The sequence below is a fragment of the Streptomyces sp. M2CJ-2 genome, from assembly GCF_016757295.1.
Lineage (GTDB): Bacteria > Actinomycetota > Actinomycetes > Streptomycetales > Streptomycetaceae > Streptomyces.
Genome location: NZ_JAESIF010000001.1, coordinates 47,736 through 156,195, shown reverse-complemented (window position 1 = coordinate 156,195; position 108,460 = coordinate 47,736). Strand labels below are relative to the sequence as shown.

The 108,460-nt window shown below is 70.8% G+C and carries 127 protein-coding genes and 6 pseudogenes (2 of these 133 only partly in view); 51 read left to right on the top strand and 82 right to left on the bottom strand.

All coding sequences use genetic code 11. From position 1 onward, the window contains the following. Nucleotides 1-1,972, bottom strand: the 5' portion of a protein-coding gene (locus JL475_RS01060; RefSeq protein ID WP_202274033.1) for a heavy metal translocating P-type ATPase. The gene continues 830 nt to the left of window position 1, outside the view; the window shows 1,972 of its 2,802 coding nt (coding positions 1-1,972); it begins with the start codon at nt 1,970-1,972; its stop codon lies off the left edge, out of view. Between the two features lie 202 nt (nt 1,973-2,174). On the opposite strand from JL475_RS01060, the gene JL475_RS01055 reads away from it, so the two are divergent. The 3 genes from JL475_RS01055 (at nt 2,175) to JL475_RS01045 (ending at nt 4,009) form a co-directional block, all read left to right on the top strand. Then, nucleotides 2,175-2,426: an SHOCT domain-containing protein gene (locus JL475_RS01055; RefSeq protein ID WP_202274032.1), complete on the top strand. Its 252-nt coding sequence runs from the start codon at nt 2,175-2,177 to the stop codon at nt 2,424-2,426. A gap of 174 nt (nt 2,427-2,600) precedes the next feature. Further along, nucleotides 2,601-2,816: a Chromate resistance protein ChrB gene (locus JL475_RS41405; RefSeq protein WP_307824953.1), complete on the top strand. Its 216-nt coding sequence runs from the start codon at nt 2,601-2,603 to the stop codon at nt 2,814-2,816. Beyond that, nucleotides 2,813-4,009, top strand: coding sequence for an MFS transporter (locus tag JL475_RS01045; protein ID WP_237405854.1), 1,197 nt, complete (start codon nt 2,813-2,815; stop codon nt 4,007-4,009). The genes JL475_RS41405 and JL475_RS01045 overlap by 4 nt, the downstream gene beginning before the upstream one ends. Before the next feature lie 340 nt (nt 4,010-4,349). Here JL475_RS01045 and JL475_RS01040 read toward each other — a convergent pair whose 3' ends face one another. Beyond that, on the bottom strand, nt 4,350-5,051 hold the full coding sequence (locus tag JL475_RS01040; protein ID WP_307824924.1) for a CBS domain-containing protein: 702 nt from the start codon (nt 5,049-5,051) through the stop codon (nt 4,350-4,352). A gap of 497 nt (nt 5,052-5,548) precedes the next feature. On the opposite strand from JL475_RS01040, the gene JL475_RS01035 reads away from it, so the two are divergent. The 3 genes from JL475_RS01035 (at nt 5,549) to JL475_RS01025 (ending at nt 8,860) form a co-directional block, all read left to right on the top strand. Beyond that, nucleotides 5,549-6,976 carry a hemolysin family protein gene (locus JL475_RS01035; RefSeq protein WP_202274031.1) on the top strand — a complete coding sequence of 476 codons (1,428 nt, stop codon included), beginning with the start codon at nt 5,549-5,551 and terminating at the stop codon, nt 6,974-6,976. Continuing rightward, entirely contained in the window at nt 6,973-7,986 is a 1,014-nt protein-coding gene (locus JL475_RS01030) for a hemolysin family protein (RefSeq protein ID WP_202274030.1), read from the top strand. Before JL475_RS01035 ends, JL475_RS01030 begins: the two co-directional genes overlap by 4 nt. A gap of 97 nt (nt 7,987-8,083) precedes the next feature. Further along, a complete protein-coding gene (locus JL475_RS01025) occupies nt 8,084-8,860 on the top strand; it encodes an SGNH/GDSL hydrolase family protein (RefSeq protein ID WP_202274029.1) in 777 nt (258 codons plus the stop codon). Between the two features lie 149 nt (nt 8,861-9,009). On the opposite strand, the gene JL475_RS01020 is transcribed toward JL475_RS01025, so the two are convergent. From JL475_RS01020 to JL475_RS41130, 5 genes are all read right to left on the bottom strand, one after another. Next, on the bottom strand, nt 9,010-9,282 hold the full coding sequence (locus JL475_RS01020) for a hypothetical protein (RefSeq protein WP_202274028.1): 273 nt from the start codon (nt 9,280-9,282) through the stop codon (nt 9,010-9,012). 83 nt (nt 9,283-9,365) lie between these two features. Continuing rightward, nucleotides 9,366-10,019 (bottom strand): hypothetical protein, encoded by a 654-nt coding sequence (locus JL475_RS01015; RefSeq protein WP_202274027.1) that lies wholly within the window; start codon nt 10,017-10,019, stop codon nt 9,366-9,368. Continuing rightward, on the bottom strand, nt 10,016-10,564 hold the full coding sequence (locus JL475_RS01010; RefSeq protein WP_202274026.1) for a TetR/AcrR family transcriptional regulator: 549 nt from the start codon (nt 10,562-10,564) through the stop codon (nt 10,016-10,018). The genes JL475_RS01015 and JL475_RS01010 overlap by 4 nt, the downstream gene beginning before the upstream one ends. 326 nt (nt 10,565-10,890) lie before the next feature. Then, entirely contained in the window at nt 10,891-12,330 is a 1,440-nt protein-coding gene (locus tag JL475_RS01005; RefSeq protein ID WP_202274025.1) for an L-lactate permease, read from the bottom strand. Nucleotides 12,331-12,682: 352 nt separating this feature from the next. Beyond that, the gene (locus JL475_RS41130; protein WP_272932881.1) at nt 12,683-12,814 is read right to left on the bottom strand and encodes a hypothetical protein; all 132 of its coding nucleotides are present in this window, start codon (nt 12,812-12,814) and stop codon (nt 12,683-12,685) included. Nucleotides 12,815-13,150: 336 nt separating this feature from the next. Here JL475_RS41130 and proP point away from each other — a divergent pair, with 336 nt between their 5' ends. The 3 genes and pseudogenes from proP to JL475_RS00990 all read left to right on the top strand — a co-directional run. Then, nucleotides 13,151-14,539, top strand: a complete 1,389-nt coding sequence (proP, locus tag JL475_RS01000) for a glycine betaine/L-proline transporter ProP (RefSeq protein WP_237405851.1) — start codon at nt 13,151-13,153, stop codon at nt 14,537-14,539. Between the two features lie 26 nt (nt 14,540-14,565). Next, nucleotides 14,566-15,129 (top strand): annotated as a pseudogene (locus JL475_RS00995) (cytosine permease); the annotation flags it as partial. Then, nucleotides 15,118-15,292, top strand: a pseudogene (locus JL475_RS00990) (transposase); the annotation flags it as partial. The pseudogenes JL475_RS00995 and JL475_RS00990, both read left to right, overlap by 12 nt. Nucleotides 15,293-15,340: 48 nt before the next feature. On the opposite strand, the gene JL475_RS00985 reads toward JL475_RS00990, so the two are convergent. From JL475_RS00985 to JL475_RS00975, 3 genes are read right to left on the bottom strand one after another with little or no spacing between them, the layout of a single operon-like run. After that, nucleotides 15,341-16,330 (bottom strand): NAD(P)-dependent alcohol dehydrogenase, encoded by a 990-nt coding sequence (locus JL475_RS00985; protein ID WP_202274023.1) that lies wholly within the window; start codon nt 16,328-16,330, stop codon nt 15,341-15,343. Further along, nucleotides 16,327-16,530: a helix-turn-helix transcriptional regulator gene (locus tag JL475_RS00980; protein WP_307824952.1), complete on the bottom strand. Its 204-nt coding sequence runs from the start codon at nt 16,528-16,530 to the stop codon at nt 16,327-16,329. Before JL475_RS00980 ends, JL475_RS00985 begins: the two co-directional genes overlap by 4 nt. 23 nt (nt 16,531-16,553) lie before the next feature. Then, nucleotides 16,554-16,985 (bottom strand): hypothetical protein, encoded by a 432-nt coding sequence (locus JL475_RS00975; protein ID WP_202274021.1) that lies wholly within the window; start codon nt 16,983-16,985, stop codon nt 16,554-16,556. Between the two features lie 321 nt (nt 16,986-17,306). Here JL475_RS00975 and purB point away from each other — a divergent pair, with 321 nt between their 5' ends. Next, the gene (gene purB / locus JL475_RS00970) at nt 17,307-18,749 is read left to right on the top strand and encodes an adenylosuccinate lyase (protein WP_202274020.1); all 1,443 of its coding nucleotides are present in this window, start codon (nt 17,307-17,309) and stop codon (nt 18,747-18,749) included. Nucleotides 18,750-18,845: 96 nt separating this feature from the next. Here purB and JL475_RS39675 read toward each other — a convergent pair whose 3' ends face one another. The 4 genes from JL475_RS39675 to JL475_RS00955 all read right to left on the bottom strand — a co-directional run bounded on the left by JL475_RS39675 (nt 18,846) and on the right by JL475_RS00955 (nt 22,988). Further along, nucleotides 18,846-18,974, bottom strand: coding sequence for a putative transporter small subunit (locus JL475_RS39675; protein ID WP_258308787.1), 129 nt, complete (start codon nt 18,972-18,974; stop codon nt 18,846-18,848). Nucleotides 18,975-19,004: 30 nt separating this feature from the next. After that, nucleotides 19,005-20,747 (bottom strand): sodium:solute symporter family protein, encoded by a 1,743-nt coding sequence (locus tag JL475_RS00965; protein WP_237405919.1) that lies wholly within the window; start codon nt 20,745-20,747, stop codon nt 19,005-19,007. Nucleotides 20,748-21,342: 595 nt separating this feature from the next. Further along, on the bottom strand, nt 21,343-22,065 hold the full coding sequence (locus JL475_RS00960) for an ABC transporter permease subunit (RefSeq protein ID WP_202274018.1): 723 nt from the start codon (nt 22,063-22,065) through the stop codon (nt 21,343-21,345). A 2-nt stretch (nt 22,066-22,067) separates the two neighbouring features. Further along, entirely contained in the window at nt 22,068-22,988 is a 921-nt protein-coding gene (locus tag JL475_RS00955) for an ABC transporter ATP-binding protein (RefSeq protein WP_202274017.1), read from the bottom strand. A gap of 109 nt (nt 22,989-23,097) precedes the next feature. Between JL475_RS00955 and JL475_RS00950 the strand changes: the two genes are divergently transcribed. From JL475_RS00950 to JL475_RS00940, 3 genes are all read left to right on the top strand, one after another. Next, on the top strand, nt 23,098-24,267 hold the full coding sequence (locus JL475_RS00950; RefSeq protein ID WP_202274016.1) for a sensor histidine kinase: 1,170 nt from the start codon (nt 23,098-23,100) through the stop codon (nt 24,265-24,267). Nucleotides 24,268-24,281: 14 nt separating this feature from the next. Then, a complete protein-coding gene (locus tag JL475_RS00945) occupies nt 24,282-24,944 on the top strand; it encodes a response regulator transcription factor (protein WP_202274015.1) in 663 nt (220 codons plus the stop codon). Between the two features lie 128 nt (nt 24,945-25,072). Further along, entirely contained in the window at nt 25,073-26,230 is a 1,158-nt protein-coding gene (locus JL475_RS00940) for an ROK family transcriptional regulator (RefSeq protein WP_202274014.1), read from the top strand. A gap of 66 nt (nt 26,231-26,296) precedes the next feature. Here the strand turns inward: JL475_RS00940 and JL475_RS00935 are convergent, their stop codons facing one another. Further along, nucleotides 26,297-27,058, bottom strand: a complete 762-nt coding sequence (locus tag JL475_RS00935; RefSeq protein ID WP_202274013.1) for a GntR family transcriptional regulator — start codon at nt 27,056-27,058, stop codon at nt 26,297-26,299. 171 nt (nt 27,059-27,229) lie between these two features. Further along, nucleotides 27,230-28,120: an RNA polymerase sigma-70 factor gene (locus JL475_RS00930; RefSeq protein WP_202274012.1), complete on the bottom strand. Its 891-nt coding sequence runs from the start codon at nt 28,118-28,120 to the stop codon at nt 27,230-27,232. A gap of 170 nt (nt 28,121-28,290) precedes the next feature. Here JL475_RS00930 and JL475_RS00925 point away from each other — a divergent pair, with 170 nt between their 5' ends. From JL475_RS00925 to JL475_RS00915, 3 genes are all read left to right on the top strand, one after another. Then, nucleotides 28,291-29,121, top strand: coding sequence for an alpha/beta fold hydrolase (locus JL475_RS00925; RefSeq protein WP_202274011.1), 831 nt, complete (start codon nt 28,291-28,293; stop codon nt 29,119-29,121). A gap of 159 nt (nt 29,122-29,280) precedes the next feature. Then, nucleotides 29,281-30,867, top strand: coding sequence for an alkaline phosphatase (locus JL475_RS00920; protein ID WP_202274010.1), 1,587 nt, complete (start codon nt 29,281-29,283; stop codon nt 30,865-30,867). Nucleotides 30,868-30,961: 94 nt separating this feature from the next. Next, complete coding sequence (locus JL475_RS00915; RefSeq protein ID WP_202274009.1) at nt 30,962-32,245, top strand: GNAT family N-acetyltransferase; 1,284 nt, start codon at nt 30,962-30,964, stop codon at nt 32,243-32,245. Nucleotides 32,246-32,382: 137 nt separating this feature from the next. Here JL475_RS00915 and JL475_RS00910 read toward each other — a convergent pair whose 3' ends face one another. Further along, on the bottom strand, nt 32,383-33,609 hold the full coding sequence (locus JL475_RS00910) for a PLP-dependent aspartate aminotransferase family protein (protein WP_202274008.1): 1,227 nt from the start codon (nt 33,607-33,609) through the stop codon (nt 32,383-32,385). A gap of 60 nt (nt 33,610-33,669) precedes the next feature. Here JL475_RS00910 and JL475_RS00905 point away from each other — a divergent pair, with 60 nt between their 5' ends. After that, nucleotides 33,670-34,161, top strand: a complete 492-nt coding sequence (locus JL475_RS00905; protein ID WP_202274007.1) for an Lrp/AsnC family transcriptional regulator — start codon at nt 33,670-33,672, stop codon at nt 34,159-34,161. A gap of 32 nt (nt 34,162-34,193) precedes the next feature. After that, entirely contained in the window at nt 34,194-35,882 is a 1,689-nt protein-coding gene (locus tag JL475_RS00900) for a DUF885 domain-containing protein (RefSeq protein WP_202274006.1), read from the top strand. Nucleotides 35,883-36,207: 325 nt separating this feature from the next. On the opposite strand, the gene JL475_RS00895 is transcribed toward JL475_RS00900, so the two are convergent. After that, the gene (locus JL475_RS00895) at nt 36,208-39,201 is read right to left on the bottom strand and encodes an AAA family ATPase (protein WP_202274005.1); all 2,994 of its coding nucleotides are present in this window, start codon (nt 39,199-39,201) and stop codon (nt 36,208-36,210) included. Beyond that, nucleotides 39,198-40,361 (bottom strand): exonuclease SbcCD subunit D, encoded by a 1,164-nt coding sequence (locus tag JL475_RS00890; protein ID WP_202274004.1) that lies wholly within the window; start codon nt 40,359-40,361, stop codon nt 39,198-39,200. The genes JL475_RS00895 and JL475_RS00890 overlap by 4 nt, the downstream gene beginning before the upstream one ends. Nucleotides 40,362-40,857: 496 nt before the next feature. Here JL475_RS00890 and JL475_RS41655 point away from each other — a divergent pair, with 496 nt between their 5' ends. Further along, nucleotides 40,858-41,028: a putative leader peptide gene (locus tag JL475_RS41655; protein ID WP_368860220.1), complete on the top strand. Its 171-nt coding sequence runs from the start codon at nt 40,858-40,860 to the stop codon at nt 41,026-41,028. Between the two features lie 137 nt (nt 41,029-41,165). Then, nucleotides 41,166-42,182, top strand: a complete 1,017-nt coding sequence (locus JL475_RS00885) for an isopenicillin N synthase family oxygenase (protein ID WP_202274003.1) — start codon at nt 41,166-41,168, stop codon at nt 42,180-42,182. Between the two features lie 103 nt (nt 42,183-42,285). Here JL475_RS00885 and JL475_RS00880 read toward each other — a convergent pair whose 3' ends face one another. From JL475_RS00880 to JL475_RS00855, 7 genes and pseudogenes are all read right to left on the bottom strand, one after another. Further along, entirely contained in the window at nt 42,286-42,435 is a 150-nt protein-coding gene (locus JL475_RS00880; RefSeq protein WP_202274002.1) for a hypothetical protein, read from the bottom strand. 466 nt (nt 42,436-42,901) lie between these two features. Beyond that, on the bottom strand, nt 42,902-43,576 hold the full coding sequence (locus tag JL475_RS41650; RefSeq protein WP_368860221.1) for a hypothetical protein: 675 nt from the start codon (nt 43,574-43,576) through the stop codon (nt 42,902-42,904). A gap of 904 nt (nt 43,577-44,480) precedes the next feature. Continuing rightward, complete coding sequence (locus JL475_RS00870) at nt 44,481-45,107, bottom strand: YigZ family protein (RefSeq protein ID WP_202274001.1); 627 nt, start codon at nt 45,105-45,107, stop codon at nt 44,481-44,483. A 9-nt stretch (nt 45,108-45,116) separates the two neighbouring features. Continuing rightward, nucleotides 45,117-45,620: a histidine phosphatase family protein gene (locus JL475_RS00865; protein ID WP_237405908.1), complete on the bottom strand. Its 504-nt coding sequence runs from the start codon at nt 45,618-45,620 to the stop codon at nt 45,117-45,119. A 68-nt stretch (nt 45,621-45,688) separates the two neighbouring features. Then, nucleotides 45,689-46,453 carry a hypothetical protein gene (locus JL475_RS00860; RefSeq protein WP_202273999.1) on the bottom strand — a complete coding sequence of 255 codons (765 nt, stop codon included), beginning with the start codon at nt 46,451-46,453 and terminating at the stop codon, nt 45,689-45,691. A gap of 204 nt (nt 46,454-46,657) precedes the next feature. Further along, nucleotides 46,658-46,768 (bottom strand): annotated as a pseudogene (locus tag JL475_RS41400) (DNA-binding response regulator); the annotation flags it as partial. Nucleotides 46,769-46,802: 34 nt separating this feature from the next. Further along, nucleotides 46,803-48,028 (bottom strand): annotated as a pseudogene (locus JL475_RS00855) (RNA-guided endonuclease InsQ/TnpB family protein). A gap of 50 nt (nt 48,029-48,078) precedes the next feature. Between JL475_RS00855 and JL475_RS00850 the strand changes: the two are divergent. Continuing rightward, on the top strand, nt 48,079-48,237 hold the full coding sequence (locus JL475_RS00850) for a toxin-antitoxin system HicB family antitoxin (protein WP_202273998.1): 159 nt from the start codon (nt 48,079-48,081) through the stop codon (nt 48,235-48,237). A 104-nt stretch (nt 48,238-48,341) separates the two neighbouring features. On the opposite strand, the pseudogene JL475_RS39670 reads toward JL475_RS00850, so the two are convergent. Continuing rightward, nucleotides 48,342-48,463 (bottom strand): annotated as a pseudogene (locus JL475_RS39670) (LuxR C-terminal-related transcriptional regulator); the annotation flags it as partial. A 208-nt stretch (nt 48,464-48,671) separates the two neighbouring features. On the opposite strand from JL475_RS39670, the gene JL475_RS00845 reads away from it, so the two are divergent. Beyond that, a complete protein-coding gene (locus JL475_RS00845) occupies nt 48,672-49,079 on the top strand; it encodes a CoA-binding protein (protein WP_202273997.1) in 408 nt (135 codons plus the stop codon). A 24-nt stretch (nt 49,080-49,103) separates the two neighbouring features. Here JL475_RS00845 and JL475_RS00840 read toward each other — a convergent pair whose 3' ends face one another. From JL475_RS00840 to JL475_RS00830, 3 genes are all read right to left on the bottom strand, one after another. Beyond that, complete coding sequence (locus JL475_RS00840; RefSeq protein WP_202273996.1) at nt 49,104-49,706, bottom strand: hypothetical protein; 603 nt, start codon at nt 49,704-49,706, stop codon at nt 49,104-49,106. 22 nt (nt 49,707-49,728) lie between these two features. Further along, entirely contained in the window at nt 49,729-50,643 is a 915-nt protein-coding gene (gene htpX / locus JL475_RS00835) for a zinc metalloprotease HtpX (RefSeq protein WP_202273995.1), read from the bottom strand. Between the two features lie 147 nt (nt 50,644-50,790). Then, on the bottom strand, nt 50,791-51,150 hold the full coding sequence (locus JL475_RS00830; RefSeq protein ID WP_202273994.1) for a metalloregulator ArsR/SmtB family transcription factor: 360 nt from the start codon (nt 51,148-51,150) through the stop codon (nt 50,791-50,793). 61 nt (nt 51,151-51,211) lie between these two features. Here JL475_RS00830 and JL475_RS00825 point away from each other — a divergent pair, with 61 nt between their 5' ends. Next, a complete protein-coding gene (locus JL475_RS00825) occupies nt 51,212-52,243 on the top strand; it encodes a cation diffusion facilitator family transporter (protein WP_202273993.1) in 1,032 nt (343 codons plus the stop codon). A 43-nt stretch (nt 52,244-52,286) separates the two neighbouring features. On the opposite strand, the gene JL475_RS00820 is transcribed toward JL475_RS00825, so the two are convergent. The 3 genes from JL475_RS00820 to JL475_RS00810 form a co-directional block, all read right to left on the bottom strand. Beyond that, entirely contained in the window at nt 52,287-52,844 is a 558-nt protein-coding gene (locus JL475_RS00820; RefSeq protein ID WP_202273992.1) for a YbaK/EbsC family protein, read from the bottom strand. Nucleotides 52,845-52,887: 43 nt separating this feature from the next. After that, nucleotides 52,888-53,460, bottom strand: a complete 573-nt coding sequence (locus tag JL475_RS00815) for a helix-turn-helix domain-containing protein (protein WP_202274585.1) — start codon at nt 53,458-53,460, stop codon at nt 52,888-52,890. 164 nt (nt 53,461-53,624) lie between these two features. Further along, the gene (locus tag JL475_RS00810; RefSeq protein ID WP_202273991.1) at nt 53,625-54,407 is read right to left on the bottom strand and encodes an acyltransferase; all 783 of its coding nucleotides are present in this window, start codon (nt 54,405-54,407) and stop codon (nt 53,625-53,627) included. A 108-nt stretch (nt 54,408-54,515) separates the two neighbouring features. On the opposite strand from JL475_RS00810, the gene JL475_RS00805 reads away from it, so the two are divergent. Beyond that, entirely contained in the window at nt 54,516-55,049 is a 534-nt protein-coding gene (locus JL475_RS00805; protein WP_202273990.1) for a gamma carbonic anhydrase family protein, read from the top strand. A 48-nt stretch (nt 55,050-55,097) separates the two neighbouring features. Here the strand turns inward: JL475_RS00805 and JL475_RS00800 are convergent, their stop codons facing one another. Then, complete coding sequence (locus JL475_RS00800; RefSeq protein WP_202273989.1) at nt 55,098-56,006, bottom strand: universal stress protein; 909 nt, start codon at nt 56,004-56,006, stop codon at nt 55,098-55,100. Nucleotides 56,007-56,278: 272 nt separating this feature from the next. On the opposite strand from JL475_RS00800, the gene JL475_RS00795 reads away from it, so the two are divergent. Next, nucleotides 56,279-56,743, top strand: coding sequence for a cyclic nucleotide-binding domain-containing protein (locus JL475_RS00795; protein WP_202273988.1), 465 nt, complete (start codon nt 56,279-56,281; stop codon nt 56,741-56,743). Nucleotides 56,744-56,786: 43 nt separating this feature from the next. On the opposite strand, the gene JL475_RS00790 is transcribed toward JL475_RS00795, so the two are convergent. Further along, entirely contained in the window at nt 56,787-57,224 is a 438-nt protein-coding gene (locus tag JL475_RS00790) for a DUF4442 domain-containing protein (RefSeq protein ID WP_202274583.1), read from the bottom strand. A gap of 178 nt (nt 57,225-57,402) precedes the next feature. On the opposite strand from JL475_RS00790, the gene JL475_RS00785 reads away from it, so the two are divergent. Both JL475_RS00785 and JL475_RS00780 read left to right on the top strand, forming a co-directional pair. Then, nucleotides 57,403-58,419, top strand: coding sequence for a hypothetical protein (locus JL475_RS00785; protein WP_202273987.1), 1,017 nt, complete (start codon nt 57,403-57,405; stop codon nt 58,417-58,419). A gap of 92 nt (nt 58,420-58,511) precedes the next feature. Then, nucleotides 58,512-59,804: an MFS transporter gene (locus tag JL475_RS00780; protein ID WP_202273986.1), complete on the top strand. Its 1,293-nt coding sequence runs from the start codon at nt 58,512-58,514 to the stop codon at nt 59,802-59,804. Here JL475_RS00780 and JL475_RS00775 read toward each other — a convergent pair. The 3 genes and pseudogenes from JL475_RS00775 to JL475_RS00765 all read right to left on the bottom strand — a co-directional run bounded on the left by JL475_RS00775 (nt 59,766) and on the right by JL475_RS00765 (nt 62,684). Beyond that, complete coding sequence (locus JL475_RS00775; RefSeq protein ID WP_307824919.1) at nt 59,766-60,611, bottom strand: fused MFS/spermidine synthase; 846 nt, start codon at nt 60,609-60,611, stop codon at nt 59,766-59,768. The two genes, JL475_RS00780 and JL475_RS00775, sit on opposite strands and share 39 nt — an antisense overlap. A gap of 111 nt (nt 60,612-60,722) precedes the next feature. After that, nucleotides 60,723-61,892 carry an elongation factor Tu gene (tuf, locus tag JL475_RS00770; protein WP_202273984.1) on the bottom strand — a complete coding sequence of 390 codons (1,170 nt, stop codon included), beginning with the start codon at nt 61,890-61,892 and terminating at the stop codon, nt 60,723-60,725. A gap of 309 nt (nt 61,893-62,201) precedes the next feature. Beyond that, a pseudogene (locus JL475_RS00765) lies at nt 62,202-62,684 on the bottom strand (DNA alkylation repair protein). Between the two features lie 49 nt (nt 62,685-62,733). Between JL475_RS00765 and JL475_RS00760 the strand changes: the two are divergent. The 3 genes from JL475_RS00760 (at nt 62,734) to JL475_RS39665 (ending at nt 65,481) form a co-directional block, all read left to right on the top strand. Continuing rightward, on the top strand, nt 62,734-63,549 hold the full coding sequence (locus tag JL475_RS00760) for a TVP38/TMEM64 family protein (RefSeq protein WP_202273983.1): 816 nt from the start codon (nt 62,734-62,736) through the stop codon (nt 63,547-63,549). Between the two features lie 226 nt (nt 63,550-63,775). Next, nucleotides 63,776-64,651, top strand: coding sequence for an undecaprenyl-diphosphate phosphatase (locus tag JL475_RS00755; RefSeq protein ID WP_202273982.1), 876 nt, complete (start codon nt 63,776-63,778; stop codon nt 64,649-64,651). Nucleotides 64,652-65,250: 599 nt separating this feature from the next. After that, nucleotides 65,251-65,481 (top strand): helix-turn-helix transcriptional regulator, encoded by a 231-nt coding sequence (locus JL475_RS39665; RefSeq protein WP_202273981.1) that lies wholly within the window; start codon nt 65,251-65,253, stop codon nt 65,479-65,481. Between the two features lie 117 nt (nt 65,482-65,598). On the opposite strand, the gene JL475_RS00745 is transcribed toward JL475_RS39665, so the two are convergent. Beyond that, on the bottom strand, nt 65,599-65,775 hold the full coding sequence (locus tag JL475_RS00745; protein WP_202273980.1) for a hypothetical protein: 177 nt from the start codon (nt 65,773-65,775) through the stop codon (nt 65,599-65,601). Between the two features lie 333 nt (nt 65,776-66,108). Between JL475_RS00745 and JL475_RS00740 the strand changes: the two genes are divergently transcribed. Together JL475_RS00740 and JL475_RS00735 are read left to right on the top strand one after the other, a co-directional pair. Further along, nucleotides 66,109-66,354 carry a winged helix-turn-helix domain-containing protein gene (locus JL475_RS00740; protein WP_202273979.1) on the top strand — a complete coding sequence of 82 codons (246 nt, stop codon included), beginning with the start codon at nt 66,109-66,111 and terminating at the stop codon, nt 66,352-66,354. Between the two features lie 81 nt (nt 66,355-66,435). Beyond that, the gene (locus JL475_RS00735; protein WP_307824917.1) at nt 66,436-66,582 is read left to right on the top strand and encodes a hypothetical protein; all 147 of its coding nucleotides are present in this window, start codon (nt 66,436-66,438) and stop codon (nt 66,580-66,582) included. Between the two features lie 54 nt (nt 66,583-66,636). On the opposite strand, the gene JL475_RS00730 is transcribed toward JL475_RS00735, so the two are convergent. Genes JL475_RS00730 through JL475_RS00715 form a run of 4 tightly spaced genes read right to left on the bottom strand, consistent with a single transcriptional unit; the run spans nt 66,637 to nt 68,391 of the window. Next, the gene (locus JL475_RS00730) at nt 66,637-67,239 is read right to left on the bottom strand and encodes a helix-turn-helix transcriptional regulator (protein ID WP_202273977.1); all 603 of its coding nucleotides are present in this window, start codon (nt 67,237-67,239) and stop codon (nt 66,637-66,639) included. 32 nt (nt 67,240-67,271) lie between these two features. Then, the gene (locus tag JL475_RS00725; RefSeq protein ID WP_202273976.1) at nt 67,272-67,436 is read right to left on the bottom strand and encodes a hypothetical protein; all 165 of its coding nucleotides are present in this window, start codon (nt 67,434-67,436) and stop codon (nt 67,272-67,274) included. Further along, nucleotides 67,436-67,918: a hypothetical protein gene (locus tag JL475_RS00720; RefSeq protein WP_202273975.1), complete on the bottom strand. Its 483-nt coding sequence runs from the start codon at nt 67,916-67,918 to the stop codon at nt 67,436-67,438. Before JL475_RS00720 ends, JL475_RS00725 begins: the two co-directional genes overlap by 1 nt. Before the next feature lie 11 nt (nt 67,919-67,929). Beyond that, the gene (locus JL475_RS00715) at nt 67,930-68,391 is read right to left on the bottom strand and encodes a hypothetical protein (protein WP_202273974.1); all 462 of its coding nucleotides are present in this window, start codon (nt 68,389-68,391) and stop codon (nt 67,930-67,932) included. 91 nt (nt 68,392-68,482) lie between these two features. Here JL475_RS00715 and JL475_RS00710 point away from each other — a divergent pair, with 91 nt between their 5' ends. The 3 genes from JL475_RS00710 (at nt 68,483) to JL475_RS00700 (ending at nt 69,205) form a co-directional block, all read left to right on the top strand. Next, nucleotides 68,483-68,710 carry a hypothetical protein gene (locus JL475_RS00710; protein WP_202273973.1) on the top strand — a complete coding sequence of 76 codons (228 nt, stop codon included), beginning with the start codon at nt 68,483-68,485 and terminating at the stop codon, nt 68,708-68,710. 9 nt (nt 68,711-68,719) lie between these two features. After that, nucleotides 68,720-68,920: a hypothetical protein gene (locus JL475_RS00705; protein ID WP_202273972.1), complete on the top strand. Its 201-nt coding sequence runs from the start codon at nt 68,720-68,722 to the stop codon at nt 68,918-68,920. A gap of 90 nt (nt 68,921-69,010) precedes the next feature. Beyond that, nucleotides 69,011-69,205, top strand: coding sequence for a hypothetical protein (locus tag JL475_RS00700; protein WP_202273971.1), 195 nt, complete (start codon nt 69,011-69,013; stop codon nt 69,203-69,205). Between the two features lie 77 nt (nt 69,206-69,282). Here the strand turns inward: JL475_RS00700 and JL475_RS41125 are convergent, their stop codons facing one another. Both JL475_RS41125 and JL475_RS00695 read right to left on the bottom strand, forming a co-directional pair. Next, nucleotides 69,283-69,408, bottom strand: a complete 126-nt coding sequence (locus JL475_RS41125) for a hypothetical protein (RefSeq protein WP_272932880.1) — start codon at nt 69,406-69,408, stop codon at nt 69,283-69,285. A 20-nt stretch (nt 69,409-69,428) separates the two neighbouring features. Then, nucleotides 69,429-69,623, bottom strand: coding sequence for a hypothetical protein (locus tag JL475_RS00695; RefSeq protein ID WP_202273970.1), 195 nt, complete (start codon nt 69,621-69,623; stop codon nt 69,429-69,431). A gap of 270 nt (nt 69,624-69,893) precedes the next feature. Between JL475_RS00695 and JL475_RS41120 the strand changes: the two genes are divergently transcribed. Together JL475_RS41120 and JL475_RS00690 are read left to right on the top strand one after the other, a co-directional pair. Further along, nucleotides 69,894-70,025: a hypothetical protein gene (locus tag JL475_RS41120; protein ID WP_272932879.1), complete on the top strand. Its 132-nt coding sequence runs from the start codon at nt 69,894-69,896 to the stop codon at nt 70,023-70,025. A gap of 68 nt (nt 70,026-70,093) precedes the next feature. Then, nucleotides 70,094-70,279 (top strand): hypothetical protein, encoded by a 186-nt coding sequence (locus tag JL475_RS00690; protein ID WP_202274631.1) that lies wholly within the window; start codon nt 70,094-70,096, stop codon nt 70,277-70,279. Between the two features lie 2 nt (nt 70,280-70,281). On the opposite strand, the gene JL475_RS00685 is transcribed toward JL475_RS00690, so the two are convergent. The 4 genes from JL475_RS00685 to JL475_RS00670 form a co-directional block, all read right to left on the bottom strand. Continuing rightward, complete coding sequence (locus JL475_RS00685; protein ID WP_202273969.1) at nt 70,282-70,536, bottom strand: hypothetical protein; 255 nt, start codon at nt 70,534-70,536, stop codon at nt 70,282-70,284. A gap of 95 nt (nt 70,537-70,631) precedes the next feature. Further along, the gene (locus JL475_RS00680) at nt 70,632-70,952 is read right to left on the bottom strand and encodes a hypothetical protein (protein ID WP_202273968.1); all 321 of its coding nucleotides are present in this window, start codon (nt 70,950-70,952) and stop codon (nt 70,632-70,634) included. An 11-nt stretch (nt 70,953-70,963) separates the two neighbouring features. After that, nucleotides 70,964-71,602, bottom strand: a complete 639-nt coding sequence (locus JL475_RS00675) for an endonuclease domain-containing protein (protein ID WP_307824913.1) — start codon at nt 71,600-71,602, stop codon at nt 70,964-70,966. Next, nucleotides 71,599-72,678 (bottom strand): hypothetical protein, encoded by a 1,080-nt coding sequence (locus JL475_RS00670; RefSeq protein ID WP_202273967.1) that lies wholly within the window; start codon nt 72,676-72,678, stop codon nt 71,599-71,601. Before JL475_RS00670 ends, JL475_RS00675 begins: the two co-directional genes overlap by 4 nt. Before the next feature lie 420 nt (nt 72,679-73,098). Here JL475_RS00670 and JL475_RS00665 point away from each other — a divergent pair, with 420 nt between their 5' ends. After that, nucleotides 73,099-73,722, top strand: coding sequence for a hypothetical protein (locus JL475_RS00665; protein WP_202273966.1), 624 nt, complete (start codon nt 73,099-73,101; stop codon nt 73,720-73,722). A gap of 66 nt (nt 73,723-73,788) precedes the next feature. On the opposite strand, the gene JL475_RS00660 is transcribed toward JL475_RS00665, so the two are convergent. The 8 genes from JL475_RS00660 to JL475_RS00625 form a co-directional block, all read right to left on the bottom strand. After that, a complete protein-coding gene (locus JL475_RS00660; protein WP_202273965.1) occupies nt 73,789-74,748 on the bottom strand; it encodes a 3'-5' exonuclease in 960 nt (319 codons plus the stop codon). Between the two features lie 240 nt (nt 74,749-74,988). After that, a complete protein-coding gene (locus JL475_RS00655; RefSeq protein WP_202273964.1) occupies nt 74,989-75,162 on the bottom strand; it encodes a hypothetical protein in 174 nt (57 codons plus the stop codon). Nucleotides 75,163-75,173: 11 nt separating this feature from the next. Further along, a complete protein-coding gene (locus JL475_RS00650; RefSeq protein ID WP_202273963.1) occupies nt 75,174-76,463 on the bottom strand; it encodes a collagen-like protein in 1,290 nt (429 codons plus the stop codon). A gap of 1 nt (nt 76,464) precedes the next feature. Further along, the gene (locus tag JL475_RS00645; RefSeq protein WP_202273962.1) at nt 76,465-76,788 is read right to left on the bottom strand and encodes a hypothetical protein; all 324 of its coding nucleotides are present in this window, start codon (nt 76,786-76,788) and stop codon (nt 76,465-76,467) included. 180 nt (nt 76,789-76,968) lie between these two features. Next, on the bottom strand, nt 76,969-77,319 hold the full coding sequence (locus JL475_RS00640) for a hypothetical protein (protein WP_202273961.1): 351 nt from the start codon (nt 77,317-77,319) through the stop codon (nt 76,969-76,971). 3 nt (nt 77,320-77,322) lie between these two features. Then, the gene (locus JL475_RS00635) at nt 77,323-77,676 is read right to left on the bottom strand and encodes a hypothetical protein (RefSeq protein WP_202273960.1); all 354 of its coding nucleotides are present in this window, start codon (nt 77,674-77,676) and stop codon (nt 77,323-77,325) included. Beyond that, a complete protein-coding gene (locus tag JL475_RS00630; protein ID WP_202273959.1) occupies nt 77,673-78,227 on the bottom strand; it encodes a 3'-5' exoribonuclease in 555 nt (184 codons plus the stop codon). The genes JL475_RS00635 and JL475_RS00630 overlap by 4 nt, the downstream gene beginning before the upstream one ends. Next, nucleotides 78,224-79,207 carry an N-acetylmuramoyl-L-alanine amidase gene (locus JL475_RS00625; protein ID WP_202273958.1) on the bottom strand — a complete coding sequence of 328 codons (984 nt, stop codon included), beginning with the start codon at nt 79,205-79,207 and terminating at the stop codon, nt 78,224-78,226. The genes JL475_RS00630 and JL475_RS00625 overlap by 4 nt, the downstream gene beginning before the upstream one ends. Before the next feature lie 220 nt (nt 79,208-79,427). Here JL475_RS00625 and JL475_RS00620 point away from each other — a divergent pair, with 220 nt between their 5' ends. The 8 genes from JL475_RS00620 to JL475_RS00585 are packed head-to-tail and all read left to right on the top strand — an operon-like array spanning nt 79,428 to nt 82,258. Next, nucleotides 79,428-80,207, top strand: a complete 780-nt coding sequence (locus JL475_RS00620) for a hypothetical protein (protein ID WP_202273957.1) — start codon at nt 79,428-79,430, stop codon at nt 80,205-80,207. Next, entirely contained in the window at nt 80,197-80,406 is a 210-nt protein-coding gene (locus JL475_RS00615) for a hypothetical protein (protein ID WP_202273956.1), read from the top strand. Before JL475_RS00620 ends, JL475_RS00615 begins: the two co-directional genes overlap by 11 nt. Next, nucleotides 80,403-80,915: a DUF6221 family protein gene (locus JL475_RS00610; RefSeq protein ID WP_202273955.1), complete on the top strand. Its 513-nt coding sequence runs from the start codon at nt 80,403-80,405 to the stop codon at nt 80,913-80,915. Before JL475_RS00615 ends, JL475_RS00610 begins: the two co-directional genes overlap by 4 nt. Then, entirely contained in the window at nt 80,908-81,114 is a 207-nt protein-coding gene (locus tag JL475_RS00605; RefSeq protein ID WP_202273954.1) for a hypothetical protein, read from the top strand. The genes JL475_RS00610 and JL475_RS00605 overlap by 8 nt, the downstream gene beginning before the upstream one ends. A 3-nt stretch (nt 81,115-81,117) precedes the next feature. Continuing rightward, a complete protein-coding gene (locus tag JL475_RS00600) occupies nt 81,118-81,510 on the top strand; it encodes a hypothetical protein (RefSeq protein WP_202273953.1) in 393 nt (130 codons plus the stop codon). Continuing rightward, a complete protein-coding gene (locus JL475_RS00595) occupies nt 81,507-81,896 on the top strand; it encodes a DUF3307 domain-containing protein (protein WP_202273952.1) in 390 nt (129 codons plus the stop codon). The genes JL475_RS00600 and JL475_RS00595 overlap by 4 nt, the downstream gene beginning before the upstream one ends. Nucleotides 81,897-81,905: 9 nt before the next feature. Then, nucleotides 81,906-82,046: a hypothetical protein gene (locus tag JL475_RS00590; protein WP_202273951.1), complete on the top strand. Its 141-nt coding sequence runs from the start codon at nt 81,906-81,908 to the stop codon at nt 82,044-82,046. A 17-nt stretch (nt 82,047-82,063) separates the two neighbouring features. Further along, nucleotides 82,064-82,258 (top strand): hypothetical protein, encoded by a 195-nt coding sequence (locus tag JL475_RS00585; protein WP_202273950.1) that lies wholly within the window; start codon nt 82,064-82,066, stop codon nt 82,256-82,258. Here JL475_RS00585 and JL475_RS00580 read toward each other — a convergent pair. The 19 genes from JL475_RS00580 to JL475_RS00490 form a co-directional block, all read right to left on the bottom strand. Then, nucleotides 82,253-82,519 (bottom strand): hypothetical protein, encoded by a 267-nt coding sequence (locus JL475_RS00580; RefSeq protein ID WP_237405843.1) that lies wholly within the window; start codon nt 82,517-82,519, stop codon nt 82,253-82,255. The two genes, JL475_RS00585 and JL475_RS00580, sit on opposite strands and share 6 nt — an antisense overlap. Continuing rightward, nucleotides 82,506-83,132, bottom strand: a complete 627-nt coding sequence (locus JL475_RS00575) for a hypothetical protein (RefSeq protein ID WP_202273949.1) — start codon at nt 83,130-83,132, stop codon at nt 82,506-82,508. The genes JL475_RS00580 and JL475_RS00575 overlap by 14 nt, the downstream gene beginning before the upstream one ends. Beyond that, nucleotides 83,132-84,964, bottom strand: coding sequence for a right-handed parallel beta-helix repeat-containing protein (locus JL475_RS00570; protein WP_202273948.1), 1,833 nt, complete (start codon nt 84,962-84,964; stop codon nt 83,132-83,134). The genes JL475_RS00575 and JL475_RS00570 overlap by 1 nt, the downstream gene beginning before the upstream one ends. 16 nt (nt 84,965-84,980) lie before the next feature. After that, nucleotides 84,981-85,994 (bottom strand): hypothetical protein, encoded by a 1,014-nt coding sequence (locus JL475_RS00565; RefSeq protein ID WP_202273947.1) that lies wholly within the window; start codon nt 85,992-85,994, stop codon nt 84,981-84,983. 2 nt (nt 85,995-85,996) lie between these two features. Continuing rightward, complete coding sequence (locus tag JL475_RS00560) at nt 85,997-87,169, bottom strand: siphovirus ReqiPepy6 Gp37-like family protein (protein WP_202273946.1); 1,173 nt, start codon at nt 87,167-87,169, stop codon at nt 85,997-85,999. Between the two features lie 10 nt (nt 87,170-87,179). Further along, nucleotides 87,180-88,121 carry a phage tail domain-containing protein gene (locus JL475_RS00555; protein ID WP_307824912.1) on the bottom strand — a complete coding sequence of 314 codons (942 nt, stop codon included), beginning with the start codon at nt 88,119-88,121 and terminating at the stop codon, nt 87,180-87,182. 1 nt (nt 88,122) lies between these two features. Beyond that, nucleotides 88,123-93,945 carry a peptidoglycan DD-metalloendopeptidase family protein gene (locus JL475_RS00550; protein ID WP_202273945.1) on the bottom strand — a complete coding sequence of 1,941 codons (5,823 nt, stop codon included), beginning with the start codon at nt 93,943-93,945 and terminating at the stop codon, nt 88,123-88,125. A gap of 13 nt (nt 93,946-93,958) precedes the next feature. Beyond that, nucleotides 93,959-94,330, bottom strand: coding sequence for a hypothetical protein (locus JL475_RS00545; protein ID WP_237405842.1), 372 nt, complete (start codon nt 94,328-94,330; stop codon nt 93,959-93,961). Nucleotides 94,331-94,365: 35 nt separating this feature from the next. Next, the gene (locus JL475_RS00540; RefSeq protein WP_202273943.1) at nt 94,366-94,794 is read right to left on the bottom strand and encodes a hypothetical protein; all 429 of its coding nucleotides are present in this window, start codon (nt 94,792-94,794) and stop codon (nt 94,366-94,368) included. A 102-nt stretch (nt 94,795-94,896) separates the two neighbouring features. Then, the gene (locus tag JL475_RS00535) at nt 94,897-95,487 is read right to left on the bottom strand and encodes a phage tail protein (protein ID WP_202273942.1); all 591 of its coding nucleotides are present in this window, start codon (nt 95,485-95,487) and stop codon (nt 94,897-94,899) included. Nucleotides 95,488-95,497: 10 nt separating this feature from the next. After that, entirely contained in the window at nt 95,498-95,929 is a 432-nt protein-coding gene (locus tag JL475_RS00530) for a hypothetical protein (protein WP_202273941.1), read from the bottom strand. 2 nt (nt 95,930-95,931) lie between these two features. Further along, nucleotides 95,932-96,252, bottom strand: a complete 321-nt coding sequence (locus JL475_RS00525) for a hypothetical protein (protein ID WP_202273939.1) — start codon at nt 96,250-96,252, stop codon at nt 95,932-95,934. A gap of 14 nt (nt 96,253-96,266) precedes the next feature. Continuing rightward, nucleotides 96,267-96,605 (bottom strand): HK97 gp10 family phage protein, encoded by a 339-nt coding sequence (locus JL475_RS00520; RefSeq protein WP_237405841.1) that lies wholly within the window; start codon nt 96,603-96,605, stop codon nt 96,267-96,269. After that, entirely contained in the window at nt 96,605-96,943 is a 339-nt protein-coding gene (locus JL475_RS00515) for a head-tail adaptor protein (protein ID WP_202273937.1), read from the bottom strand. The genes JL475_RS00520 and JL475_RS00515 overlap by 1 nt, the downstream gene beginning before the upstream one ends. Further along, nucleotides 96,943-97,314: a hypothetical protein gene (locus JL475_RS00510; protein ID WP_202273934.1), complete on the bottom strand. Its 372-nt coding sequence runs from the start codon at nt 97,312-97,314 to the stop codon at nt 96,943-96,945. The genes JL475_RS00515 and JL475_RS00510 overlap by 1 nt, the downstream gene beginning before the upstream one ends. 4 nt (nt 97,315-97,318) lie before the next feature. Further along, nucleotides 97,319-97,666: a hypothetical protein gene (locus JL475_RS00505; protein ID WP_202273932.1), complete on the bottom strand. Its 348-nt coding sequence runs from the start codon at nt 97,664-97,666 to the stop codon at nt 97,319-97,321. After that, a complete protein-coding gene (locus JL475_RS00500) occupies nt 97,666-98,046 on the bottom strand; it encodes a hypothetical protein (RefSeq protein ID WP_202273930.1) in 381 nt (126 codons plus the stop codon). Before JL475_RS00500 ends, JL475_RS00505 begins: the two co-directional genes overlap by 1 nt. 53 nt (nt 98,047-98,099) lie before the next feature. Beyond that, on the bottom strand, nt 98,100-98,957 hold the full coding sequence (locus tag JL475_RS00495) for a phage capsid protein (protein WP_202273928.1): 858 nt from the start codon (nt 98,955-98,957) through the stop codon (nt 98,100-98,102). Nucleotides 98,958-98,975: 18 nt separating this feature from the next. Further along, a complete protein-coding gene (locus JL475_RS00490) occupies nt 98,976-99,761 on the bottom strand; it encodes a hypothetical protein (protein ID WP_202273926.1) in 786 nt (261 codons plus the stop codon). Between the two features lie 148 nt (nt 99,762-99,909). Between JL475_RS00490 and JL475_RS00485 the strand changes: the two genes are divergently transcribed. The 5 genes from JL475_RS00485 (at nt 99,910) to JL475_RS00465 (ending at nt 105,282) form a co-directional block, all read left to right on the top strand. Beyond that, nucleotides 99,910-100,779: a hypothetical protein gene (locus JL475_RS00485; RefSeq protein WP_237405840.1), complete on the top strand. Its 870-nt coding sequence runs from the start codon at nt 99,910-99,912 to the stop codon at nt 100,777-100,779. Next, a complete protein-coding gene (locus JL475_RS00480; protein ID WP_202273921.1) occupies nt 100,779-101,297 on the top strand; it encodes a hypothetical protein in 519 nt (172 codons plus the stop codon). Before JL475_RS00485 ends, JL475_RS00480 begins: the two co-directional genes overlap by 1 nt. A gap of 308 nt (nt 101,298-101,605) precedes the next feature. Next, nucleotides 101,606-102,355, top strand: coding sequence for an HNH endonuclease (locus JL475_RS00475; RefSeq protein ID WP_202273917.1), 750 nt, complete (start codon nt 101,606-101,608; stop codon nt 102,353-102,355). Then, complete coding sequence (locus tag JL475_RS00470) at nt 102,259-103,599, top strand: PBSX family phage terminase large subunit (RefSeq protein WP_307824909.1); 1,341 nt, start codon at nt 102,259-102,261, stop codon at nt 103,597-103,599. The genes JL475_RS00475 and JL475_RS00470 overlap by 97 nt, the downstream gene beginning before the upstream one ends. A 12-nt stretch (nt 103,600-103,611) precedes the next feature. Further along, entirely contained in the window at nt 103,612-105,282 is a 1,671-nt protein-coding gene (locus JL475_RS00465) for a phage portal protein (protein ID WP_202273909.1), read from the top strand. 95 nt (nt 105,283-105,377) lie between these two features. Here the strand turns inward: JL475_RS00465 and JL475_RS00460 are convergent, their stop codons facing one another. The 6 genes from JL475_RS00460 to JL475_RS00435 form a co-directional block, all read right to left on the bottom strand. After that, nucleotides 105,378-105,890 (bottom strand): hypothetical protein, encoded by a 513-nt coding sequence (locus tag JL475_RS00460; protein WP_202273897.1) that lies wholly within the window; start codon nt 105,888-105,890, stop codon nt 105,378-105,380. Continuing rightward, nucleotides 105,887-106,459 (bottom strand): hypothetical protein, encoded by a 573-nt coding sequence (locus JL475_RS00455; RefSeq protein WP_202273894.1) that lies wholly within the window; start codon nt 106,457-106,459, stop codon nt 105,887-105,889. The genes JL475_RS00460 and JL475_RS00455 overlap by 4 nt, the downstream gene beginning before the upstream one ends. A gap of 861 nt (nt 106,460-107,320) precedes the next feature. After that, a complete protein-coding gene (locus JL475_RS00450; protein ID WP_202273893.1) occupies nt 107,321-107,470 on the bottom strand; it encodes a hypothetical protein in 150 nt (49 codons plus the stop codon). A 5-nt stretch (nt 107,471-107,475) separates the two neighbouring features. Beyond that, entirely contained in the window at nt 107,476-107,754 is a 279-nt protein-coding gene (locus JL475_RS00445; RefSeq protein WP_202273892.1) for a hypothetical protein, read from the bottom strand. Continuing rightward, nucleotides 107,751-108,047, bottom strand: a complete 297-nt coding sequence (locus JL475_RS00440) for a hypothetical protein (RefSeq protein WP_202273891.1) — start codon at nt 108,045-108,047, stop codon at nt 107,751-107,753. The genes JL475_RS00445 and JL475_RS00440 overlap by 4 nt, the downstream gene beginning before the upstream one ends. After that, nucleotides 108,044-108,460 carry the 3' portion of a hypothetical protein gene (locus JL475_RS00435; RefSeq protein ID WP_202273890.1) on the bottom strand. It continues 132 nt past the right edge of the window, so 417 of the gene's 549 nt are visible here — the last part of the coding sequence; the start codon falls outside the window, past its right edge — the gene reads right to left on this strand; its stop codon occupies nt 108,044-108,046. The genes JL475_RS00440 and JL475_RS00435 overlap by 4 nt, the downstream gene beginning before the upstream one ends.

Sequence of the window (108,460 nt, the reverse complement as noted above, 5' to 3'; positions counted from 1 at the left end):
GGGCGGCGATGGCGGCGGCGGAATCGCCCTTGACGGTGTCGGCGACCGCGAGCACGCCGGCGGGCCGTCCGTCGACCGCGGCGAGGACGGGGGTCTTGCCCTCGGCCGACAGGGCGGCCGCGACGGGGACCAGGGTGGTGGTGTCGATGCCGACGTCACCCAGCAGCCGGGCGGTGCCCACCAGGACGGCGCGCCCGGCGACGGTGGCCTGAACGCCCTTGCCGGTGACCGAGTCGAAGCCCGTCGCGGCGAGCGGGCGCAGGCCGCGGTCACGGATGCCGACGGTGATGGCCTGCGCGAGCGGGTGTTCACTGTCGGCCTCGGCCCCCGCCACCAGCTGCAGCAGCACGGTCTCATCGAATCCGCCGAGGGGTCGGACGTCGGTCAGGACGGGCTTTCCCTCGGTGACGGTGCCGGTCTTGTCCAGCACGACGGTGTCCAGTTTGTGTGCGGTCTCCAGGGCTTCGGCGGAACGGATCAGAATGCCGGCCTGAGCGCCCTTGCCCGTGCCGACCATCACCGACAGCGGAGTGGCCAGACCCAGCGCGCACGGGCAGGCGATGATCAGCACCGCGACCGCGGACACCAGCGCCAGGGTCGGCGCGGGGGGCGGGCCGAGGGTGAACCAGACGGCGAAGGTGCCGATCGCGATGGCGATCACCGCCGGCACGAAGTACGCCGACACGGCGTCGGCGAGCCGCTGGATGGGGGCCTTGGACGCCTGGGCCTGCTGCACCAGGCGGATGATCTGGGCCAGCATGGTGTCCGCGCCGACCTTGGCCGCCCGTACCCGCAGGGACCCGGTGCCGTTGACGGTGGCCCCGATGACCGTGTCCCCGGCGTGCTTGGTGACCGGCATCGGCTCGCCGGTGACCATCGACTCGTCGACCGCGGAGGAGCCGGAGAGGACCTCGGCGTCGACGGGGATCTTCTCTCCCGGCCGGATGACGAGCTCGTCGCCGACCACCACGTCCTCGACCGGGATCTCGGTCTCGGCTCCGGCCCGGACGACGCGGGCGGTGCGGGCCTGCAGGCCCAGCAGGGCACGGATGGCCTCGCCGGTGCCGGCCTTCGCCCGGGCCTCCAGCAGCCGCCCCAGCAGGATCAGGGTCAGGATGACGCCGACGGCCTCGAAGTAGACCTCCCGCACGTCCTCGGGCAGCAGACCGGGGGCCAGGGTGACCAGCAGGCTGTAGCCGTAGGCCGCAGACGTGCCCAGGGTGATCAGGGAGTTCATGTCCGCGGCCCGGTGGCGCAGCGTCAGCCAGCCCGTCACGTGGATCGGCCGGCCGGTGTAGAACATCACCGGCGTGATCAGCGCCAGCTGCAGCCAGTGGTTCAGCATCCAACCGGGCACCAGGTCGGCGCCGAACAGTTCGTGTGCCATCACCGCGAACAGCACCGGCGCGGTGAGCACAGCGCCGAGCAGCACGCGTCGGGTGAGGTCCCTGATCTCCGCCTGCCGTTCGGTGACGTCCGCGGCCTCCGCCTCGGCGGCTGTCCGCTCCTCACTCACCGGCGACTCGCCGGCGACAGCAGGAGGAGCAGGTGCGGCCGTGGCGCCGTGGCCGTCCGGGGTGGGCGGTGCCGAGTCGTCCGCGGGTTCGACCAGCAGCGTGCCGTGGATCATGTTCATGCCGCAGGCGAACCCGAACGAGCCCGGCCGGTCCGGGTTCAGCCGCACGGTGGTGCGCGTGTGCGCGGGCAGGCCCGCACCGACCTTCAGATCGGGGAAGACCACACGGGAGGTGCACTCGCCGGCCTCCTGCCGGTCGAACACCAACTCCACCGGCACACCCTGCCGGACGTGGATCACGTCGGGGCTGTAGCCGCCCCGCACCGTCACCTCCACCCGCTGCACCCCGCCTTCCAGCCGGGCGGCACCGGCACGGCGCGGGCCGAAGAAGTACCAGCCCAGCGCGCCGATCAGCACGGCCGAGGCCGCAAGGACGACGACTTCCACGGCACCCATGGGTTGTCCCTCCCGTCTCGGTCCGCTCTCCGACCTTCGCCCGGGTACCCCCACCCGGTAGGGGCTGAACGGCCCACCGGCCCGGGACCATCCGGCCCCAGACCGCCCTGCCCGGCGGCGGCACGATGCAAGGGAAGGCAAGAAGTCGCCGGGTGCGCTTCCGTACCCGGCGACAGAACAAAGCCGAAGCAGGTGAGTGGCGATGATGTTCTGGTACGACCACGGCGTCAGCGGCTGGGGCTGGTTCGCGATGTCGGCCGGCATGATCCTGTTCTGGGCGCTGATCATCACCGTCGCCGTGCTGCTCTTCCGCGCCCTCAACCGGCCCACGCAGCACACCCGCACCCCGGCCGAGGACATCCTGCGTGAGCGGCTGGCCCGCGGGGAGATCGACGAGGACGAGTACCGGCGCCGCCTGAACGCACTGCACGCCGGCCCCCTCACCAAGCCCTGAAACCGCGGCCGCCGCAGCGCGGCGCAGCAGTCCTCCGCCGAAGGAGGCCCGTGATGAACGACCAGCACCACCATGGCGCGTGTGCGCTCGCCGCCGCGATCGTCGTGGTCGGAGCCCTGATCGTCGGCGCGTCATCAATGACGACCACGCCGGCGGGAGTGATCCGGACACCGCATCGGCGAGTTCACCCTGGCCGAGCCGGCAGAGGAGGAGCAGTCGCCGGCGCGGCTGCGGCGCCGGCATCGTGACCTGACGGCCCGCGACGTGTTCGGGGCGCCGGAGGCGGCAGGGGCGGACAAGCGGCTCAAGGAGTGTGCCATGGCCTGCGAGGACTACGCGGAGCGTGTCTTCGCGGCTCTCCACGAGGTGCCGGAGGCCGCCGGCCGATGAGTGGGACGACTGCCGCGGCTCCGGCCCGGCAGATGTGGCCGCTGTACGCGGCCGGGTTCACCACGGCCTTCGGCGCGCACGGCATCGCCGCGAACCTCGGCGGCTTCTCCGCGGACGCGGTCACTTCGCTGCTGGTGCTGGGCGGGCTGCTCGCCCTGTACGACGGCGCCGAGGTGCTCCTCAAGCCGGTCTTCGGCGCCCTCGCCGACCGGATCGGTGCCCGCCCGGTGCTGCTGGGCGGTCTTGTCGCGTTCGCGGTGGCGTCCGCGCTGTACGTGGTGGCGGACGGTCCCGGCTGGCTGTGGGCGGCCCGGCTCGGCCAGGGCGCCGCGGCCTCCGCCTTCTCGCCCTCCGCGTCCGCGCTGGTGGCCCGGCTCAACCCGGCGGCCGAGCACGGCCGCGCCTTCGGCGGTTACGGCTTCTACAAGTCCATCGGCTACACGCTCGGCCCGTTGCTCGGTGGTGTCCTGGTCCGGGGCGGCGGTCTGCGGCTGCTGTTCGCCGTCCTCGCGGTGCTCGGCGCGGTGGTCGTCGTCTGGGCCGCGCTCGCCGTTCCCGTCGTGCCGCCGCTGCCGAAGGCCCGGCAGACGGTGCTGGACCTGGCCCGGCGGCTCGCCGACCCGGCCTTCCTCGCCCCGACCTCCGCGCTCGCCGCGGCGACCGCCGCTCTCTCGGCCGGTGTGGGCTTCCTGCCCGTCTCCGGCCGCGCTGCCGGGCTGGGCACGGTGGCCACCGGAGCCGCGGTGTCGGTGCTCGCCGCATGCGCCGCCGTCGTGCAGCCGCGCGCCGGGCGGGCCCTGGACGAGGGACGCCTCACGATCCGCTCCGGTCTCGCCGTGGGACTCTTCGTCACCGCGGCCGGTCTGGCCTGTGCCATGCTGCCCGGCCTCACCGGTGTCCTGCTGGGTGCCGCCCTGATCGGCGCCGGCACGGGGCTGATCACCCCGCTGGGCTTCGCCGCCCTGGCCTCGTCGACCCCTCAGGAGCGCCTGGGCCAGACCATGGGCGCCGCAGAACTCGGACGCGAACTCGGTGACGCAGGTGGCCCGTTGCTGGTCGCCGCCGTTGCTTCCCTTGCCACGCTGACCTATGGCTTCGCCGCGCTCGGGCTTCTCATCGGGGCGGGTGCGGTGGTGGCGTTCGCCCACCGCCGCCCGGTGCCGGCCGAGCCCGTGACCGGGACCGACGGCTGAAGGGGCGCCGGGGCAGGGGGCTGCGACGCAGCGGGCACCGGGCGAGGAGCGGGGTGGCACCCGACTTGTCGGGCGGAGTCGGCACCGCGGCTACCACGTCGTCGACAGTGCACGCCCCGGCCCCGGGGCACCCGCCGTACAGACCGTCCGGCCGCGCACCTCCGGTTGGTGACCTCTACCTGAAACCCATGGTTCGGTGGGGCCTGAAGGTGTTCGAACCACTTGCCGCACTCGCTGAAAAGGGGCACCCGAAGACGGAGAGCGGCCTTGGGTGGGGACGGTCTCGGCCGGGATCTGCTTCGTACTGCACCCGGTGGTCGGCCCTCCCGGGGCAGAGCACTCAGCCCGCCCGGGCGGCGGCGAGGTGGGCGTCCACGGCGACGACACCGTCGACGCCCTGGCAGAGGCCCACGACCACCGGAACGAGCCGCGGTTCCGGGACGTGTCCCCGCAGGGTGACGGCCCCGTCCCGGACCTCGACGGCGACGGCGCCCTCGTCCAGGCCGAGGATGTGCCCCAGGACGTCCTGCTCGACCTCGCCGCGGATCTCGACGTCGGAGCGGATGAAGGCGTCGAGCAGGTCGCTGCGGGTGACGATGCCGGTGAGGAGGCCGTCGTCGCCGACCACCGGCAACTGCTTGACGTGCCGCCTGCGGAGTTCCCGCGCGGCCCGGGGAATCGTCCAGTCGGCCCGGGCGGTGAAGACGGGGCTGCTCATGAGCGCGCCCGCGGTCCGGGCCCGGGCCTTGCCCCAGGAGCGTTCGTCGTTCCCGTCCTGACCCTGCGGATCGGGCATGCCGGTCTCGTGCCGCAGCACGTCGGACGCGGACACGACGCCGACGGGAGCGCCGTCCTCGTCGACGACCGGGGCCGCGACGATGTCGTTCGCGTCCAGCAGGGCGGCGACCTCCTGGAGTGGTGTGGTGGGGCGGAAGGTGACGACCTCCTCGGTCATCACGTCACCGACCGTGCGGCGGTACAGCATGGCATCGGCCTCCTCCGCTGTGGAACGGGGCGGCCGCGCCCTCGCCGGCTCGTCCACGCCGTCCTCCCTACCCATGACAGCACCGCACCGCTCCGGCGACCAGTGACGTTCGGCCCGGCGGGGAGGCCGACGGTCCCGCGGCCAGGAGTGCGGCCGAGTGCGCGTGAGATGCCGGCGACCCGGGTGCCTGGCCCGTGCGCCTGCCGATGGGGACGACCAGGTTGCCCCCCCTGACCGCTCACTCAGCGTCATTGAGCTGCGGGCTTCAGCCGCGCATACGCGCCGGAGGAACGCCGGCGACGCTGGGGCGAACCTCTCCGGGAGGGCGGCCGGAGGCAAGGGCCGGGCATGACGGCGGACATCGGGCGACCCCTCGGGGCACCTTTGCTGACCCTTTACGCTAGGAGGGTCACTCGGTCATCCATGAAAGGTTGTGTGCGTCCGCCCATGGGCGAGCCTCCCAGTAGTACGCGACATCGCGGTCCCCGACAGAGCCGTACGCGACGTCGCGCGGTGGTCCACTTCCCGCCCGGCCACGGGACGGGGGCGGCCCGATGACAGAAGTACTCCTTCTCCTGGTCGCGATCCTGCTCTCCCTCGCCTGCGGCGCGTTCGTCGCGGCCGAGTTCTCCCTCACCACGGTCGAGCGGGCGGAGCTGGAACGGGCGGTCGAGCGCGGCGAGCGGGGTGCCGTCGGTGCGCTCAAGGCCGTACGGAACCTGACCTTCCAGCTCTCCGGGGCGCAGCTCGGCATCACGGTCACCAACCTGGTGGTCGGTATGCTCTCCGAACCGTCGATCGCCGCGCTGATCTCCGGCCCGCTGAGGGACATCGGTATCTCCGCCTCGGTGGCGAGCTCCCTGGCACTGGTGATCGGCACGGCTCTGTCGACCGTCTTCCTGATGGTGGTCGGCGAACTGGTGCCCAAGAACTGGGCGATCTCGTCACCGCTGGCCGTGGCCAAGAACGTGGGCAACGCTCAGCGCTGGTTCAGCGCCGCCTTCCGCCCCTTCATCACGCACCTCAACAACACGGCCAACCGCATCGTGCGCCGCTTCGGCGTGGAGCCCGCCGAGGAGCTGGCGTCCGCGCGCGGCCCCCAGGAGCTGGCGGCTCTCGCCCGGCACTCCGCCAAGCAGGGTGCTCTGGAGGCCGACACCGCGGAGCTGTTCGTCCGCACCCTGAACCTCGCCGACCTCAGCGCGGAGAACGTGATGACCCCCCGCGTGCAGGTCGTCGCACTGGAGGTCCAGGCGACCTGCGAGGACGTGGCGAACGCGACCCGGGCGACCGGGCTGTCCCGGTTCCCGGTGTACCGCGGCACCCTCGACTCGGTGGTCGGGACCGCGCACATCAAGGACGTGCTGACGGTGCCGGCCGAGCGCCGGGCTCGGGTCCCCGTGTCGGAGATGATGCGCGAGCCGCTGCTGGTCCCGGAGTCGCTCACCGTCGACCGGCTGCTGGACCGGCTCTCCGAGGGGCGCACCATGGCCGTGGTGATCGACGAGTACGGCGGTACGGCGGGCGTGGCCACGTTGGAGGACATCGTCGAGGAGGTCGTCGGCGAGGTCCGCGACGAGCACGATCCGCACGAGACGCCCGACCTGGCCCGGACCGGTTCGGACGAGGAGGGCCACGCCCTGTTCTCGGCCGACGGCTCCGCGCGCGTGGACCAGCTCGCGCGGGTCGGCCTGCGCGCGCCCGACGGGCCGTACGAAACCCTGGCCGGGCTGGTGGCCACCGAGCTGGGCCGGATCCCCGCCGTCGGCGACACCCTCGAGGTCGCCGACTGGCGGATGGAGGTCCTGGACGCGAGCGGCCGCCGCGCGGCGCGCGTCCTGCTGCACGCGCCACTCGCCGGCCCGCACCCGCCGGACGGGAGGGCGGACGGCAAGGACGGCAGGAAGGCTGCCGGCGCGCCGGACGGCCGGGTGAGCGGCCGGGCGAACGGCGAGGCGCGCGAGAAGGGGGCACGGCGATGACGGTCGTACAGCTGCTGATCGGTCTGGCGACGCTGGTCGTCAACGCCTTCTTCGTGGGTGCCGAGTTCGCGTTGATCTCGGTGCGCCGCAGCCAGATCGAGCCGTACGCCGAACAGGGCGAGCGGCGCGCCAGGAGCGTGCTGTGGGGCCTCGAGCACGTGTCCGCGCTGATGGCGGCGGCGCAGCTCGGCATCACGCTGTGCACCCTGGTCCTCGGCGTGGTCGCCGAGCCCGCCATCGCACATCTGCTGGAGCCGGTGTTCCACGCGGTGGGCGTGCCTCAGGGCGCGGGCCACGCGGTGTCCTTCGTGATCGCTCTGGCACTCGCGACGTATCTGCACATGCTGCTCGGCGAGATGGTGCCGAAGAACATCGCGCTCGCGGAGCCCGTGCGCAGTGCGCTGGTGCTGGGTCCGCCGCTGGTGGCCCTGTCCCGGGGGCTGCGCCCGGTGATCTTCACGGTCAACGCCTTCGCGAACACGCTGCTGAGGCTGCTGCGGGTCGAGGTGCGCGACGAGGTCGTGGCGTCCTTCTCCGACGCGGAGTTGGCGCAGATGGTGAAGGACTCCGGCGAGGCGGGCCTGATCGACGACCGCGCACAGGAGCGTCTGAACGACGCGCTGGAGCTGGGCCGCCGGCCGGTGCGGGACGTGGTGCTGCCGCTGGAGAGCGTGGTCTACGCACGCGTGGGCGTCACCCCGGAGGGGCTGGAGGAACTGTCGGCACAGTCCGGGTACTCCCGTTTTCCGGTGGTGGACGAGGGACGGCGGATCGTCGGCTATCTGCACGTGAAGGACGCCCTGGACGCCTCACCGCGCGACATGCCGTTCCTGCTGCGGGACATGCGTCCCATCGCCCGGGTGCGGGAGAACACGACGATGGACGACGTCCTCACCGCCATGCGGGGCAGCCGTACGCATCTGGCGGCCGTCCTCGGAACGGACGGGCGGCTGGCCGGGCTGGTGACGATGGAGGACGTACTGCAGGAGCTGTTCGGGCAGCGGGCCTGAGCGGGAGGGGCCGGGCGGACCGCCCCGACGGACCGTGGAACGGGGCGGGACACCGACCGACCGGCGGGTATGTGCACGGGATATCATCTCTGTCGCCATGCAGACGAACCCCACTCACACCAGCCTGGTCGCGGTCGGCGACTCCTTCACCGAGGGCATGTCGGACCTGCTGTCCGACGGCACGTACCGGGGCTGGGCCGATGTCCTCGCCGCGCGGATGGCGGCCGTCTCCCCCGGGTTCCGGTACGCCAACCTCGCGGTGCGCGGCAAGCTGATCCGGCAGATCGTCGAGGAGCAGGTGGACACGGCGGCGGCCATGCGGGCCGACGTGGTCACCCTGGTCGGCGGGCTCAACGACACCTTGCGGCCCAAGTGCGACATGGGCCTGGTACGGGATCTGCTGACCGAGGCGGTGGAGCGGCTGGCCCCGCACTGCGGGCAGCTGGTGCTGATGCGCAGCCCGGCCCGCCAGGGGCCCGTGCAGGAGCGTTTCCGCCCCCGTATGGAGGCGCTGTTCACCTGCGTCGACGAGCTCGCCGAACGGCACGGCGCCCTGGTCGTCGACCTGTACGGGGCGCCCTCGCTCGGCGACCCGCGGCTGTGGGACGTGGACCGGCTGCACCTGACCGCCGACGGGCACCGCCGGGTCGCCGAGGCGGTGTGGCAGACGCTGGGGTATCCGCCCGAGGACCCCGAGTGGCAGCTGCCCCCAAAGGCCACGCTGCCGCCGAGCTGGCCGGCCCGCCGGGTGGCGGACGCCCGGTTCGCACGGCAGCACCTGCTTCCGTGGATCGGCCGCCGCCTCACCGGCCGCTCCTCGGGCGACGGCCTGCCGCCGAAGCGCCCCGAACTGCTGCCGTACTCCGACCGGTGACACCGAGGACGCCGAAGGGGTGAGGGCGTCGGGGGCATCGGGGGGCGCTCGCCGTTTCCCGTGGTTCGCCTCGTGGTTTCCCCCCGAATCACCCGGTGGAGTCGGCCTGCACGGATCGCCAGTGGTCTGCGTGGACTTCTCACCATTTCTCACGTGGGAGCTTTTCGATCCACGCCGTGGAAGACGTCCGGCGCCGCCGCAGCGTCCCGCATGCCCTCGGCTCCGATCCGGACGTACCCACGCTTCGCGAAGGCCGCATTCGTGTGGCCTGCCCAGGCGGCGAGCTGTTCGTCCGTCTCCGCTTCCAGTGCGGCCCGCATCAGGTGCTGGACCGGCTCGGGCAGCAACCCGCCCTCGCCCCTCGGCCGCGGCCCCTCCCCACGGACCTGCTCGGCCGCGAGCGCGGCCTGCTCCTCCAGCAACGCGGGCGGAGGGCGGGGCGGACCGGGCCGCGGGGTGTCGGTGAGGTGTCGTCGCCCAGCGGCCCGGCGCTGGGGCTCCGGGCTCAGGGCCGGCGGCCGAGGGCTGCGCCGAGCGCGGCGATCCAGACGAGCAGCAGGGGCAGTGAGACGAACGCCATCGCGGTCAGGGAGGTGGCCGGCAGCAGGTAACCGATGCCGGACGCGGTGATCGTGACGGCGAGGGCCCAGCCGGTGACGGCCTCCCAATGCCGCAGCAGTGAGCCGTGCCGCGAGGCCGCGCAGGCAGCGGCAGCGAGCGCGGCGAGCGCGAACATCTTGACGCCGTCCACGCGCTGGACCACCTCGAACAGTGTGCCGGTCCTGCCCGGTGACGCCGGATCGGCTCCGGACACGGCGATCAGTTCCAGGGCGAGCTGCACGAACGCGAGTGCGCCCGCGGCCGTCCCGGCCCGTCCGGCGAAGCGAGCCGTGGCGTTGCCGGTCCGGCGGGCCCAGCCGAGCAGCCCGGACCCGACGACCGCCAGGCCGGCGGCCGCCACACCGTGCACGAGCAGCGCCTGGGCGATCGCCTGGACCGGACGGTCGGCGTACGCGGCCGCGATCCGGGCGTGTGTGTCGCCGACTTCGGGTGTGGCGCCCCAGGCGACGGCGAGCCCGACGATCCATGCCGCGGCGTGTGTGTATCCGGCGGCGCGGGAGGCGGTGGCGGTGGCCGGCCCCGTAGCGATCACGGTCATGCGGTCTCTCCCTGGTTTTTGTCGTGGATGGCACGGGCGAACGCCTCGCAGCCGACTCGCCACGCGGCGTCCAGGTCGGCGCCGGGCGGGAAGCGGCCGTCGAGTTCGAGCACGGCCATGCCGTGCGCGAACGCCCAGAGCGAGCGCGCGATGTCGATGTCGCCGTGCGCCGCGCGGACCAGCGGCATCGCCGCGCGGTCCTCGAGCCCTTCGGGCAGGGCGGTGCGGGCGAGCGGCCGGGTGTGGGTGATGCGGTAGAGGTGCGGGTTGGCGAGGGCGTGCCGCCGGTAGGCGCGGGCGAGCGCGGGCAGGGGCGGTTCGACGCCGACCTCGGCTTCGGTGGCCTCCAGTTCCTGTGCCAACTGGGCCATGCCCTGCGCCTGGAGGGCGGCCTCGACGGCGGCCTTGTCGGGGAAGTGCTTGTACAGGGACGGTGCCCGGATGCCGACGCGCTCGGCGATGCGCCGCATCGACAGCGCGTCCGGCCCTTCGGTCTCGAGCAGCTCCCGGGCGGCGGCCGTGATCTCCTGCACGCGGTCAGCCACGGCGCGCCGTCCGCGCGGTGGTGGTGGGTCGGCCGGGGCCGGGGACGGGCCGGGTGCTGCCGGTGGTCGTGGTCGTGCCAGTGGTCACGGTGGTCCTTCCGCGTCGGACTGATCCGATGCGGCTAACGGTGTTAGCCGCATGGCCGTCACCCTACGGCTAACACCGTTAGCCGTCAATCCCGGTGGGTACCGAACTCCGATCAGGCCGCTGGGCCGGGCGCCTCCCGTACCACGCCCTCACGCGAAGTCGCCCCCTCGTGAACCCCGTCGCTCCAGCAGCACGATTCCCGCCCTCACGCCCTGCTGGACGGGGTTCCTTCCGAAGTTCAGGCAAGGCTCAGGACGATGACGCCGAGGACGAGCACTGTCGCGGCGACGGCGCCGAGCAGTATGGCGCTCATGGCTCGTGGGAGGCGTTCACCGGGAGCGAGTGCGACACCGACAGCTAGGGCGATCCTCGGTGGTGAAGCGATGATGGCGAAGGACCCGGCGACGTTCTGCCCGGCGAGCGCGATCAGCGGATCCGCGCCGAGGCCGGTGGCGACGGTCGTGGTGGCGGGGGAGAACATCGCGGCGGCGCCCGTGTTCGAGCCGGTGAGGTAGCCGCCGAGAGCGCCCATGGCGGGGATCGCGGCGACGAAGCCGGAGCCGGAGTGCTCCGCGGTGGCGGCAAGATGCTCGGCCATACCGGTCGCGGCCATGACGATCCCGAGGACGATGAACACGAGCGCGTTCCCGGCGATCGGCACCCATCGCCTCAGCCCGTACCGCACCAGGCGCCACCGGTCGGCGGCGGGCAGACCGGCGGTCGCGACGGCGACAGCGGCGGCGACGACCAGCCAGAGCGCAGGGCTCGCGGTCCATTCGATCGCGTCATGGGCGCCCGTAGCCGCGAGCAGGCCCCTCGTGGCAAGGATGCCGCCGACGATGACGAGGTACGGCACGACGGCTGTGAGGAGCGGCCGGGACATGCGCGGCAGCGGGCCGTTGCCGACCCGGGTGACGACGAGGAGACCGGCGATGACCACGGCTGCGGCGAGAACGCCGGCCAGTGGCGTCCCGACCGTGAGGTTCGCCACGAGCAGGGCACCCCATTCGGCAAGGACGACCGCGGCGGCCAGAACGAGCTGACGCGGGGTGGGCCGGCCGAGATTGAGGCCCAGCACCGCGACCATGCTGACCACGAGTATCGGCAGGCTGAGCAGCGCCGACCACACCCCGAGCCGGGCGAAGTCCTGCCCGCCGAGCTGCGCGGCGATGAGGGTGCCTGGCCCGAGGGAGCCCCACGGAACCAGCACCAGGCCGAGCATCCCGGAGACGACGGCCTTGACCGGGGTCAGGCCGAGGCGGATCAGCAGCGGGGCGGTGATGACCACGCCCAGGCCGAAGCCGGTGACCGATTCCATGAACGGCGTCATCCCGTAGACGAGCAGCAGCAGCGTCACGGTGCGGTCGGCACCGGTCTCGGCGCCCTCCAGCCAGGCGGCGATCCGGTCCTGCGCACCACCGCGGGTCATCGCTTCGGCCAGTCCGACCCCGCCGAGCAGGAGGACCGCGATTTCCACGACGGTCGGGGCCATCCCCGAGGCGGCGGCCCCGACCTGTGGGCCTTCGAGCGGAAAGCAGACAACGGCACCGGCCAGCGCGACGACCAGACCCACGACGCCGGCCCACAGCGAGGCCAGACGGAACGCGAGCAGGGTCAGGACGACGAGGACGGGCGCGAGAGCGACGAGGAAACCGACCGTATCCGGGTCCGGGGTCATAGCACGCTTTCGGCGCCGTCGAGCCGGGCGTTCAGCACCGTGGCGGCAGCATGGGCGGGTGCGGCTCTGTGTTCGGCCGTGTTCACGCGGATGTGGTTCGGGTCGATGCCTGTGCCTGCAGAGGCCGGGGGTGCGCAGCCGGTGAACATCTGTTGCTCCTCATGGTGGATCAGCGGGTGGGCGGGCGTGCGTGGTCGAGGGCTTGGTCGAGGTCGGCGATCAGATCCTTCCGGCAGCAGGCACGAGTTCACCGTCGCCGGGGGCGTGCGCAAGGCCCACTGTCCGAGTCGGTTTCGCTCCCGTCGTGGACGGCCCGTCTCGCCACCCGCACAGGGCTGGTACGAGGGGCGTGTCACTCGGAGACCTTCAGCACGGCACGAAAGCGGGTCCTGACGGCCATCATCCTGTCGTACGCCTCGCGGCCCTGGTCGAGGGGGAGGATCTCGATCATGGGGCGGGCGTCGGTGCGGGTGCCGTACTTCACGGCCGCTTCCAGCGCGTTGACGTCGGTGAACCCTGCCCTTGCCGAAAACGTCGTCCGACGATATGCGGCGAGTGGACGCGAGATGGCTCACAGAGGACGGCTGGTCGGGCGACTGCGGGGAGGGGCTGCGTGCCTGCCCACCCGGCATTTGAATGCATGCTGCAACTGAACGCATACCGCCCGTACGGGTACCAAGTGCACCTATCGTCGCTTCCCCGGACCGCCCGACAGCGCCGCCGCGCGGATCCCGTCCCTGTCCCCGTCGAAAGGTAGGCGAGCGACGTTTTGTCGACTTCCCCAGTCGCCGCTCCCCCAGCCGGCACTTCCACAGCCGCCATGTCCGAGTCCTCACCCATGTCGCAGGAGACCGGAACCGCACAGGCGCCCACCGTCACCGACCCCGCGCTCGTCCGGCGTGCCGTGAAGGCCGCCGCCCTGGGCAACGCGATGGAATGGTTCGACTTCGGTGTCTACAGCTACCTCGCGGTCACGCTGGGCAAGGTCTTCTTCCCCTCGGGCAACCCCACCGCCCAACTGCTCTCCACGTTCGGCGCCTTCGCCGCGGCCTTCCTGGTCCGCCCGCTGGGCGGCATGGTCTTCGGTCCGCTCGGTGACCGCGTGGGGCGGCAGAAGGTCCTCGCCTTCACCATGATCATGATGGCGGTGGGCACCTTCGCGATCGGCCTGATCCCCTCCTACGCCACGATCGGCGTCGGCGCCCCGATCCTGCTGCTGGCGGCACGTCTGGTGCAGGGCTTCTCCACCGGCGGCGAGTACGCCGGCGCCTCGACCTTCATCGCCGAGTACGCGCCGGACCGACGCCGGGGTTTCCTGGGCAGCTGGCTGGAGTTCGGCACGCTGGCCGGGTACATCGGCGGTGCCGGCCTGGTCACGCTGATGACCGCGCTGCTCTCCTCCGAGGACCTGCTCTCCTGGGGCTGGCGCCTGCCGTTCCTCATCGCGGGCCCGATGGGCGTCATCGGCCTCTATCTGCGCATGCGCCTGGAGGAAACCCCGGCGTTCGCGGCCGAGGTCGAGAAGGCGGAGACCGAGCGCCCGAAGGTGCCGCTGCGCGAGATGGTCACCGGCCAGTGGCGGGCGCTGCTGCTGTGCGTGGGCCTGGTGCTGGTCTTCAACGTCACCGACTACATGCTGCTGTCGTACATGCCGACCTACCTCACCGGTGAACTCGGCTACGACGCGACGCACGGTCTGCTCGTCGTGCTCGGCATGATGGTGCTGATGATGATCGTCCAGCCCTTCGCCGGTGCGCTGACCGACCGGGTCGGCCGCCGCCCGGTGATCGCAGCCGGCTGTGCGGGTTTCCTGCTGCTGTCCATACCGGCCCTGCTGCTGATCCGCGAGGGCAGCCTGCTCGCGGTGGCGGTCGGGATGGGCGCTCTGGGGCTGCTGCTGGTCTGCTTCACCGCCACGATGCCCTCCGCCCTCCCGGCGCTGTTCCCGACGCGGGTGCGCTACGGCTCCCTGTCCATCGGCTTCAACGTCTCGGTGTCGGTGTTCGGCGGGACCACCCCGCTGGTGGTCACGGCGCTGATCGGCGCGACTGGCGATGTGATGATGCCCGCCTACTACATGATGGTGGCGGCCGTGATCGGCGGGTTCGCGGTGTGGCGCATGGCCGAGTCGGCGGGGCGCCCGCTGCCCGGTTCGCCGCCGTCCCTGGAGGCCGGGGAGCAGCGGTCCCCACGGGCCGCGGCGCGTTGAGGAGCGCCCTGAGCGGGGAGCCGACGGGTTCTGTCGGCGGCGCCGGCATCGTCGTCCTGCCGATGGTGCGCATGGGCGCGGTGACGGCGGTCTCCGCGCCGGACCTCGCCCCGGCCGCCGACCCGGTCTCCTTCCTCGGGAAGATCCTGCCGACCTGCCTGGATCGCGGTGCCGTATCTGGTGATCGCGTTGATCGGCATGCTGCCGATCAACGCGATGTCGATGTACTCGGCCGACTTCACCGCGCAGACCCTCGGCTTCCGGGTGCCGCGCCACTGGGCGGTGTCGGTCAACGCCGTGATCTCGCTGCTCTTCGGCAGGGTGCCGGTGCTGGTGGCGACCGGCTTCATGGGTTCGTTCGTCGCTTTCCTGTCGCTGCTCGCGGTCGTCTTCGCCGCCTGGATCGGCGTCTTCGGCGCGGACATGCTGCGGCGTACGGAGTGCGACGGTCAGGCCATGGCCGACACCACCCGCGCTGGCTCCTACCGGTACCGGGACGGCTTCTCCCCCGCCGCGGTCACCGCTTGGGCGACGGCCTCGCCGCGGGGCCGATGTTCACCACGTCCGCCTGGTCCGCCGGCCCGCCGGCCAAGGTCGACCTCCGCGACGTGTTCGACGCGATCCTCTACGTGAACCGCACCGGAATCCCCTGGGAATACCTCCCGCGCGAAGGAGGGACGCAAGCCCGAACCGACCGCCTCCGCCACCGACACCCAGAGCGTGAAGACCTCCACCAGCGCGCCCGTGACCAGCCATCGGCCGTCGCCTCGGGGCTGTCGACCGTCATCGGATGCACCTCTGTCAGGACTCGCCGCGGGACATCGATCCCGGCGCCCCGGAATCGACCGTGATGACGAGCTTTCCGGGCGCGTTGCCCGCCGCCAGGTCACCCACCGCGGTGGAGGCCTCCGCCAGGGAGTAGGTGCGCCCGACGGCCGGTCGCACGGCCCCGGCCTCGATGAGGTCGCGCAGCACGTCCAGGTCGGCGGTGCGGGTCAGTGCGAGCAGCGTGTCCAGGCGCCGGCGCGTGAACAGGGTGATCAGCCGGGCGGCCGGCAGCCGGCCGAGCCCGCCGAACCACCGACCACCGCCCTCGCCGCCGACGAGGACGAGCCGGCCGCGCTCGGTGAGCAGCCCGCGCAGCAGGGCCAGCGGCCGGAGGCCCGCGATGTCGATGATCAGATCGTACGTCCCGGTGAGCGGCTCGCGCGTGTAGTCGATGACGGCCCGGGCGCCCAGCGACCGGACGAGGTCGGCCTTGGCCGTGCTGCACACGGCGGTGACATGGGCGCCGCCGACGACCGCGAGTTGCGTCGCGAAGCTGCCCACTCCGCCGCCAGCGCCGATGACCAGCACCTTCTCGCCGGCGGTGACCCGACCGACGGCCCGCAACGCGGTCACCCCTGACACGGGTGTGGCCGCCGCTTCGGTGAAGCTCAGGTTGGCGGGCTTGCGGGCGAGCTTGCCCGGGCGGGCGAGCGCGAACTGCGCGTACGCGCCGGTCGCTTCGCCGTACACCTCGTCGCCGGGGCGAAACGCGGTCACGTCGGCGCCGACGGACTCCACTACGCCGGCCACGTCCATGCCCGGCACGCGGTTGCGGGGCCGGCGCAGGCCGAAGCCGAGGCGACCGATGAGCGGCAGCCCGGTCATGAGGTGCCACACGCCGTAGTCGACGCCGGCCGCGTGCACCCGGATCAGCACCTGGTCGGCGCCGGGCGTCGGGATCGGGACCTCGCCGAGGCTCAGCACGTGCGGCGGGCCGTACTCGTCCTGGACGATCGCCCTCATGAGGGGTCTCCTTCGGTGTCGGGGTACTGGAAGACCTCGTCGAGTCCGACCCGGAACACCCGGGCGATGCGGAACGCCATTTCCAACGAGGGGGAGTAGCGGCCCTGTTCGATCGCGATGATGGTCTGGCGGGTGACGCCGACCCGGTCGGCCAGCTCGGCCTGGGTCATCTGGTCGTGCGCGAACCGCAGGGCCCGGATCGTGTTGGTGACCCGCGTCGGCTTCACCACGTCTGGAAGCCGCCCTTGCGGTACGCCACGATCTTGGCGGACGAGCTGAGCACCGCGGACAGCACGAACGCCAGGTAGACGGCGTTGGCGATCCAGAAGTGGCGCAGCTCGGCGATGGCCAGGATCAGTGCGGCGAGCGCGCCGACGACGACCATCGACTGCCCGATGCGCTCGCTGACCTGGTTGATCTCACGGTCTCGCTCGTCGGTGCGGTCGGCGCCGGGGCCGCCCACGACGGCCATCGCGATGTGGGCCACGATCGCGGCGACGATGGCGCCGCCGATGGTCCACAGCAGGGTTCCCGCGTAGGCGACGTCGGTGAGCGGGCCGCCGCCGGCCCGGCCCAGGACGGTCGCCGCGTAGAGCGTGTACGCGGCCAGGGAGACCAGGATCATCACCCAGGCGCGCTTTTCCTCGAAGGCCATGCCCGCTCCTCGTGTAAAACAAAGCTGACATCAGCCAATGTAAAGCGCACCGGACACCATGTCAAAGTTTATTTACACGCCCGGTCGGCGACGCCACGGCCCTCGCCGCGGTGCTGCTGCCAAACGTCCGCAGTCGGCCGGACGGCGCAGGTCGCACCGGCCCGACCTCGTCGGAAGAGCCGCAGGATCTGGCTGCTCCGGTTCGCGCCGCAGGGGCTGTGTGGGAGACGACGACCACTGGAACGGAAGGCGTCCGACCTGGGCTTCCGGACTGCGTGGACGGTTCGGAGTCCCCTTGGCCGCCGGGTAAACTCCGTACACGTGACTGCTGCGCCCGCCAAGCCCCGTATCCCGAACGTTCTCGCCGGACGTTACGCCTCCGCCGAGCTCGCCACGCTCTGGTCGCCCGAGCAGAAGGTGAGGCTGGAGCGGCAGCTCTGGCTCGCCGTGCTGCGGGCCCAGAAGGACCTCGGCATCGAGGTGCCGGACGCGGCGATCGCCGACTACGAGCGTGTCCTCGACCAGGTCGACCTGGACTCCGTCGCCGAGCGCGAGAAGGTGACCCGGCATGACGTGAAGGCGCGGATCGAGGAGTTCAACGACCTCGCCGGGCACGAGCACGTGCACAAGGGGATGACCTCCCGCGACCTGACCGAGAACGTCGAGCAGCTGCAGATCCGGCTCTCGCTGGAGCTGATGCGCGACCGTACGGTGGCGGTGCTGGCCCGGCTCGGCAGGCTGGCCGGTGAGTACGGCGAGCTGGTCATGGCCGGCCGTTCGCACAACGTGGCGGCGCAGGCCACCACCCTCGGCAAGCGGTTCGCCACCGCCGCCGACGAGCTCCTCGTCGCGTACGGCCGGCTGGAGGAGCTGCTGGGCCGTTACCCGCTGCGGGGCATCAAGGGCCCTGTCGGCACGGCGCAGGACATGCTGGACCTGCTGGGCGGCGACGCGGCGAAGCTCGAGGAGCTGGAGCGGCGGACCGCCGGTCACCTGGGTTTCGCGGAGGCGTTCACCTCGGTCGGCCAGGTCTACCCGCGGTCGCTGGACTACGAGGTGGTGACCGCGCTGGTGCAGCTGGCGGCGGCGCCCTCGTCACTGGCGAAGACGATCCGGCTGATGGCCGGACACGAGCTGGTCACCGAGGGGTTCAAGCCGGGCCAGGTCGGTTCGTCCGCCATGCCGCACAAGATGAACACCCGCTCCTGCGAGCGCGTCAACGGCCTGATGGTGATCCTGCGCGGCTACGCCTCGATGACCGGGGAACTGGCGGGAGACCAGTGGAACGAGGGCGACGTGTCCTGCTCGGTGGTGCGCCGGGTGGCGCTCCCCGACGCGTTCTTCGCGCTCGACGGTCTGCTGGAGACGTTCCTGACGGTGCTCGACGAGTTCGGTGCGTTCCCGGCGGTCGTCGCCCGGGAGCTGGACCGCTACCTGCCGTTCCTGGCCACCACCAAGGTGCTGATGGGCGCGGTGCGCGCGGGTGTCGGCCGTGAGGTCGCGCACGAGGCGATCAAGGAGAACGCCGTGGCGACGGCCCTCGCCATGCGTGAGCAGGGCGCCGAGCGCAACGACCTGCTGGACAAGCTCGCGGCCGACGGGCGTATCCCGCTCGACCGGTCCGAACTCGACGCGCTGATGGCGGACAAGCTGTCCTTCACGGGCGCCGCGAGTGCCCAGGTCGCCGCCGTCGTCGGCCGTGTCGACGCCATCGTCAAGCAGCATCCGGAGGCCGCCGGTTACACCCCGGGGGCGATCCTCTGACCCGCTCGGTCCAGGGCTGAGGGCCCGAGATGTGCGAGCCGTGTCCTCCGGCACCCGGCGGGGTGCCGGAGGACACGGCTCGCGCGCGACCAGAGGTCAGATCATGTCCCGGCCGTTGCGGCGGGCGTCGGCCCACTCGCGGAAGAACCCACGGCTGATCACGAACAGGATGACGGCCACGATGACGGGCCACATCAGGACGTAGACGCTCAGGGCGGCGGTCACTGTGCCTCCTCTCGACTTGCTCGGTGCGACTTACTTGGTGGGTGCGACGGGCTCGGGCTCGCGTCCGCCCGGTGCTGCCGAGGGGGCCGGCGCCGGGCTCGGGACACCGGGCGTCTCACCGTTCCCCTCGGCGGTCGCCGCGGCGTCCCCGTCGTCGAAGTTGCCGGTGCGTTCCGCGATGACGGAGAAGTCGAAGCTCTCCCCCTGCCGCGCGGACATGGCCCAGCAGATGACGGTGCTCACCGAGTAGGCGACGAGCGAACCGCACAGCGTCGCGTACTCGTGCAGGGATCCGATCGCGAACGGCGCGGAGACCAGTACGGCCAGCACACCGACGATCTTCCCTGCCTTGACGCCCAGGAAGCCGAACACCATCAGGCCGAGGACGACACCGATGCCGAGGACGGCCAGCACGTCCACGACGATGCCGAAGGCGCCGTCCACGGGGATCCAGCTGAAGCGCACGGGCAGGAACACCGCGAGCGCCGCGAGCACCGAGGTGGTGAACGCCTTGCTGGTGACCTTCTCCCAGTAGAAGCTGGCCAGCACCGGGAAGACGAGCGCGCCCCACAGCGCGCCGACGAAGACGAGCAGATCGAGGATGCTCAGCCGCAGACTGGCGAACGTCACGGCCAGCGCGGTGGCCACCACCATGGTGAGCCGGCCGACCAGCAGCATCGTCTTCGGGTCGGCCTTCTTCTTGCCGGCCACGCCCCGGCCGTAGATGTCGGCCATCGTGATCGACGAGAGGGCGGCGAGGTCGGCGTCGGCGGTGGAGGACAGCGCGCCGACGATCATGATGAAGAAGAGGGCCAGCAGCGCGGGCGGCAGATAGGTGGCGGCCATCTCGGGGATGAGGTTGTTCAGGTCGCCGCCGGTCGGCTCGAAGCCCAGGTAGAGGGCGAGCACGCCGAGCATGCCGACGCCGATCACCATGCCGCCGTAGCCGATGGTCGCGGTGATGAAGGTGGGCTTGATCAGGCTCTCCTTCACCGCGAACAGGCGCTGGGCGATGGTCTGGTTGCCGATCGCGTAGGCCAGCACCGCGGCGATGTAGGGGGCGCCCTGCCCCATGAAGGCCTCGCTGGAGAAGAAGTTCCCCTGCTGCGGGGTCAGGTTCGCCGCGCCGGTCTCGAACGCGGCCGGGAAGCCGGCCGCGAAGAAGATGAACGGGACGATCACGGCGACGGCGCCGAGCATCGCCACGACCTGCACGAAGTCGGTCATGACGGAGGCGCGGAATCCGGACCACAGGGTGTAGAGCAGGACGCCCGCGGCGACGCAGAGGACGCCCTGGATGAAGTTGAACGGCGACAGGAGCGAGATCAGCACACCGCCGGCGATGAAGTTCGACATCAGGCTGATGAGGCTGCCGACGACGTTGGAGCCCGCGAGCATCAGCTGGCTGGAGCGGCCGTGGCGGGCGTACATGACTTCCGCCAGGGTGTGCGCCTTGGGGGCGACGGCGCGGATGCGCTTGCCGAAGGGGTAGATGAAAAGGATCATCAGGGCGCCCCAGAGCCCGTAGTGGATGGGGCCCGAGATGCCGTAGGTATAACCCGACGTGGCGGAGGCGTACATCGAGGCCGCCCAGATCCACGTCGCCGTCATGCTGGCGGCCGAGATGCCGAATCCGATGTTGTTACCAGCAGTCATGTACCCGTCGGCGTTCTCCTCCTTCTTGCCGATCCGGGTCGAGATGAGAAAGGTCCCTCCGTAGAAGAGGACCAGGAGACCAACGACAATCACGGCGCTGAACTGGGCCGTTTCCATGCCGTCCAACGGACGTACCTCCTTCGTCTCACGGAGCCCGGCGCCGACGACGGCACCGAAGGGCTCGCTCGAGGCCTGCCGAACGCATCCGCGCACCATGGGCGCAGAGCGCGCTCCCTCCCGATCACCCGACGCCTCATCGCGCGAGCCGGGGAGCTCACAAAACTGCGGGCCCCTTTGGACCCGCAAACCAGTCGCAGGGCGACAACTTCCACTGGCGGCGGCGCTCTTCGGTCGCACCGAGATGCGCGGCTGGCCGCCCTCAAGCCCTGCCAGGCAGACAGCAGATGTTTACACTTCAATACTCAATCTGTCTACCTTCGCAGTGATCACATCACCCTCTTTGCAGCTCTTTCTTTACAAGTCGCAACTGCGACGGGCTACCGGATTCCTCGCCGTTTGCCTGGTATGTGACGTGGGTTACGCGGCCGGTCGCACGTCAAGGCGGCGTCTCCGTGATCACCGCCGTCGGCGACGGGCCGTGCTCCGCCGGGAAGGGGCGGAGCACGGCCCGACGGCGATGTGCTGTGCGATGCTCGTGGATCCAGTGCGCCCGTCACCACCGGCGCTTGACGTCGTGTCAGCCCACTGCCCGTCAGACGTCCCGGCGCCGCAGGCTCCACGCCCCCGCCAACAGGGCGGCCGCGGTCCACAGCGCGGTCACCGCGAGCCCCGACCAGGGGCCCAGCGGCCCCTCGTGGGTCTGCTGGAAGACCAACTGTCCGGCCCGATCGGGCAGGAAGTCGACGACGGGACCGGCCGCGTCGCCGATCACGAAGGACACGACGACGATGAACGGGATCAGCACGGACAGTGTGGCCACCCCGCTGCGCAGCAGGGTCGTGAGGCCCGCGGCGAACAGGGCCATCAGCATGAGGTAGACACCGCAGCCCACGACCCCGCGCACCTGCTCGCCCCCGGTGAGGCCGTCCGCCAGGGAACCCAGTCCCGCGCGTGCCGCGAGGAGCGCGGCGAGGGCGGTCAGCAGCCCGGCGACGAGCGCCGGTACGGCGATCGCCACCACCTTGGCGACGAACCAGCGGCCGCGCTGCGGAACCGCCGCCAGCGAGAGCCGCAGGGCGTCGCCCCGGAACTCCGACGACACGGCCACGACGCCGAAGGAGATCGCGGCGATCTGGCCCGGCATGACGCCGGACAGGGAGATGTACAGCGGGTCGAAGTCGTCCGGCATCTCCGAGACACCGGCGAGCGCGGAGAACGCCGTGGTCACGGCGAACAGCGCCAGGAGGGCCCCGGGGAGCGAGCGGAGCGTGCGGATCTTCAGCCACTCGGACCGGAGTACGGGTGCGAACTGCATGGTCAGGCCTCCTGGGGCTGTGCGGTGAACTCGGTCTCGGCCGCGGTCAGGTCCAGATAGGCCTGCTCCAGCGTGCCCTCGTCCGCCGCGAGTTCGAGGATCGGCACCCCTGCGGCGGAGGCGAGGCGTCCGATGTCGTCCACCCGCGCGTCCGCCACGGTCCAGTGCCCGTCCGGGTGTTCCGCCATGGCGTGCCCCTCCCGGGCGAGCGCCTCCTTGAGGGCGGTGGGGTCGGAGGTGCGGACGCGGACGGTGGGCCGCACACGTGCGCGGATGAACTCCCGCACCGGGGTGTCGGCCAGCAGCCGGCCCCGCCCGAGGACGACCAGGTGGTCGGCGGAGGCGGCGGTCTCGTTCATCAGGTGGCTGGAGACCAGGACGGTCCGTCCCTCGTCCGCGAGGCGGCGCAGCAAGGTGCGGATCCACACGATGCCTTCCGGGTCCAGGCCGTTGGAGGGCTCGTCGAGCATGACCACCTCCGGGTCGCCGAGCAGCGCGGCGGCGATGCCCAGCCGCTGGCGCATGCCCAGGGAGTACGTCCGCACCCGGCGGCGGGCCGCCGGACCCAGGCCGGTCTCCTCCAGCACCTCGTCGACCCGGCGGTCCGGGATGCGGTTGCTCGCGGCCAGGACACGCAGGTGGTCACGGCCGGTGCGGGAACCGTGCGCGGCCTGCGCGTCGAGCAGGGCGCCGACGTGGCGCAGCGGCTCGAGCAGCGTGGCGTAGGCGCGCCCGCCGATGGTGGCGGAGCCGGACGTCGGGTGGTCGAGGCCGAGCACCAGCCGCATGGTGGTGGACTTCCCGGCGCCGTTGGGGCCGAGGAACCCGGTGACACGGCCGGGCGGGACGCGGAAGGTGAGGTGGTCGACGGCGCGTCGGGTGCCGTACTCCTTGGTGAGGTTCTGGACGTCGATGCTGGTCATGTGCACCAGCGTGGCCGCGGCCCGGGGGCCGGCGCCTCCCCCGCGCGGGGAGAGGATCTCCCCCGGGCGGGGGAGGCCGGTCGCCGGGGGCGGCTGGCACCATGACGCCATGCCCACCGTCCTGCGTCCGCTCCTGCGCGGGGTGACGTACACCCGCATCCTGCACCTGTGGGTGACCGTGCTGCCGTTCAGCATCTGGATCTTCATCTATCCGTCGACACCGTGGGCGCCCGCGCTCGTGCTGATCCCGCTGGGGCTGGTCCCGGCGGTGCGCAGGGGCGAGGGCGTACAGGCCCGGCTGCTGCTGGCGTCCGACGAGCTGGACTCGGAGTTCTCCGAGGAGCCGTCGGCGACCTGGCGGGACCGGTGGCGGACCGTGCTGTGGCTGGTGGTGCGGGTGGTGCTGGCGATGGTGACGATGGCCGCCACCACCTGGCTGCCGTTCCTGGCCTACGGCTCGGGCCACATGGCCATGGGACACGCGGTCGAGGGCGTCCCCTTGCTGGAGGGCGCGTCGCCGCATTGGGCCTACGCGCTGCTGATCCCGGTCCTCCTGGTCCTGCTGTACGCGGTGGTGGTGGGCCTCGGCGAGCTGGTCACCGTCGCCGCGCGCCGTCTGCTCGGCCCCTCCCCCGCCGAACGCCTGGCCGTCATGGAGGCCAGGACCGAGCAGCTCCTGGAGCGCACCCGCATCGCACGCGAGCTGCACGACTCCATCGGCCACGCCCTGACGGTCGCCGTCGTGCAGGCCGGCGCCGCGCGGGCGGCGGGCGACCCCGCCTTCACCGACCGGGCGCTGGCCGCCGTCGAGGAGACCGGCCGGGCCGCCCTGGAGGACCTGGAGCGGGTCCTCGGCGTTCTGCGCGAGGCGCGGAAGCCGGTGAGCAGCAGGCCCACGCTCGCGGACGCGGACCGCCTGCTGGAGTCCGCCCGGGCCTCCGGGGCGAAGGTCGACGCCGAGGTGACCGGCCCGGTGGACACCGTGTCCGGCCCGGTCTCCCGCGAGGGCTACCGCATCCTGCAGGAGTCGCTGACCAACGCGCTGCGGCACGCGGGGACGGTTCCCGTGCGGGTCCGGATCCGCGTCGCCGAGGGCACCCTGCTCCTGGAGGTCCGCAACCCGCTGCCGGGGGACGTGCCCGGCCCCGGGCGCGGCAGCGGGCTGCGCGGCATACGGGAGCGCGCAGCCCTGCTCGGGGGCCGCGCGCGGACGGGGCCGGACGGGGACGACTGGGCGGTGCGGGCCGAACTGCCGTTGGCCGGAGCCGAGATGCGTTGATCTAGGCTGGCCGGATGCCGGTCACCGTTCTGCTCGTCGACGACGAGCCCCTCGTGCGCGCGGGGTTACGCGCCGTTCTGGAAGCGCAGCCCGACCTCGAGGTGGTCGGGGAGGCGGCCGACGGGGCGGCGGTGATCCCGCTGGTGCGGCGGCTGCGGCCGGACGTGGTCGCCATGGACGTGCGCATGCCGCTGCTGGACGGGATCGAGGCCACGCGCGCGCTGCTGCGGACGGTCGAGGAGCCGCCGAAGATCCTCGTGGTGACGACGTTCGAGAACGACGAGTACGTGTACGAGGCGCTGCGCGCCGGGGCCGACGGGTTCCTGCTGAAGCGGGCGCGGCCGGCGGAGATCGTGCACGCGGTGCGGCTGGTCGCCGAGGGTGAGTCGCTGCTGTTCCCCGCCTCGGTGCGCCGGCTCGCGGCCGAGTACGGCGACGACGGCGGCAATCGCGCGGCGCGGGACGTGCTGGAACGGGCGCGGCTGACCGAACGCGAGGCGGAGGTGCTGCGGCTGATGGCCCGGGGGCTGTCGAACGCGGAGATCTCCGCCCGGCTGGTGGTGGGCACGGAGACGGTGAAGTCGCATGTGAGCGCCGTGCTGGCGAAGCTCGGGGCGCGCGACCGCACGCAGGCGGTGATCGCGGCGTACGAGTCGGGGTTCGTGGCGCCGGGATGAGCCGCCTCCCCGGGCGGGCCGGAGCGGCTGCCCGCGGGGCGGACCGCGGGGTTCCGCCCGGAGGTCGCCGGGGTGTGCCGCGCCGAGTACCATCCGGCCCACACGCGTACGAGCTGGGAGGACGAACGGTGGGTCGGCTGACCGGCGGGGATCCCTCGCTGTTGCGGAGGATCAACTCCGCGGTGGTGCTGCACGCGTTGCGGGCCACGGGCTGCGCGACGCTGACCGAGGTCACCAGGGTGACGGGGTTGTCACGGCCCACCGTCGAGGGCGTCGTGGAGGGCCTGATCGAGGCGGGTCTCGTCGTGGAGGCGGCGGCCGAGGAGGGGGCGACGCGGCGGCAGGGACGGCCGGCCCGGAGGTTCCGGTTCCGGGCCGAGGCCGGGCATCTCCTGGGCCTGGAGATCGGGCCGCACCGGGTGGCCGCGCTGCTGACCGATCTGGACGGCCGGGTGATCGGCGCCCAGGCCAAGGAGGTCGGTGAGCGGGTCGACGCCGACGGGCGGTTGGAGCGGCTGCGCGCCGCCGTCGCCGAGTTGCTGCGCCGGGCCGGGGTGCCGCGCGACTCGCTGCGGGCCGTGGGCGTGGGGACGCCCGGGATCGTCGAGGCGGACGGCACGGTACGGCTGGGCACGGCGCTGCCCGGGTGGACGGGGCTGGGGCTGGGCGAGCGGCTGAGCCGGTCCTTCACGTGCCCGGTGCTGGTCGAGAACGATGCCAACGCGGCGGTCGTGGCCGAACACTGGAAGGGCGTCGCCACCGGGACCGACGACGTGGTGTTCGTACTGGCCGGGCTGAGTCCCGGCGCCGGTTCACTGATCGGGGGGCGGCTGCACCGGGGGTACGGCGGGGCGGCCGGCGAGATCGGGGCGCTGCACCTGCTGGGCCGCGGGGCGACCCCCGAGAAGTTGCTGTCCACCACGGACGAGCCGCTGCACCCGCTCGACGAGCAGGCGGTGGCCGAGGTCTTCGCCCGGGCCCGCGAGGGCGACAAGCGGGCCCTCGCGGCCATGGACCGCTTCATCCAGCGGCTGGTCCACGACGTGGCGGCGCTGGTGCTGGCCCTCGACCCGGAACTCGTCGTGATCGGCGGCTGGGCGGCGGGGCTGGACGGGGTCCTGGAGCCGCTGCGGCGTGAACTGGCCCGCTACTGCCTGCGTCCGCCGGAGGTCGCTCTGTCCCGTCTCGGGGAGGCGGCGGTGGCGACGGGCGCGGTGCGGCTCGCCCTGGACCATGTGGAAGAGCAACTCTTCGCTGTGGAAGGCACGGTGACGGCCCGCCGGTAGGCGGCGGTCGGACGGCCCCGCCGCCGGTCCCGCCCCGCCGACCCCGCCCCCCGGAACGTCCGGCGTTCAGGAAGCTCGGCGGTCGGACCCGTGGTGGATCTCCACGCCTCCGGAGTCGCCGAAGGTCAGCCGGCAGGTGTCCGCGCGGTAGGTGGCCACGGAGAGCGCGCAGACCCGGCCCCGGGCGATGAAGCGGGTGGTGACGACGAGGACGGGCGCGCCCGGCAGGCGGTCCAGCTCCCTGGCCTCGTCCGCGCGGGCGGAGCCGAGCTCCACCGCGTTCTCGTGCCGCTCCAGCTCCAGGTGGCGCAGTTCCCGCAGTACCGCACGCGCGCGTGCCGCCCCGGAGGGGGCGTCGATGGCGGAGAGGCCGGGCACCGAGGCCGCCGGGACGTACAGCAGTTCGGCGGCGACGGGCCGGCCCTGGGACACCCGGGACCGTCGAACGGTGTGCACGGACTCGTCCCGGCCGGTCACCAGGGCCTCGGCGACGGCCGCGGGCGGCGCCTCGAGCGTGCAGTCCAGGGTCTGCCAGGCGTCGTCGGGCCCGCCCGGCCAGGCGTGCTGCGCCGTACCGACGGCCACACCCATGCGCGGCGGGGCGACGGTGGTGCCCACACCGCGGCGGCGCTCCAGCCTGCCTTCGAGTTCCAGCTGCTCCAGCGCCTGGCGCAGCGTGGCACGGGCCACGCCGAAGCGGGCGGCGAGGTCGCGCTCGTTGGGCAGGACCTCGCCCACGGAGAACTCCGAGTCCAGCGCCTCGCTGAGCACGGTCCTGAGGTGCCAGTACTTCGGTTCCGGCACCGTGTCCAACTGCGTGGTCCCCACCCTGTCCTCCGCGATCGTCAGGTCCGGTGGCGTTTTCGCGCCCTTGTTTATTAAAGGTTGTTTCACTTATCTGCGACCATATGGCGGCCACCACCCTTGGTCAATACCAATCGGACATAACGAGGGGGCCGCGCCGGAGGGCGCGGACCCCGTCGCCGGGCGACCGAATCCCTACCGGTCCGCCATCAGCGAACGCAGTTTGTCGGGGTTGCGGATGACGTAGACCGCCTGGACACGCCCGTCGGCGACATCCAGCTGGACGACGGAGTCGGGCGCGCCGCCGACGAGGAGCAGCGCCGCGGGGCCCCCGTTGAGTTCCAGGAAGCGGGCCGAGAAGTCGTCCCCGAGGCTCTTGCGGGCGACGCCGAGGACGAAGCGGCCCACCTTGTCGGCGGTCTCCAGGACGCGCAGCGCGGCGGAGACCTTGCCGCCGCTGTCGCCGACGAGACGCACGTCGGGGGCGAGCAGTTCCAGGAGCCCCTCCAGATCACCGCCGGCCGCCGCCGCCAGGAACCGCTCGGTCAGTTCGCGGCGCCGGACGGGGTCGACCTCGTAGCGCGGACGCCGGTCCTCGACGTGCTTGCGGGCCCGCGTGGCGAGCTGGCGCACCGCCGGTTCGCCGCGGTCGAGCATGGCGGCGATGTCGGTGTAGGGGTAGCCGAACGCCTCACGCAGGACGAACACCGCTCGCTCCAGCGGGGACAGGGACTCCATGACGACCAGGACGGCGAGCGAGACCGAGTCGGCGAGCACCGCCTGCTCTGCGGTGTCCGGGGCGGTGTCGCCGAAGTCGGTGGCATACGGCTCGGGCAGCCACGGGCCGACGTACGTCTCGCCCCGCGTCTTGATCTGACGCAGCCGGTCGATGGCGAGGCGGGTGGTGACACGTACCAGGTAGGCGCGCGGCTCGCGGACGTCGGACCGGTTCCCGCCCGCCCAGCGCAGCCACGCCTCCTGAACCACGTCCTCGGCGTCGGCCACCCGGCCGAGCATGCGGTAGGCGACCCCCTGGAGGACGGGACGGTGCTCCTCGAAGGCATCGGTCACGGTGTCGGTGCTCACCTCTCCATCCCAGCCGACCCGTACGGCCCGTGTCCAGGCGGAGTCGGGCGCGTCGCGGAGCCGGAGCCCGGTTCTGGTCACCGGGGGCTACCCGCTGGTAGCAATTGCTGACAAGCTGTCTACGGCGTCAGGCGGCGTCCCACCGCGAGTCCCAGACGAGGAGCACCTTCATGTCCGCGACCGTCTCGTTCGAGGTCACCTCTCCGCACGGCCCGCAGACCGTGACCCTGTCCTACGCGCGCGTGGGCCGCGGCGAACCGCTGCTCCTGCTGCACGGCATCGGTCACCACCGTCAGGCCTGGGACCCGGTCGTGGACATCCTCGCCACCGAGCGCGAGGTGATCGCAGTGGACCTGCCCGGCTTCGGTGCCTCCCCGGCGCTGCCGGACGGCCTCGTCCACGACCTGCCCACCATGAACGCCGCCCTGGGCGCCCTGTGCGAGGAGCTGGGGCTCGACCGGCCGCATGTCGCGGGCAACTCGCTCGGCGGGCTTCTGGCGCTGGAGCTCGGCCGCCAGAACCTCGTACGGTCCGTCACCGCATTGTCCCCCGCCGGGTTCTGGACGCAGGCCGAGCGGCGCTACGCCTTCGGCGTACTGATCGGGATGCGGCGCGTCGCGGAGCGGATGCCGCTGCCGCTGGTCGAGCGGCTCGCCCGCTCGACGGCCGGGCGAGCGGCGCTGACCAGCACCATCTACGCCCGCCCGGGACGCCGTTCGCCCGCGGCGGTGGTCGCCGAGACGCTCGCGCTGGCCGGTGCCACCGGCTTCACCGAGACGCTCCGGGCGGGCACCGCGGTGCGGTTCACCGACGACGTGCCCGACGTCCCGGTCACCGTCGCCTGGGGCGCCCGCGACCGGCTGCTCGTCCCCCGTCAGGGGGTCCGCGCCAAGCGGGTGATCCCCCGGGCGCGGCTGATCCGGCTGCCCGGCTGCGGTCACGTCCCCATGAACGACGACCCTGCGCTGGTCGCCCGCGTCCTCCTCGACGGCAGCCGCTGAACGGCGCGGCGCTGTCCGATCCGACGCGGCGCTGACGGTGCGTCGGCCCGCGTGGTGCCGCGGTGAGTTGTTCACTTGGGGTTTGCGTGCGAGCCGCGCCGCACGAGTACGTGTGGCAGCGCACACCGGCCGGAACTCCCGTCCCCTGGAGGCGCATCCATGTCACACTCCTCGCTCCCCGGCCGCCGCGCCGTTCTGCGCGGCTCGCTCGCGGCCTCGGCCGCCCTGGCCCTGCCCACCACCGTCGGGACGGCGCCCGCGTTCGCCCGGTCCGGGCGCCCGGAGGCGAGGTGGGGCGTGCAGAGCGGCGACGTGACGCGCGACTCCGGGCTGGTGTGGGTGCGCTCCGACCGCCCGGCCCGGATGATCGTCGAGACGTCGGCGACCGAGTCGTTCCGGCACCCGCGCCGCCTGCACGGCCCGCTGCTCGGACCCGGCACGGACTTCACCGGGACGGTCCGGCTGCGCGGACTGCCGCCCGGCGAGCAGATCCACTACCGGGTGCGGCTCGCCGACCCCGACGACCCGCGCCGCTTCGGCGAGCCGGTCACCGGTACGTTCAGGACGGCTCCCGCGCGGCGGCGCGACGGCGTGCGGTTCCTGTGGTCGGGCGACCTGGCGGGCCAGGGCTGGGGCATCAACCCCGACTTCGGCGGCTACCGGATCTTCGAGGCGATGGCCCGGCTCGACCCCGACTTCTTCCTGTTCAGCGGCGACACCGTCTACGCCGACGGGCCGATCCCGGCGACCGCGGCGCTGCCGGACGGCAGCGTCTGGCGGAACATCACCACGGAGGAGAAGTCCAAGGTCGCCGAGACCCTGGCCGAGTTCCGCGGCAACTTCCGCTACAACCTGCTCGACGAGCACTTCCGCCGGTTCAACGCCCGAGTCCCTTCCGCGGTGCAGTGGGACGACCACGAGGTGCGCAACAACTGGTACCCGGGCCAGCGGATCACGGACACGGACACCCGCTACACGGAGAAGAGCGTCGACGTACTGGCGGCACGGGCGCGCCGCGCGTTCGGTGAGTACTTCCCGATGTCCACGCCGCGGCCGGGTGCCCGCGAGGGCCGGGTGCACCGGGTGCTGCGGCAGGGGCCGCTGCTGGACGTGTTCGTGCTGGACATGCGGACGTACCGCAACGCCAACTCCCCCGGCGACCAGGCCGTGGACCCTCAGGGCATCCTCGGACGCGAGCAGCTGCAGTGGCTCAAGCGGGAACTGGCGCGGTCGCGGGCGGTGTGGAAGGTGATCGCCGCGGACATGCCGCTCGGCCTGATCGTGCCCGACACCACCGAGGGCGAGCAGCACGTCGAGGCGGTGGCCCAGGGCGACCCGGGGGCTCCGCTGGGGCGCGAGCTGCAGATCGCGGAGCTGCTGCGGTTCATCAAGCACCGGCGGATCACCGGCACGGTGTGGCTGACGGCCGACGTGCACCACACCTCTGCCCAGCACTACCAGCCCGCACGAGCCGCGTTCGACGATTTCGAGCCGTTCTGGGAGTTCGTCTCCGGGCCGCTCAACGCGGGTGCCTTCCCGGCGAGCGCGCTCGACGGCACCTTCGGCCCGGAGCGGGTGTTCGTGAAGGCGCCGACCGCGTCGAACGTCTCGCCCGCCGGTGGATACCAGTTCTTCGGCGAGGTCGACATCGACGGCGGCAGCGGAGAACTGACCGTACGGTTGCGGGAGCAGGACGGCACCGTGCTCTACACCAAGCGACTGCGGCCGGGACTGGTAGGCCAGTGAAGTGACAAACGGGCTATAAGCCCCATAAGAACTCTTTACTCGTCAGTCATGGCGTGTTGGCGGCCGCGAAACACGATTCCTTCACAGTGGTCGCATGAGCCGAGACAGGTCCGATGTGACGCACGCCCGGTACGGCCGTCCCCCGCAGGGGCAGCCGGAGGGGGAACCGACCACGCGCTTCACGGCGGCGTTCCACAGTTGGTGGGCACGCCGCCACGGCCACGCACCGCCCGCACCCGATACCGACGGGGCCGCGGAAAGCAGGCCGCCGGAGAGCGCCCTGTGGCGGATGCGGACGACGGTGCGGGACGAACCGGGCGCGCTGGCCGCACTGTGCACGGCGCTGGCCGGGCACCGGGTCGACATCCTGAGCCTGCAGACGCACCCGCTGGGCGAGGCCACGGTCGACGAGTTCCTGCTGCGCGCCCCGGCCGACCTGACCGCCACCGGCCTCACGACGGCGGTGACGGGTGCCGGGGGCACGGACACCTGGACCGAGCGGGCCGATGCCCACGATCTGGTGGACGCCCCGACCCGGATGCTGGAACTCGCCGCACGCACGGCCCTGGACGGCGCGGAACTTCCTTTGGCGCTACGGCAGTTGCTGGGGAGGTGCACCATCCGTTCACTGCCCGCGGCCCCGGGCGGCGGGCGGTCGGCGCCGGAGGGCGTCCCGGTGGAGGGGACCCTGGAGGACACCGTGATGCGGCTGCGCGCCCCGGAGGGCGGCGTGCTCACCGTGGAGCGGCCGCATCTGCCCTTCACTCCCACCGAGTTCGCCCGAGCACGGGCCCTGGTGGAGCTGGACGCCCGGCTCGGCCCCCGGGTCCCGCGTGGCCAGGACGTCCTCACCCTGCCCGAGGGCGGCGACATCACCGTGGGCCGGGCGGACACCGACGACCTGGAGGCGGCGCGGGCGATGCACGAGCGGTGCTCGCCCGAGACCCTGCGCCGGCGGTACCACGGACCGGTCGGCGACGCGGACCGCTACCTGAACCACCTGCTCGGCCCCCGCTTCGGCCGTACGCTCGCCGTACGGACCGCCTCCGGCCGCATCGTCGGCCTCGGTCATCTGCTGTGGGACGGCGACGAGACCGAGGTGGCGCTGCTCGTCGAGGACGCCTGGCAACGCCGGGGCATCGGCACCGAGCTCCTGGCCCGGCTGGTGTCGATGGCCACCGAGGCGGGGTGCGCCCACGTCTACGCCGTGACGCAGGCGTCCAACACCGGGATGGTCGCCGCGATGCGCGGGCTGGGCCTGCCCCTCGACTACCAGGTCGAGGAGAGCACCCTCGTCGTCACCGCGCGCCTGGACCCGGCGCGGGCCCGCCACGCGCAGGAGGAGCGGGAGCACGGCTCACGGACCGGCCGCCGGTAGCGGACCACCGCGCCACCGGCCCCGTGGCACGGTGCACGGGGCACGGGGCACGGGGCCGGTGGCGCGGTGCACGAGACAGAACGGTCCGGCGGTGTCCGCCGGACCGTTCGGCATCCGCGCGGGGCACAGCCCGCGCCTCAGTTCCGGGCCGGTGCCTCCGGCCGGTCGGCCGCCCCACTCGTGCGGCCGTCCTCCGGTGCCCCGGTCCGCTCCCCCAGCGCCTCGTTCAGGTCCGCCCACAGGTCGTCGACGTCCTCCAGGCCGACCGACAGCCGCAGCAGCCGGTCGCTCACTCCCGCGTCCCGGCGGTCGTCGGCGTCGACGATGCGGTGGCTGATGGACGCCGGGTGCTGGATGAGGGTGTCCACGCTGCCGAGGCTCACCGCCGGGGTGACGAGCCGTACCCCGCCGATCACCTCGTGCGGGTCCCCGTGCACCTCGAAGGAGACCATCGCCCCGCCGATGCGCGGGTAGTGCACCCGGGCCACGCGCGGATCGGCGGCGAGCCGGCGGGCGAGTTCGGCGGCGTTGGCCGACGCCGCCCGGACCCGTACCGGAAGCGTCGACAGGCCCCGCAGCAGCAGATAGCCCGCCAGTGGATGCAGCACGCCGCCGGTCGCGAACCGTATCTGCCGCAGCCGCCCCGCGAACTCCTCGTCGCAGGCCACCACCCCGGCCAGTACGTCGCCGTGTCCGCCGAGGTACTTGGTGGCGCTGTGCAGCACCAGCCGCGCCCCGTGTCCGGCCGGACGCTGGAGGACCGGGGTGGCGAAGGTGTTGTCGACGAGCAGCGGCACCGAGCCGCAGGCATGGGCGACGGCCCGCAGGTCGACCTCGGCGAGGGTCGGGTTGGCCGGCGACTCCACCAGGACCAGACCGGTGTCCGGGCGCAGCGCGTCGGCGACCCCGGCCGGGTCGGTCCACGTCACCTCGGAGCCGAGCAGCCCGGCCGTCAGCAGGTGGTCGCTGCACCCGTACAGGGGGCGTACGGCCACGACGTGGCGCAGCCCCATGGAGCCGCGCACCAGCAGGACGGCGCTGAGCGCGGCCATGCCGCTGGCGAACGCGACCGCGGCCTCGGTGCCCTCCAGGCGGGCCAGGGCGGTCTCGAAACGGGCGACGGTCGGGTTGCCGAGCCGCCCGTAGACGGGCGGGCCGTCCGGTTCCGCGCCGGTGGCGGCGAAGGAGTCGATGCGGGCGGCCTCGCCGCGGCTGTCGTACGAGGGGTAGGTGGTGGACAGGTCGATCGGCGGGGCGTGCAGTCCCTGCCGGGCGAGGTCGTCCCGGCCGGCGTGCACGGCCTCGGTGGCGAGTGCTCTCGTGGTGCTGAGTGTGTCCGTGCGTACGTCCTTGTCCCAGTCCATGGACCGAAGGGTGAACACAGGAGGGGGTGTCGGCGGAGATCTCCGTGCTACGTTCGGCCCATGGCTGAATCCGTCGTACTGGATCCGGTGGACCTGCGTCTGCTGGGGTTGCTGCAGAACGACGCCCGGACGACGTACCGGGACCTCGCCGCGCAGGTCGGGGTCGCGCCGTCGACCTGCCTGGACCGGGTGACCCGGCTGCGCCGCTGCGGCGTGATCCTCGGGCATCGGCTGAAACTGGACCCGGCCAAGCTGGGGCGGGGACTTCAGGCACTGCTGTCGGTGCAGGTCAGACCGCACCGGCGGGAGCTGGTGGGACCGTTCGTGGAGCGGATCAGGGCGCTGCCGGAGTCGCTGACCGTCTTCCACCTGACCGGACCGGACGACTATCTGATCCATGTCGCGGTCGCGGACATGACGGATCTGCAGCGGCTGGTGCTGGACGGGTTCACCTCGCGGCGGGAGGTCGCGCGCGTGGAGACCCGGCTGATCTTCCAGCAGTGGGACTGCGGCCCGCTGCTGCCGTCTTCGCCCTCGGCTCAAACCGGGTGACGGGCGGCGGGCCGCGTACCAGGATGGTCCGCATGTCACAGACCAACAGCCCACTGCCCCGCGAGGTCGCCGACGCCTACGTCGACGACCTCATCGCCCTCGACCCGGTCACCGGTACGTATCTCGGCGTGCAGGAGAGTTCCCGCCGTCTGCCCGATCTCTCGCCCGCGGGTCAGGCGGCGCTCGCGGAACTCCAGCGGGCCACGCTCGCCCGGCTCGACGAGGCCGAGGCCCGGCCCGGCGCGGACAGCGACATCGAGCGCCGCTGTGCCCGGCTGCTGCGGGAGCGGCTCACCGCGGAGATCGCCGTGTACGAGGCCGACGAGGGGCTGCGGTCGGTCGGCAACCTGGGCACGGTCGCCCACTCGGTGCGCGAGGTGTTCACCGTGACACCGACGCAGACCGAGGAGGACTGGGCGGCGGTCGCCGAGCGGCTGCGCGCGGTGCCGGCCGCGCTGGCGGGCTACCGGGAGTCCCTCGCGCTCGGCCTGGAGCGCAAGCTGTACGCGGCTCCGCGTCCGACCGCCACGTTCGTCGGGCAGCTCACCGAATGGGCGGACACCGGCGAGGGCCGCGGCTGGTTCGAGGACTTCGCCTCGGCGGGACCCGACGCACTGCGCGCCGAGCTGGACGAGGCCGCCCGCACCGCGACCGCGGCCGTGGTGGAGCTGCGGGACTGGATGCGCGACGTGTACGCGCCGACGATCGAGGGCTCCCCCGACACAGTGGGCCGGGAGCGCTACGCCCGCTGGGCCCGGTACTTCAACGGCACCGACCTCGACCTGGACGAGGCGTACGCCTACGGCTGGGCCGAGTACCACCGCCTGCTCGGCGAGATGAGGAAGGAGGCCGAGAAGATCCTGCCGGGCGCCGAGACGCCGTGGGTGGCGCTCGCGCACCTCGACGAGCACGGCCGGCACATCGAGGGCGTCGACGAGGTCCGCGAGTGGCTCCAGGGCGTGATGGACCGGGCGATCGAGTCCCTGGACGGCACCCACTTCGAACTCGCCGAGCGGGTACGGAGGGTGGAGTCGCGGATCGCCCCGCCGGGCAGCGCGGCGGCACCGTACTACACGCCTCCGTCGGAGGACTTCTCGCGGCCGGGCCGCACCTGGCTGCCGACCATGGGACTGACCCGCTTCCCGGTCTACGACCTGGTGTCGACCTGGTACCACGAGGGCGTCCCGGGCCATCACCTCCAGCTGGCGCAGTGGGCGCACGTGGCCGAGGACCTGTCCCGCTACCAGGCCTCCGTGGGCATGGTGAGCGCCAACGCGGAGGGCTGGGCGCTGTACGCGGAGCGGCTGATGGACGAGCTCGGTTTCCTCGCGGACGCGGAGGAGCGGCTGGGCTACCTGGACGCGCAGATGATGCGGGCCGCCCGGGTCATCGTGGACATCGGCATGCACCTGGAGCTCGAGATCCCGGCGGACTCGCCGTTCCACCCGGGCGAGCGCTGGACGCCTGAGCTGGCCGAGGAGTTCTTCGGGGCGCACAGCAGCCGTCCCGCGGACTACGTGGAGAGCGAACTGACCCGCTATCTGACGATCCCCGGCCAGGCCATCGGCTACAAGCTCGGCGAGCGGGCCTGGCTGCTCGGCCGGGAGAACGCCCGCAAGCGGCACGGCGACGCCTTCGACCCCAAGGCGTGGCACATGGCGGCACTGTCCCAGGGCTCGCTGGGCCTGGACGACCTGGTGGACGAACTGTCGGCACTGTAGGCGGCCCCGGTCAGCGCGTGAAACCCCCTTCGGAGTCGACGACCTGACCGGTGATCCTTCCCCAAGCTCTCAACTCCGTTCGAGCAGGGGAGACCCCAATCGCCTCGTCCGTGGTCAGCCACGCGATGAGGCGGGCGGGGTCGTCGGGCATCCCCCACCGCCCGCCGGGGAAGCGCGCGGCGCCTGATGGGCGGCCGTGGGACGCGGCGCACACGGATGACGGTCGCCGTCCGGTTCCGACCGCTTCACCGTGCCCGGCTTCGTGTATCGCGGCATGTGTGAAACGTGACAGGGCCGACTCCGGTGGGGTACCCGCGGGTTCGGCTCAGGTGACGCCGTGCTGCCGCAGCGTCGAGCCCGACCGGCCCTTCACCACCTCGAGTTGGGCGTGGATCCGGCGGCGCAGGTCGGCGACGTGGCTGACGATGCCCACGCTGCGGTCGCGTTCCCGCAGGGAGTCCAGGACGTCCAGGACCTCGTCGAGCGTCTGGTCGTCGAGGCTGCCGAAGCCCTCGTCGATGAAGAGGGTGTCCAGCCGGACCCCGCCGGCCTCGTCGGTGACGACGTCGGCGAGTCCGAGCGCGAGGGCGAGCGAGGCGAAGAAGGTCTCGCCGCCCGAGAGGGTCGCGGTGTCCCGCTCCCGGCCGGTCCACGCGTCCACGACATGCAGTCCGAGGCCGCTGCGCCCGCGTCCGGTGCGGTCGTCGGAGTGCACCAGGGTGTAGCGGCCGGAGGACATGCGGTGCAGCCGGGCGGTCGCCGCGGCGGCGACCTGCTCCAGGCGGGCGGCCAGGACGTAGGACTCCAGGCGCATCCTGCGTTCGTTGTCGGCCGAGGTGCCCGCGGTGAGACCTGCCAGGCGGGCCACCCGGTCGTACTCCTCGCGCAGCGGCGCCAGCCGGCGCACCGAGGCGGTGGCCCGCGCGGAGAGCCGGTCGAGTTCGGCGCAGCGGCGGGCGGCGGCATCGCGTGCGGAGGCCGCCTCGCGCGTCCTGCGGTCCGCGTCCTCGGCGGTGCGCTGTGCGGCGGTGAGGTCGGCGGGGGGCTGCTGGGCGGCGGCCGCGGTGCCCGGCTCGGCGAGCACCGCGCGTACGGCGGCCTCCTCCTGCCGCCAGGCCTCCAGCCGGTCCTGCAGTTCGCGGTGGGCGGCCGCGTCGATGAGTGCCTCGGCCGCCGCCCGCGGGGTGGCGAAGCCTGCCCGGAAGGCGGCGTCGGCGAGTCGGCCGTCGGCCTCCTTGAGCCGCTGTGCGGTGCCGTCGGCGATGCGGGCGGCGTCGGCTGCGTCGGTGAACTGTGCGGCGCGCCGCTCCAGTTGCGCGGCGCGCGCGGCCACGCTGTCCGCGTCGCCCCGCGCCTGCGTCAACTCCTTCTCCAGTGCGGCCTGTTCATGATCCAGCCGCTCCCGCTGACCCGCCCGGGCGGCGGTCCGGACCGCCGCCTCCCGCTGGGCGGCGACGCGTCGTTCGTGCTCGTGTTCCGCCTGGCGCAGCTGTTCCCGGACGGAGTGCAGAACGGAGGCGGCATCCCGGGCCTGCGCGTACCGACGTTCCAACTCCTCGACCTCTCGGGTGAGGTGAGCGGTCGGTGTGTCTCCCGCCTCCGCTCCGGCGGCGGCCAGCGCCTCACGTACGGCGCCGAGGCGGCCTTCCTCGTCGGCCCGGTGCTCCTCGGCGCCCTGGTGGGCGGCCAGGGCCCGCTCCTCCGCCTCGCGGTCGACATGGCCGGCGACCTTGCGGGCGGGGGCGGGGTGTTCGGTGGCCCCGCAGACGGCGCAGGGGTCGCCGTCGGTGAGGCCCGCGGCGAGTTCGGCGGCGATGCCGGCCAACCGCTGTTCCTTGAGGTCGAGCCAGTGCTGTTTGGCCTCGAGTGCCCGTTCCCGGGCCGCGCGGGCCTGTTCGGCGGCGTCCTCGGTGTCCTCGGCCAGCTGGTCCCGCAGCCGTGCGGCGGTCAACCGCTTGTGCGCGGTGTCGCGTTGCACCGCGAGCTCACCGGCCCGGGCCGCGGCCTCCTGCGCGGACTCGATACGGGCCTGGAGGCCGGTGCGGGTCTCCTCCCAGCGGGTGAGCCACGCCTCGGACTCGTCGAGCACGTCGTCGTCGGCGCGCTCCTGGCGGTCCAGACCGGCCCGCTCCTCGATGAGTTCCGTGAGCCGCCGCTCGGCGCGGCGGGCCGACTCCAGCCCGCCCAGTTCCTCGGTGGCCCGGCGTGCGGCGGCCGCGAGCCCGGCCGCACCCGCGTCCCTGAGGACCGGGGGGAGCAGGGTGCGGGTACGCGCCTCGGCGTCGGCCGCCCGCCGGTGTTCGGCGTCGGCGGACTCCCGCAGTTCCAGGGCGGGGGCGACCGTCTCGGCCTTCCGGGACCGGTCCAGGCGCGACTGCGCCTCCTGCCGGGCGCCGGCCCGCTCCGCCAGCCGTGCCGCGCGCTGCCGCGCCTCGGCGAACCGCCGCTGCAGCCGGTCCCGTTCGCGTACGTCGTCCAGTGACCGGTCGGCGGCGGCCTGGGCGGACTCGGCCGCGGCGAGGCGGCAGTGGGCGACGGTGAGCTGTTCGCGGGCGGTGCTACGGGCCACGGCGGCCGCGCTCAGCACGCTCTCGGCCAGCCCCGGTTCGCCCGGCACGAGGTCTGCCGGCTCCATGGCCCCGCCCGCGGCCTGCTGCATCCGGTGCGCGTCGGCGAGCAGTTCGGCGTCGCCGTCCCGTACCCGGGACTCGGTGGCACGACGACGTTCTGCGAGGTGCTTCTCCATGTCGGCGAAACGGCGGGTGTCGAAGAGCCGGCCGAGCAGTCTGCCGCGCGCCTCCGCGTCGGCGCGCAGGAAACGCGCGAAGTCGCCCTGGGGCAGCAGGACGACCTGGCAGAACTGCTCCCGGCTCATGCCGAGGAGCTGGGTGATCTCCTCGCCGATCTCCTGGTGGGAGCGGCTGAGGTTCTTCCAGGACCGGCTCGCCGGATCGTATGCGCGCAGCCAGGTCTGCGCCTTGTCGAGTGTCGTGCCGGTGCCGCGTTTCTTCGGGCGCTGCCAGGGCGGCTGCCGGGTGACTTCCAGCCGGCGGCCGGCGACGGTGAGTTCGAGGGTGACCCCCGTGCGGGTGGTGGGGGCGGCGTGGTCGCTGCGCAGCGCCATGCCCTGCCCGCTCTGCCGGGCCCCGGGGACGGCGCCGTACAGCGCGTAGCAGACGGCGTCGAGTATCGAGGTCTTGCCGGCGCCGGTGGGGCCGTGCAGCAGGAAGAGGCCCGCGGCGGAGAGTTCGTCGAAGTCGACGGTCAGTGAGCCGCCGAAGGGACCGAAGGCGGTGATGTCGAGCCGGTGCAGCCTCACCGCGCCACCTCGTTCACGGCCTCGGCGGCGCGGACCGCGTCGACGGTGTCCCGCAGGACGGCCCGCTCGTGATCGTCGGGGCCGGTGCCGCGCACATGGGCGACGAAGTCCTCCGCGATCTGCTGGTCGTCGCGGCCGACGAGGCGCCGGGCGTAGGACACCGACGGGTCGTCGGGCTCGCGTTCGGGTTCGAAGACGAGGCTCAGGGTGTGCGGGAAGCGTTCGGTGAGCCGGGCCATGGGGTCGGCGGGGCGGACCGGATCGGTGAGCGTGGCCTCGACCCACGCCTCCCGGTGCCGCGCGAGGGCGGGGTCGGCGAGCAGTTCCTCCAGGGTTCCGCGGATCCGGGCGAGGGCACGCGGCACCGGGCAGTCGAGCCGCTCGGCGGTGACCGTTCCGTCGGCGGCCAGGTCGACGAGCCACATGCTCTTGCGGTGATCCGCCTCCGAGAAGGAGTACGGAAGCGGAGAGCCGGAGTAGCGCACCCGCTCGGTGAGGGTCTGGCAGCCGTGCAGGTGGCCGAGCGCCACGTAGTCGACGCCGTCGAACACTCCGGCGGGCACGGCGGCGACCCCGCCGACGGTGATGTCCCGCTCACTGTCGCTCGGTGCGCCGCCGGTGACGAAGGCATGCGCGAGGACCACGGACCGGGTGCCGCGCGGACGGGCGGCGAGGTCGGCGCGGACCCGGTCCATGGCGGCCGCGAGCACTGCCTCGTGGCCTGCCTTCTCCACTCCGAACTCGTCCTTGACCAGCGCCGGTTCCAGGTAGGGCAGCCCGTAGAAGGCGACCTCCCCGTGCGCGTCGGACAGCATCACCGGGGTGCCGCTCGCCGCGGGGTCGGTCCGCAGGTGGATGCCCGCGCGCCCGATGAGTCCGGCTCCGACGCCGAGACGGCGGGCCGAGTCGTGGTTCCCGGAGATCATCACGGTCGGCACACCGAGGCCTGCGAGGCGGTGCAGGGCGTCGTCGAACAGCTCCACCGCGGCGAGCGGCGGCACCGCACGGTCGTACACGTCTCCCGACACGACCACCGCGTCGACGGCGTACTCGCACACGGTCGCCACCAGGTGGCCGATGAACTCGGCCTGGGCACCGAGCATGCCGACCCGGTGGAACGACCGGCCGAGGTGCCAGTCGGAAGTGTGCAGCAATTTCATGCAATCACTCTGACCTGCACGTTTACCCCTACTGCGCCTCTAAAACCAGCACGAACCAGCACGGGGCTCGCCGTCAACGCTCGCCACGCTAACGCATGTCGCCCCCTGATCCATCACTGACCTCAAATTACCCCGGGCAAATGTGCTGCGGCCTGCTCTCTGTGCGCCGGGGATAAGCGCACGACGTAAACCCCCTGTCGGCGCGTGTGCGGGAGAACGTTGAAGGGCGCCGGAACGCGAGGTCCGACGCCGACCAACGGCCTGATCAGGCCCGGGTACGAGCCCGTAATGGTGGTCGGGAGTACCCTGACATGGACTGCCAAGAGGCGTCCCGTTACATCACCGGCCTTCTCTGTCCGGCTGCGGGTTGTCCCGCAGCCGCGGGGCGGACCAGGCGGCACGGTCTCCACGGTGGTCCCCTGCCCAGCACGGCCAACCCCAAGATCATCCCATGCGCCGGCCAACGTGACAGTGTCCGTGGAACCCCCTCGAGCAGATGAGCCGGCCGGACCGGCGGACGACGGCGCCACCGTGCGAGACGGGTCAGGAGATTCCCCGTCCGAAGCCGGCGCAGATGATCTATGCTCCAGGCATGGTCATGCTCGTCAGCCGCCGTCACGTGGACCTGGTCCGTGTGGCCAGTGCCATCTGTCGCTTCTGCGTCTGACCGCCCTGCCGCGCGAGCAGCCGACCGTATCCGCTGCGCACCCCCTCCGCCATTTGTCACGCGGAGTGGCGCAACCCGCCGACGCAACGTCCCGCCACCGCGGGCCCCACCCATTCCCCGACTCATCGGATACACCCATGCCCGAACACATTCACTCGCACGACCTGCCGGTGATCGACCTGTCCGCCGCACACAGAGGCAAGGACGAACGCGCTCGTCTCCATGACGCACTGCATTCCGCTGCACATCGGGTCGGTTTCTTCCACCTCGTCGGCCACGGTGTCGATCCCGCCGAGACAGACGCGCTGATGGCCGCGGTCCGGAAATTCTTCACCCTCCCCGAGGCCGACCGGCACGCCATCAGCAACCTCAACTCACCTCATTTCCGCGGTTACACCCGCATCGGAGACGAGCGCACCACGGGAAACCGCGACTGGCGCGACCAACTCGACATCGGCGCCGAGCGCCCTCCGCGCATACCGGGTCCCGGCGAGCCGTCGTTCTGGTGGCTCGAAGGCCCCAATCAGTGGCCCGCTGCCCTGCCGGAACTACGCACCGTCGCCCTGAACTGGATCGGCCGACTGTGCGAGGTGGCGGACCGGCTGCTCCGCGAACTACTGACCGCTGTCGGAGCCCCCTCCGATTTCTACGCGCCCGCCTTCGCCGAACGGCCGCATCTGCACCTCAAGTTGGTCCGCTATCCCGGCCGGGCCCCGGACGGAAACGATCAAGGGGTCGGCGCGCACAAGGACTACGGCTTCCTCACTCTGCTCCTCCAGGACGACGTGGGCGGCCTGCAGGTACAGCAACCGGACGGAACGTTCCGCGAAGTGCCTCCGCTGCCCGGCGCGTTCGTGGTCAATCTCGGGGAGTTGCTGGAGGTGGCCACCAACGGCTACCTCAAGGCCACCAACCATCGCGTCGTGAGCCCCCCCGGCACCCGTGAGCGGTTCTCGGTGCCCTTCTTCTACAACCCGCGCCTGGACGCGCGCATCGACCCGGTGCCCTTCCCGAACGCCCACCTGGCACCAGGCGCGACGCGGGATCCGGCCAACCCGCTGTTCGCCGAGTACGGCCGCAACGAACTCAAAGGCTGGCTCCGTGCCCACCCCGAGGTTGCTCGCCGCCACCATCCCGGACTCGTCGGGGCGTGAGGCACCGGCCGGTCCTGCTCCATGTCGTACGTGCCGGGCGGCCCGGTGGACGGCAGCCGGCAGCTCGCCGGGGACGAGGTGTGACCCGTCCCCGGCGGGGCATTCACTGGCCGGCGTTCCCGTCCCCGTTGACTAGCGTGTGAAGGCGCTGCTCCAGGCTTCGCTGGAGGTGCGCGCGCATCTCGGCACGGGCCACCTCGGCCGAGTGGTCGCGCAGGGCTTGGAGGATGCGCTCGTGCTCGGTGTGCAGCACCTCCGGCTCACCGAGCCGAGGACCTGGACGTCGTCAAGAGCGCGCCACGGACCCCTCGGATGAACGCCCACGGCGAGAGAATCATCGGCAGCATCCGGCGCGAGGCCCTCGACCACGTCCTGATCGTGACCGGGGCCCACGCCCGCCAGGTCCTGGCCGCCTGCAGCGGCACTGCAACGCCCACCGACCTCAGCAAGCCCGACAGCAACCCCCGCCTGACGCCGAGGAACGGCCCGCCGCCACGGTGCACGACCTCAACGCCCGCCGAGTGCTGCGGACCCAGATCCTCGACGGCATGATCAGCGAGTACCGCTGCATCGCTTGACCGGCGACGATGACTTTTCGAGCGGCACACATTACGGCAGCGAGGGGAGCTGGGCGAGGAAACCGGCGAGGACCTCGTTGAAATCCCCGGTGCGCTCCAGATTGAACTGCCCCGATTTTCGTAGAGTCCGGTGATCTTGTTTCAGGCGGACTGCGGGTGGCTTCCTGTCGCCACCACCACTCGCGTTCGTACTCGGCGGGCGGACAGGGGGACTCGACGGCGCGCGGGCCGCCGGGCCGGGGCAGACCGGTGGCCGGGTACCAGATGGCCTTCTCCGGCAGGGTGGCCGGATCGGTGGCGGCCACCACCAGCCGGGGGATCCCGTCCGGTCCCCAGAAACCGAGCGTGGCGTCGGTGGCCCACCCGGTGGCGCTGTGTCCGTCGCGGAAGCACGACCGGGCGTCCACGCGCCGGGCTCCTCCTGACCACCCCAGGCCGGCTCGCGGGCGGCGTCCACCGGGGTGCGGGCCTGGTCGCCGTAGGCGCCGTCGGCCACCGCGGCGCGGAAGGGGAATCCGGCGGCCCGAGCCCGGCCGGCCGGGTGGTGATCCGCCACTTGGTGCGGAAGGCCGGGTCGCTTCGGCCACCGGCGAAGTGGTGGACCGGGGTGCAGGGCAACACGTGCAGCGGGCAGCAGAGGCGTTCGCCGGCCCACAGCGTGGTCACGGTGACCACGGCGTTGTCGGTCTTGCCGTAGCGTCCCAGCCACTGCCGCCCGACGTGCGCGGTCGTGGTGCCGTCCTTACGGCCCTCGGAGTCGTCGACCACCAGCACCCCGCCCGCCTGCAGGGCGGTCGCTGCATCGGCCCGCGGCAGCTCCAGGCGCCGGGCGTTGACCCGCTCGTGCTCCCCCGTGGATTCGGACAGGAAGAACTGCGGCCGTGCACCGCCGGATGCTGAGCCTTGGCCACCGGGGCGGCTCCGGCCAGGGCCGTGACCGTCTTGTTCCGGTCCCGCAGCAGCAGCCCGGTCAGGTACTCCTGGAAACCCCGCCGCTGGGCGAGCGACGAGAAGAGATCAGTGACAGTGGAACTGATCACCGTCACGGCCGGCACGCAGAAGATCGGTGTCAGGCATGGTCACTCCCGACGGACATCAGAGTGACGGAACAGGGCAAGGGTCTCCTCACATCACCACGGACCGGGACGACACAAGCCTGCACACGCTCCTCATTCCTCCCCGAGCCCGGCAACGAGTCGCCTGACGCATCGCGTCCGGCACGATCGACGCGGATCGAAACGCCGCTCACAGCTCCGCTTGCCGGGGACAACTGTCGTGGGGTGGGCGTTACCGACGCAGGCACATGAAAACCGGTCCATCAGAAGCCGCCTCACCAAACCCACCGGCTCGGCGACCGCGAACCGGGCGGCTGCCAGACCTCGCTCCACCGCCCGGAACTCGAAGCCCTTCCCGCTCAGCACGGAACCAGCACGGGACAGGTCACCAGGGATGACGAGGGGTGCCCACAGGTCAGCACCGAACCAGCACCGGCACCACCGACGAGCCCCTCATTGACGGAGCGACATCCTCCTGACCTGCACCTTTGTCGAATCAGCGCACTTACGGTAAGCAGCACCTCGAAAGTTTGTGCAGCAGCCTCATGACCCCCGAGAGTAACGGCCGGGTCCGACGGCACGGCCGGTGACTCCCGTATTGCCCTGTCATGACCCGGGACCCATGTGCCCGTTATGCACCCGAGGCCCGCAATGCACCCCGGTGGTCACGCGTCCCCGTATGCCTCGCCGCCCAGCTCGAAGCGGGCGGTCCCGGCCGTCGCGTCCGCGAGCCAGGACCGGAAGGCGTCCACGTCGGAGTCGGGGAGGCCGATCTCGATCGTGACCGCCTCGGCGTAGCGCACGTCCCGCACCGTGCGCCCCGTGGAGCGCAGGTCGTTCTGGATCTTGCCGGCCCGCTGGTGGTCGACCGTCAGCGTGGCCAGCCGGAACCGGCGGCGGGTGAGCGTGCCGACGGTGTCCAGTGCCTCGCCGACGGCGCCGCCGTACGCGCGGATCAGCCCGCCCGCGCCGAGCTTGACGCCCCCGTAGTAGCGGGTGACGACCGCGACGACGTACCGCATGTCACGGCGCAGCAGCATCTGGAGCATGGGGACGCCCGCGGTGCCGCCGGGTTCCCCGTCGTCGCTGGCCTTCTGGACGGAGGCGTCCGCGCCGATGACGTACGCCCAGCAGTTGTGCGTGGCGTCGGCGTGCTCCTTGCGGACGGCGGCGACGAACTCCCGCGCCTCCTGCTCGGTGGCCGCCGGGGCGAGGGCGCACAGAAAGCGGGAGCGGTTGATCTCGGTCTCGTGCACACCCGCGCGGGCGACGGTGCGGTACTCGTCCTGCATCCGGCCAGCCTATGCGGCGCCCCGGGGCACGGTCATGGCGGTCAGCAGGGCGGTGCCGGGGAGGAGGTCCGGCCAGCCGGCACCGCGCCAGGACAGTACGGCGATCGCGGAGGTCGGGAACTTGGTGCGGACCCGGTCGAGCGTGTCGTCCACGCCGTCGCCGGCCAGTGTCACGACGAGGTCGGCCAGGCCCGGGTTGTGGCCGATCAGCAGCAGGGTGCCGACATCGGTGGGCACCTCGTGCAGCACGGCCAGGAGTGCGGGGACGTCGGCGGCGTACAGCCGCGGTTCGTGCCGGACCGGCACGGACGTGTCCCACTGCGCCGCCGCCAGCTCCCAGGTCTCGCGGGTGCGGACGGTGGTGGAGCACAGCACGAGACCGGGCAGGCCGGTGGTCTCGGCGATCACGCGTCCGGCGGCGGGCGCGTCCCGGCGGCCGCGCGCGGCCAGCGGGCGGTCCCGGTCGGCGACACCGTCGAGCAGGGCGGACTTGGCGTGCCGCAGGACGACCAGCCGTCGCGCCCGGCCCGCACCGGTGCGCCCGGTCGCCCCGGTCGCCCCGGTCGTCCCCGCCGTCCCGCTCACGCCGGGGATCCCAGGTCTCGGGCGAGGTCGAGGCCGAGCAGCCGGTCCGCGTAGACGTACGTCTCGAAGCGGGCTCCGTCCGGCAGGTCCGGTGCGCTCTCCACCTCCCGCAGCACGCGGAGGACGCCGCCCGCGTCCAGGTCGTCCTCCCAGGCGGTGCGCAGGTCCGCGCGCACCGCGTCGGGGATGGGCCGCGAGGGCCGGTGCGCCCAGGCGGCGACCGCGCCGCGCCAGCGCGCGAGGGTGCCGGTGGCGTCGTCCAGGGCGGCCGGGTCGAGCCGCAGCGGACTGCTCCTGGGGGGCGCGAGCAGGGCTAGACGCAGAACGGTCGGGTCGGTGCCGTCCGATACGCCGGGGGCTTCCGGACGGACGGGCGCGACGGCGACCCGGACTCCGTCGGGCGTCTCGCCGCCCTCGCTCACCACGTGCAGGACCTGGGCCTCGCCCAGCCCCGTGCCGGCGTCCCGGCTGTCCTCGAAGGGCCGTACGCCGAGGGCCGCGCCCGCCGCGCGCAGTTCGGGCAGGTCCCGTTCGCCCACGAGCAGCGCCCACACCGGGGTGCCGCCGAGTTCCAGGGCACGCACGAGCAGGTCGGCGACGAGCAGCACCCGCAGGTTCGTCGGATCGAATCCGCGCGTGTGGGCCTCGACACGGGTGAGGCCCCGCCGGGCGGGGGTGGCGTCCACGGGTTCGCCGGTCCGGGCGTCGGTGATGCGCAGCACGAGGCGAGCGTAGGCGCACGAGCGGGCCCGCGCAGGCATCTCGCACGCTTTTCGGGCCCGTCGTGCCGTCCGGGACCTACCCTCGCCCCCGAAAATCACCGCACTGCCGTGCCCTGCCGGTCGAGCCGTCCGGCGGCAGGGCACGGCAAGAATCCGTGACTGTGGCGCCGAGCCGGCGAGTCGGCTTCGCGCGGGTGCTGTCAGTGCCACGATCCTCGGTGCCGAGCCTGGAGCTTTCGGAGGTCAGCGGCCTTCCGGCAGGGCGTCCCCGGCAGTGTGGCCGGGCTGGATCAGCCCGGTCTCGTAGGCCAGGACGACAAGCTGGACACGGTCGCGGACGCCCAGTTTCTTGACATCCTCCCCTCCCCGGAGGGAGAGGATTCCTGGCTCAGGCCGCCTTCGGGAGCAGCGCCCCCAGAGGTCTTACGCCCTCAGCACCAACCGGGTTGAGACCAGCCCGGACCAGCATCATGTGTGCGGAGTTCTTGTCCCTGGGGGACACGGTTCCGCATGTGGTGCAGGTGTAGGTACGTTCCGACAGCGGCAGTGCGTGCTTGATTCTCGCTCCGCACAATGCGCAGTCCATGGTGGTGTGCGCGGGATGCACGAGGCGGACGTCCCGCCCGTGCTTGCGGCCCATCTCGATCAGGGCCGTCTTGGTGGCGCCAATCGCGGCGTCCGCCGCTTTGCGGGCCATGGTGGTCCTGGCGAGGAATTTCGGGCGGAAGTCCTCGACGGCGATGGCGTCGTGGTCGGTCACGACGCGTTTCGCCCACTTGCGGGCGGTGTCCTGCCGCTGCCGGGTGACCTTCTGGTACGCGTTGGCGCGCAGCTTCTTCGCCTCGCGGTACCCACTGGAGGCGGCCTGCCCCTCGGCGGGCTTACGGCGGGCCATCATCCGGTCGTACCGGGTCAGCTTGGCCTGTGCCTTGCGCCCGTGCTGGGCGTGCGGGAGGTCGTGCGCGTCCGATGTGGTGGTGGCGGTCTCCTTGACGCCCCAGTCGACACCGAGCACGGCGCCGGTTTCGGGGAGTGGCTGCACTTCGGTGGCGACGACGAACGACGCGTACCAGTGGCCGCCACTGTCCCGGTACACCCGCACCGACGACGGAGCGGACGGCAGTTCCCGCGACCACACCACGGTCAGGGCGATGCCGCCCGAGAGGTGGAGGCGGCCAGCCTTCAGCCGGAACCCGCGCTTGGTGTAGTTCAGCGTCGGCTCGGCGTCACGCTTGCGCTTGTGCCGGGGCATGCCCGCGCGCTGCCTGACCGGCAGTTGCTTCTCGATGTCCTTCAGCGCTTTGGAGCGGGACGTGGCGAAGTCCCGGATCGTCTGCTGCTGCGGGACGCTCGCGCCGTCCCGCAGCCACGGCAGCTTGTTGCGGGCCTCGGTCAGCATCTTGTCGAGCTGCGCCGGACCGCACGTCAGCTTGTCGTCGGGTGCGCGCGGTTGTGGGCGTGTACCTGCCGGGACTTGGCAACACATTCGTTCCACAGCCACCGGCAGCGGTCCCATTCAGCAAGGAGCGCGGTGCGGGCGGTCGACGACACGCGCAGCCGGTAGGTGTACCGGGCGTGCCCGGCGTCCTGCCCTGCTCCCTGTCGCGTCGTCATGGTGTCACCGTACCACTGAACAGACGTCAGGGAACCACTAGTCTTGGACCATGGATGAAGAGAAGCGCATCACGCTCCGGCTGCCCGCCGACCTTCACGCGTGGCTGGCCGCTCAGGCCAAGTCCGCCCGCAGGTCACTCAACTCCGAGATCGTCTACCGCCTGGAGGGCGAGCGCACCGCCGCCGAGACAGACACCGAATCGCCCTGACGGCGGTTCGGCTTTCCCTGCCCTGCTCCGCAGGAGTCCGATTCTCCCCCGCAAGCGGGAGGTACCCCCACCTCGGCCTGAAGGCCGGGGCATCCTCGGAGGAACTCGGTGATCGCCCGAGCGATGCGCGTCTTGGCCGTGAGCGGGGAGATCACCAGCCGCGCGGCGACCTGGTCGTTCGACAGCCCGGCCGCGACCAGTGCACCACCTCGCGCTCCCGGACGGTGAAGGTCGCGGCGACGTCCCGCCCACGCAGTCACCCGCTCGTACTCCGCGTGAACACGCCGTACATCGATCGTGGTACGGACATCGCTCCGGGCAGGCGGTCCCCACCGCCCGGTGGAGGGCACCGGGCGGTGCTCGCCGAAGCGAAATAGTCGCGGTGCTCATGGGGTTGTCACAGCATCGAGATCACGTATCCGCAGGAGGCGTCCATGTACGGTGACGGTGCCACGGTCCGCAGAATCCTGTCCGAGACGGGCGACACCTGGGCCGTGGTGGGCCTGTCGTCGAACCGGCAGCGCGCGGCGTACGGCGTCGCCCAGGTGTTGCAGCGCTTCGGCAAGCGGGTGGTGCCGGTGCATCCGAAGGCCGAGACGGTGCACGGCGAGCAGGGGTACGCCTCGCTCGCGGACATCCCCTTCGAGGTGGACGTCGTCGACGTGTTCGTGAACAGCGAACTGGCCGGAGCGGTCGCGGACGAGGCCGTCGCCAAGGGCGCCAAGGCGGTGTGGTTCCAGCTGGACGTCGTCGACGAGGCGGCCTACGAGCGGACCCGCGCGGCGGGCCTGGACATGGTGATGGACCGCTGTCCGGCGATCGAGATACCGCGGCTGGGCTGACCGGGGCCGGGCCGGCGGCAGGCCTCAGGGCCGGGGCCCCGTGAGACCCGGGGCGCCCCACACCGGGAACCAGCGGGCCAGATCGTCCTCGATGCGCAGGTCGTCCGCGAGGAGTGCCCTGATCTGGAGTTCCAACGCGTTGTCGCGCCGCTCCGTGCCGTCGGGGAGCGGTGCGAACGGGTAGAAGGTGCCGCGCTTGTAGAGATAGACCAGCGCCAGGGCCCGGGGGTCCGACGTGGCCCGGAACCCGATCAGGGAGCAGAGGAGTTGCGGGCCGAAGCCCGCGTCCTGGAGGAGCGTGTTGACGGCGTGCAGATCGTTGACCAGTGAGGCGGTGTCGTCGGCGGGTTGATGGACGAGGAGCCACGTGTACCCGTACGCGTCCTTGGTGTACTCGACGGGCGTGCCGCCCCGGCCGGTGTCGGCGTCGAGCAGGTCCCGTACCTCTTGTTGGAGCCGGTCGAAGGCGCCGCCCTCCACGCTCGCGAAGCAGACCGATCCGGTCCCGGTCGGTGTGAACCCCGCCCCCGCCTGCACGGTGATCGCGGCCGCGGGCAGGCTGAAGAGCTGGTCGAGGTCCGGGCGCACCGGTTTGCTGCGGCCGAGGATGGTGTCGAGGAGTCCCACGGCACGGCACCTCCATGGATCGTCATGCCCGGCCGAGCTGGGCCGAGATCCGGCCGAGCTGGTCGAGGCGCTGTTCGAGGGTGGGGTGGGAGGAGAGCAGCCGGCTCAGGCTCTCCCGGGAGGAGAAGGCCGGTGCGAACCAGAAGGCGTTGAACGGCTCTGCCCGGCGAAGGTCCTTCGTCGGGATCCTCGCCATCTCGCCGGTCACCTTGGTGAGCGCGGACGCGAGTGCGGACGGCCGGCCGGTGAGCAACGCGGCGGAGCGGTCGGCGGACAGTTCGCGGTAGCGGGACAGCAGCCGGGTCAGCAGGAAGCTGATCACGTACACGACGGCACTGACCAGGGGGATCAGGACCGCCACGAGGGCGGTGGTGCTGTCACGGCTGGTGCGGCCGAGCCCGGTGTAGAGCGCGGCGCGGGTCATGAAACCGGCCAGGACACCCAGGAACGACGCGATGGTCATCACGGCGACGTCCCGATGGGCGACATGCGACAGCTCATGGGCGAGGACGCCCTCCAGTTCCTCCGGTTCCAGACGGCGGAGCAGACCCGTGGTGACGCACACGAGGGCCGTTCTCTCGTTGCGGCCGGTGGCGAAGGCGTTCGGTAGGTCACTGTCGGCGATCGCCACCCGCGGCTTGGGTATGTCGGCGAGGGCGCAGATGCGGTCCACGGAGCCGTGGAGCCCGGGAGCCTGCTCGGGGGTCACCTCGCGCGCCCCCATGCTGAAGGCCGCGATCCGGTCGCTGAACCAGAACTGCGCGACGAACAGGACGCCCGCGAACAGCAGGATGACGGGCCACGCGTTCTTCAGGAGGGCCAGCAGAACGCCGACGAAGACGACATAGAGCAGTCCGATCAGGAACATCGTCGTCACCATGCGGGTGGTGAGGCCCCGGTCCGGGGCGTACCGCGAATGCGACCGGGTCCTGGGCATCCGGATCACCTCCAGTGAACGTGCACTGCCACACTGCACATCCCTCTCCTGCCAGTGTGCTCCTTCCGCGCACGACGGTGCCTGCCGCGGGCCCCGTCGGCCCGGGCCGAGGTGCACGGCACGAGGCGTCTGCGCCCGCTGCTGCCGTCAGTCGTGCGGGGGACGGCCGCCGATCCGGTGGTCGGCCACGTTCAGCGCCTCGTCCACCAGCCGGCGCAGATGTCCGTCGCGCAGTGAGTAGATCACCCTGCGGCCCTCCTTCCGCGTGTCCACCAGCCCCGCGAGGCGCAGCCGTGCCAGGTGCTGGCTGACCGCGGGTCGCGCCGCCCCGCACGCCTCGGTGAGTGTGCCGACGTCGGCCTCGCCGCCGGTCAGGGTGTGCAGCAGGATCAGCCGGGTGCGGTCGCCGAGCAGGGCGAGGAGCTCCGCCGCGAGCGTGAACTGCTGGTCGCCGGGGGTGCGCGGGTGCGCATCGTGCGCAGGTGACAGGTGCATGCGTGCGCTCATACGCACATAATGGTCCCCTGGGCGGCACCCCGTCCACCCCGCCCACCGGAAGGGGATCCACATGAGCGTCCGGCACGAGCACCCGCACCCGCACCCGCACCCCGGTACGTCCCCGCGTCATCGTCTCCGCCACCTGCTCACCCCGCACTCCCACGAGACCGCGGACAAGCTCGACTCCGCCCTCGAGTCCTCGGCCCGCGGCCTGCGGGCGCTGTGGATCTCGCTGGTGGTGCTCGGCGTGACGGCGCTGGCCCAGGCGGTCGTGGTGGCCGCCTCGGGCTCGGTCGCGCTGCTCGGCGACACGGTGCACAACACCGCGGACGCGCTGACCGCCGTACCGCTCGCCCTCGCCTTCGTGCTGGGCCGGCGCGCCGCAACCCGCCGTTTCACCTACGGCTACGGCCGGGCCGAGGACCTGGCCGGCATCGCGATCGTGCTGGCGATCGCCGCCTCCGCGGCGTTCGCCTGCTGGACGGCGGTGGACCGGCTGCTCGATCCGCGTCCCGTGGACCACGTCCCGGCGGTTGCCGTGGCCGCACTCGTCGGATTCGCGGGCAACGAGTGGGTGGCCCGCTACCGCATCCGGGTCGGCCGTGCCATCGGCTCGGCCGCGTTGGTCGCCGACGGACTGCACGCCCGGACGGACGGGTTCACCTCACTCGCCGTGCTGTTGGGGGCCGGCGGATCGGCTCTGGGGTGGCAGCTCGCGGACCCGGTCGTGGGACTGGTGATCACCGCGGCGATCGCCCTGGTGCTGAGGGACGCCGCGCGGGAGGTGTTCCGGCGGGTGATGGACGCCGTCGACCCGGCGCTCGTGGACCGGGCGGAGCAGGCACTGACCCGGGTCCCCGGAGTACGCGGCGTGAGTGAGCTGAGGCTGCGCTGGATCGGGCACCGGCTGCGCGCCGAGGTGGCGGTCGTGGTGGACGGCGGGGCGACGGTGCGGGAGGCCCATCGCATCGCGGTCGACGCCGAGCACACCCTGCTGCACGCCGTGCCCCGGCTGACCGCGGCCCTGGTCCACGCCGACCCGGAACCCGTCCCCGGCGAGCGGGACCCGCACCTGCCCCTGGCCCACCACGCGACGGCGTGACCGGCGCGTCCCGGCTCCGCCTGAGCGGGGCGCGACGCCCCGCTCAGGCCACTCCCAGTCCTTCCAGCACGACCGCACCCGGCAGTTCGGCGAAGGCCTTGCCCGGCACGAGGAGTTTGCCCTGCCGGCGCCCGCTGCCGACCAGCACGTACGGCAGGTCGACGACGGCCGCGTCCACCAGCACCGGCCAGTCGGCCGGGAGTCCGATCGGGGTGATGCCCCCGTACTCCATGCCGCTCTCCTCCGTGGCCGTGTCCATCGGGGCGAACGACGCCTTGCGGGCACCGAGCCGGCGGCGCACGACTCCGTTGACGTCGGCCCGGGTGGTGGACAGGACGACGCACGCGGCGAGGGTGGTTTCGCCGCCGCGCTTGCCCGCCACCACCACGCAGTTCGCCGACCGCTCCAGCAGGTCCTGGCCGTAGTGCTCCACGAAGACGGCGGTGTCGGCCCAGCGCGGGTCCGTGTCGACGTAGAGGATCTGCTCGGCGGGGACGCTGCCGTTCCAGGCTCGGACGGCCGCGGCGACCGGCGCGGTGAGTTCGTCGAGGCAGTCGGGAGCGGGGGTGGCGTGGTCGAAGGAGCCGATGGGTGCGCGCATGGCGGCACCGTAACAGCCGCTCGGCGGGCGCCGGTGGGGCGTCTCAGCGCACGGGCGGGACCGAGACCGCCATGACCATCTCCATGGGTTCGCCGCCCTGGTTGCCGTAGGTGTGCGGGGTGTCGGCCTCGAAGGAGGCGCTGGCGCCGGCCGGGACGCGGTGCTCCACGCCGTCGACGGTGAGCGTCAGCTCTCCGGCCGTGACGTGGACCAGCTCGACCGTGCCGACCGGGTGCGGGTCGGAGTCACTGCTCTCGCCCGGCATGAGACGCCAGTCCCACATCTCCACCGGTCCGGGGGCCTCGGTGCCCGCGAGCAGCCGGTTCCAGCTGCCGGCCTCGGTGTGCCAGAGCCGCACGGCCCGGTCGGCGGGGACGATACGGACCCTGGGGCCCCGCTCGTAGTCGAGCAGGGTGGTGATGCTGACGCCGAGCGCGTCGCCGATCTTGACGACGGTGCCGATGCTCGGGTTGGTGCGGGCCTGCTCGATCTGGATGAGCATGCCGCGGCTCACTCCGGCCCGCGCCGCGAGCGCGTCCAGGGTGAAGGCCCGTTCGGTGCGCCAGCGCTTGACGTTGCGCGCCAGCGACTGGGTCAGCAGCTCGAGATCCGACACGTTCCGTCCCATGTTCCGGATGACAGCGTTCAACTCGTTCGACTGCGGTGCGGTGCACCCGACTTCGACTGCGGTGCGGTGCACCCGATCGTCCACCGAACTGTACTGCGCGGCTCTCCGTGACAGCGGCCTTCGCCCTGGCCGCCGGCCCGCTGAGGACGGGGTCAGCCCTCGGGCTCCAGCTCGACCAGCCGGGCTGGTTCCTTGACGTCCTTGACGTCCTCGGCGTCCAGCGTCGCCAGTGCCCGCAGTTGCTCCGGGGTGACGCCCTCCGGGATCGGCACCGGTGCCGGAGTGCGCAGCGGCGGCTGCCATCCGTCGGCCGGGGTCCAGCGGCGTACGACGCGGGCCGGGGCGCCCGCGACCACGGCGTGGTCGGGCACCGTGCCCCGGACCACCGCGCCCGCGGCCACCACCACGTTCCGCCCGATCCGCGCGCCCGGGAGGATCACCGCCCCGGTGCCGATCCAGCAGCCGGGACCGATCTCCACCGGGTCCATCCGCGGCCACTGCTTGCCGATGGGCTCGTGGGGATCGTCGTAGGAGTGGTTGGTGGACGTGATGTAGACGTACGGCCCGAAGTAGCAGTCGCTGCCGATGGTGACGGTGGTGTCGGCGATGACATGGCTGCCGCGGCCCAGGACGACGCCGTCACCGAGGCGCAGGATCGGGGCGGGGCCCAGCTCCAGACCGGGCATCAGGCCGGCGGTGAGGGTGACCTGTTCGCCGATGATGCAGTGGGCGCCGAGGTGGATCCAGGGCTCACCGAAGACGGTGCCGAGCGGAAAGGCCAGCCTGGTGCCCGTTCCCATCGCGCCGAACCGGAAGCGACCGGGGTGCTCGGCGGTCACCGAGCCCGTGCGCTGCGCCCACGCCCAGCCCACGTGGACGGCGCGCTGCGCGAGGCGGCGCAGCCGGGACGAGAACGTGTTCCTGCTCTTCGGCACTCGCTCACCGTAGTCGGCGGGCGTGCCGCCGAAGAGCCGGACGCCCTGTGATCTTCACCCCACCGTGCCGGCGTACGGTGCCTGACAACACCCGACCAGGAGGCGACGATGACGCACAGGGCACTGATCACCGGTATCGGCGGCAGGGAGCCGCAGGTGGACCGGGAGGCCTTCGTGGCACCCACCGCCACGGTGATCGGGGACGTGACACTGCGGGCTGGCACCAGTGTCTGGTACGGCGCGGTCCTGCGCGGTGACGTGGAGAGCATCTCCGTCGGCGCGAGCAGCAACGTCCAGGACAACTGCACGCTGCACGCCGACCCCGGCTTCCCCGTCACCGTCGGCGAGCGGGTCTCCATCGGGCACAACGCCGTGGTGCACGGGGCGACGGTCGGGGACGACTGCCTGATCGGCATGGGTGCCACGGTGCTCAACGGCGCGGTGATCGGCGCCGGTTCCCTGGTGGCCGCACAGGCGCTGGTGCCGCAGGGCATGGAGGTACCGCCGGGCTCCCTCGTCGCGGGGGTCCCGGCGAAGGTCCGGCGGGAGCTCACGGAGGAGGAGCGTGCGGGACTGACGCTCAACGGGACGAGGTACGCGGAACTGGCGAAGGCGCACCGCGACGCGCACGGCACACCCTAGGACGGGACCGTGGCACCGTCCGGCGCCCCGGTCCCGCCTTCTGCCGGATCAGTCGTGCGCGACGACGGCGACGGGTGCCGCGGAGTGGTGCAGCACGGCGTGGGCGATGGGTCCGACGCGGATGCCGAACGGGTTTCGGCGGACGCGGCGCCCGACCACGACGAGCGAGGACTCCCGGGACGCCTCGATCAGCCGGATGGACGGGCTGCCGCCGAAGGACTCCTCCGTCACCTCGACGTCCCCGAACTCCGCTCGCCAGGGGAGGAGTGCCTTCGTCAGCGTCGCGGCCTGCTCCGCGCTGACCTCCTGGTACGTGTCCGGATCGGCCGGCAGTCCGTGGACGTAGTACGGCGGCAGGTTCCAGCCGTGCACGACGCGCAGGCCGGTGCCCCGGCGGGCCGCCTCGGCGAACGCGAACCGGATCACCGCGTCGTCGGGCCGGTCGGCGTCCACGCCGAGGAGGACGGGCCGGTAGCGGGTCGCGGCGGACGGGATGCCCGTGGGGTCCGGCTCGTGCTCCTCGGCGGCCTGCTCCCCGGCGCGGACCAGGACGACGGGCCGCTCGGCACGGGCCACGACGGCGAGGCCGACGGAGCCGACCAGGAATCCGGCGAAGGCGCCCATCCCCCGGGAGCCCAGCACGAGCAGTTCGGCGTCCTCGGCCGCCTTGGCGAGCACCTCGTGGGGCCGACCGGCGGTCTGCTCCGCGGCGACCTCGATGCCGGGGTGGCGCAGTCGCAGACCCTCGGCGGCCTCACGCCGCGCACTGTCCCAGTCGTCGGCGGAGGAGCTCTCCGCGCCGAGGAACGGTGCCCGGGCCACAGGCTCCGGAAGGGGCTCGCGGACCTCGAGCAGCCGGAGCGGCAGACCACGGAGCTTCGCCTCGCGGGCCGCCCATTCGGCCGCGGCCCGGCTCTCGGCCGAACCGTCGAAGCCGACCGTGATGGTGCGGGACATGACGTGCGCCTCCTGTTGTCGGTGGGATCATCCACAGCGTCGGGCGGGAGAATAGCCTGGCGACAGGGACCGCGGGTCCCCCGCGGGTGCCGAAGGGCCCACCCCGTGGAGAGGGGAGCGCCCGGGCCGCCGGGTCCCCTCGGCGTGCGGGACCGGCCTCGCACGGGACGGGCGTGAAGCATCAGGGCCGTACGGCCCATGGCCACGGACGGGGTTCCGCAGGAGGCTGAGATCACAACGGCAGTTCCCGCACCCCGTATGGGAGGTCCGCGATGTTCGCTCCACCGTCCCCCAGCATGCCGCGCGCTCTGCCCACCGAGCACCGGGTGAAACTCCTGCAGACCTCTCGGGAGGTGTCCTTCCCGCAAGGGGCCCGGCTGTTCGAGGAGGGTGGCCACGCGGACCGGTTCTGGGTGATCCGCACCGGCACCGTCGAACTCGACATGCACGTGCCCGGCCGCCGGGCCGTCGTCATCGAACGTCTCGGCCACAACGAACTCGTCGGCTGGTCCTGGCTGTACAGCCCGCACGTCTGGCATCTGGGCGCCGAGGCGGCCACTCCGGTGCGGGCCTACGAGTTCGACGCCGCGGCGGTCCACGCGCTGAGCAAGGAGGAGCCGGCCCTCGGGCGGGACCTCTCCCAATGGGTGGGCAACGTGGTCTCCCACCGGCTGCACGCCACCCGGGTCCGTCTGCTGGACCTGTACGGCCCTTACGGGGCGGGCAGCGGCGTCTGAACCGAACCCGCCACCGCCGCCCGCCGCCGGCCCGTCCCCTCGGTCAGCCGTTGGGACGGAGGGTCCAGACGACCGTCATCTCCCCGGTCACCGCGCCGTCCTCGCGCCGGATGGCGATCGACACCGGGAACTCGGGACGCCGACCCTCGTCCAGTTCCGCCACGACCTCGGCGGTCGGACGACCGAGGGTCGCGGTGGCGGTGACCGGGCCCATCGCCAGCTTCTTGTAGGCGATCTCGGCGCGGACCGCCAGCGGTACGGCTCGCGCGAGCTGGTCCCCGAAGGCGGCGAGCACGATGGCGCCGCTCGCCGACTCACCGAGGGTGAACATGGCACCGGCGTGCGGACCGCCCACGTGGTTGTGGTAGTCGCCCTGATCCGGCAGGGAGACCACGGCCCGCTCCGAAGTGGTCTCCAGGAACTCGAGGTTGAGGGTCCGGGCCATGGGCACCGTGGCGGCGAGCATCTCGCCGATGGTCATCTGGTCTTGGCTCATGGCCGCATGTTACCCATGAGTAGAACACGTCGGCCAGGCTCCGGGTCCGCCCCCCGACGGCCCGTACCGGCGGCCCGCCGCGCGGCGCTCCCCCCTGGTTGCTACGTCCCTGTCAAAGGGCGGTGACCTAATCGTTTCACTGGCAGGACTAGGGTGGCTGACCATGTGGCCAGGAAACCAGCCGCCCGGGGGCGAGCAGAACCCGCAGTCGAACAATCCGTATCAGCAGCCGGGATACCAGCAGCCGAATCCGTATCAGCAGCCCGGTGCCCAGCAGCCCAACCCCTACGCACAGCAGCAACAGCAGTGGGGGACGCCGGCCACCGTGGGCATGCCCCAGCCGCCGCAGGGCGGGGGCGGCGGGAACCGGACGAAGCTGGTGGCCGTCGTGGCGGCGACGGCTGTCGTCGTGGCCGCCGGTGTCACCGGTTTCCTGGTGCTGGGCGGCGACAAGGACGACACGGCCGGCAAGAAGGACGAGAAGCCGTCCGCGAGCGCGTCCGCGGACCCGTCCGCGGAGCCGAGCACATCCGAATCCGGCTCCGAGGACAACCCGCGGGGCGGTGAGGCGGAGAAGGCGACCGTCCCGGGCTGGCAGGTCGTCACGAACACCCGTTTCGGCACCAAGTTCGACGTCCCGGCCGACTGGGAGATCGAGACCCCCGGCACCAGTGTGGGCTTCGAATGGGAGGAGGAGGACGGCGAGATGGGCCGCACCACCGTCACCGCCCCGGCCTATCTGAAGTCCAAGTGGTGCACGAGCGACGACGACAAGGACGGCCGCGAGGAGGACACCTCCCTCGTCACCGCCGGAACCCGTGGTGAGAACGGCGCCAAGACCACTGACATGGCGGCGGAGACCCGTGTGCCGTGGTGGATCTTCGGCGGTTACACGCAGCCCGACAAGAAGAGCGTGAAGACGGAGAAGCCCAAGGCGTACACGACCGCCTCGGGTCTCAAGGGCAGCCTCGCCACCGCGCACTCGGAGGGCACGCCGCAGAACGGCAAGTGCGACAGCGAGGGCAAGGCGATCACCTTCGCGTTCAAGAACGGTGCCGGGGACTTCGTCACCTGGAACCTGTACGGCGCCAAGGGCGTCAAGGACGAGATCCCGGAAGAGACCGTGCAGAAGATCCTCAGCACGGTGCGGCTCACCGAGGAAGCGCCGACCGAGTCGTGACGGGGCCGTAGCGGACGGCGGACGGCGGGAAACGGGCGGAGCGGCCCTCGGCACATTTGGCAAGTCGGCCACCCCCCGGCGATAGTCACGGGGTGCCGACCATCGATTCCCGTCGCCGTCCCGCCTGGGCGGGCCGCAACTACACGCTGCTGACCGCGTCCGCGGTGGTGACGAGCCTGGGCAGTCACGGTGCGCTGATCGCCTCCGCGTTCGCGGTGCTGGCCGCGGGCGGGGACGCCGGCGACGTGGGCCTGGTGGCCGCCGCCCGCACCCTGCCGCTGGTGCTGTTCCTGCTGATCGGTGGTGCCGTCGCGGACCGGCTGCCGCGCCACCATGTGATGGTCGCGGCCAACGTCCTGAACTGCCTCTCGCAGGCCGCGTTCGCGGCCCTCGTCCTGGCCGGTGAGGCCCAGCTGTGGCAGATGATGCTGCTCAGCGGCCTGGGCGGAGTCGGCCAGGCGTTCTTCGGTCCCGCCGCCGAGGGCATGCTGCTCTCCTCGGTCGAGGGCGAACAGGCCGGCCGGGCGTTCGCGGTGTTCCGGATGGCGATGCAGGGCGCGACGCTCGGCGGCGCCGCCCTGGGCGGCCTCATGATCGCCGCGATGGGGCCGGGCTGGGTGCTCGCGGCGGACGCGGCCGCCTTCGCGGTCGCGGCGGCGCTGCGCACCTTCCTCGACGTGAAGCACATCCCGCCGCGCGCCCCGGGCGGTGGTCTGCTCTCCGACCTCCGGGACGGGTGGCGGGAGTTCTCCGGCCGGCCCTGGCTGTGGGGCATCGTCATCCAGTTCTCCATCGCCAACGCGGTCGTCGGTGCCGCCGACGCGGTCTACGGTCCGCTCGTGGCCCGGGACCATCTGGGCGGTGCCGCGCCGTGGGGCCTGGCTCTGGCCTTCTTCGGCGGGGGCACGGTGCTGGGAGCGCTGCTGATGACGCGCTGGAAACCGCGCCGCCTGCTGTTCGTCGGCACCCTGTGCGTGTTCCCGTTGGCCCTGCCGTCCGCCGCGCTCGCCGTTCCGGTACCGGTGGCGGTGCTGTGTGCGGTGATGTGCCTGACCGGTGTGACCGTGGAGGTGTTCGGCGTCTCCTGGATGACGGCCCTGCACCAGGAGATACCGGAGGAGAAACTCTCCCGGGTGTCGGCCTACGACTGGTTCGGCTCGGTGGCGCTGGTGCCGGCCACGATGGCGCTGGCGGGCCCCGTCGAGTCGGCGTTCGGCCGCACGGAGGCGCTGTGGGGCTGCGCCGCGCTGGTCGTCGTGGTCACGGCGGCGGTGCTGTGCGTACCGGACGTGCGCAACCTGCGCCGCCGGACCGTGCCCGTCGCCGGGGCGGTCCGGGGCACCGAGTCAGCCGATGCCGAACGCCCCGTCGGGGGGCTCGGGTGACGGTACGGCGTCCTCGTCCCGCACCGGCCGCGCCCCGCCGGTGAAGTCCCGCAGGGCCGCGCCGTGCTCGACGCGGGCGGGGAAGACGTCGGCGGCGGTGCGCCGGGCCAGGGCGGTGATGTCGAGGGGGCGGTGCGCGGCGGCCAGTACGGCGTTGCCGAAGCGGCGCCCGCGCAGGACTCCCGGCTCGGCGATCAGCACCAGCTCCTCGAAGACCGTGCCGAGCGTGGCCAGTTGGGAGCGCAGAAAGGCGAACGGGGCCGCGTCGGCGAGGTTGCCGAGGTAGACGCCGCCGTCCCGCAGGACGCGCGCGGCCTCGCGGGCGTAGGCGACGGAGGTCAGGTGCGCCGGGACCCGTGAGCCGCCGAAGACATCGGCGACGAGGACGTCCGCGGAGGCGTCGGGGGCGGCCTCCAGCCAGGCGCGGGCGTCCGCCGCGTGCAGCGTGACGTTCGCACCCTCGGGCAGCGGCAGCTGCTCGGTGACCAGGTCCAGCAGTTCCCCGTCGAACTCGACGACGTCCTGCCGGGAGCCGGGGCGGGTCGCGGCCAGGTAGCGGGGCAGGGTGAGCCCGCCGCCACCGAGGTGGATCGCGTCCAGCGGCTGCCCCGGCTCGGCGAGGGTGTCCAGGACGTGCCCGAGCCGCCGGATGTACTCGAACTCCAGATGAGCCGGAGCGTCCAGGTCGACGTACGACTGCGGCGCCCCGTCGACCGTCAGCAGCCAGGCCCGCTCACGGTCGACGTCGGGCATCAGCTTCGCGGTGCCGTGACCGACGGCGCGGGTCACGGGTATCGGCTCGTTCACAGTCCCCCATTGTGCCGCCATGACACCGGCCGGGTGCCCGACCCCGCCCCGTGCGCGGGGGCGGGGTCGGGCACCGGTGCCGCCTCTCGGACGGCCGTCGTCACCCGCCGTTCAGCCGACGGTCGTCACCGTCCCGGCACCGACCGTGCGACCGCCCTCGCGGATCGCGAATCCGAGCCCTGGCTCCAGCGGCACCTCGCGCCCCAGCCGTACGGTCATCGTCACCGTGTCGCCGGGCCGGGCGACCGCCGTCTCGCCGAGGTCGACGTCGCCGACGACGTCCGCGGTGCGGATGTAGAACTGCGGCCGGTACCCGGTCGCCACCGGTGTCGTACGGCCGCCCTCCCGGGCCGACAGCACGTACACCCGCGCCGTGAAGCTCCCGCTGGGCACCACGCTGCCCGGTGCGGCCACCACGTGCCCGCGTCGCACCGCGTCCCGCGGCACCCCGCGCAGCAGCAGCGCCACGTTGTCCCCGGCCTGCGCCTCCTCCATCGGCTTGCCGAAGGTCTCCAGGCCGGTGACCACCGACTCCAGCCCGGCGCCGAGCACCTCGACGCGGTCGCCGAGGCGGACCGTGCCACGCTCCACCGCACCGGTGACCACGGTCCCCCGGCCGGTGATGGTGAGCACGTTCTCCACCGGCAGCAGGAACGGCGCGTCCACGTACCGCTCGGGCAGGGGCACATAGGTGTCCACCGCGTCGAGCAGCGCGTCGATCGACGCCGTCCAGCGCGGGTCGCCCTCCAGCGCCCTGAGCCCCGAAACCCGTACGACGGGTACGGAGTCACCGCCGTAGCCGTGCGCGGAGAGCAGCTCTCGGATCTCCAGCTCGACCAGGTCGGTCAATTCCTCGTCGCCGGCGTCGGCCTTGTTGATCGCGACCACGATGTGGTCGACGCCCACCTGGCGGGCGAGCAGGACGTGTTCGGCGGTCTGCGGCATGATCCCGTCGAGCGCGGAGACGACGAGGATCGCCCCGTCGAGCTGCGCGGCTCCGGTGACCATGTTCTTGACGTAGTCGGCGTGGCCGGGCATGTCGACGTGCGCGTAGTGCCTGGTGTCGGTCTCGTACTCGACGTGCGCGATGTTGATGGTGATGCCGCGCGCGGCCTCCTCCGGCGCCCGGTCGATGCGGTCGAACGGGACGAAACCGCCGGAGCCGCGCTCGGCGAGGACCTTGGTGATGGCGGCGGTCAGGGTGGTCTTGCCGTGGTCGACATGACCCATCGTGCCGATGTTCAGATGCGGTTTGGTGCGGACGTACGCCGTCTTGGACATGGCGGTACCTCGAGGCCTCTCGATGGTGATGCGTGATCGGCCCCGGCCACGCGACGGATCGGCGCGCGGCCGGGACGGGGGACCCCAGGAACCTGGCCGACCCTCCCCCTGGGGGTCCGCCGGACGATCCGGGGAGGGTCAGCTTCGGGCGCCGTCGACGGCGGCGAGGAAAGCGGGAACGGCAGCCTTCGGGGCATCCGCGACCGCGGATGCTGCGAGGTGGAAGGCGTACCGGAACATGGCGTCGATCATTGCCGACGGCCCGTCCCGCGTCGAACGGTTTTCCGCGAGGTCACGGGAGCCGGGAGGTCACGCGGCGGTGTTGTCCGGAGTCCTCAGCGCCTCGCCTACGGACAGCGGCGCGAGGCGCCCCTGCTCGCGCGCCAGGAAGGCCCGTACGGCGTCCGGGTCGGTCTTGGCGTACTCGCGCAGGCACCAGCCGATCGCCGTGCGGACGAAGAAGTCCTGGTGGCCGGACCGGCGCAGCAGGTCCACGGCGAAGCAGGCGAAGTACTGGTACTCGCGCTCGGGCAGTTCCCAGCAGCGCAGGGCGATCGCGGCGCAGTCGGCCTCGTCGGGTCGGGGCAGGCCCTCCAGCACGGTGCGGGACAGGGTCCGGCGGACCGGGGTGGCCAGGCCCAGGAAGGAAGCCACGTCCTTCATCTACGCCCGCATGGCGACGGCCCGTTCCGGATCGGCAGCCGCCCCGTAGGCGGCGGTGAGCCGGTCCAGCACGGTGTCGGCGAGCCTGCTCCCCGGCACCCTGGGTGTTCCGGCCCCTGTGACGCTCATGAGACACACACTACGGCGACCGGACACATTCGTCGGTTAATGTCACCGGATGCTCGATGCCACCAACCGCTCTGGGGGCACCGCGACGGCCTCTCCCCGGGCCGTCGCCACGGAACTCACCGCTGCCGCCGTCTCCGTCCCCACGGCCGCCCCCGCACCGGCGTCCGGGCTCCCGCCCGTGCCCGCCACAGGTCTCCCCGCCCGCTGCGCCAGAGCCCTGCTGTCGCCCTGGTCGCGGCTGTCCCTGCTGGTCGTGCTGCTCGCCTCCGCGGCCTCGGCGATGCTGCTCCTGGAGCCGCAGAAGCTGCTGACCGACGGCTGGCCGCCGCAGCTCGGCGGGGCCGCGGCGGTCATGACGTACGCGGCGGCCTACGGGGTGTGCACGGTGGCGTTCGTGCCGCGCCCGCTGCTGAACCTCGCCGCGGGCGCGCTGTTCGGCAGCCAGTTGGGGCTCGGTGCCGCCCTGTCCGGCACGGTGCTCGGCGCCGGGATGGCCTTCTGCCTCGGCCGGGCACTCGGCCAGGACGCACTGCGTCCGCTCCTGCGGGGGCGCTGGCTGAAGGCAGCCGACAAGCAGCTGAGCCGGCACGGCTTCCGCTCGATGCTGGCGGCGCGGCTCTTCCCGGGGGTGCCGTTCGCCGCGTCGAACTACTGCGCCGCCGTCTCCCGGATGGGCCTACTGCCGTTCCTGCTGGCGACGGGGCTCGGCTCGATCCCGAACACCGCCGCCTACGCCGTCGCCGGCGCCCGCGCCTCGACACCGACGTCCCCCGCCTTCCTGATCGCGCTGGCCTGCATCACCGTGCCGGGCCTGCTCGGCGCGGTGATCGCGTGGCGCAAGCGGCGCGGGCCGCGCGGCCGTTGACGCCTCCAGCACTCCGCGAAGATCCGCCGCCGCCACGTCATGGCCGTTCCGGCACCGTCACATCGGCTCCAGGGGCCGAAGGCCCGCCCGGCACCTGGCGTCGGGGGCGTCATCTTGGGGCGCTACGCTTCGATCCCGGCACGCCTGATCACCGCACACCGTGCTTCGGCGTGCCTGCCACCCTTTTCCGCTTTTTCCTCGATCGGCACTTGGACACCGCTGCCTCATGTCTTGGTTCGAATCTCTCATCCTCGGACTCGTCCAGGGGCTGACCGAATTCCTGCCCATCTCCTCCAGCGCGCATCTGCGGCTGACCGCGGCCTTCTCCGGCTGGGAGGACCCGGGCGCGGCCTTCACCGCGATCACCCAGATCGGTACGGAAGCAGCCGTGCTCATCTACTTCCGCAAGGACATCGGGCGGATCCTGTCGGCCTGGACCCGCTCGCTCACCGACAAGGAGATGCGCCGGGACCACGACGCACGAATGGGCTGGCTGGTCATCGTCGGCTCGCTCCCGATCGGTGTTCTCGGCCTGACGCTGAAGGACCAGATCGAGGGGCCGTTCCGCGACCTGCGGCTCACCGCGACCATGCTGATCGTCATGGGCGTCGTCCTCGGTGTCGCCGACCGGCTGGCGGCGCGGGACGAGAGCGGCGGCCGGCACCGCACGCCCAAGCAGGGCAAGGAACTCAAGGACCTGACCGTCAAGGACGGCCTGATCTACGGATTCTGCCAGGCCCTGGCACTCATCCCGGGGGTCTCCCGATCCGGCGCCACCATCAGCGGCGGCCTGTTCATGGGGTACCGGCGTGAGGCCGCGGCCCGCTACTCCTTCCTGCTCGCGATTCCCGCGGTGCTCGCCTCCGGACTCTACGAACTCAAGGACGCCACCGACGGCGGTCACGTCACCTGGGGCCCCACGATCTTCGCGACGGTCGTCGCCTTCGCGGTCGGGTACGCGGTGATCGCGTGGTTCATGAAGTTCATCTCCACCAAGAGCTTCATGCCGTTCGTCTGGTACCGCATCGCGCTCGGCATCGTCATCATCGTCCTGGTCAGCATGGGTGTGCTGAGCCCGCACGCGGCGGAGTCGTCGGGCTGAGGGTCTGCTTCCGTGAGGGTTTCTCACTGCACATTCGCGCCTTGGATCGCGTAGTTTCTCGCAGATTTGCGTAGATGACTGAGGCGTTTTGCGGCTGGATTCTCCCAGTGTTCTCCCACGGGGGGTGCGGGAGAATCGAGAGCCGCCCTCCGGACCGGCCAACTTGGGAGGCGGGACCGGCGGTCTGGAGGGCGGCTCTGCGGTCGATGGGCGGGGTGCTGCCCGTCGACCGTTCATGGGGGTCCGGCGGTGCGGTCTGTGTCGCACCGCCCGGTGATGGCGCGCCCGTGGCGCCGCGGGGCGGCGCGTAGCCGGCGGGTGGTGCGTGGCTGGCTGGGGGCGGTTCATTGCCGGACTCCTGGGGTGGTGTGGGACGTCGCGTGTGGTTCGGTCCGCTGATATCCCGTGGATGCTGAATCGATTCCTCACTTCACCCGAAGAGGTGAACATACTTTCGATTCCTGGACAGTACCTATCGCCCTGCGGCATATGCCAGTCCGCAGGGCTGAGGTGATACCCGAACGGGGCTCATTTCATGATCGAAAAGTGCCTCAAATCTGCTGCTGACTTATGATCATGATCGGTAAACGGTTGGTCGGGTGCCAGCCGATCAGCCTGAGTGGGTTCTTGCGGCCCGCCGGGCGACCGGGGACCGTATCCGCGTCCGACGGCTGCACCAGAACATGACTCAGGAGTCCCTCGCCCATGCGGCGGGTGTGGACCGGTCGACGGTCCAGCGGATGGAGGCCGGGGCCGAGATGAAGCTCAGCCACCTGCTGCTCGTCGCTCACGCCCTGCGGGTCCATGTCACTGACCTCCTGCACGGCTAGGTATCAGCCATGGCCGTTCCTGTCCGATGCTACTGACAGCGAGTCAACAACAGGATGATCGTCGGCGGTAGTGGGTGTCAGCACCCATTAACCGACCGTCGAAGCTATGGCCAGCGATTACCGGCGTTCGACCCGGTGCGGCTTCCCGTGGTGGCAGCGGTGGCTGCACGTCAGCATCGGCACGGGCGTCCCGTTGCCGCACTGGAGGTCGATGTTGCCGTGGCAGTGCCCGCACTCGCCGAGCTGGCACGCCCCCGACACGCTGCCGTCCTTGGCGGCGGGCCGGCCGGTCACGGCGTGCTCCCCGTGCTGGTGGTCCTGGGGGCGGGGCAGACGTAGACGGGGCCGATGGTGGCCCCGGCTGGCGAGAGTGCTTCTCCGATGCGGAGTGGCTGGTGCCCTTGGCTGCCGCAGACGCAGGCGAGTTTCGTCTCGGGGGTCTGGTGCTGGGGCTGGGTTTCCGTAGGCTCGTCCACGTCGACGGCTCCCGTTCGTCGGCCACGCCCCCGGCCGGTAGCACGGCGCGGGGGTCCTGAAATTGCAGGGTACCGCTGCGGGATAGGCGGTATAACCCGACCTAGTCGTCTCGTCTCGCGTGGTCGGGTGAGTCCGCTTAGCGTCCGGATCATGAGGTGGGAGCCGGAGGTGCCGCGTTGGCGGCAGGTGTATGCCGTGATGTCGGAGCGGATCCTCGACGGCACCTATCCGCCTGGGGAGCGGCTTCCGTCGGCGATGGCGGTGTGCGATGAGTTCGGGATCAGTCAGGTGACGGCGAAGCGCGTACTGAAGGAGTTGCGGGCGGCCGGCCTGGCGGAGATGCAGGTCGGTGTCGGCACGTTCGTCACCGAGCTGCCGCAGCCGCCGGAGTCGTAGCCCGCTGTCCGACCCCGCGACTACGCTGGCGTCATGCTTCCCTCTCCTCTTCACCCGGGCCCTGTGCGCCCTGCTGTCGTGGTGAATGAGGAGATCCGCGCGCTGTGGCAGGACCCGAGGGTGCGGCTTTCGCCGGAGGGCCGGGCCCGGTATGAGGTGCTGGTGGCGGAGTGGACGCGGGCTGTCGCGGCAGAGCGGGCGTGCGGGGAGATCGACGTCGCCGCGTAGGCTGACACGACGGCGCCCCCGCCTGTTTCGGTCAGGCGGGGGCGCTCGTCTGGGTTACGGCGCGCCGTGCTCCAACTCGCTGTTCACCAGCACGGAGAGCGCCCTGAGGAAGTTGTCGCGGCGAGCCACCGTCTTAGCGAGCTGCTGCTCACGGTCGCCACCAGGGGGTGTCAGGCCCAGTGCGGCGTCGGGCGTGCTGCCGAAAACCGCCGTCACGGCAACAGCCAACCCCAACTCCACCCCACGCTCGCCCCGCTCTACCTTGGCGATCTGCGACTGCGTGATGGATAGGCCTCGGTTCCTCAGTGCCACGGCCAGCTTGTCCTGCGACATCCCGGCGCGCTGTCGCTCAGCCTTGAGCCAGCCAGCGAACGTCGCATTGACATCGCCGATCACGGACTGTTCATCGCTGCTGGTGGGGCTGTCGCCGTCAAGCACGGCACGGGCGGATCCAGGGGTCCAGCCGAGTGCATCCGCCATGATGTCGATCGACTTCGGCCAGCGGGCGCTTGGGACGCGCCCCTCTTCGGCGGTCTGGATCGCCTTCTCGGATAGGCCCGTCTCCACCGCTAGGGTGCGGCGACTCAACTCGCGCGCCTCGCGCGCCTCACGCAATGACGCGCCGAGTCGTTTCCAGTCGGCATCGGACCACTTCATCGCTTCCCCTCCTTCGGGCATGGTCAGTGTCCTCACTTCTCGTCGGCCATGCGGCGCAGCGGGGCGGCGGGTGCGTCGAGGATCTCGCACATGCCGCACGTGAACGCGGGCGACCGGACGTCGCCCTTGGCGAGCGGACACGTCTCACGGTGCAGCTCCCAGGCCCGCCTCAGCTTGTCCTGGATCGTCTCGCCCATCAGGCGTTCACCGTGGCGGGCGGGGTGAAGTCCTCGTGGCGGCTGCTGCCAGCGCTGAGGATGTACAGGTAGATGGTGGCGCCGTTGTGGTAGGTGATCGTCGCGCCGTAGCGGACGGCGCCGGGGGTGTCGCGGTCCTGGTACAGGCGGACGCTGGCGGTCTCCGCTGGTGCGGCGGCGACGGCAAGCCCGACGAGGTACTGCTCCAGCGCGGCCAGCGACAGGCTGCGGCCGTCGGTCGGGTCGGGGATGGGCAGATCCGGGTGGGGGGTGCTGGCGACGGGTGGGGCCGGGTGGTCGTGGCGCTCCCCGTCGGCGAGCCTGCCGACGATCTGCACGTTGACCGGGGCGCATCCCGGGATGGTGGCGGTGATGCCGTGGGGGGAGCGGGTGAAGCCCGCTTCACTGTAGGTGCGAGCGGTGAGGCGTTTGTCGTGGTTGATGGCGTCGGTGAGGAGACGCTCAAACCGGTCGGGGCGCATAGTTGGTGTCCTTACTGCTCGTCCGTCAGGCTCTGCATGGGGTAGTTGACCGCCCGGGTGAGCGGCGGGTAGTCGGCGTCCGCGCCCCCGGCGAGCAGGGCCAGGGACCATGCGGTCGTGACGTGCTCGAAGTTCTGCCGGGTCCGGTGGTACTCGTCGGCGGCGGCCCGGACGTACCGCGCGGCGGCCGTGCTGTACCGGGTGGCCTCGCTGGTGCAGGTGAGGATGTCCCCGAGCAGCGCGTCGATGGCCAGGTACCAGGTGTTCAGCATCTTGGCGTGCTCGCGCAGCATGTCGCGGGTGGCGTCCTGCCCGAACTCGGTCTCGTGCCAGCGGACGTGCTCCACGTCGAAGGCGTCGAAGCAGCACTTCAGGCCGCTGTTGTGGACGGCGGCTTCGAAGTCGAAGATGGCGCGGGTCTCGCCGGGTGTGAACGCCTCGGTCTCGTGCTCGTAGATCTCCAGGTCGGCCATGGTCGGTGCTCCCGCTTCCCATTGGTGGCTTGCCACCAATAGTCTCGCGCACCCTTTGACCGGTGGCAAGCCACCTGCCAGAATCCATCCCATGACCAGCGGAGAGGAACGCCGACGACAGCACCGCCACCGACACAAAGGCCGGTACGTGCGCGGTGTCTCCGACGAGCTGTGGGCCGACTTCGAGCAGGCCGCCGCCGCGCTCGACAGCGACCGGTCAGCCGAGATCCGCCGCTACATCGAATGGGCCGTGCGCAGGCCAGAAGCCGAGGAACCCCGACGGCCAGCCGCACCCGAACCGCAGGACGACCCCACGTAGACTCCGCCCGTGAGCACCTTCGACTTCCCCTCCGACCTGCTGGCGGCCGAGCGCGCCGCGTGGGAGGCCATCCAGACCGGGACCCTCACCGTCGCCCAGGCGACCGCCGTGCACGACGGCATCACCGCCTACGCGAGCGAGGTTGGAGCCGACCGGCATCAGGTGGAGATGGCGCTCAAGCGGGCCGTGCGGCACCCGGCGGAGGGCTGAAACCTTGCGGACATCCGCAAAGTAACGGCCTGACCTGCGGCGGGGGAAGGCGGCTCAGACAAGACGCCGAACCTGTGCCACCGTCACCCCATGGACAACGTGCAGCGGATCTACCGCCGATCAGAGAAGCGCCACATCCCCCGCCGACCCTGCCCCGACTGCGGCACCCCAATACGAGGCCACTGGAAAGAACACCCCGGGCTCGGCGTCGACCTCGACCCGCAAGGCAGCGTCACCTGGCGATGCCACGGCGAGCAATGCCTCACCGGCAGGGAAAGCTTCTGACAGCAGTCCGCCCCGTCTGCGTGACCAGACGGGGCGGCTTCAGCACAGCGCCAGCATGGGCTGATGTTCCGACCATGCTACGGCGCGCCGCCGACACTGCCGGGGCACGTGGACAAGCGGTACTCGTCGACAGGCGGGGCCTCCCCCACGATGTCGGGGATCTCGTCGTCCTGCTGCGGCTGCTGCTCGTTCTCGTCGCTCATCCCGCCAGCATCGCAGAGGCTCACGGCGTCTCGGGCCACGTCGTCAACACGCGGCCGGTCTCCTCGTCGACGAGGGTGATGCGGGCGCCGGGCTGGCCCCAAGCGCCGACCCACTCCGTGAATTTGCCGCGGGCCGTCGCCTCCGACGCCCACCAGCCCTGTGCCGCCGGACGGCCGGCTGAGGTGAGGGTGAGGTGGTAGCGCTGATCAGACACGCATCACCAGCCCCTCACTCACTGCTATGGTCACTCCGCTTGGTCAAGCGCCGCAGGACTTCTGCGCCACGGTCTCACCGTAGGCGACCTGCCGGACAACCAGGAAAGTGACAACGACAGCCAGGAACGAGACAGCCACGTGTATGGCGCCCAAGAGCGGCCGACACGGGCCGGCTCCGTCCTGCCCAAGTCGGCAACCGGCCCGGAACCCCCGGGACCGGCCAACCACCGGAACCCGCCGGGTACCGGACCGACCGGAAGCAGGACCACATGGGAGTCGAGTTCATCCTCGGTATCGCCGTCGGAATCGCCACGCCGTCAGCCGCGAAGAAGGCGAAGGCGAAGCTCAAGCCGCGGCTCGCCCGGATCGTGAAGTCACTCGCGGAGTACAAGGACAGCTGACACGCAAGGGGCCCGCCTCGACGGGAGCGAGGCGGGCCGCTGTCAGTGCCACCAGCGAGAATGCCCGCATGACGACCACCATGCAGAACTACTCGCTCACCTGGACCGACCCCGACGGCGTACCCCAGGCGTCCGCCGTCGCCTACGACCAGCCGTCCGCCGACCGACGGAAGACCGAGCTCGAGGCCGCCGGCTGCACCGGGGTGGAGATCGTGGCCGTCCGGCCCGGGGAGCTGCCCGAACCGCGGGCGTGAGCTCAGGCAGCCGCGACGGAGGCGGAGTGCCCGCAGTCCTTCCATGTCGCGGTGAACGTGTCGCCGTCCTCAGATGCCACCACCCGCAGCTCGTCGGCATCCCGCAGGCAGAACGGGCACGTGTAGCGGGCCGTGCGAACAAAGGGCCGCTCGCAGGCCCAAGGGGTGATGTCCGGTTCCGGGATGCTGTCGCGGACCTGCTCCATGTACTGGTCCCACGCCTTGCGCGGCCACGTTGCGGCTGCCTGCTCGCTCATGAACCCAGCATCCCACCCCGACGCAGAAGGGCCCGCCGCGACGGGGGTGCGCGGCGAGCCTTCTGTCAGTGTGGCACGGGGAGCGGCGGCGGGGGCTACCTTCGGCGCTGCCCGCCCATCGGGGTGCTGATGGTCCGCGGGCGTGAGCCCTTCCTCAGCTCTCGCCGCTCGGCCGCCATCTCTTCGTACACCTCGTGTGCGTACTGCTTGACCTCGTCGAAGGACTCGCTCTCACCTTCGAAGGTCTTGCCCGTCCCCATCTGGCTCCAGACCTGGGCATGCCAGTAGGGCGCGTCTTCGATGATGGTGCCGTCCTCTTCTTCGTCCGGGTGGTTGACGATCTCCCCGATCTTCTGGTCGTCCTCGTAGAGGTCGAAGTGGTCCGGGTCTGCAGTCGGGCGGATGTCCAGGGTCATGAGCGGTCCCTTCAGGCGCTGGGGCGGAATCGGTCGGTGATGTTGGCGAACAGGGCTTCGGCTGCGTCGACGTGGGCGGCGTTGCGTTGGGCCGCATGGGGAACCTCGGCGACGACGGCGGAGCCGCCCCACGGTGAGCCGTACTGTTCCTCGATGCCCAGCATCACGGCAGGCGGACGCTCCCTGTAGGCGGCGAACGCCGGGGCGTCGCCCAATCCTTCCGCCGTGTTGCAGCTGGTGCATAGCAGTCCACGGACGAGCCCGGTCTTGTGGCAGTGGTCGACGAGGAGGCGGTCAGGGGAGGCGCTGCACATGGCGCACGCGCCGGCCTGCCACCTGCGCAGGGCCTCGATGGCAGACAGGTGGTGCGGCACTTCCCCGTCGGGGACTTGCCAGACATGGCAGGACGGGATGCCCTGCCGGTCGAGGAGTTCGGCCTCGGCGAAGGTGGGGCGCCCCTGCGTCGTGGCGCCCAGCCATTCACGCTCGGCAGTGTCCCGGCGCTTCACTTCCTGCTGCGCCCACTCCAGCGACGCCCGCGCATCCTCGGCGGTCCGGTGTTCGGAGCAGGGGCCGCCACGCCGCATGCATGGCTGGCCGTTCGTCTTCGGGCGTCCGCAGCGCGGGATCTCTGTCAGGTCTCTCGTCACAGGCCGATCCCCCTCATTGGGTTCTCCTTGCGGGCGTCGACGACGCGGATGTACTCCAGGACTTGCGGGGAGCCTTCGGCCCAACGGCCCTGGTTCCTGATGGCGGAGAGCGGCGCCTTGTTCTTGTACGCCTCGCCTGCGCCGCCGGCCCGGAAGCCGTGGGCTGTGTACGTGAGCTTGTCGTTGGGGAGGGCGCGTGCTGCGCGCCGTTGCACCATCTCGTTGATGGCGTCGCCGGACATCGTGTCGTGGGTGATCTGGTCCCACTGGTTGATGGCGCGCAGGAGCCGGCCGGTGGTGATGCCGCGTTCGACGAGGGCTTCCTTGTACACGCGGACGACACGGACGGGGTCGGTCTCGTTGTGGACGCCGCGGGGCACGACGACTTCGGCTCCGTCGCCTTCCTGGTCGGTCTTGGATGAGCGGATGAGGATGGTCAGGTCGCCTTCCTCGTCCTCGCGGACGTCCTCCAGGTAGAGGCCGGCGAGTTCGGAGCGGCGGGCCATCATGGTGAAGCCGAGGATGAAGATGACGCGGTCGCGTAGTCCGGCGAGCGTGGCGGGGTCGCAGTCGGCGATGAGCAGTCGGAGCTTGTCGAGGTTGATGGCGGGCGCCTTGCGTTTCCGTGTGCCGCTTTCGGAGCGCGCCTTCTTGTAGCCCTTGAGGACGCGCAGGGCCGGAGCGGTCTCTGGTTGGTCGCGGTATCCGGCCGCGCGGTGGGCGACTCGGATGACGGCGATGGCCTGCTCGATGCTGGAGGGCGCAGGCGTGCGGCCAGTGCGTGCGGACGGTGTGGTCGTGAGGTGGCGGACGTACTGTGCGAGTGTCTTGGCGGTCGCGGGCAGTGGCACCCTGCCTTCTTCCGTGCACCAGTTGGCGAAGGTCTCCCACTGGCGACCGTAGGCGCGGCGGGTGTTGTCGGGGATGGAGTCTTCGATGGCTTGGCGGGTGTCATCGGAGAGTTCGTGATCCCGTTCGGTGTGGACGGTGCTCGCCGGGGGATGCCCGGCTGTCGCTGGGAGGCGGTCCACGTCCACGAGCTCGGCTTCGATCGGCTCCTCTGAGGTCTCGGTCACCCCCCAATCTTACCGCTGATAAGGAAGGTTATCCGGGGTTAGATTCAACTCGAAGGCCCTCGGTAGCGCATAAGCCATAGGACGTTATGCGCTACGCGTCTCGTGCTCGCACGTTCGTCCGGGAGCCCCCGCTCTCCCGCGGGCCGGCTGGAACAGTGCGCGCAGCCGGGTCGCCTGTTCGGCGCTGAGGGGTGGGGCGTCGTCCACGATGCGGCGGATGTCGTCGATAGCGGTCGGCCCAAGGAGGTTCTCGGCGCAGGCCCGGCAGAAGGGTTCGGTCACGACTGGAGAACGAGGCGGTGCCAGGGTTGGCACCGTCGTCACCCGGCGGCTGCCGTCGTGTCACGGCTCCGTGACGGCCGTTCATCGTTCGTTTATCCGTGGTCTAGCGTGTCCGGGTCCAACAACCTGGGGGGAATCATGCGCGCACGCGCTACCGCGGCAACGGCCGCCCTGCTTCTGGCCGCACTCACCGCATGCGGTGGAGGGGGCGACGACAGCAAGGATGCGGCGTCGAAGCCGTCGGCAGTCGAGACTGTGCCGAGCGAGGAGCCGGCGCCCGGCCAGGTGGAGGAGAGCATGAAGCTCGGCGAGCCGGCCCGGACGACCGGTGACGGCGGCACGGGCGTTCTGGAGATCACCCCAGACACAGTCGTCTTTACGAAGGAGGGCGGCGGGGAGACGTCGGTGAACGGAGTGTTCGCCGTCATCACGATGAAGGACAAGGCGATGACCGCTGTGGCCGCTGACGAGCCTGCCCCGATCAGTGGTGGGGGGTGGAAGTGGATGGCGGCGGACGGGGAGATGATCGGCTCGGGCGGCGGGAACGCGTTCAACGTGGTGATGGACAAGTACAACAACGCCGACCCGGTGCAGCCGGGTGCCTGGCAGTGGCGGTCGCAGGTGTTCGACCTGACGCCAGCGCAGGCGAAGGGCGGCACGCTCATCTACATCGACGGTGAGGAGAAGGCGCACCGCTGGGAGATGCCGTCGACGGACTCCGGGCCGAACGTGGCCGAGGTGAAGCAGCAGCTCGAGTTCTGAGCACGACGAAGCGCCCCGCTCCCCTGCCGCTGATGCGGCGAGGAGCGGGGCGTCGTCGTTCAGGTGTCACGCACTGTCCGCCGCCATCTTCGTGAGCGTGTCGATGACGGACCGGCAGTCGTCCGCGGCCCGGTGTCCGGCGCCGGGCAGGCGCTGCCACCTGTACGAGCCCTGCCGGTGCAGCGGATCGTCGCTGCGTGCGTCGTAGTCCCACTTCCAGTCTCCGTACCATTCGGCGTAGGCCTCCATGGCGCAGTCTTCCCAGGTGTGGGCGGCGAGCCAGGCGCGGGCGGCGGGGTGGATGCGTCGCCGGCCGTGCCGGGGTTTCTCCAGGTTCACGTGGCGGGCGCTGTAATGGTGGTGGAGTTCGATGGCGAGGCGGCGTTTGTCGAAGTCCCGGTTGTAGATGACGACCTTGCGGCCGTGGAGGGCTTCGGTGAGCGGCACGAGGAGGCTGCTGAAGCTGGGGGCGTCCTTGACCGTGTCGTTGGTGATGCCGTGGATGCGGGTCGCGTCGGCCGGGATGGGGTCGCCTGGGTTGACGAGGCTGTCGAGGAGGACGCTCCCGTCGACGCCGAGGACGGCGATCTCGACGATGCGTGCCCCGTCGTGGAGTCCGGTGGTCTCCGTGTCCAGGACGACCACGGTCGGGTCGTCGAGGATCCGGCGCGCCCAGCCGGCGGCGGCCTCGCGGTCCTTGTGCAGCATCGCCATCCACTCCTGCTCACACCACCCTTTGTGGATCTCATTGCAGTGGGGGCAGGCGTGCTGCTTCCACCATGCTTTCCGTCCGGCGGCGAGCGCGGCGAGCTGGGCGGGAGTCGACTCGGGCTGCGCGGTGGTCTGGTCGAGCGTGTAGAGCGGGGCGTGGTGGTGGCGGGGCATGCAGTACAGCCATGCTTGCGGGCGGTTCTTCTGCTTGGGGCGCAGTCGGCGTCCTGCGTCGCGGAGTTGGGCGCGGGTCATGAGGTGGGCGGGGGCGCTGCCGGTGCTGTAGACGGGCAGGTTTTGGTAGGTGGCGGTCACGGTTGCTCCTTGGCGCGAGGCGGGGTGGTGTGGTCGTGATAGTGCCCGGCTCCCCGCATTCCTCGCAATACCCCGCAAACGGCGCCTAGTTACCCCTATAGGGACGCGTGTGCGTGCGGGGGTCTAGCGGCCCCTCGATGGCCCGGTAACAGCTTGATAAAGGGTCGGTCGGCGTCGCGCACCTGGACGCAGCGAAGCGCCCCGCTCCCCTGCCGAAGCAGGAGGGCGGGGCGCTGTCGTTCACGCGTCGTCGGGTGTCCACCCGTGGGGCAGTCCGGGGTAGACCGGTTCCTGGAACGGCTGGATGGCCGGCGCGGGTATCGGGGGCGGCTCTTCGCGTCCGAGGCGGACGAGGCTGCCGACGTCGGCGGCGATGTCGTCGCGCCGCGGCGGGCGTTCAAGAGCTTCCGGCATGGTGGTTCCTGTCAGGCGGTGGTGTTGTTGGTGATCAGGCCGAGCGTGGCCAGTGCACTGATCAGTGAGGCGAGGGCCGCGTTGCCGCCTGTCGATCCGGTGACGGTCGGCTTGGTGGCTGCCGTCGCGCCGTAGAAGCCGAGCGTGTTGCCTAGGTGTCGCAGCATCAGGGAGACGATCAGTGCGTCGTCGGTGGTCCACTCGTTGGCTGCGGACCGGCGCAGGTTGGTGTCGCGGGCGCCGGTTCCCGACCCGATCTCGATCCGGTCGTTCAGGACCCGCACCCGGTCGAACGTCTCGGCTCCGACGTGCAGCGCGAGCAGGGCATCGGTTGCAACCACGGTGTTGACGGTGAGCCCGCCCGTAAGGGTGCCGCCAGTCTTGTCGAACTTCCCGGTTTCGAGGGTCGCGCCGGACGCTGCGGGGTAGGCGCCGATCGCGTTCAAGGTGATCGGGTCCGTGCCGCCGGTGGCGTGGCTGGCGGCATGTGCGGTGGGGGTGCGGGCGTCTGTGGTCGTCGGGTCGGTGGAGCGGAGTGCGATGCCGGGTCCGGCGCCTGCTGCGCCGAGCGGCGGTTGTGGTCCTTCGGGTCCGGGCTTGCCCTGGGCGCCCGGGTCTCCCTTGTCGCCCTTCGGTCCGGGCGAGCCCTGCTCTCCGGGGTCACCCTTGGGGCCTTGCTCGCCGGGCGTACCGTCCTGTCCGGCGGGACCGGGCTCTCCCGGATCACCCTTCGGCCCGGGGGGTCCTTGTGTGCCGTCTGCTCCTGCGGGTCCCGGCTGCCCGTCGGTGCCGGCCGACCCCCGCTCGCCGGGTTCGCCCTTTGATCCCGGTGCACCATCGTCGCCTGCGGGGCCGGGTGCACCTTGGGGTCCTGGCTCGCCGTCAGCACCTGCGGGCCCTTGCGGTCCTCGCGGTCCGGGTGTGGGGATGTAGTCGGGGGTGTCGGGGTCGAGCTGCTGCAGGCGGTCGAGGTCGACTTCGTCGTCCGTGCCTTCGAGGGTGAAGCAGAAGACCCACGGCTGCCCGCCGGCCGTGATGATGGCCTGCCACAGCCAGCCGTCCGGGTTCATGCCGGGGGCGCTGTTGTCGAGGAGCCGTACCCCGATGGTTTCCCCGTCGGCGAGTCGTCCGTCGGTGAGCTGGTAGGTGCCGCCGCCAGTCCAGGTGACGGGCGTGCCGTCGATGACGATCGCGGGCACGTTCGGCGTCAGGCGGACGGTGCCCGTAGCAGGCTTTCCGCTGGCGGGGCTGGCGACGGTCAGATGTACCAGCTTCGTGGGGACGTCGTCGGGGAACGGCATGTCAGGCTCCCGTCTCGTAGTGCTCGCGCTGCGCTTTGAGGAGCATGCGGGTGCGCTGCACCATCAGGGCGGCGACCGCGAGGAGGATGGCGGTGCGGATGGCGCGGGCGACGATGGCGAAGTGCCCGTCGGGCCACATGGTGACGAGGACGGTGTAGAGGCAGAGCATGCCGACGGCGGCGGCGAAGCCCATCAAATTGCGGCCGACTTCGCTACGCCACCAGAACGCCTTGTAGTGATAGGTGATGACGAAGACGGCGCAGGCGAGGACCGCGAGCATCGACGCGCTCACGTTGATCCACTGGTCGGCTCTGAGGTCTCTCATGGTTGCGCTCCTCGACGTGCTGCGAACGCGGCCTCTATGCGTTCGCTCAGGTGGTTCTCTTGGCGGGCCCGTCGGAGGGGGGCGACTGCTGCGTCGACGATGGGCTGGCGTGCCTCTGCGGCACGGCGAGCGGTCCGAGACCGTTCCAGGGCGGCCTCGGACGCTCGCGGGTCGGGCTTCTCACGGCCTCTGCGGAGACACCGTGTCCATGCGATCACCGGGGTTCACCTCCTCCCCGGGGTGTGGGGGCGGGGGGAGGGCGGTGAGGAGGTGCCCGCCGAGGCGGGCCATTTCTAGGAGTTCGCCGGTCTGTTCGTGCTCGACCTTGCGGGCGGCCTCGCTCTCCAGGAAGGCGGCCCGCCAGTTGTCGCGGTCGGCGAGTGCGTCCTCGTGGGTTTTGCGGGGGACGAGCCGGCCGGTGACGACGTAGAGGAAGACGAGGACGAGTAGGCCGACGGCGCCACCGTCGATGATGTTGATCCCAAACAGTTCGCTGCCCACCGCGTCCCCCTCTATTGCGTGTAACGGCACGGGTCAGACGCTGGTCGGGCCCGTCGGGGCCTGCGGGTTGGCCGGGGAGACCTGCGCGCGGGTCAGCAGAGCGAGCCCAGCGAGGACGACCGCATTCAGGGCGCCGACCTTCTCCGCCGACAGCTCCAGGCCGTAGGCGGCCAGCAGCGACGAGGCCGCAGCGACGAGGCCAGTGAACGCGGACGGCGCGATGGGCCGGGTGAGCACGGCGGTCGCGGCGGCGAACACTGCGGAGATGACGGCGACGATCGCGCCCGCCTGTTCCGCGTCCAGGCCGAACTGGAAGGTGACCAGCAGGGACAGGCCGGCGGACACCGAGGCTATGAGGAGAGCCGGTTCACGGCCGAAGATTCTCATGGGGTTCTCGCTTCCTGTTCGGCGAGCCAGCGCCGGACGGTCTGGTTGTGGCGTGCGTCGGCGAGCGCGTTGTGCTCTGCGGAGTCCTGCTGCGGGAGCTCGTCCCATCCGATGCCGAGGCGGCGGGCTTCCTGCTGGATGTCGTGGGTGAACATGGGGACGCCTTCGGGGAGGTCGATCATTCGTCCCCAGAGCTGGGCGAGGCAGACATGGTCGTAGGCGCCATAGTTCGCCCACAGTTCGACGTCGGATCCGGCGGCGCGGATGAAGTCCATGACCTCGTCGGCGATCTGCTTGCGCGGCTTCACCCGGTGGTCGGCGTAGTGGAAGAGCCAGCGCTTCGGCATGTGGATTCGCTGGTCACCCTGCCCCTTCGGCAGGTGCGGGACGACGTTCTCCATCAGCCACTTGTGCTTGCGGATCTTCCGCACGGGCATGTCCCGGTTGACGGCGTAGTACTGGCGGCCGTCGTCGCACACCATGCCGATCGAGATCAGCTCAATGTGCCTTCCGTCCTCGAGGAACTCGAGGTCGTAGTCAATGGCGGTCACGAGGCGTCCGGCCCGGTGACGTCGATGTCGACCTTGATGACGGCGTCGGCGATGGCCTTCTCGACGGCGGTGACGACGGTCTTGGTGTCGACGTTGGCGCCGACCTTCGCGGCGAGCGCGTTGATGGCGGCGGACTGGGCGGCCACGGTGACGGTGAGGGAGCGGACGCGGGCCTGGACGTCGCGCAGGATGGACTGTGGCTGCCAGGTGGGGTTGGTCTTGATGTCGGCCGCGTCCTTGGGGGCGGCGAGTGCGTCCGTCTTCCACACCGCGTCGAAGATGTCGCGCTTGGTCATGCCTGCCATGGGGTCCTCTTCCTCTCCGGGGTTCCAGCCGGGCTCGTGCTCGAGCCGCTCGTCGACGTCCTTGCGGAACTGCTGGGGGGTGAACTCGAACCGGCCCCGGGAGCCGTAGCCTTCGACCGGGCCGCGCGGGTCGACCTTGCCCTCGACGCTCGTTTCCTTGTGGCAGCCGACCGACTCGGCCGTCCAGCCGTGGTGGCGGCAGACGGCGGCGTTGATGCGCACCCAGGCGTCGTACTGGGCGCGCGGGTAGACGTCCTTGTTGTCGCCGAGGTTTTCCGTCTCGATGCCGTAGGCGACGTCGTTGCCGTCGATCGTGCCCGAGGCCCGGGACGGCGCCGGGTGCACGGTCTTCTCATCGCGGAAGGACTGGTACGCGTTGACTGCCATCGGCCCGGCATGGTTGGCGCGGCCGGCGCTGCACATCGTGGCTACGCCGCTCTTGGCGAGGTAGATATGCGCGAGTGGCGCTGGCAGTCCGGGGATGCCGTTCTTGGCCACCAGGTCTCGGCTGTTGCGGCCGGCGGTGTGGTGGTTGAGGAACATGCGGACGGGGCCGAAGGCTAGACCGGTCGCGGCGTCACGTCCGCGGGTGCGCCAGCCGGGGTATTCCTCGACGCGGACGCCTTCGGCGCGGAGGATCTTCAGCCACTGGTCGTGGGTGAGTGGGGTGGCCATGGCGCCTCCGGTTGGGTGGGCTGTGGGGCGTACACCTAGACACAGCACTTGACCTTTGAATCATAGGTCAACACCCCCATCACGCCTACGATTCTCAGGTAATCGGATATGGTGCGGGTGTGAGGCTGACTTCACCGTCCCGGCCTCCGGTGGCGGGTCTCTTCTGGCAAGGGGCAGGCCCGCCACCACCCTTGCCAACAACCCTTGCCGAGGAGATCCGATGGCCGACAGCCAGCAATCCCGCTCGCTCACCGCCGACGAGCGGAAGCATGAGGTCGAGCAGGAGCGAGACCAGCTCCGCCAGGCCCTGCATGTACTGCGTTACGGCATGGCGCGCGCCACGGGTAACGACCTCGCCGCCGACTACATCGTCAACCTGATCGACACGACCGTGGAGCAGGTCACGGGGCGCGCCTTGGAGCCGTGCGACCGCGATGAGCAGTACGCGCGGGCCGAAGCCGCTGAGGCGGAACTCTCCCGGCTGCGTGCGGGCGAGGAGCCCGGCGGGGATCCGGCCGTCGAGCCGACGCCGGGCCAGTGGATCGCCCGATGGAACCAGGCTTCAGCCGAGGAACGTCTGCGCGTCGCGCAACGGGTGCTCGAAGAAAGTGCTCGCGCGGTTCGCTGCTTCCTGGAGAACCACGAGAAGCGGCTCGCCCGCAGCGAACCCCCGATCATCGGCACAACCCGCATCGGGCTGGACGTGAAGCCGGGGTTCGCTGATGGGCTCACCTCTGAGCGCGGCAGCAAGGTGATGCCCTCAGTGGAGATAGCGGGTGCCGTGTCGGAGACTCTGGAGGGCGAGCCTGGTCAGCCGATCGTGTTCGCGGGCGGCGTCGGTTCCCGCCTTTGCATCGACGGGCGCGAGTTCGCAGTGAGTAGCGAACGGCCGGTGGTCGTGGACCGGTTCGGGGACGGTATACGCGGCGGCTACGTCACGCTCACACTCATCGCCGAAAGCGTCACAGTCGACGGGCGGGAGGCCACCGATGTTCGGTGACGACGCCCTTGCGGCGATGCTTCAGCAGGTTGCGGCAGCCTGCATGCAGGCGAAGGAGATGATCGGGCCGATCCTGGAGTCCGCAGAGGGCGTGAAGGCCGACATGATCGGGCGCGGCTGGTCCGAGGCGAATGCGGAGGCGGTTGCCACCTCCTACGTGCAGGCGATGCTGAAGACCGCGCTCGGGGGCACCGGATGAGCCGGTCCGCGCCGAAGATGCGGCTGGCGGACATCGCGCGCGGCCCGAAGGTTCCGGTGACGGTGGCGGAGTGGGATGCGACGCCCGGCCTGCACGCGTGGATCGAAGGCGAGATCCGGCGGCGGGAAGAGGTGGCGCGCGGCGGGCAGCGTGCGTGCGGGACTTGGGAGTACGACTCCTTCGTCCACGAGATCCGCGACAAGTGCAATGCCGGTACGACCGCGATCGTGTACGAGGACGAGGCGGGCCGGTTCATAGAGCTCAACGACCCGGACGCCGCCCTGCGCCGATGCGCCGCCGACCGGAAGATCCTCGCCGCGCACCCGTACACGACCTCGGTGCTCAACCCGGGCTACGGCCCGCACACGGCCGGGTTCGGTTGCGAGACGTGCCACGACTGGGACGGCGTCACCGAAGGGCGCGGCAACTGCCCGACGATCCTCGCCCTCGCCGAAGCCTACGGACTCGACCCGGCAGGCGAGACCGACGTGGAGGTCATCCGTGGCTGACGTGACCGTCAAGCTGTCCGACGGCATCCGTGAGGTCAGTGTCGAGATCCACGGCACCGATGACGACCCCCTCAACCGCGCTGAAGCTGCAGCCATCCGTCTCTTCGGTGTCGCCGCAAGCTACAGCCCGCCCACGCATCGGGCTGGCTTCAACAACTGGGCGCTCAGTAGCGACACCGAACGCAGCCCCGAGGAGTAGGCCGTGAGCAGCACCTACTACGTTCTCTGCTTGTCGCACGATCCGGCGACGTCAGCCCGCGAGTACCGCACGCCGGAGGAAGCGGCGGGCGCCATCAAGGCGGGCATCGAAGGGCACCCGGGCTGTGACCTGCTGATCGAGCGCGTCTCGGGTGGGCCGAGCGAGTACGGATGCCCGCCCCGCGACACACGGCCTGCCGGGCCGCACTGCTACCACCGGGACGTCAGGTGGGTCGACATCGAGTGGCTGCGGCTCCTCGGCCGCGCCTACGAGTCGACGGACCCCGCCGTGGTGGACGCCGTCCGGCAGGGCCGGTTCTTCTGCTGGACGCGGGACCGGGTGCACCGGCTCCGGCACTCCCTCGGCAACGCGCCGGAACTGGAGCAACGGCCGTGACTGGACTGGCCCTGCTACTCGCCCATCTCGCCGGGGATTATCTGTTGCAGTCGGACTGGATGGCGAACGAGAAGACGAAGCGCTGGTGGCCCGCTTGGGCGCACGCCCTCACCTACGGTCTGCCGTTCCTGCTCATCACCCAGTCCCCTGCCGCGCTGACGGTCATCGTCGTCACGCACGCGGTCATCGACCACTACCGGCTTGCCCGGCATGTCGTGTGGGCGAAGAACCTCCTCGCCCCCAAGGCGTACCGGCACCCGTGGTCCGAGTGCTCGGGCACCGGCTACCACCAGGACCGGCCCGCGTGGATGACTGTCTGGCTGATGATCATCGCGGATAACGCGATCCACTTGGCGATCAATGCCGCAGCCGTCACCTGGCTTTGAGGAGCGCCTGTGACCCGCAACAGTCAGCGCATCGTCTACCTCTTCGGCAAGACGTACTGGTGGGACCGGGGCCCCGATGGGCGGCTGACGCTGCAACCCGCCGTGTGGATCAACGCTCCCGCGTCACGCACGCCGAACTGCTGCCGATAGGCCGCCATACTGAAGGGATGGAGACTCCTCGCCGTCCGCCAATATCGATCCAGGGTGCGACACCGGGACGGGTCGAATCCCGCTGGTGCGACAAGTGCCAGACCGACGAGGGGTTCACGGTGCGCTTCTACACCTTCTCGGGCGGCGAGCCACTCCCGCTCACCGACGTGACCGGATGCACCGGCTGCGAGAAGCGCACCAAGACGTCATAGCCGCCCGACCTGCACCCGGAGTTGCTGCCCGTAGGTAGCCCGGTACTGGTCGGGCGTCCACGCGCGTCCGTCGGCGAGGAACACGGGCTCCACCCGCGCCCCGCCCACGGCGCTCGTGTCGGCGACGAGGGCCCAGCCGACCACCACTCCCCCGCCCGGCACCCCAGCCGTGTCCGTGCCAGCGGGTGCCGTCACCTGCACGCGCAGCCCGTCGCATGCGGGCAGCATGCCCGTGATGTCGCCTGCCTCAGAGGAACGCAAGGAACGCCGCCTTCCTCGCAGCACCCGGATCAGCCGGCGGGGCAGGCGCGACGTTGACGTTGTCGAACTCGACATAGTCATTGATCCCGCTGTCGCGGTGGGAAATCAGCTGCAACTGCAGGTTGGTGTTGGCCACCCACGCCGGGCTGGTGGCCAGGGTGCGCCGGTTGGTCCACGTGATCCCGTCCGGGCTGGTGTCCCACAGGAGTGGCCCACCAGTCTCCCGGACCCGCAGCCACGCATGCGCGACAGGATCGTAGGGGATGGAGACCTGGGCAGCGTCGGCGTAGGCGGCCCGCGCCGCCATGACCAGCCGCCCGGTGACCGTGTTGACCTCGAAGATCACGTCGGTTCCTGCGGTCGTCGAGGTGATGAGGATCTGCGCCCACGCCTCGGTGGTGGCACCTCCGGCTGCGGGCGGGTAGAGGCGGCAGTACAGCGACGACCCGTTCAGCCAGTAGGTGGCTGCGGTGGCGTATGCGGCGTAGCCCGCGGTGCAGGGCACGCGGGCGCGGCCGCCGACCTCTGTGGGTCCGCCGTAGTTGTTCGGCCACTTGGCTGGGTCGATCGCGTTGTCGTTGAAGTCGTCGACGAGGGTGGCGAGTGCGGGCATCAGTACCCCTTGACGTAGGCGATCACGCGCCAGGCGTTCGCGGTCGCGCTGTACACGGCGCCGATGAAGTCGGTCTTTGTGGATGCGGTGGCGGTGAGGCCGGTGATGTCGGAGCCGAACACGAACCCACCCGCGCCACCGGCCAGGGCAAGGGCGCGGGCGCCTCCGGTGGCGGTCACTTCCCACACCGCGCGCTGCCCGTCGACCGGATTCGTGGGCACGCCGAGGGTTCGGTTGCCCGCCATGCTCACCTTGAAGTGGGCGCCGCGGCTGGCGTCGGTGGCGATCGTTGCCGCGTCCGTCAGGGTGACGACAGGAGCGGTCGCGGGGCGCCGGACGCGGACGGCGGCGGTCGTCGGACCGACCACGGTCATGATGCTGGGGCCGAGGGAGACGACCGTGTTGGTGCCGTCTTCGAGGAGGCCGGCGGTTTGGGCGTGCAGGTAGGCGGTGTCGAGCATCACCGATGAGGAGCCGGACAGGCGCACCCCGTACTGGGGGCTGTTGGTGGAGGTGCCGCCGTCGTCGACACCGGGGTAGCAGGTGACGCCGTCGATGGTGACGGGGACGGTCGCGCCGATGACGGCGAGGCCCGCGTATCCGCCGCCGCCGGTGCCGCCGTTGCGGCCGTCGCGGCGCGTCATCAAATTGCTGATGCTGATGGGGGTGTTGCCGGTGGCGTCGATGAAGACGCCGTGGCCGCCGTTGCGGTCTGTGGAGCAGCCGGTCATTTGCATGCCGCCGGAGCCCTGCCAGTCGCCCCAGGGGCCGGTGATGCGGTAGCCGTGGGAGCCGTTCCATTCGGTGCGGCAGCCGAGCAACTGGCCGTTGGTGATGTTGGTGAGGACGATGCCTTGCCCCCACGAGCCGATGACCTGCACGTCGTCGAGGGTGAGGTCGGTGTTGCCGGTGAAGAGGATCCCGTTGGCGTGGCAGTTGTCGACCATGATGTGACGCAGCCGCCACGAGTAGGGCCAGACTCCGGCGACGTCGCCGGTGACCATGCCGTTGTTGGGCATCTGGCGGATGCACACGTTTTCCATGATGACGTTCTGGACGTTGCCCTTGGCGAAGATCCCGTCGATGCTGTTGCCGGTGAGTTGGGAGCCGTCCAGCATGAGGTTCACCATGCGCTGCTCGCCGGAGATAGCCGGGTGTTCGCCGTCGTCCTCGCCGATGATCTGGAGCACCGAAGTGCCGGTGAAGGGCATGGTGGGCTGGATGTAGCAGGGGTATTCGGCGCCCGTCATGCCGGGCCCGGTCATGAGGTTGGCGTGGGAGCCGAGCAGGGTAACGCCGTTCTTCCAGTCGAGGGTGGCGCTCGTTCGGTATACGCCGCGGGGGAAGTAGACGATGCCGCCGACCGGGCAGGCGTTGATGGCGGTCTGGATGGCGATGGTGTCGTCGGTGGTGCCGTCGCCGACGGCGCCGTAGCTTCTGACGACGATCCAGTCGAGCTGGGCGGGGATCTGGGAGGAGTCGATGTTGCCGGACCCGTCGAGTTGTGCCCAGCCGCCCGGTTCGCCGCCCTGCGCCATGAACTCGGTGAGGACGCTGCCGACGGTGACGGCGGTCAGTGCGAACCGTCGCGCGTAGCCGAAGTCCACGAAGAGACTGGTGACGCCGTCGGGGCCCATGAAGGTGACGGCGCCATCAGCGTCTGCGGTGACCTCGATGATCGGTGCCCCGGTCAGGTTCGTGAGGTCCGTGATCTGCGTGCCGCCGGTCAGGGCATCCCAGACGGTGCCGACGGCTCCGGGCCGGACGAGAAGTTGGTTGCCGACGCGCTCCATGGCGTAGTCCGCCGGGCTGCCGCCGAAGAGGTAGCGCATGAGGGGCCTTTCGGGGTCAGTCGGTCCAGTAGGAGCCGTCGATGGTCAGGACGTCGCCGTTGCGAATGTTGTGCGGCTGGTTCGTGAGCATGCTGAAGCTGTTCGGCATGGAGGAGCTGGTGGTGCCGTTCGTCATGGAGTAGCGCAGGCGGGCGATTCGGGCCCGCGACGTGGTCGGGAAGACCATGCCGATACCGATCGCGGTGCCCTCCCCGTTCATCGACGAGAAGTTCCACGTGAACAGGCTCCGGTGGGCCAGCGTGGCGGGCAGGCCGGGCGGCAGGGACACCTCGAGCGGATCCGGGTACGCCGGGGGGTTGCCGGTCGGCTCGAGCTGGATGGTCACGTCGACGCGTTTACCGCGCGCCTGGTAGCGGCCGACGTTCACACTGCCGGACCCCCAGTTGACGGTGGAGTTTCCGGCCGTCCATACGGGCGTGTAGGTGGAGTCGTCGACGCCCTGGGTGGCCATCCACCGCCACGCGGCGCCATCACCGACGTACAGCTTGCCGTCCTCGAGGAGGAGTTGCCCCTTGGCGGCGGGCGGTCGGGCTCCGGCGATGGACGGCAGGACACCACGGTCGGTAAGCCACCGCCGGTCCAGCACGTTGGCGGCGGTCACCACCGATGCACCGGCTGCCACCGTGCATTGGGCGAGGGGGATCTCCCATACACCGGTCTCGCTCTGGGTGAGGGTGGGTGCGCTGGTGCCGCCCGCCTTGTACACGGCGGTAACTGTTTTCGCGGCCTGGTCGGCGCGGAGGATGACGAGGTCGATGCGGGCGGCGCCGCCGGCGTTGGCGGGCACGGTCAGGTTCTTCGCCGCGTCGTTGTGGTAGTAGAAGCCGTTGACGAAGGCATGCCCGGCGGCGACGGTGACGGTGGTGGTGCCGGAGCCGGTGACCTTGAGGGCAGTACTGCTGGCGTCGAGGGCGTGGACGCCGTCGAGGCCCCATCGCCTCGCCATGCGTGACCATTGGATCTGGGTGTTGATCGGGGAGCCGTCGAACGGCGCGGAGAACTCAGCCATGGTCAGGCCGCCTTCCTGGTTTTGAGGCGCCCGACGTCACGCTTGAGGCGGGCGATGTACTGGTAGATGCGGGCGACCGCGCCCTCGCCGCCGTCACCGCCGACGGTCGCTTTCACGGTGGAGCCGCCGACCGTGCTGGTGAGGGTGACCTCGCGGACGATGTCCGTGTACCAGGCGCCGCCGCGGAGTTGGGCGGAGACGGTGTCGCCGACGTTGTAGTCGCGTCCGTAGCGCAGCAGCGGCAGGTCGATCGGGGAGATGGCCAGGGACCCTTGCCCGGCGCCGTTCGTCAACGCCTCCTCAGCTGCCTGGTCCATCTGCGCCGCGAGGTCCACGCTGGCGGAGTCGACGGACGTCTGGTCGACGAACTGCTCAAGAACCAAGCCGGGCCACAACGGGTCAGCACGGTCGTAGGTCTTGCAGACGCGGGGGCTGGTGCCGCCGCCTGCGACGACGATGGCACGGGTGCAGGTGGGCGGGGTCGTGCTGTAGGAGGCGTCGGTCAAGTTGCCGAGGCCGAAGGAGAAGCGGGCGGTGCCGCTGAGGTTGGCGGGTTGGAACACCTGGAACTGCAGGCTGCTGCCGACTTGGATGACGCGGAAGCCGAGCCCTGCCGCCGCCGCAATGTCCTGCAAGACGGTCAACAGGTTGTCGAACTGGTTGACCTCCCGCACCAGCGGCCCGCCGCGGGCGCCGTTGGTGGCGAGGGTGAGCAGTGGGTTGCGGCGGCTCGCGAGCGCCCCGGGGCCGGCGTTCAGGTTGACCAAGTTCCGCATGCCGGTTTCCGCCGCCGCGACGTTGATTTTGTAAACGGACGCGGTCTGCGATCCGATGGCTGCGGTTGGGGAGGGCCAGCAGGTGTAGCGGGCGAGCACCTCGTCGTCGGAGATGGCGCCCACGGTGAGCCTGCCCGCGCCGGAGTCGGATTCGGAGCGGGACCAGTCGACGGTGCGGATCGGGCCGGAGAGGACCGTCTCGCCCGTCGGGGTCTGCACGATCAGCCCGTTGCCCTCGGCGAGCAGCGGTGCGGATGGCGAGTCGGCGGAGATCTCTAGGCTCATCGAGCCGATGGCGTTGTGGCGGGGTACGACGGTGAGCTGCGTGTAGTCGGCGACCTGCCCGATCCGCTGCAGCGTGCTGTTGCGGACGTACACCCGGAGCGCAGTGGATTCCATGGCCAGCCCCCTACGACGCCAGGTAGCGGGGCTGGTAGGTCATGGAGACGCTCGTCGCCGACGTCGATCCGTCGACGACCAAGTTGAGCCGGTTCTCGCCCTCGTCGAGCGGCCACAGCTCGGAGGCCGTGGACAGGTCCGGCCACAGGTTCGTGACCCCGTTGAGGAGCGCGGTCTGACGCCGTTCGCGGGTGTCGATGACGATCGCGTCCGCGCCCGTGATGGTGCGAGTCAGGACGATGATGCGGCCGGTCGTCTGGTTGGTGAGCGTGACCTTCGTGGCGGGGCCCTGGATCGTCCACACGGGGTAAGCGACGTCGTCGCCCGGATTGGTGACGGTGACCTCGCCGAGCACCTGGCTGTCGCCCACGATGAGCGGCAGGACCGGGAAGAACTCCGCGTCCGAGCCGGCCTTCCACGAGTGAGTGACTTCGCCGCCGATCCAGTACGGGGAGGGCACGCCGAACGTCAGTGCGTTGATGCACCAGCGCTCGCCGGCCGCGTCGAGGGACTCGTCGCCTTCGAGGCCGCCGGTGTAGTAGGCGCCGATGGAGCGGGTGGCTCCGTCCGGCTCGGTCAGCGTCAACGTGCCGACGCCCCGCTTGGGGTTCAGCGAGTTGATCAGCTTGCGGCGGCGTTCCTTGTACGCCTGCCGGGAGTCCTCAGCCCAGAACGCGATCGGCAGGATGATCTCCTTGCCTTGGGCGCGGACGTCCCGCAGCTCGTAGCCGTCGATGCCCGGCGACTCGTCCGTCGCGAACGTGTACTCCGGCATGTCCAAGCCCTTGGCGCCGGGCTGGAGCAGCCACCCGTTCTCCCAGTCCGAGAAGACCGTGACGACGCCCCGTGGGTCGGTGAAGGCGACCTGCGGCATCTGGTTGATGAGCGTGGGCCAGGGCGGACCCTGCTGCTCCTCGGGCGGGACATGGACGGAGGGAACCAGGATCGGCACGTCAGACCACCACCGTTCGGTTCAGCATGTCGTCCATGGCGAGCGCGTCGAGGACGCTCTTGCGGGAGGCGACCTCGCGGGTTGTCGCCTGGTAGTGGAGGTGCCGGTCGCCGCCGTTGACGGTGCGCTGGCTGGACTGGACGCGAGTGGTGGTGGCTGCCGCGGTGGAGCGGACCGTGTTCGCCATGCGGGCTGCCGCGCGGGCGGCCTGCGGGATGGTGGCTTCGACGCCGCCGGAGAACCCGAGGCCGGTGAAGCGGCCGAGGGCGTGAAGGATCCGCGACGGGGACTTGATTTTCAGTTCGACCTTGATGGTCTTCTGGATCGCCTTCGCGATCTTCGCCATCTGCTGCTCGATGGCCTTCTGCGTCGACGCGAGGCCGGTGAGGTAGCCCTTGCCGGAGTTGGCGCCTGCGTCGTACATGGCGTCTGCGGCATCCTTGCCGAACTGGCCGGTGGCCTTGTCGATGGACGCCTGCACCGTGTTGATGGCCTTGAAGTCCGCCGGGGTCGCGTCGACGAGGGCCTGGGCGTAAGCCGCGCCCTGCTCCGGCCCGGCGCTGATGATCTGCTGCAGCAGGCTCTTGTTGAGGCCGCGCTTGTTGAGGAGTTGCAGGTTCTTCCCGAACGTCTTCAGCTGCCCGAGCCGCACCTTCAGCCCGCCCAGGATGCCGGACGCATCGAACGTGTTCCCCGCGTTCGGCAGGCCGGTCATGCTCGTGAAGCCGACGGCCTGCTCCGTAGCGTCCTTGGCGAGTTCCTTCGCCGACGCCATCTTTGCGGCGATCGCATCCCGCTGCTTGGCCAGCGTCTGGAGCTGCTTGTTCGTGCGACTGATCTGCGCCAACAGCTTGTTGTCCAGGGTGGTCTTGACGCCCTTGAACGCGTTCCGGACTGCCGTCGCGACCTTCGTCATCGACGTGTTGATGGCGGTGGCGGTGCCCGCCAGGCTCTTCAGGAAGTCGCCGCCGACGGATGCGGCGATGGGCCCGGTGTCGATGCGTTTCCCGCCGACGCGGATGATGCCGCCCTTGGCGTAGCCGCGGGGCAGGCCGCGCCGGATACCGACCACGCCGCCTCGGCTGTAGCCGCCGGGCCGGTTGTACGCCTTCGCCAGGGAGCCGTAGCGGGCGAGCGCGTACCGCATCGAGCTGTAGATGTTGGCGAGCGGGTCGACGGAGACGCCGTGCATGAACGGGCCGGTCTTGCGGTACCGGCCTGCGTAGGCGGCGAACGTTCCGCGGATGACCTGCATAAGGCCGACGCTGGGGTGTCCGGCTCGGGCGTTGGAGTCCCACAGGTTGACGGCGCGCGGGTTGCCCCCGCTCTCTTGGTTCATGCGGCGCAGCGTCGTGTTGACCAGGCTCATGGACTGGTTGAGCTGGCCGAGGGCGTTGCGGACGGTTCCCGCCCACCGCTGCACGCCCTTGCCGCCGACGTCGCCGCCGGACAGGTACGGCATGGGGTCGACGCTCTTGCCGTTGAGTCGGGCCTCGAGGTGGAGGTGCGGGCCGGTGACGTTGCCGGTGGCGCCCACGGAGCCGATGCGCTGGCCGCGCTTGACGCCTTCCCCGGCTCGGGCGGCCATGGCGGACATGTGCGCGTACAGCGAGGCGAGCCCGCCGCCGTGGTTGATGGTGAGGTGCTTGCCGTAGGGGCCGCCGCTCCTGGCCGCGCTCACCGTGCCGTTGTCGACGGCCACGATCTTCGTGCCGGTCGCCGCCGGAATATCCAGACCGGTGTGCCGGCCGGACGACCACATGCGGCCGGCCACCCCGAACTTCGTGCCGTAGGGCGCGTTGACGGGCTTGAGCCACTGCCCGGACGCCTCCGGGATGTCCTTGCCGCGGATGTAGTCGATGGCCTTGTCGATCAGGTTGATCGGGGCGGCGCCGATCGCGCCCTTCCATCCGCCCTTGTCCGAGCCGAGCGCCTTCGTGATGCCCTTCTTGACCGGCTTGAAAGCCTTCTCTGCGAGGTCTGCCAACCCACCGCGGACCGCGTCCTTGCCCTTGTTGAGGGCGTCGCCGACCTTGGAGGCGATGCCGGAGCCGATGTCGCTGATCGATCCGAAGATGCCGCCCTCGGCGAAGCCGAACTGCATGCGCGCTGCGGCGGGGTTGCGGCCGGAGATGGCGGCCTGGTTCATGGCGTGGAGGCGGGCGCGTTCGTAGGGGTCGCGCATGACTTCGGAGACGTACACGCCTTCGCCGCGCCGCATGGGGACGAGTTGGTCGTCGCCGTCGCGCCACGTGGACCAGCCGGGGAGGATGCCGCCGCGGGCGAAGCCCTTCGGCATGACCATTTCCTTGAGCTCCGGGACGCCGGGGATCTTCGCTGCGGTCTTGTTCCAGACCTTCACGACGCCCTTGTTGTAGACGGTCTCGATCCAGAACTTGATGGGCTTCTTGACCAGGTCTTTGATGCCGTCCCAGATCTTGCCGATGCCGTCGCGGATGCCGCGGAACATCTCCTTGATCTTGTCGCCGAATCCGGAGACGCCCTTCTTGACGCGGTCCCAGGCGTCGGAGGCGATCGATTTGACGCGCCCCCAGAAGGAGTCCCAGATCTTGACGGCCCCGTCCTTGAGGTCGCGGAAGAAGCCGACGACGCCGTCCTTGATGGTGCGGACAAGGTCCTTGACCCATCGCCACATCTTCTTGAACCAGTTGACGGCGCCGTTGACGATGTCGGGGATGATGCTGTGTCCGAGGAGTTTGTCCCACAGCCAGTAGAAGCCGTCAAAGATCATCTTGACACCCTTGGTGAGGATGTCGACGAACCACGTGATCCCGCCGATCACCTTGTTCATGATCGGCACAAGCAGGCCGATCGCCCCACCCAGCACCTTGGTGAAGAGTCCGGCCAGCAGGACGATCAGCGGCATCAGTGGGGTGATCACCTGCATGGCGAGCGTGATCAGCGACAGGGCGAGTTCCGTCAGCGGCGGTAGCAGCGGCAGCAGCGCCGTCAGGAGTTGCGGGAACAGCGGCACGAGCTGCGCGAACAACTGGCCGACCAGTTGGAAAGCCGGGACGAGGGCCTGCACGATCGGCACGATGGCGGTGACCAGGGCGCCGATGAGCGGGGTGAGGATCTCCCCGAGCGTCGCCATCATGGGGGCGATCGCGGCGACGATCACCGCGATCAGTTCGCCGATCGGCTGGAGCAGCGGCAGCAGCTGCACCGCCACATCCGCGATGACTCCGATGACGTCGCCGATGACCGGCATCAGCGCTTCGATGACCGGCATCAGGGCCTTGCCGAGGGTCTCGAAGATGTCCGCGAGGACCGGGCCAAGCTGCTCGGCCAGCTTCACGATCACCGGGGCCATGGCGGCCAGCAGCGGCAGCACCGCCTGAAGCGCGGCACCCAGCGCCCCGGCCAGCAGCCCCGCGACCGCATTCAGCGCCCGGAAGATCTCCGTGAGCGCCGACTGCACCTCGGGCATCTCGACGACGCGGCGGATCTCCTTGATGGCCTGCCCGATGACGCCGAAGAAGTCGCCACCCGCCTCGCCCGCAGCATCGAAAATCGCGCCGAAGATCGCGCCCAGGTCAGCGAGCACCCCACCGAACTGCACGGCCACATCGAGGGCAGTACTGATGGCTTTCTCGAGACGCCCGTCCTCGAACGACTTGCCCAGTTTCTCCATCGTCCGGTCCATGGCGCCGGCCAGGCCCTTGGTGATGCGGTCCATGGCTGGCTGCGCCGCCACGGACAACTGGGCGAACCCGGTGACCATCTGGCCGGGCACCTTGGAGAGGTTGCCGAGACTGGAGCGGACGCCGTCGAAGACCTTCCCCAGCGTGCCCGTCTTCTCCAAGTTGGAGACAGCACCGAGGGCGTTCTTACCCATCAGGTTCAGCTGATCCGCGGCACCCATGAGGCCGGTACGGACCGTGGGCAGGATCTGCGTCCCCACCTGCTGAAGACGTGCGCCCAGGCCAGAGAACAGGCTGTCCTGCACGTCGAGCTTCATGCCGCGCCAGGCGGGCGCCATCTCTCGCAGCGTGTTGACGAAGCCCCGCGCGTTCGGGCTGAGCTTGTCCATCGCCTCGGAGAACTTCGACGTCTGCGCGGCGGCGCTCTCCTGCGCCTCGGCGACCTGCCGGACCGCATCCGCTACCGCCCGCTGCGCATCAGCAACCTGCCGCTGACCTTCCGCCTGCGCCTGCGCAACGCCCCGCTGCGCGTCGGCCAAGGCGCGCTCACGGTCGGCGACCTGCTCGTTGGCCCCGGCGATCTGCCGCTTGGCATCCGTGACGGCTTTCGCACCCTCGACACCGGCCCGGTTCGCGGCAGCCGTGTCCTGCTCGAGACGCGCAAGTTCGGTGCGCTGCTGGTCGAGGGACTGCATCGACCGCTGGTGGGCGAGTTCGGCCTGCTGGATCTGCAGCTGGGTGGCGGCCGGATCGCTGCGGACGGCCTGCAGGTCGAGTTCGGCCTGCTGTACGGCGAGGGTAGCTTCCTGCTCGGACAGGCGGCCCGACTCGAGCTGCTGGTTCATGTCCTGCAGATCACGGGTGGCCTGCCGTCGTGCGGCGGTCAGATCCTGCTGGGCCTGGCGGGCGTCACGCTGGGCGCGGGAAAGGTCCCGTTCGGCGTCGGTGACCTGCCGGTTGGCCTGCGCGACACGTTCGGCAGCCTGCCGCTGCGCATCCTGCACGGCCCGCTGCGCGCGGGCGAGGGACCGCTGTGCGTTCTCCACCTGCTTGGTCGCAGAGGCGGCTTTCGTGGCCTCGGAGCCGACAGGCTGGAAGGCGGCTTTGATGGCGTCGCCGACACCGCTGGTGCCGACCTTGATGGCGGCGAACCCGCCGATGAGGAGCCCGAGCGCTGGGGCTGCGGTGGCGGCGAGCGGCCCCATCTGGGCGATGACGGACCCGAGGGAGGCGATCGCGGGCAGGGCGGACAGGGCTGCGGTACCGATGGCAGCGATACGTGCCGGGAGGGAGGACAGGGCGCTCCCTCCCCCACCGCCTCCCCCTCCGAGGTTGCCGAGTGCCCCGGTGAGGGCCGCGAGCCCGGTGGAACGCACCCGGACGTTGGCGGTGCGGTCGCGGGTGAGGAACGTGAGGGCCGTGTTCGCGGCGGCCGTGTCTGCGCGCGCCTGCACGGTCATCTGCCTGCGGCGGGTCAGGTTGGCGAGGCTGTCGGCAGCCACCCGGGTATCGACGTCGACACCGATCCGCACCTGCCTGCGCTGGATCAGGTTCTTGATCTCGTTGGCGCCAACACGGGTGTCGACCGAGGCCCGGATGTTGACGACGCGGTCCTTGCACAGCTTGTCGAGGGCGGTCTCGACCTTCTTCGCTGCGGTTTCGTCGTAGACGGGCTTGATCGAAACCGTGCTATCGCGCGTGATCTTCTTGAGTGTGAACTCGGCGGCGGTGATGTCCAGATCGACCTTGACGTCGATGGTGCGCGACGCGACAAGCTTGTCGATCTTCTTCTTCGCCGGGTCGTCATCGACGTCGAAGTCGATGTCGATGGTCCGGGCAGCAGTGAGCTTGTCTATCTTCTTCTTGGCGTCACTGTCGTCGACATCGAAGTCGATGCTGATGGTGCGCGGGGCGGTGAGCTTGTCGAGTGCCTTCTTCGCGGGCTCCGTGTCGAGGTCGATGGTGACCTGGACGGTGGGCTTCAGCTTGGCGAGTTTCTCTTTGATCTGCGCGCTGATGAGGTCGCCGGCTGTGTCTCCGGCGTCGATGGCGGGCTGGCGGATGGCCTTGGGGAGTTCGACCTTGAGTAGGTCGCCGAACTTGGACGTGTCGGGTATGAGTGATACCCGGGTGCGTCCGACGACGGTCGCCTCTGCCATGCCGCCCTCCCCTCTACTGCGCTGTTTCGAGTTCGGCGATCCGTGCCCGCCACTGGTCGATCTCTGCCTGGTCGTCCTGCCGCTGGCCGGGCGAGAAGCTGTTCAGGTACTGCTCGGTGCGCTGCTGCGCCTCCGCACGCGCCTCGTCGTCCACGTCGTGCGCCTCCAGTACCGGCGGGTGGATGGGTTCCATCTCCGGCGGCCGACCCTTGAGGTGGGCGGTCCACAGGATGCGGACGACCATCAGCAGGGCGTTGTACTGGGCTGCGGCGAGGAACGTGGCGCTGTCCCAGCGGCGGCCTTCCGTGTCGCCTGCGAGTGCGGCTTTGGTGGCGGAGTCCTCGGGGAGGGCCTGGACGAGGTCGCGGAGTTCCGCCCAGGTCATCGAGCCCTCCCCCCACGACATGGCCCAGAACTCGCTTAGGCGACGGCCGGGGTAGTAGCGCTGGATGTCGGCGCGGACGGCTCCTGCGTGCTCGTCGAGGAGCTGGAGGAGCCAGATCCTTCCCCCTGCTCGGTGCCCGCCTCCTTGCTCAGCTCCTCGATCAGTTCCTTCAGTTCGCCGACGGTGAGCTGCGCCGTCTTCACCAGCTCGTCGAATGCCTCCGGCGGGGAGGCGACCTTGCGGAGGACGTCGAGGTTGGCGTTCTCGCCGTCCTCTTCGACGCTGCGGATGACCTCGACGGGCCAGAAGTCCTGGGTGAGGAAGGAGCAGACGCGCTCCTCGCTGGTCTCGGGCAGGCTGCCGGGCACCTCGAAGACGAGGTCGACGTACTTGATGCCTGCGGCCTCGGCGATCTGGGCGCGCATCTGCTGGAGGCGGATGACCTTGCGGTTCGGCTTGGACACGGGAGCTTCCTTCTCGGGCAGGGGCGGGGCGGGGGCGTGCAGGTGGCCCGTCGTGCCGCCCCCGCCCAGGAGATGAGCGCGACGGACCACCAGTTCGGGGGGTTACGGAGTCTCGGGCTCCGGCAGCACGACCTCGGTGATCTGGTGCTGCACGCTCTGTGCACCACCCGGCGCCGCCAAGGCCGTGAAGGTCATGCCGAAGTTCGAGGAGTCCTCGGAGGAGTGCTTGATGGCTTCGCGGTCGGACACGCCACAGCGGGCGATCATGATGCGGTGCCGCTTCCCCGACATGATCACGTCCAGGCCGAGGGCGATCTCCACCGTGTCCGCGAGCGAGCCGGAGCCGAAGCTGAGAAACTGCTTCTTGCCCGTGGCCGACGGTGTCGACGTCATGTTGGCCAGGCTGACCTGGTAGTACAACGACAGGAGGTGAGCCGTCGTCTGCCGGAAAACCAACTTGAACGTCTGCGTCCTCTTGCGCGCGAGGTCGATGACCGGGGCGTCCTCACCCCACGCGTCGAGCTGCGTGCGCTCCTCCTCGAGCGCCTCCTCGAGCCCGTCGGGGGTCACAAAACCCATGTCGGTGAAGTCGGAGCCCCACGGCTCCTCGGGGCCGGTCGGAAACGTTGAGCCGACTTCGCCCATGTAGGCCTTGCCGGCGGTGCCGACGATGATGGTGGATGCGTCGCCCACGGTGGGCCTCCTAGCTGATCGGTCGGGGTGGGCTGACGCTCATCCCCAGAGTCATGCCGACGCGCCACAGGTCGGCGTTCGGGTCTTCGGGCCGGTCCTGCGGGCCGGTTTCCTGGCTGATGCCGGTGACGATCCCGTCCGCGGTCATGCGGCCGGGCAGGAGCTCCCAGGCGGCGCAGACGCGGCGGGCGAGGTGCATCGCCTTGTCGTCGCTGGTGGCGTAGCAGTCGATGGAGAAGCGCGGGTTGTCCCTGCTGGCCGGGTCGGCCCAGCCGCGCACGTCCGCCACCCCGCCGATCCGCAGCACCCGCACCGCAGGCAGCGCGGCGTTCAGGGCCGCGCCCTCCGGGAGCTGCCCGGTGACGTGCACGTCCGGCAGGTCGGCAGCCAACAGTTCGATGGCGATCTGCTTGCCGTCGGGAAGGACAACCGGCGCGCTCACGGTCAGGCCACCGTGGTCTTGGAGTCGACCTGCTGCACCCAGTCGATGAGTTCCTGCTTGGTGGCCTTGTTGGCCTTGGACTCGTCGTAGCCGCGCTTGATGGCGTAGGCCCGCCACTCGTCGACCTTCGCCGTCTCGGCGGGCTTGCCGTCGGCGACGGTGGTCGGGGTGGTCGTCTCGGGGGTGGGCTCCGGCTCGTCGACCTGGACGGCGAACCCCTTCCACCTGTGCACCTCGTCGGCGGGTACGTCGACGAGGTCGCCGGGCTGCTTGTCGTCCCGCCAGAACGTGAGCTTCATCTTCACGGTGTCGCCGTCGGCCATCGGTATCTCCTTCATCAGTGATCGCCGCCAGCGGCGTCGAGTGCGGTCGAGAGGGTGTAGCGGGGCGGGTGGATGGAGCGGCCGTTGCGGTCGGTCTGCCTGGTCCCCCACTCCACATAGATCGCGTAGTGGGTGTTGGCCTCGACATGGACGCTGCCGTCAGGGTCGGCCTGCTCCAGGCGGTGAATGCGGGACCGGTACAGGCCCGTGTCCACCGGGGCGATCTGCTGGGCCACCTCGACGACCTTGTCCATGCGGCCCTTCAAGTCCTCCTGCACCTCGTCGATGAGCGGCAGTTCGAACTCGATCGCCTCGTAGTCGACATCGACGTCGACTGAGACTTGGGTGGCCATCAGCCCGCCACCTCCTTGAGGTCGACGACCTGCCCCGACAGCGGGCCCGCCCCCTCCGGCTCGGCAGGAACGCCGTCGACGTCCCAAGTCCGGTCCTGCCACTTGACGCGCATCCACTCCGTCACCCGCGGCGCGCGCGGCGGCATGAACAGGCGGGCCGTCGTCACCGTCTGATCGCTCGCGTTCTTCGTCTCCGACGAGCCCGTGTAGTCGACCGTCACCCGCCGCACCTCGGTCTCGGTCGCCGCATCCCAGTCGCGGACCTGCTTGTTGTAGGCCTCCGTGACGAGCGGGGCGTCCAGCAGGGTGACGGTCTGGCGTCCGATGTGGCCCGGCATCAGCCCACCACCAGCGGATACACCTGCAGCAAGCCACTGGTGCGCAGCACCGACGCGACCTTCGGCCCCACCTTCGGAGCCGCACCCGCACCCTGACCCACCGTCCGCCGCGTGAAGCTGCGCTGGCCGGTCGACATGGACTGCATGTCGTCCTGCGAGCCTGTCTCGTCCCCGCGGTCCATCAGCCAGTGCACCTGCCGCACCACGGCCTTCCGCAGGATCTCCCGCACGTCAGGGTCGTTCGGGTCGTAGGCGACGCCGTACAGCACCTCATCGACCGCATCCGACGCCAGCTCGAGCAGGCGCACGGCGTTGTCAGGCGCAGGCTCAGGTGCGAGCCACGCCTCGAGGTCGCTGACGGACGCGTACATGGCCTTACTCCCCCGACTCCTGGTGGGCGTCCTCATAGGTCGCCACCCAGTCCTGAAGGTCGCTCTTGGTGGAGTCCGCGGCGTCGCCCTCGGGCATGCCGAGGCTGACGGCGTAGGCGCGCCAGTCGTCGACCTTGCCGTTGGCGTTCGGCCGCTTTACCGACTCCGGGGCCGGCGACGGGCCGTCAGGGCTGGCCTGCTCCTCCGGCGCCTCGGCTACCGGCTCCCGCTCGGGCTCCTCATCGACGGGGACGAGGTGGCCCTTGCGGATCTGGTCGGCCATCTGCGGCGACAGCGGCTCGTCCAGGTGCAGGCGCAGACCGCCCGCACCCTGATACTCGCGGGCCGCCATCACAGGCCAGCCTTCGGGAGCTGAAGCACGGTGATGGTGCCGGTGAACCCGGACTCGAAGTCGACGTGCATCGTCGAGCCGCGCTGCTGGAAGCGGGCGCTGGTGAACGGGCCCAGGAGCTCGGAGCCGGTGTTGGCGCCGACGGACTGGACGTAGTCGCCCGACCCGGCCAGCCAGGACTGGCGCCCAGCGCCCGCCCGGACGGTGACGGTCTTCGCGCTGGCCGCCGTGTTGTTGACCCGCAGCAGGGTGCGCTCCGGGTCGACGCCGTTGATGACGACGCCGTTGGTGACGAGGGTGGCGTCGATCGTCGTCCCGGCCGGGGAGGTGAGGTGGCCGTTCGCGACGAGCTTGCTGTAGGGGACTGCGGTACGAGGCATGGGAGGACTCCCGGGTCAGGATCGGATACGGCGACGAGAAGCACGCCGGGAGGTCATGCGGGATCGATGAACGCCACCGCGATACCGGTCGGCCGCAGCAGCTTCGCGCCGTACACGTGCAGCCCGCGGACGCCGTCGGCGATCGTGTTCTGCAGGCGCAGCGCCTCCGTCTCGAGGATCTGCTCCGCATACGTGATCGCACCCGGGTAGCCGGCCTGGATGACCTGCGTGTCACCGGACGGGACCGGGGTGTTGTTCGACTTGAGGATGTCGAAGCCGGCGGCGCGGCCGACCATGCCGTTGCGGAGGCCGGCCTCGGAGCCGCTCGCGTCGACGCGGACGAAACGGTCGTCCTTGAGGAGAGAGCCCTCGAACTCGGGGGAGACGACGACGTAGCGGCCCTCGGTGGGCACGTTGGCCCGGTCCAGCCTCGTGCGCAGCGGCACGAGCACCTTGTCGTAGGCGTCGGTGGCCGTGCCATGGGTGTTGATCGGCGAGCCGGTGGAGCCGAGCACGTTGGCGGCAGCGGCGCCCGTGTACAGGCTGGCGACGTAGGCGTCCGCGCGGTCGCGCAGCGCGTAGGCGGCGTTCTGCGCCATCTTCGTCATCGGGTTGAGGAGGGCCTGCGCCTTGTCGACGTCGTCCAGGCGGAAGGCGAACGCCTTGGCCTGGTCGATGACGAGGTCGGTACCGGCGGTCTCGACTTCCTCATAGTTGATGTTCGAGCTCTTGTCGTAGTCGAAGATCGTCGGGTCGCCGATGGTGGTGATGTGGACGCTCTGCCCCTGCTGGGAGATCTCGCCCTCGTAGTCGCGGTTGACCAGCCCAGGCTGGGCGTAGACGAGGGCGTTCTCCAGGGCGTCCAGGAGCTGGGCAGACCAGATCTCCGGCTTGAAGTTGTTGATCGACAACGGAGGCTCCTAGGGCCATCAGCCGCTGCCGAGGTAGGCGTTGAGCCTGCCCTCCTGCACGGCCTGGGTGATCTCTTTCGGGGTCATCCGCTTCACGTCCGCTGCACCCAGCTGCCGCTTGCCGCCCGGCGTCCCGTCCATCGGCGCGCCACCCGCAGGAGTGGGGGCCGGCTCCGGCTCGGGCACCTTGGCCGCGAGCTTCTTGTTGGACTCGACTGCCGTCTTCACGGCCTTGCCGACGGCCTCGTCGAACCCGGCATCGGACGGGTCGAGCTTGGCGATGGCGTTGGCGAAGGAGCGCGAGTCGAGCAGGGCATCGGGGTCGCCGCCATGCCGTCCGGCCGTCTTGTAGACGGCGAGCTCCACCTGCGTCTGGCGGGCCTGCTCACGGGACGCCTTGGTCTCTCCGCGGGCCTCGTCCAACTGCTTGGCGAGCTCTTCGGGGGTGGGCGGCTTCTCCTCATCGGTCTCCAGCCCGAACGCCTTGGCCACCCGCTTCATGAGGGTGTCCTGGTCGTCCTTGGCCTTCTGTTCCAGGGCTTCGCGCTTGGCCTTCTCGGCTGCGACGTCACCGCGGAGGTTCTCGACGAGGCGCTCGAACTTGGCCGGGTCGAACTCGCCCTCGAACTTCGGGGTCTTCCCCTTGGGTTCGTCGGCGGACTTCGGCTCGGTGGTCGGTTCGGGCGTGGCGGGTGCGGCCGGCGCTGGCGGCGTCGGTGCGGGGGTGCCTTCGGTCGCGGGCTGAGTGGCCGGCTGGGTGCCGGGCTCGGCGGGTGCGTTCTCGGGCTGGGCGGGGGTCGTCATCTGCGGTGCCTCCTTGGGCGGCCTGCGCGGTCGCGGTGCCTTGATCGCGTCGCGTTAGCCCAGATGTTAACCCTGAACCCGCCTCAATGCTGCACAATCAAAGGTCAAAAGGCAAGATAACCTTTGAATCCAAGAGGGAGGGGGTGTGGTGGACAGCAGCAACATCGCCGACAGGGCCGAACGGCAGTCAGGTACGCTCCGCGACCTCGAGCGCCGCGCCGCCTACGAAGCTGGCCGCCCACTCGCCGCCGCGCTCACCACCGCCCAAGCCGACGCCCTCCGCCGCTGGACACTCGCCGCCGGACCCAGCCGCAACACCCCCGCCGGTGACGCGCTGCGCCAACTCGTCGACTACGTCCGCAAGCTGATCCGCGACGCCTTCAACGGACGCGGCAGACAAGCACGCCGGGACGCCGAACGCGCCGCCTACAACGCCGCACAGCTCGGCACCCGGCAAGCGTCCGCGATCGCCGCCGCCATGCGCGGCCAACCCACCCCACCCGTACAGCCCGACATCGGCGACGAAGCCCAAGCCGCCTGCGACCACATCCCCACCGCCATCGAAGAGGAGCAGCAGGGCGCGCTCGCACTCCTCACCACAGCCGGCCTCACCGCAATGGGCATGGCCGGCCTCAACTCCGCCTTTCAGCGGGCTCGTCGTGCGGTGGGCCGCATCGCCCGCGGGATGGCCGTCGCCGTCACCAGCGCGGCAGCGAACGGGGCCCGGCTCGTCGCCCGCGCCCTCGGCAGCGGTGTCCGCCTGCTGTGGGTTGCCGAGCCCGACGCCTGCGCTGCGTGCCGCGCCTACGCCGGACTGCACATCCGGCCCGGCGGGCTCTTCCCCGGCGGCCTGTCCCTCGACCCGCGGCGCACCGTGTTCCACACGGCAATCCCCGGCCCACCCCGGCATCCGCACTGCCGCTGCGTCACCGTCCCGTGGTCGCCGGACTGGCCGGTCACCGGGACGCCCCTGCCCACCCTTCTGCGCCAGCGCGCACGCACCGCACGGAGATCGTGATGCCTCACGGAGTCATGGCCGAAGACCGCTGGAATGAGTTCCGCGACCTGCACGCGGAAGGCTTGGGCCGGAACATGATCGCCCGCCGGATGGGCATCACCGCCTCGGTGGTTTCACGCACCGCCGATCATCTTGGGCTGACTTTCGACCGGTCGAAGATCCAGGCCGCCGCGGACGCCCGGAAAGCGGACGTGGAGGAGCGGCGCAGCCTCCTCGCCTCGCAGCTCCTGGACATCGCCGAAGACTCCCTCGCACGGATCTACCGGCCGACCACCGTCTACAGCTTCGGCGGCGCGAAGAACGAGTACAACGACCACGTCTTCGACGAAGCGCCCGTCGCGGAGCGCGTCAAGTTGATGACCGCCGCCGCCATCGCCGTCGACAAGTCACTCAAGCTCATCCCGCCGGGCGAGAGCAGCGGAGCAGACGACGCCAAGTCCATGCTCGGCAAGCTCGCCGAAGGCATCGCCGCACTCGCAGCGCAGGGCGACGAGACGCCCATCGACGAGGGCGAGTAACCATGACCGTTTACACCCCAACTGCCCCACAAGAAAGTAGAATTGGCAGGTCAAACCACATAAAGGACCCCGGCAGGTGCGCTAACACCTCCGGGGCATGGCCGACACTTACGAGGAGTGCCGACATGACGAAGCGTACCTGCAGCGTGCCCGAATGCGAACGGAAGCACTACGGGCGAGGCTGGTGCAGGCTCCACTACGAGCGCGCGCGGGCCCACGGCAGCGCCGATCTCCCCAAGCTCGACCTGCCCACGTGCAGCACAGAAGGCTGCGAGCGAGCCGCTAACTCCCGTCGCGGCATGTGCGCGATGCACTACCAGCGAGTCTGGAAGCAGGAGCGGTCTTGCGTCATTGACGACTGCACCCGCCCGTATGCAGCCAAGGGCTTCTGCGTCATGCACTACAAGCGCGCCCGCAAGGGGCAGCCGCTTGACGCGCCGGCCCTCGGCTCAGGGAAGGCGGCGGGGTGCCGCGTCGAAGGGTGCGAGCGCCCCTATCACGGCAACGGGTACTGCGGTGCCCATCTGCAGAGGCTCGTGCGCACGGGAGACCCGGAGGGCTTGCGTCGACTGCCACGCGCTGGCTGCCTGATCGATGGTTGCGGGGAACCCCATTGGGGGCAGGGGTACTGCTCGCTGCACTACGGCCGGGTGCGGCAGTACGGGGGCAGCCACGAGAACCGCAAGCCGTGCCGCATGTGCAACGAGTACTACGTGCGCCCGGCAGGGCCAACGGGAAGCTACGTGTACTGCCCGGAGTGCACCGACAAGGTGGGCCCTCACTACTGGGCAGCCGTCCGCCGTATCCGCCTGGCGAGCAACAACGTGGGCATGAGCGACGAGGACAGGTCCGAGGCGGCTGCCTACCGGCAGATCATCGCCGCCGATCCCTGTGTCTACTGCGGCAAGCCGAGCACCGCCGTGGACCACATAGAGGCGGTCACCCGAGGCGGCTCGGACCGATGGGAGAACCTCGCCCCGGTATGCAAGAGCTGCAACTCCAAGAAGCGTGCCCGCTCAGTACTGGAGATGCTGCTTTGGGTCGGAGCTGCGTCGTGATCGCCCCGAACCTTCCGCTGTCGCGGAAGCAGTTGGACTACGTGGCGAACAGTAATGCTCGCCTGAATCTGGCCTCGGGGTCGATCCGAGCAGGTAAGTCCCTGTCGACCCTGCTGCGGTGGCTGATCTACGTGGCGACCGCGCCGCTCGGTGGTGAGCTGGTCGTAGTGGCGAAGACCACGAACACAGCGGCGTCCAACGTGTTCATCCCACTGCAAGACCCGAGCAAGTTTGGTTCGCTTGCGCAACACGTTCACTACACTCGAGGCGCTCCAACGGCGACAATCCTGGGGCGCCCGGTGCGGGTCATAGGTGCCAACGATAGCCGTGCGGAAGAGCGCCTTAGGGGTATGACCTGCGCAGGCGTGCTCGTGGACGAGGCTACTCTTGTGCCGCAGGAGTTTTGGACTCAGCTCCTAGGGCGCATGTCGGTGCCCAATTCGAAACTCTTTGCCAGCACAAATCCGGGGTCTCCTGCCCACTGGTTGAAGCGGGACTTCATTGACCGCCGCGACGAGCTGGACCTCCGCTACTGGCACTTCACCCTGGACGACAACCCGTCCCTCGCTCCCGACTACGTCGCGGCGATCCGTGCCGAATTCGTGGGTCTCTGGTTCCGCCGTTTCGTGCTCGGGGAGTGGATCGCCGCCGAAGGTTCGATCTTCGACATGTGGGATGAGCAGCGCCACGTCGTCGACTCGCTGCCGGAGATCGCCCGCTGGATCTCCTGCGGCGTCGACTACGGCCAGGCCAACCCATTCCACGCAACTCTCATCGGTTTGGGCCGGGACCGCCGCCTCTACGTGGGCTCCGAGTGGCGTTACGACGGACGGCATCAGCGCCGCCAGCTCACCGACATCGAGTACAGCGAGCGGCTGCGCGGCTGGCTTCAGAACGTCCCCGGCGTCGGTTCGGTGCGCCCCCAGTTCGTGACCGTGGACCCGTCCGCCGCCTCCTTCTCCGCGCAGCTACGCCGGGACAAGCTGACGCCGACACCAGCGAAGAACGACGTCCTCAACGGCATCCGCACCGTGTCCAGCCTCCTCGCGGCCGACCTGCTGCGGGTGCACTCCTCGTGCGCGTCGCTGATCTCCGAGATGCCGGGCTACGCCTGGGACGACCGGGCTGCGGAGAAGGGCGAGGACAAGCCCATCAAGGTAGCCGACCATGGGATCGACTCGCTCCGGTACGGCCTATATACGACCCGGACTCTGTGGCGGCACAAGCTCGCCCTGACCGCCTAGAAGGGACCCCTCATGCCGCTCCCCCAGCCGGGTAACACGCCGTGGCCGCCGCCATCGTTGGAGATCCCGCATGCCGACATGGACATGTGGCGGGCCTGGTATGCGGGCAACGCCGACCACCTTGCCGCGGTGTACGGGGGGCCGACGAACTACCGCAGCAACGCGGTCGCCCGCGAGTTTTTCGAGGTGGACCAGCGGCGTGCGGGCGGCGAGGAGCTGCGCATGTTCTGGGGGACGCAGCCCTCCCCCGGCCAGCAGGCGGCGAAGTTGCACGTCCCGATCGCCTCGGACATTGCGGAGACGTCGGCGAACCTGTTGTGGGCGGATGTCCCGACGGTGACTGTCGACCTGGACTCGACGGATCGGGTGACGGCGACGTCGACGCAGGCGCAGATCGGCCGCTACCTCGACGACCGCGGGCACGCGAAGATGCGGGAGGCCGCCGAACTCGCCGCCGGCCTGTCGAACGTGTACCTGCGCGTCGTGTGGGACAAGACGCTGCGCCCGCGGCCGTGGACGGACGTGCTGCAGCCGGAGTCGGTGGTGCCGACGTGGCGGTGGGGTGCTCTGGCGGAGGCGATCGTGTGGCGGGAGCTGGCACCGCTGGTGGATGGGGGTGAGGTGTGGCGGCTCCTCGAGCACCACACTCCTGGCACGATCCAGTACGGGCTGTACAAGGGGCGTGTCGGTGTCCTCGGTGAGCTGATGGACCTGGCGGATCATCCGGACACCGAGTACCTGGTGAAGCGCGTCAACAGCCGGGGCCAGCAGGCGACGGGCGTGGACCGGCTGCTGATCACGCACCTGCCGAACCTGTTGCCGAACCGGGTGTGGGACGGGGTGCCGAACACGGCACCGCTCGGGCGCTCCGACTACTCCGGCATCGAGCCAGCGATGGACGCGCTGGACGAGACGTGGACGTCGTGGATGCGGGACCTGCGGCTGGGTAAGGCGCAGATCCTGCTGCCTCAGTCGATGCTCGACTCGGACGGTCCCGGATCCGGCGGCACGTATGACCTGGACAAGGAAGTCCGGGTGTCCCTGAACATGCTCGACGAGGGCGGCAAGGACACGATCACCCAAGTCCAGTTCAAGATCCGTGTCGAGGAGCATGAGCGGACGGCGAAGGCCCTGCGCCGCCAGATCCTCTCTTCCGCCGGCTACTCCGCGCAGTCGTTCGGCGAGGAGGGCACCGTGGCGCAGACAGCGACAGAGGTGGCCGCCCGCAAGGAGGAGTCGCTGACCACGCGCGGCACGAAGATCCTGTACCAGCGGCCCGCGCTGCTCGAGCATCTGACGACGATGATGATGGTCGACGTCAAGCATTGCGGCGCGAAGGGCGTCGACCCGGCGGCGGAGTTGACGGCGTCGTGGCCGCAGGCGGTGCAGCCCGACCCGGAGGCGACCGCGCGCACCTTGTCGTTCCTCGACTCGGCCGGGGCGATCAGCACCTATATGAAGGTCAAGATGCGGTCGCCCGAGCTGGACGACACGGAGGTGTGGGCGGAGGTGCAGCGGATCCGCGAGGACAAGCGAGACGCGATCCCGGCCGGCGACCCGTTCAACAACCGCGGCGGCGAAGAGCCGAACGACGACGATGCTGGCAGCGACGGCACGGAGGCCGGATCGGACGAGGGCCAGGACGAGACCGAGGACGACGAGCCGGACCTGAAGGCGGCGTGAATGGCGAAGGGCCGCCCCGAAGGACGGCCCACCCTGAGTAGCCTCGCCCGGCCTAGCCAGGCCCCGCCTAGCCGCGCCCGACCGAGCCGTGCTCCTCACCCAGCTTCGAGCCGGGCGAGGCGTTCTTTGAGTTCGGCGGTCTCCGCCTCGCTGCGGTCCTGTCGATCTATGATCTCGCGGATCTGGGCTTCGCTCTTCTGCTGCCGCAGATCGAAGCGAGCCATCATGTCTGCCTCTCGGGTGAGCAGCTGGGCCACCGCAAGAGTCAGACTGCGGGCGGCGGGCTCCATGCCATTGAGGTTGACGTTGACGACCTTGCTCACGCCGCGATCGATGGCGCCCTTCGACTTCTCTTGGTACTCGCGGGCCAAGATGACGTGCTCGTTGGGGTCCGCAATCCGGTAGCCAACGCCAGGCACTGCGCGGAGGGCCCGCTTGTCCGTGACCTCAAGTTCCTCGCCTGCGCGGTTCATGGCCTTCTGGATGGCCTTGCGGTCCTTGTCGGCGTGGAGGCTGAGGGCTTCGGCTGCCTGGTCGTAGGTGACGAGGTCGGCCTGCTGGAAGAGGTCGTAGAGGATGCGCCACCGCGCCGTGGGTCGGGTGTTCACAGCTTCTCCAGGGTGGCGGTGAAGCGGCCGTAGCGGGGCCGGTAGTCGCCGAGTCCGATCATGGCGCCTGCGGTGTTGGCGATCTCGGCGAGTTCGTCGAAGGCGAGGACGGACGTGTCGAGGGTGCCTTCGGCGGCGGTGGTCCACTGCCGGAACATGGGGCGGCATCGCATGATGCGGTTCTGCTGGACCTTGACGCTGGCCATGTGGCGGAAGTTCTCGTCTTCCCACAGGCCGTCGGGGTCGCGGGGGCCCTGGTAGGCGAGGGGGTTGATGTTGGTAGAGACGAAGACGCCTCGGGTGACCTTGACGCCGGAGCGGGTGACCTTGGCGGCGTCGACGAGGCAGCGCTCGACGTTCTGGCCGGGGATGAAAGGGCCCACGTCGGGGTCCAGGTAGAGCCCGCCGAGGTGCTCCAGCCGAGCGAGTTCCTCGAAGTCGTCATCGGTCTTCTTCCGCTTGCTGCTGATCGCCTTCATGGCTTTCGCGGCGGGGTCGAGGGGGTTCGCCAGCCTCGCGTTGTGCATGAGGAGTTCGGCGGTGCCGGTGATCGTGAGACGAAACTGCATGCGAAAGCTCCCAGCGGTGTGCGGAGTTGAAGTGATAGATCCCATGAGTAGCCGCGCCCAACCTCGGCACGCCCAAGCGTGCCCCGGCCTGCCTCGCGGTGCCTAGCCGTGGCGAGCCGTGCGCTGCGTGGGCGTGTGGGGAGTCGAACCCCACCGAAGACCATCCGCCCTGTACTGCCCATGAGTTGCCGCGCCTCGCCACGCCCCGGCGAGCCGAACCTCGCCTCGCCCGGCCTCGGCACGTCGCGCCGCGTCTTGCGTGGGTGGCGGGGAGTCGAACCCCGCTACGACCATCCACCCGAAAACCCTGAGTAGCCCCGCCTGGTCCAGCCCCGCGACGCCTCGCCATGGCGTGCCGTGACATGCCGCACCAGGCCACGCCTTCCAAGCGGTGCCACGTGGATCGTGACCCCGGAGGGCGTGCTACGACGCTAACACACGTCACCTTCAAAGTAGAGGTAGAGATGCACCACTGCCTACGAATCCACGGAGGGGGGTTTCGGGGTGACGTCAGGGCGCACACGGCAACGCGAAGCCGAGGAAGAAGAGGGCGGGGGCTCGCGCGGTCTGGCTGCCGCTTAACGGCGGCGGACACCCTTACGCGCGGGGAGTCGACGGTAACGGACGACCTTGCCACCCTTCGTGGCGTGGGCCTTGGCTCGGGCGTAGCGCCGGAGCTTGGGGTTGGCCCAGAAGTAGCGCCATTGGGCACGACTGCGGAAGCCAGTGTGCCTTCGTCCCGGCATGGGGTCACCTCCTTCCGAGGATCTCCCTACAGTCTGCCCAGACACGCCTGCGGGCCCGCTCCGGACGGTGAGGGCCCACAGGGGGTTGGGCGTTACGGACGACTGAGGGTCGCCCCTATCGGCGGCTTCCGGGCAGGCCAAGCCTGTTCTTGAGGTCGGCGATGGTGCGCTTCCCGGTCCTGTAGAAGATGAACGCTCCTACGAGTCCTGCGGTCCCGCCGAGGATGCCGATCACTCCGAAGGCGATGCGAACGGTGTCGCTCATGCTGGTCACCGTGCCTCCCAGTGCGGGCAGTTGATGATGGGCTGGTCTATCGCGGGTCCGTCGGGGTGGCCGCATTCTTCGGGGAAGCCGGGGTGTTCGGGGTAGGGCCCGTCGGATGTGGCGGGCTCGAAGTGGACGCAGGTCTTGCACCCGCGGGCGCCGGGGTTCTGCCAGCAGCGCGGCATGTGCTCCTCGACCCGCTCCCGCTTGGCGCGGGTGTAGCGGCGGCAGTGCGGGCACTGATGCCGGGACACGACGATCGGGGTGGGCAGGTCGACGGTCATCGGTTCTCCTTCGAAGTGACCCACCGCTCCCATGCGGCGAGTCCGGCTGCTGCGGCTTGTTCGCGGGTGGGTTCGGGCCGGCTGCCGGGTATGGCTGCGTCGGCGAGCCGCCACTGCCACTTGTTCCGCCCCGACCGGCTGGTGCCGCCGTAGGACGGGCTGACCACGACCAGCACCACATCGTCGGCCACGACATGCCAGGCGCGGGTGTCCGACCAGTCGGGGGCCTTCACCAGCCGGGCCTGCACCACGACGGCGCGGGCCCGACGGGCGGACATCGGACGGCGGGTCACGACGGGAAGACTTCCGGGTGGTCCTTCTTCCAGTCGAGCCAGTGCTGCATGGGCTCGTCGCCGATCGTGTGGACCAGGTCCATGACCTTCTCCAGCGGCAGCGGGCCGGGGCGCTTGGCGTACTCGTACTCGGTGCCGCGCGAGTTGGGCGGCGACGGCACGAACGTCGGCCCGTACTGCCACGAGACGCGTCCGTAACCCCAGTCGTCGGCGCCGTACTTGATGAACACGACCGTGTTCCAGCCGCCATCAATGTCCAGCGGTCGCTGATCCATCTTGCGGGCGTAGCCAGCGTCACCGAACCAGTAGTGACGGTGCTCTGCCAGGTAGGAGACGAGCATCTGCGCTTCGGCGTCGGTGGGCCGCTCGGCGCTAGCAAACGGCCACGGCGGGTCGAACGTGTTGCCGGTGTC

Bases quoted from the DNA above. Each gene is read 5' to 3' on its own strand.
- JL475_RS00820 (WP_202273992.1), bottom strand. From the start codon at position 52,844: ATGCGCGCACCCATCGGCTCCTTCGACCACGCCACCCCCGCTCCCGAC.
- JL475_RS00870 (WP_202274001.1), bottom strand. From the start codon at position 45,107: ATGCAGGACGAGTACCGCACCGTCGCCCGCGCGGGTGTGCACGAGACC.
- JL475_RS00655 (WP_202273964.1), bottom strand. From the start codon at position 75,162: ATGCCGGAAGCTCTTGAACGCCCGCCGCGGCGCGACGACATCGCCGCC.
- JL475_RS00565 (WP_202273947.1), bottom strand. From the start codon at position 85,994: ATGGCTGAGTTCTCCGCGCCGTTCGACGGCTCCCCGATCAACACCCAG.
- JL475_RS00445 (WP_202273892.1), bottom strand. From the start codon at position 107,754: ATGACCGTCGACCTGCCCACCCCGATCGTCGTGTCCCGGCATCAGTGC.
- JL475_RS00965 (WP_237405919.1), bottom strand. From the start codon at position 20,747: ATGGAAACGGCCCAGTTCAGCGCCGTGATTGTCGTTGGTCTCCTGGTC.
- JL475_RS00740 (WP_202273979.1), top strand. From the start codon at position 66,109: ATGAGGTGGGAGCCGGAGGTGCCGCGTTGGCGGCAGGTGTATGCCGTG.
- JL475_RS00725 (WP_202273976.1), bottom strand. From the start codon at position 67,436: ATGGGCGAGACGATCCAGGACAAGCTGAGGCGGGCCTGGGAGCTGCAC.
- JL475_RS00845 (WP_202273997.1), top strand. From the start codon at position 48,672: ATGTACGGTGACGGTGCCACGGTCCGCAGAATCCTGTCCGAGACGGGC.
- JL475_RS00625 (WP_202273958.1), bottom strand. From the start codon at position 79,207: ATGGCCACCCCACTCACCCACGACCAGTGGCTGAAGATCCTCCGCGCC.
- JL475_RS00800 (WP_202273989.1), bottom strand. From the start codon at position 56,006: ATGTCCCGCACCATCACGGTCGGCTTCGACGGTTCGGCCGAGAGCCGG.
- JL475_RS01025 (WP_202274029.1), top strand. From the start codon at position 8,084: ATGCAGACGAACCCCACTCACACCAGCCTGGTCGCGGTCGGCGACTCC.
- JL475_RS00710 (WP_202273973.1), top strand. From the start codon at position 68,483: ATGACCAGCGGAGAGGAACGCCGACGACAGCACCGCCACCGACACAAA.
- JL475_RS00635 (WP_202273960.1), bottom strand. From the start codon at position 77,676: ATGAGAATCTTCGGCCGTGAACCGGCTCTCCTCATAGCCTCGGTGTCC.
- JL475_RS00585 (WP_202273950.1), top strand. From the start codon at position 82,064: ATGGAGACTCCTCGCCGTCCGCCAATATCGATCCAGGGTGCGACACCG.
- JL475_RS00985 (WP_202274023.1), bottom strand. From the start codon at position 16,330: ATGAGGGCGATCGTCCAGGACGAGTACGGCCCGCCGCACGTGCTGAGC.
- JL475_RS00790 (WP_202274583.1), bottom strand. From the start codon at position 57,224: ATGACCATCGGCGAGATGCTCGCCGCCACGGTGCCCATGGCCCGGACC.
- JL475_RS00925 (WP_202274011.1), top strand. From the start codon at position 28,291: ATGTCCGCGACCGTCTCGTTCGAGGTCACCTCTCCGCACGGCCCGCAG.
- JL475_RS00755 (WP_202273982.1), top strand. From the start codon at position 63,776: ATGTCTTGGTTCGAATCTCTCATCCTCGGACTCGTCCAGGGGCTGACC.
- JL475_RS00955 (WP_202274017.1), bottom strand. From the start codon at position 22,988: ATGACCAGCATCGACGTCCAGAACCTCACCAAGGAGTACGGCACCCGA.
- JL475_RS00910 (WP_202274008.1), bottom strand. From the start codon at position 33,609: ATGGACTGGGACAAGGACGTACGCACGGACACACTCAGCACCACGAGA.
- JL475_RS41120 (WP_272932879.1), top strand. From the start codon at position 69,894: ATGGGAGTCGAGTTCATCCTCGGTATCGCCGTCGGAATCGCCACGCCG.
- JL475_RS00950 (WP_202274016.1), top strand. From the start codon at position 23,098: ATGCCCACCGTCCTGCGTCCGCTCCTGCGCGGGGTGACGTACACCCGC.
- JL475_RS00905 (WP_202274007.1), top strand. From the start codon at position 33,670: ATGGCTGAATCCGTCGTACTGGATCCGGTGGACCTGCGTCTGCTGGGG.
- JL475_RS00520 (WP_237405841.1), bottom strand. From the start codon at position 96,605: ATGGCCACCCAAGTCTCAGTCGACGTCGATGTCGACTACGAGGCGATC.
- JL475_RS00860 (WP_202273999.1), bottom strand. From the start codon at position 46,453: ATGCCTGCGCGGGCCCGCTCGTGCGCCTACGCTCGCCTCGTGCTGCGC.
- JL475_RS00920 (WP_202274010.1), top strand. From the start codon at position 29,281: ATGTCACACTCCTCGCTCCCCGGCCGCCGCGCCGTTCTGCGCGGCTCG.
- JL475_RS00525 (WP_202273939.1), bottom strand. From the start codon at position 96,252: ATGGCCGACGGCGACACCGTGAAGATGAAGCTCACGTTCTGGCGGGAC.
- JL475_RS00450 (WP_202273893.1), bottom strand. From the start codon at position 107,470: ATGAGCGACACCGTTCGCATCGCCTTCGGAGTGATCGGCATCCTCGGC.
- JL475_RS00480 (WP_202273921.1), top strand. From the start codon at position 100,779: ATGCCTCACGGAGTCATGGCCGAAGACCGCTGGAATGAGTTCCGCGAC.
- JL475_RS00720 (WP_202273975.1), bottom strand. From the start codon at position 67,918: ATGCGCCCCGACCGGTTTGAGCGTCTCCTCACCGACGCCATCAACCAC.
- JL475_RS00515 (WP_202273937.1), bottom strand. From the start codon at position 96,943: ATGCCGGGCCACATCGGACGCCAGACCGTCACCCTGCTGGACGCCCCG.
- JL475_RS00900 (WP_202274006.1), top strand. From the start codon at position 34,194: ATGTCACAGACCAACAGCCCACTGCCCCGCGAGGTCGCCGACGCCTAC.
- JL475_RS00795 (WP_202273988.1), top strand. From the start codon at position 56,279: ATGTTCGCTCCACCGTCCCCCAGCATGCCGCGCGCTCTGCCCACCGAG.
- JL475_RS01015 (WP_202274027.1), bottom strand. From the start codon at position 10,019: ATGACCGTGATCGCTACGGGGCCGGCCACCGCCACCGCCTCCCGCGCC.
- JL475_RS00475 (WP_202273917.1), top strand. From the start codon at position 101,606: ATGCACTACCAGCGAGTCTGGAAGCAGGAGCGGTCTTGCGTCATTGAC.
- JL475_RS00545 (WP_237405842.1), bottom strand. From the start codon at position 94,330: ATGACCTGGGCGGAACTCCGCGACCTCGTCCAGGCCCTCCCCGAGGAC.
- JL475_RS01030 (WP_202274030.1), top strand. From the start codon at position 6,973: ATGACGGTCGTACAGCTGCTGATCGGTCTGGCGACGCTGGTCGTCAAC.
- JL475_RS00690 (WP_202274631.1), top strand. From the start codon at position 70,094: ATGACGACCACCATGCAGAACTACTCGCTCACCTGGACCGACCCCGAC.
- JL475_RS00490 (WP_202273926.1), bottom strand. From the start codon at position 99,761: ATGACGACCCCCGCCCAGCCCGAGAACGCACCCGCCGAGCCCGGCACC.
- JL475_RS00560 (WP_202273946.1), bottom strand. From the start codon at position 87,169: ATGGAATCCACTGCGCTCCGGGTGTACGTCCGCAACAGCACGCTGCAG.
- JL475_RS01055 (WP_202274032.1), top strand. From the start codon at position 2,175: ATGATGTTCTGGTACGACCACGGCGTCAGCGGCTGGGGCTGGTTCGCG.
- JL475_RS00665 (WP_202273966.1), top strand. From the start codon at position 73,099: ATGCGCGCACGCGCTACCGCGGCAACGGCCGCCCTGCTTCTGGCCGCA.
- JL475_RS00575 (WP_202273949.1), bottom strand. From the start codon at position 83,132: ATGCCCGCACTCGCCACCCTCGTCGACGACTTCAACGACAACGCGATC.
- JL475_RS00885 (WP_202274003.1), top strand. From the start codon at position 41,166: ATGCCCGAACACATTCACTCGCACGACCTGCCGGTGATCGACCTGTCC.
- JL475_RS00680 (WP_202273968.1), bottom strand. From the start codon at position 70,952: ATGACCCTGGACATCCGCCCGACTGCAGACCCGGACCACTTCGACCTC.
- JL475_RS00685 (WP_202273969.1), bottom strand. From the start codon at position 70,536: ATGAGCGAGCAGGCAGCCGCAACGTGGCCGCGCAAGGCGTGGGACCAG.
- JL475_RS00975 (WP_202274021.1), bottom strand. From the start codon at position 16,985: ATGGCCTTCGAGGAAAAGCGCGCCTGGGTGATGATCCTGGTCTCCCTG.
- JL475_RS00550 (WP_202273945.1), bottom strand. From the start codon at position 93,945: ATGGCAGAGGCGACCGTCGTCGGACGCACCCGGGTATCACTCATACCC.
- JL475_RS00505 (WP_202273932.1), bottom strand. From the start codon at position 97,666: ATGGCGGCCCGCGAGTATCAGGGTGCGGGCGGTCTGCGCCTGCACCTG.
- JL475_RS01035 (WP_202274031.1), top strand. From the start codon at position 5,549: ATGACAGAAGTACTCCTTCTCCTGGTCGCGATCCTGCTCTCCCTCGCC.
- JL475_RS00615 (WP_202273956.1), top strand. From the start codon at position 80,197: ATGTTCGGTGACGACGCCCTTGCGGCGATGCTTCAGCAGGTTGCGGCA.
- JL475_RS00620 (WP_202273957.1), top strand. From the start codon at position 79,428: ATGGCCGACAGCCAGCAATCCCGCTCGCTCACCGCCGACGAGCGGAAG.
- JL475_RS00960 (WP_202274018.1), bottom strand. From the start codon at position 22,065: ATGCAGTTCGCACCCGTACTCCGGTCCGAGTGGCTGAAGATCCGCACG.
- JL475_RS01005 (WP_202274025.1), bottom strand. From the start codon at position 12,330: ATGACCCCGGACCCGGATACGGTCGGTTTCCTCGTCGCTCTCGCGCCC.
- JL475_RS00610 (WP_202273955.1), top strand. From the start codon at position 80,403: ATGAGCCGGTCCGCGCCGAAGATGCGGCTGGCGGACATCGCGCGCGGC.
- JL475_RS00730 (WP_202273977.1), bottom strand. From the start codon at position 67,239: ATGAAGTGGTCCGATGCCGACTGGAAACGACTCGGCGCGTCATTGCGT.
- JL475_RS00715 (WP_202273974.1), bottom strand. From the start codon at position 68,391: ATGGCCGACCTGGAGATCTACGAGCACGAGACCGAGGCGTTCACACCC.
- JL475_RS00700 (WP_202273971.1), top strand. From the start codon at position 69,011: ATGGACAACGTGCAGCGGATCTACCGCCGATCAGAGAAGCGCCACATC.
- JL475_RS00805 (WP_202273990.1), top strand. From the start codon at position 54,516: ATGACGCACAGGGCACTGATCACCGGTATCGGCGGCAGGGAGCCGCAG.
- JL475_RS00760 (WP_202273983.1), top strand. From the start codon at position 62,734: ATGCTCGATGCCACCAACCGCTCTGGGGGCACCGCGACGGCCTCTCCC.
- JL475_RS00825 (WP_202273993.1), top strand. From the start codon at position 51,212: ATGAGCGTCCGGCACGAGCACCCGCACCCGCACCCGCACCCCGGTACG.
- JL475_RS00570 (WP_202273948.1), bottom strand. From the start codon at position 84,964: ATGCGCTACCTCTTCGGCGGCAGCCCGGCGGACTACGCCATGGAGCGC.
- JL475_RS00850 (WP_202273998.1), top strand. From the start codon at position 48,079: ATGGATGAAGAGAAGCGCATCACGCTCCGGCTGCCCGCCGACCTTCAC.
- JL475_RS00500 (WP_202273930.1), bottom strand. From the start codon at position 98,046: ATGCCTCGTACCGCAGTCCCCTACAGCAAGCTCGTCGCGAACGGCCAC.
- JL475_RS00510 (WP_202273934.1), bottom strand. From the start codon at position 97,314: ATGTACGCGTCCGTCAGCGACCTCGAGGCGTGGCTCGCACCTGAGCCT.
- JL475_RS00915 (WP_202274009.1), top strand. From the start codon at position 30,962: ATGAGCCGAGACAGGTCCGATGTGACGCACGCCCGGTACGGCCGTCCC.
- proP (WP_237405851.1), top strand. From the start codon at position 13,151: ATGTCCGAGTCCTCACCCATGTCGCAGGAGACCGGAACCGCACAGGCG.
- tuf (WP_202273984.1), bottom strand. From the start codon at position 61,892: ATGTCCAAGACGGCGTACGTCCGCACCAAACCGCATCTGAACATCGGC.
- JL475_RS00650 (WP_202273963.1), bottom strand. From the start codon at position 76,463: ATGCCGTTCCCCGACGACGTCCCCACGAAGCTGGTACATCTGACCGTC.
- JL475_RS00465 (WP_202273909.1), top strand. From the start codon at position 103,612: ATGCCGCTCCCCCAGCCGGGTAACACGCCGTGGCCGCCGCCATCGTTG.
- JL475_RS00645 (WP_202273962.1), bottom strand. From the start codon at position 76,788: ATGAGAGACCTCAGAGCCGACCAGTGGATCAACGTGAGCGCGTCGATG.
- JL475_RS00470 (WP_307824909.1), top strand. From the start codon at position 102,259: ATGGGAGAACCTCGCCCCGGTATGCAAGAGCTGCAACTCCAAGAAGCG.
- JL475_RS00785 (WP_202273987.1), top strand. From the start codon at position 57,403: ATGTGGCCAGGAAACCAGCCGCCCGGGGGCGAGCAGAACCCGCAGTCG.
- htpX (WP_202273995.1), bottom strand. From the start codon at position 50,643: ATGCCCAGGACCCGGTCGCATTCGCGGTACGCCCCGGACCGGGGCCTC.
- JL475_RS00455 (WP_202273894.1), bottom strand. From the start codon at position 106,459: ATGCAGTTTCGTCTCACGATCACCGGCACCGCCGAACTCCTCATGCAC.
- JL475_RS00890 (WP_202274004.1), bottom strand. From the start codon at position 40,361: ATGAAATTGCTGCACACTTCCGACTGGCACCTCGGCCGGTCGTTCCAC.
- JL475_RS01045 (WP_237405854.1), top strand. From the start codon at position 2,813: ATGAGTGGGACGACTGCCGCGGCTCCGGCCCGGCAGATGTGGCCGCTG.
- JL475_RS00945 (WP_202274015.1), top strand. From the start codon at position 24,282: ATGCCGGTCACCGTTCTGCTCGTCGACGACGAGCCCCTCGTGCGCGCG.
- JL475_RS00830 (WP_202273994.1), bottom strand. From the start codon at position 51,150: ATGAGCGCACGCATGCACCTGTCACCTGCGCACGATGCGCACCCGCGC.
- JL475_RS41655 (WP_368860220.1), top strand. From the start codon at position 40,858: ATGAGCCGGCCGGACCGGCGGACGACGGCGCCACCGTGCGAGACGGGT.
- JL475_RS41125 (WP_272932880.1), bottom strand. From the start codon at position 69,408: ATGAGCGACGAGAACGAGCAGCAGCCGCAGCAGGACGACGAGATCCCC.